Here is a 115,343-nt window from a genome sequence, read left to right as displayed (position 1 = left end):
ATGCTGCATCCATTACGATTAAAGACAGCACTCCCGCTTTCACAGCCTTGCCAATATTAGGCCCTATTGGGTTAGCAATAGCAGTAATTAATGGTCTGAAAATCAGGTAAATGTGTAATAATACAAAGCCAAGGGCTAGTTCAAAATAGCCTAGCTGGAATGCAAAAAGCAATTGAGAGATACTAACAAAAGTATATAAAAATCCTGCAAAATATAACGTTTTTTGGCTTCCTCCATGTACTTCTCCCCTACTTACCATCGTAATAGCAGCTATGTATATAACAGGAATAATACCTAAATACCACAGTTCTGCAGGTGCAGTAGCTACGGCAGACATTCCCAAAATGAGGTTTCCACCACGACAAAGCCCCATATTAATTGGGCCGATGATATCATGATGTTTACCAAAACGATTATAAACCAATGCCAAAATAGCAACGGCAGTAGCGATTAGTCCACTTAGAGTACTGTTCAGAAAGGCTGCAATAATACCTATTATAAGTAGAATACTACCGAATATGGCAGCACTTTGCTTGCTGACTCTTCCACTTGGAATTGGTCGTTCGGGCCTCTCTACAGCATCTAGCTTAGCATCAAAAACGTCGTTATACACGATACCGCCACCATATAGACACTTAGTAGCAATGACGAGTAAAAGAATCGTTTGAATACTTTGAGTATCGCTTGAAAAAATAAAACCTGCGATGGAAATCCCAGCGAAAATATCGGCTACGGATGTCACAATGTTGGCAGGTCTTAAAAGTTGGAAGTATGCTTTTATGTTCAAAATTTAACGAATGATTAAGGCATTTTTGTCGACTCTAGGTTGTTGTCCCCCTCTCAAAATCGTGTTGCCATTAAATTTTAGACTTTGGTCTATTTCTTGCGGATTTTCAAAATCATCCACATTAATTTGTCCGCTCTGAGCAAAAGCATCAATGGCATTTTGATAAGTAACCAAACGAATATCATGGTCTGAAATTCCTTTAATTTTCATCAAAGCTGCCGTTTTGGGAATAGCCAATGGGTCGCTAATGCCCCAGTCAGCAGCAGAATTAATCATAATTCTTTCAGAACCATATTGTTTAACCACCTCTACCATACGCTCATTCCCCATTTTTGTAAATGGATAAATGGTAAAAGCAGCATAAAAACCTTGGTCTAATACACTCTTTACTGTTTCTTCATTATTATGGTCAATAATTACCATTTCAGGGCTGATACCATGTTCTAGTGCAATAGCCATACTTCTTTCAGTTCCCTTTTTCTTGTCACGGTGCGGCGTATGTACCTGAACGGGTAAGCCTGCTTCTTTGGCTAACTCTAATTGTAAACGATAATATTTTTCTTCAGCAGGCGTTTGGTCATCGAAACCAATTTCTCCCACACCTACTACGCCTTCTTTGTATAAATAAAGCGGTAGAATTTCCATCACTTCTTCAGCAAGGGCTTCATTATTAGCTTCGCGAGAGTTCAAACCGATAGTACAATAATGTTTGATGCCAAATTGTGAAGAACGAAAACGCTCCCATCCTATTAAACTACTATAATAATCTTTGAAAGTTGAAAGTCCCGTACGTGGTTGACCAAGCCAAAAGGCAGGCTCAATAATAGCTACCACGCCTGCATCAGCCAATGCTTGATAGTCATCAGTTGTACGAGAAGTCATGTGAATGTGTGGATCAAAAAACTTCATGTCTTTGATATAATCCATGAAATTCACTTGTACATTCGTTGTCGTTGCCAATTCTTCTACTGTTCCTTCAAAATGTGAAGGATTTTGGCTTATTTCATTATGTTTTTGGCACATTAGATTAGTGGTTAATAACTAGTTCAAAGATCAACACACAAACTCCGCTTTAAACTAGCTTTAAATTTCGAATAAAATACTAATTAGTATATCCTTTATTATCGGACAATAGAAGAGATAATCACTTATTCTTCTAAAGTTTTCCAAGAAATATCCTGACTATCAAGTGCTTCTACCAATGTTGAATATTTTTCAAGCAAGGATTTTGCTGGCTCAAAAGTTGTTTCTTTGCATACTAATATTGCTGCAATTTGATTTTGCTGACTATCGGTTAACAATAACTTTTCTATATCTTTTAGTAAACTTTCGTTCAAAAACTGAATGACTAATCGCCAAACTTGTGCTGGAACTGTTCTGCCAGCAGCCCAGCGTTCATGAGCAAAATCCGAAAGCGTATCCGCTAATTTTTGATTGGCTCTTTCTGATAAACCATGAATTAAATGTATGGGCTTATCATTAAAAATACATTTTAACACTAATTGATTCCATTCTGCTTCAGAAAAATAAGTACTGGCAAAGGTATTTCTAAATGCCAACGAATCGAAAATCAAACCAATATTAGAACGAACAGCCTCTGTAGCTCTGTAAACCCATTTTTGAGAGAAAGCCAAATATGGCAACGCAGAATAAAGTGCAACAGCTTCGTTGATTTCGGCAGTATCAAACAGGGAATTAATATTTTTTAGATATGCTTCTTCTGAATCGTGCGGAATGGATAACAATAAATAAACTCTTGTTAATCTATCCAATGTCCACTCATGAATAATGTTTTCGTTATCTAATGAAATAGTTACTGTCTTTTTCGATACAAATCTTGGTGCCGCGACAAATGCCGTTAAAATATGTTTACTATCACCTGATGTCTTACTTAAAATCCAATTTAGCTCCTTTTCTATAGCATTTTCTTGGATAATTTTTAAAAGGTTGCTCTCTATGCTCACAATTTTTATGTCTAATGAATGCAAAATAATATTTATCAAAGGTAAGAACAGTGAAGGAAATTTAGCGTAATAAAAATCATTGTTTACGTCGTATTTATCTCTTTTTGTCGTTTTATCAAATACCAAACCGTAGAACGGTTGAACAGTTTTCCTTTAACGGTTCTGAAACCAAAATTATTGAGTTCTTGGGCAATACTTTCCAACGTATATTCATCTCTATTGTATCGGGCTATCATCCCGCTTGCCATTTTGTTATTAATGTTTTTAATGGCTTTTTCTCTTTGCATCTTCCCACCAAGGTCTCTAGTTTCTTGTGTAAAATACTGAGGATTGCCCATTTTTTCGCCCCTTTTTTTCTTGGCTTCCAAGGCTACTTTTGTCCTGATACTAATGATTTCTCTTTCTCTTTGAGCAAAAATTGCATAAATTCCTAGTGTAACTGTGTCAGTATCAGGTAAATCACAACTTTTAAAGTTTTCACCTAATAATTTCTTCAATTTAAATATATGCTCAATATCCCTGCTCAATCTATCTAATTTGGCAACGATAAATGTGTATTTTTTTTCATTACACAATTTAATCGCTTCCATCAATTTAGGACGATTTTCAATGTCTTTGCCACTGATGGCTTCAATAAATTCATGTTCAATATCTGCTTCATCAATTTTTGCATAATGTTCAATAATGGCGCGTTGGGCTTCTAAACCAAGTCCCGAACGTTCTTGACCTTTTGTTGAAACGCGTAGATAGCTTACATATTTTTTCATAGATAGATTTACAGTTTTAAAGCTCAATTTTTAATCCGCTGAGATTTCATTATTTCCTTACTTGATTAATCTGCTACAGAATAACCGATTCTCAAAGGCTTTATTTTCCTGCTATTTTCAAAACTAAATTTTTGAAGTACCCGAAATAATCAATTTTTAAAACTTAGCCCTTAAACTTTACTTTTAGACAAATATAATATGCTTTGTTTAAAATCTAAGAGGGTCGTATTAGATTTTAAACAAAACTTATAAAATCATTTTTTTATTTTTGAAAGGGTTGATTTTACATTTTTTTTTAACTAAAGAAATTCCGTTCATTCGAAATACCTTTATTAAGGGTATTTTAAATTTTCATTGTATAAGCTAGGTAAGGTGAAATTCGTAAAAGATAAAAACTAGTTACTATTATGACTTTTGTAACATTAGCATTTTTGAAGAGAAAGAAATTTTAAAAATAAGGGCAGGAGGGAGAGCGATTAAAATTAGTCTTTGATAATATGGTCATTTACATTTGTAGTATCACACAAGCGTAAATTAATTAGCTTTGCAGTAATAACAAAATAACTAAGCAAAATGAAGATTGTTGTTTTAGATGGATATACTTTAAATCCTGGAGATTTATCATGGGATGAATTAAACGCATTGGGAGAAGTTGTAATTTATGATAGAACCCCAAGCGAAAAAATTGTTGAACGTGCCGACGGAGCAGAGATTGTGTTAACGAATAAAACACCACTTGGCGCATCAGAAATTTCCCAATTGAGTAGCTTGAAATACATTGGCGTATTGGCTACAGGATATAATATAGTTGATATTGAAGCTGCTAAAAACCAAGGCGTTATTGTAAGCAATGTGCCTGCTTATGGTACAGAATCGGTTGTGCAAATGACTTTTTCACTCTTACTAGAACTTACTTTACATGTTCAAAAACATAGTGATGCTGTTAGAGAAGGGAAATGGGCAAATTCTAAAGATTTTTGTTTCTGGGATTTTCCTTTGATTGAATTAGCTGGAAAAACCATAGGCATTATTGGTTTTGGGAGCATTGGTCAAAGAGTCGCAGATGTTGCTACAGCTTTTGGAATGAACGTAATTGGTTATAGTCGTACACAAACCGACCAATCGCATCGTAAAAATTTTAAATGGGCAAGCATACCAGATTTGTTAGTAGCGTCAGATGTTGTAAGTATTCATTGTCCACTGACTGCTGAAACAAAAGGACTGATTAATCTTGAAAATTTACAGAAAATGAAAAACGCTGCTTTCATGATTAATACCTCTAGAGGACCCATTGTAGTCGATGAAGATTTAGCCGAAGCATTAAATAATGGTACTATTGCTGGAGCAGGTATTGATGTACTTTCTGTAGAACCCCCTCAAAAAGACAATCCATTATTTACAGCAGAAAATTGTATTATTACACCACACATTGCTTGGGCTACTAAAGAAGCGAGAACAAGATTATTGTCTATTGCTTTAGAAAACATCTCGGCTTATATAGCAGGAAATCCTACAAATATTGTCAATAAATAATTTATACTATAGTAGTTAACTTTTTATAAATCAACATATTAATAAAATGGTCTCTATGCTAAAAAATATAGAGACCATTTTGGAATGTGTATTATGCTTGCTTTAATAACTGAATATTAGCTATTAATTTTACTTCTTCGCTTACTAAAACTCCACCTGCTTCTGTTGGAGCATTCCAAGTTAAACCAAAATCTTTACGATTAATTTTAGCGGTTAATTCAAAACCAGCTTTTACATTTCCCCAAGGGTCAGTTGCTGTTCCACCATATTCTACTGCTAATTTCACAGGTTGTGTTACGCCTTTGATGGTTAAATCACCTACTAATTCAAACTCATCATCATCTTTTTTTGTAAATTTCGCAGAAGCAAACGAAAGTGTTGGATACTTTTCAACTTCAAAGAAATCAGCACTTTTTAAGTGTCCGTCGCGTTGTTCGCTATTAGTACTAATAGAATCCACTTTGGCTTCAAATGATATTTTTGCATCTTCAAAATCATCTCCAGCTTCCACTGTTCCGCTGAATTCTTTGAAATGTCCTGTTACAGTTGTGATAACTAAATGTTTAACTTTAAACTGTACTTCTGAATGTGAAGGGTCGATAGCCCAGATTGTAGTTGACATGATGTTTTAAGTTTAATTTTATGAAATTGATAATTAATTTTCTTTAAAAATATATTGGTTCGCTAAATTGATTTCCTCGAAAGAAATAGTATGTTGCTTGTCTTTAAAAATATTAGAATGAACATTCGAATTAAGATTTTTTAAAATCTCAATACTCTCTTCTACTCTTATTAACGGAACATGGGGGTCTGGATTGCCTGTTGTAATCAATATTGGTGTTTGCTCAAAGTCTCCTTTGTACCTTTCTTTTACTAATACTTCGCCAATCACTCCGCCAGTAAAAGCCACTACGCCGCCATACTTTTTAGCATTTCTAGCCACGTATTCTAATGTAAGACAGGCTCCTTGAGAAAATCCTAAAAAGTATATTGAATCAGCAGGAATACCTGCCTTTTCAATATCTTTCACTACTTCATCTATTACATTTAGCGCTGAATCTAGCGCAGGTTGATTTTGTCCCTCGGGTGCCATAAAACTATATGGATACCAACTTCTTTGTGTAGCTTGAGGAGCAAAAATCGCCATTTCACCAAGATTCAAATGTTCTTTTAACGTAATGATATCTTGGGCTGAACCACCGCGACCGTGAATCATCACGATCGCTTTTTTGGCTTTTTCGATTGAAATACCAGTGGTTAAAACTTGTTTGCTATGTAAATACATAATTTTAATGAGTAAGTTAAACCAGTTTTGGAAGGGTTTTTTCGATACCAGCACGATATTGTTCATATTGAGCAGGTAATTTTAAGTTTAATCCCAATTCTTCTAAGGATTCATCTACTGTAAACCCTGGGTTATCACTTGCAATTTCAAAAAGTACTCCACCTGGTTCACGGAAATATAGTGAATAGAAATAGTTTCTATCGATTTTCTCTGTAATCTGTAAACCCGCATCCATTACTTTTTTGCGAAATTCCATTAGGATATTATCATCACTTACTCTGAAAGCTACGTGGTGTACAGAACCTTTTGAAACGTGTCCTACGCCTTCACCTGGTACTTCTACTAAATCAACAATGGCTGCTTGTTCAACAGCATCAGTTACAAAACGATAACGATTTACGTGTTGTTCTAATAAACGATACCCGAAAATATCGGTAAGCACTTTAGCCGTAGCATCAATTTTATTAGTAGTAATCGTAACACTATGAAAGCCTAAAGTAGCATGCTGTGCTGTTACTTCCTCTGTTTCAAATGGGGTACGAGTATCAGCTTTTTTAGGAACAATCAATTCAAATTTCAAACCGTCTGGGTCTAAGAAGGTAAGGTATTGTTCTCCAAATTTCTCAGCTACTTTATTATAAGTAACATTGTTTTGGTCAAATCTTTTTTGCCAGAATTCTAAACTTCCTTCTGGAACAGCATACCCAATTTCTGTAGCTTGACGAGTTCCTCTTCTTCCTTGTGGAATACCATCGCCCCAAGGGAAGAATGTTAATACTGTTCCTGGTTCGCCTGTTGCGTTACCATAGTAAAAGTGATATGTATTTGGGTCATCGAAATTGACAGTTTTTTTAATCATTTTCAATCCCATTACTTTTGTATAAAAGTCGTAATTTCTCTTTGCATTTCCTGCAATAGCAGTGATATGGTGCAATCCATTTATTCTATTTTCCATAATTGTTTTCCTTTTTTGTTGATACAAAGTTATCAGCTCGCATATTGATTTCTCTTGAACTAGGACAAGAAAACACAGGAATGGAAATTTATTTTTAGGAAATGCCTAAAAACAAAATAGCTTATTATTCACGTGAAGGTTTGGTGAATAATAAGCTATTTTGTTCTATACTTAAGTACGTGAGTAACTGTTTTACATTACTATTTGGTTTACTTCACCTTCCACTCATGAATCCCCGCAGCATTATCTTTCGATAACTGTACTTCTAACTTTAAGGCTTTGGTACTTACGGGTTCAAATTGAATAGTATTGAATTTATCTTTAGCAATAGCCTCTTGATTGATTACTTTCACAGGAAGCCATTGCCCATCTTTCAAGTATAATATTTTCCAAGCACTTGGCAAATAACAACCTCCCCACGGACTATCATCAAACCAATATACTTCTGATGATGATACCGTATATTCTTGGTCAAAATCATACTGAATAAATTCGGTTGAGTTTTTCTTTGGCCACCAATGGAAGAAGTTACCACTTCTGTCAATAGAATTTTCAACTTCATATTGATCGTTGAGTGCTTTTAACATCATCGGACTTTTGATGGAAGCTGTAACTTTACTTTTACTAGCTATGGTTGGAGCAGGCTTTGGTTTTGATGCCGACGCTTCAAAAGGAATCCAAACTTGCATTTCTGACGAACCACGATTCGCCCATGTATAATATGGAATAGCGGTTACTTTTTGCTGTGTTTTAATCAATTCATTACTATTGATTTGTCTTTTAGTCGACGAACCGTCCATTTCTAACGCCATCACACCATTCAATAAACTGGCTTGAAAAATAGGAGTAACTGTTGAGTTTTTGTCAACAACAATATTCAGTACTGACGAATCTGTATTATCTATACCTTCTAAGCAATAAACTAACGGTCCTCGTTGTAAAGCAAATCTTAAATAATCTGCTTTTACACTATCTTTCGCTTCGATTTTTTTTACTTCCATCGGTAAATCCAAACTTAGCTTATCGCCTTTCACCCAAGTACGATTAATCACAGCATAGCCTTTTTCGATGGAATATTTTGCAGGTTTTCCATTTAATAGAAGTGTAAAATCGGCACTTTTGCTTTTATCCTGATACAAATCGCCTTTAATGGGTTGATTTTTTGTCCAACCTGGAATACGAATGTGAATGTTGAAACTAGATTTTTTAGCAGGATTTACTGTAAATTCATCTTTACCACTCCAAGGATAATTGGTTTCTTGATGGATTGAAACTTTTGTATTCGTTAATTGAATATTGGCATCACCCCCTACGAATAAATTAATGTATAAATCGTTCTGATTTTGAGCATACGCATATCCTGGTACAGATGGTAAAAAGCGAGTCATGTTAGAAATACAACAGGCACAATCATACCAAGTTCTACGTTGATGTTGCCCCATTGAAGCCAGCGGATTTGGATAAAAGAATTTATCGCCAGTTAAAGAAATGCCAGAAAGTAAACCATTATAGAGCGTACGTTCTAATACATCAATGTATTTGGCGTCTCCGTGGAGTAAAAACATTCTATTATTCCAATATACGTTGGCGATGGCCGCACAAGTTTCAGCGTATGCACTCATATTGGGTAAATCATAATCTGCCCCAAAGGCTTCTCCGTTACCCGTAGCTCCTATACCACCTGTGATGTAAATCTTTTTATCAACCACATCATTCCAAATATCGTCAATGGCACTTAAGTATTGCTTGTCGCCAGTCAAAGCTGCTACATCAGCCATGCCTGTATACATATAAGTTGCTCGAACGGCATGACCTACTGCTGTATGCTGATCTACTACTTTTTTATGGGACTGACTGTATTCTTGGTTCAAATGTCCTTCTTTGCCTCTTAAATCCAGAAAGAATTTTGCTAAAGTCAAGTACTCCTTTTTGCCAGTTACTCTATATAATCGCGTTAAACCAGTCTCCACGATTTGGTGACCGGGAAAACGTTCTTCTTTGCCCCAGCCAAACGTTTTTACTAATAAGTCAGCATTTTTAGTAGCAATATTCAGTAAATTCTTTTTGCCAGTAGCTTGATAATGTGCTACTGCAGCTTCATAAAGATGCCCCGCATTGTATAATTCATGACTTAGGTCTTCTTCTTTTTCCCAACGTTTTTTACCAATCCACTCATGCGGTTTGGCAATTTTCATGGTTCTGAAAGTAAATAAATAGCCGTCTGGTTCTTGGGCAGCTCCGATATTGCTAATTAAGGTATCCAAGTATTTTTCAAGGGCAATATCTTTTTTAGTTTGAAGACTATACGATGCCCCTTCTATTACTTTATACAAATCGGTATCATCAAATGTATAAGTAGTACTTTTTTCAGCGAGCATTTTTCCTGCTGCTTTGGCAAAATTATCAATCCGTCCCGTTATTTTACATTGGTTTAATGTATAGGGAATGGTTACCTCGGCATTGATTTTCATTTTAGGTAACCAAAAACTATCCTTAAAGTGTACTTGTGTAAAAGTGACAGGTTGAATAGGATAATCATTGTGTTGTGCCTCGGTTTCATTGATAAAAAATGAAAAAAGAGCCACTAAAGTAAATAGCCTTTTGAAAGATAATGATGACATGTTTTTGAGTATTTTATGGCTAATGATGATACTTATGATTGAACCTTCTTGCCTAGAAAAAAATAATAAGCTGGAATACCTAACAATACAATTACTAAACCTGGCAAAGTAAATGAAGGACGATATATCAATAATGAAATACTAATTACTGATGCCGAAACGATGTAAATAAGGGGTAAAAAAGGATAGCCAAAGGCTTTGTAAGGACGAGGTAAGTTGGGTTGAGTGATGCGTAATCTGAAGATTCCGATAATAGTTAGTATATAAAAAATTAGTACTGCAAAGATTACATAATCAAGTAATTCACCATAGCGACCACTCAGGCAAAGTATAGATGCCCAAATGCATTGTATCCACAACGCTTTTTCGGGTACGCCATTTTTATTAAGTTGAGTTACTTGTTTAAAAAATAGGCCATCTTTTGCCATGCTGTAATACACTCTCGCACCTGATAAAATCAAACCGTTATCACAACCAAAAGTAGAAATCATTAGGAAAACAGCAATAACGATTGTACCCACCTCTCCGAAAATATGTTGTGATGCCACCATGCCTACTCTGTCATTTTCAGAGGTAGCGATTTCTTGTAGAGATAATACGCTCAGATACATGACATTGCACAGAAAATAAGTAGCTGTAACGATAAGTGTTCCTAAGAATAAACTTAGTCCAATATTTCGTTCAGGTCTTTTAATTTCTCCTGCTATAAAAGTAACGTTATTCCAAGAATCACTACTAAATAAACTACCAACCATACTGGCTGCGATAGCACCCATAAAAGCCATACTGGAGTAGGGAAGTGATGAAATGCCATCAAATTTGAAAAGAGAAAAACCTGTTTGCCAATTGGCTTCCCAAATTTCTTTTTTGGCAGCTATTGAAAAACCAAAGATAATCAGTCCGAATAATGCTATAATTTTGATGAGTGTTAGTATGGTTTGAATGGTTTTTCCTTCTTTCACGCCACGCGTATTGATATACGTTAACAAGGAAACCATTAATATTGAAGTAAGTTGAGCGGCCGAAACTTTGAATAATCCAAGGTCGAATAAGATATTTTTTTCACTGAGAAAAGGAAAAATATAGGCTGAAAATTTACTAAAAGCCACTCCCACCGCAGCAATAGAGCCTGTTTGGATGACGGCAAAGAAACTCCACCCATACAAAAAGCCAACAAGGGGATTGAAGGCTTCTTTTAAATAAATGTACTGTCCGCCTGCCTTAGGAAACATGGCACTTAGTTCTCCGTAACTTACGGCAGCAATTAAGGTTAATAGCCCTGTTATCAACCAAATGACTAACAGCCAACCCGCAGAACCTACATTGCGGGTAATATCGGCACTCACTATAAAAATCCCTGAGCCAATCATAGAACCTGCAACTATCATGGTGGCATCCAATAAACTCAACGAACGTTTGAATGTACTTGAATTTTGTTCAGCCGAGGGGTCTATAGTAGTTGGTTGATTCATATTGCTCAGGTTGTATGATGAATTTATTTGTTACAATACTTGGAAACCATAAGCATAAGGATCGTCTTCATCGTCAATATTGATGGTATTATAGCCATAAATTCTAGCCCAACCTTCAATACTTGGTCTGATGGCTGGTTTACCCCCAACACTAGTTTCTTCTTCTATTCGACCAATGAACTTTGAGCCAATGATACTTTCATGCACAAAATTATCTCCCTTTTTTAGTTTGCCTTTAGCATACCATTGCGCCATTCTTGCTGAGGTACCTGTGCCACATGGTGAACGGTCAATGGCCTTATCCCCATAAAAAACCGCATTTCTAGCCGTAGAGCTTTGGTCGAGTACGTCGCCAGTCCACAATATATGCGAACAGCCGTTGATCGTTTCATTATCGGGATGAACAAAAGTATATTGCTCATTGATTCGTTTACGCATCGTTCTACTCCAACTAATCAATTGGTCAGCAGTATAATGTTGTAACCCTTTAAAGTTCTCTTGAACATCCACAATGGCGTAAAAATTACCTCCATAAGATACATCTACTGTCAATGTTCCTAAATCAGGGCATTCTACACTGATATTTTCAGCAGCTAAAAATGATGCTACATTCGTCAGTTTTACACTTTTTACTTTGTTCCCTTCTTGTTTATATTCAATCATTACCAAGCCCGCCGGTGCTTCCATTCTGATAATACCTTTGGTTTTAGGAATGATTAATCCTTCTTCAATAGCAATAGTTATTGTACCTATCGTTCCATGTCCGCACATAGGTAAACAACCACTGGTTTCTATGAAGAGGACAGCGACATCATTTTCAGGATTGTGTGGGGGAAACAAAATACTTCCACTCATCATGTCATGGCCACGAGGTTCAAACATTAAGCCTTGTCTAATCCAGTCATATTCTTTTAAAAAGTGCTGTCTTTTTTCACTCATGTTTTCACCTATAAGGGTTGGTCCACCGCCTGCAACTAATCTGACAGGATTTCCACATGTATGAGCATCAATGCAAAAGAATGTTTTTTTCAAAGTATTGTATGGTTAAGTAATCGGAATAAGTACAAATATTGGATAATTGATGTTAGCTGTAAAAATAAAGTTTGTTGATGAAATATTTAATAAAACAGCTTACAGAAAATAATCGAATTTAACATCCGTGAATCCTACTAGTAGGATTCACGGTATGTTGAGTATTAAAATTATATATATGATTTGGTTTAAGAATTCTGCTTTAAGAATACTTTACTAAACGTTAAGCTAAGCAAAAATTAATCAATTTCAATGGCTTTATAATCTGGCAAAGTTGGTCTTGTCGCAATTCCTGTATTGATAATGTTCAAAATTGCTTCTCTCTCTTCGCCAATTAAAGTAAGTCGTGGTGGTCTAACGGCCTCGCTTCCTATCCCTACTTGGGCTTCTGCTAATTTGATATATTGTACCAACTTAGGGTGAATATCAAGCTCTAATAAAGGGATAAACCAACGATAAATACTTCTTGCTTCAGCAATTCTACCTGCTTTCACTAATTTATAAATAGCAACGGTTTCTTCTGGGAATGCACACACTAAGCCTGCTACCCAACCATCAGCACCCATTACCAATTGTTCCATCGCAATGGTATCTACCCCACAAAGAATACTGTAACGCTCGCCAAATAGGTTTCTCATACGAGTAACATTGGTTAAGTCACGCGTTGATTCTTTAACTGCTTGAATGTTTTCACAAACTACTAATTCAGAAAACATCGCTAAAGTTACTTCAATTTTATAATCAACAGGATTGTTATAAATCATAATTGGAAGCGTAGTTGAATTAGCTACTGCTTTGAAATATTCAACCGTTTCACGATGGTCTGTTTTATAACGCATAGGTGGCAACATCATCAATCCTTCTGCTCCCCATTCTTCTGCTAAACGCGCCAACTCGATAGCATCTTTAGTAGCTCCTTCTGCAATGTTTAAAATTACTGGTACTTTACCTGCTACTTTTTCAACAGTAAATTTCACTAAAGCACCTTTTTCTTCTAAACTCAATACGCTTGATTCTCCTAAAGTTCCCCCCAAAATAATTCCGTGAACACCTGCTTCTAACTGAAATTGTAAATTCTTATCAAAAAGCTCGAAGTCAAGCTCATCTTTTTCATTAAACTTTGTAGTAACTGCTGGGAATACTCCTTTCCAATTGATTGCCATAATTTTCTTTTATTTTTAATCAAAATTATCAATAAAATAGTGTGCAAAAATTACCATTTTTAATCAAATATAGATTGATATTAACCTATTTGGAAGATAATATTGCGATTTATGGTTAATAGTTATAGCATTGATATAAGGTAACATATAATATTCTAAAACAATGTTTGTTACATAGCGTAACATTTATTTTATTTGTACAAATAAACACCTACAAAAGCATGATGTAAAATGAAAAAACAGATACTTATCCATCTCAGGATAATGAGAGCTTCAACTAAAACAATGCTTACAAACTTAAAAGATATAGCTGATGAAGAAACAATTAATGAATTGCTGGATACTTTAAATAAACTAGATGCTGAAATCAACAATTTAGAGGAACAATTAAAAAAGAAGGAGAATAAGTGCCTTCATACAAATTATGAAATTAGAGATAATTATTGCTGATTTTCTATCAGCTAAAGATGAAATAGCAATTGACCTAAGTTCAAAACAGCTAAAGGAATATTTTAATACGGCAAATCCATCTGAACAAGAAGCTATAAAAGGCGTTATAAAAGCAAAGGCTAAAATGATGTCTATGGCTGCAAATGAACTTATAGAGCAAAGTAAAAACTATATTACTACCCCTGATTTTGTAATAGACCTTAATGAATGGATTACTATTAAAGAATATGCAAAGCGTTTTCATGTAGCTAGTACCAACGTTGTCTCAAACTGGATAAAAAGAGGAATTGTTCCTTCAGAAAATGTTAAGATACTGCCAATGTTAAATGGTATCAAAGTTATTAAAGCTGTTAAGTACTTATAGACATAAAATTTTAAATAGCCTGTACTCTTTTTCTAATGTTTATGGTAAAAAGAGTACAGGTTTTTATGTGTCATTTTTCATGACCAATAGAGTGCCTTACTTTATTTCTCTACTTTAATAATTCTACAACCAAATACCCTTCCAGCTGTTCTGCCTGCATTGGCTAATATTTTCACTTCAATCGTGCTTTTGCCTTGGATAAGTTCTGTAGGAATTGGATATACTACATCAAAGAATTTTCCTGTAGTTCCTCCTTTTAATTCTTGGGTGGCAATTTTTGTTCCGTCGATAACAATATCAAAAAGTCTACCCTTATCATCGCCTAAGTAAGTTAATAAAAGGCTGTTTTCTATGGCAGAATTTACTTTCATCTGAAAAGAAAAGAATCCACCTGCTCTTACTTCTCTACCTGTTTTTCCTAAGGCAATGTCCGTATAAGATTGTTCACTGGCTTTTAATTGATGGTCACGTTCGGGTTGCATTTCTCCAATTCTGAATTCATCAATCGTCATTGCCTCAATTTGCTGTTGACGTTTTTTTTCTGCTTCATATTCCGTTTGCCTATTTTGCCAATCTGCTTTCGTAAAATAGTCCCAGTAAACACTATAATGTTGCTGATAAGTCTGATAAAATGGAATTAATGTAGCATCAAAAGGCTTCCCTACCTGCTCTATTTTGAATGTCAAGAGCTGATTGGCTACAGGTTTTAACCAATTGTTGATATTTTTATCGTCTGTCAACAAAACTGGCGTTCCATAAATAGGGTCAGGCAATTCTTTTCCTAATTGTCCTGCCAAGACCAAAGGACCGTATAAAAAAGCAATACGATTGGCATTGTCGGGCATACTTTCGGTATAGAGGGACATCGGAAAGTTAATCTCTATTGTGTCATTATTCTTCCATGTTCTGTTAATTACTAAATATCCTGACTTATCTTTTTCAACTTTTTGAACTTCCCCATTGATATGTATATTTACTCCTTTTGTTGCCCACCAAGGCGAACGCAGGCGTAAAGTAAAAGCTTTTGGAGTTTTAGCTTGAATGGTTAAAGAAGTGTTTTCGCTAGTAGGATATTGAGTCTTTTGAGTAATAGTAATGCCCTTTGCTGGCCATTTGAGTACCGAAGGAATGAATAAATTGATAAACAAGCTTCCGTCAGCCCCTTCATAATAAATACTTTCTGTGTATTTAGCATGGTTTTCCATCCCACTACCCACACAGCAAGTAAAAGTATTGAAGGGTTCACTAAATTCTTTTTTTGTGCCCATTCTCAAAGGCACAAAATAGCACATCATCCCATTTTCAGGATTTTGTGATGCTAAGATGTGATTGTACAATGCCCTTTCGTAATAATCTCCTAATTGGCTATTAGGTTGCCAACAAAACAAATGTCTTGTGAGCTTTAGCATATTATAAGTGTTGCACGTTTCGCAAGTATTATCGCTTAGGTGGTCGTTTAGTTTATGCGGTTCAGTGCAATACTCATAATTACTATTTCCCCCAATTACATAACTATGGTTATGCACCATAATATCCCAAAAGAAAGATGCAATGGTTTTATCAGATTCATTTCCTGTTAATTCATATTGTCGAGCACTACCAATGGCTTTTGGCACATTAGTATTGGAATGTTTCCCCGCCATCGGGTCTATTTTTTTTGACAACGGCACCATGACAAAATCGTCATAGAATTTGTATGACACATCTAAATACTTTTTATTACCCGTAATAGCATAAATATTAGCCAATACATCACTCATTCCTCCGTATTCGCATTTTAACATTTTTTGCAAAAGTTCTGGTGAAAGTGGGTTTACAGTTTTTGCTGTCCAATCGGCCATGCCAGTTACCACAGCGAGGGCTTGTTGATTATTGCAATATAGGTAGGCATCTACTAATCCAGCCATTACTTTGTGGACAGTATACCAAGGGCTCCAGCCTCCGTTTAAGTCGAAACCACTAGATTTTATTTCACCACGAGCAACTTTTGCAAATAACGTATCTTCTTTGGGAATGGCACCCACATAGCCCGTTTTTCTAGCTTTTTGACATTTTGCAAGTTCCGTTACGATATAGTCAGTTCGCTTTTTAAACTCAACATTGCCCGTAGAAGCATACATCATGCCACAAGCAGAAAGATAATGCCCCAGGGTATGCCCTGAAAGCCCTTCGCTTTCCCAACCGCCATATACTGCTCCCTTTGTAGGCAAATTGGCATTTAGATAAAAGCGATGTAGCAAACGATTGGGCTCTACTGTCAATAGATAAGCCGCATCTTTATCCATGGCATTTTTAAAAGGACTACCTTCCAACAGAGTGATGTCTTTAATGTTAAATGCATAAGCCTTTAATTCAACTACTGGTTTTATTTTGAACCGTTTATCGTTTTTTTCTGGGATATAAGATTGCCCCAATAAAGTAAAGTTGAATATCAAAAGAATTGATAAAGGGAAATAGCAATATTTTTTTTTCATAAAATTCGAAATCGGGTTGACCATTATAATCGTAGATACAAAGATGAAAATATTATAGTTGGAAGACTTAACGGGAATTAATAAGAAGTAGCTAAATATTAGCCTACATCAAGCTATAAAAGCCTAAAGAATAAAAATATTAAAACTTATTTAGACTTATTTCAAATAATATTTTGAAGTTTATTTTTTGCTTACTAAATTTGTTCCATAAACATTGAAGTAACAATAGTATTATCAGATGAAAATGTCAGAGAATCAATTAAATGAATTGTATAAAAACCAGAAAGGAATCACTTGGCAGTGCGATTTGACGGATAGAATTTATATAAAATTCAACGATACTCTAACGGGATTTAAAGTGAGTGACTTTCTGACTTTTCGTAGAAAAGTGCATAAGGTAGATATTCACGAGATGATATTTAACTTATCAGATGATTATGACTTTGAATTAATTCAATCTCCTAAAAATAATTTCTCTTCTCAATTAACACTCTGCGAAATCATTCAATTGCGTGATTTACTAGATGGCACAAAGTTCAGTTTAGACCTCAATTCTATGCTTTATGAGGTTTTAGGAACGGTGGAACTGGTATGATTTTTTTAGACTAATTCTATATTTCGGTAGATTTTGTATCTGATGATAACATTAGATTATATTTCGTCGTAATATTGTCAAAAAAATAAAGAATCACATAACTATATTGATATGAAAGATTTAATTCGTCTCCGTACTTCGCTCAAAGAGGAAATAGAACTAGTGTTGAACGCACAATGCAAAATGGAAGCAGAGGCTTCTCAAAAATATCTAGCAATGGCTTCATGGTTAGATAGAAATGGTTTTGAGAAAGCAGGAGAGTATTTATATGCACAAGCTGAGGAAGAAAGAACCCACTTTTTGAAAATTTTCAAATATATTAACGAAGTTGGAGGTACAGCTATTACACCAACGCTTGAAGAAGTTGCTCAAGAATATATTTCAATCAAGCAAGTGTTTGAAATGGCTTTACAAGGCGAAATAGCAGTAACTAATTCTATTAATAGAATTATTGCTAAATGTCGTGAAGTAAACGACTATGCTACTGAAAATTTTATGATGTGGTTTGTAAAAGAACAACGTGAAGAAGAGAAAAATGCTCGTCGTGCATTAGAATTATTTGAATTGATTGAGGTAGAAAGCGCTACTGGTAAATTTGTTCTAGATAAAGAAATTGCTAAAATAGGCAGTGAAGAATAAGAAAAAATTCTTTTATAATTACTGTCAATTAAAACTCCTCTAATTATAGCCTTCAAATTAATTTTGAAGGCTATTTTTTTTATAATTAAAAAAAAATAAGCTAAAAATTTATAAAAAAAACTACAGAAAAAGTAAGTAACTATAAAAAGAGTTTTTTTATAATAAAAAAATCTCTTCGATTAGCCCTCCTTTATATGGTATACTCTCTCTTTTTATTCACTAATAAAACTAAGAAGAATTTAAAGCATCAATTTTCAACATTAAAATACTTTTTCCCTCATTTTATCACAAAGCATCAAATGTTAATAATATATTAATAAAATAATATATTTGGTAAAATTTTTGCTATTTTTCCATAAGATAGTACCATTGTAAATCAATTAATTACTGTAACCGCCAAAACTTTAAGTACTGTTTACCATAACCATGAACGATAAACATATATATATATTCCTTTTTGTATTACTTAAGCATACATTCCTTTTCTCGCAAGAATTTAAACCAGTATTTCAGCGTATATCTACGAAAGACGGCTTGTCCCAAAGCCACGTCAGCGCTATCACTATGAGCAAAAAAGGCTTTATGTGGTTTGCTACCGACGAAGGCCTTAATAAATACGATGGATATAAGTTTACGATTTACAAGCACCAGCGAGAAAATAAGAATAGCATTAGTGATAACTATATTTATGATCTATTAGAAGATAATAATGGAGATTTATGGGTTGCCACAGCCGTTGGACTTGATAAATTTAATCAGGAGAAAGGAATATTTGAGCATTTTTTCAAAGAAAATCATAGACTCATCATCCGTGATATATTTGAAGATAGTAAAAATAGAATGTGGTTAGGAACCACTACAGGGATATATTTATTAGGAAATCAAAAAAATACGTATATCCAACTTAGGCATCATGAACATATTAAAAATAGCCTTAGTAGTGATTTTGTGTATAGATTAGAAGAAGACCAGTTTGGTAATATTTGGGTTGGAACCAAAGAAGGGTTAAATAAATATAATCCTGACAAGAAAGAGTTTACTCATTTTTTTCATGAGGCTAATAATCCTAAAAGTGTTGCTTCCGATTGGATAAAAGCACTTTTTTTAGATAGTCAGAAAAACCTGTGGATTGGTACTCTAACAGGTGGTGTTTCAAAATATAACCCTAAAGACAATACTTTTACCAATTATGTAAACGACCCGAAAAATCCTAATAGCTTGTGCTATAATGATGTGCTATCTTTTATGGAAGATAAAAACGGAAATTTATGGATTGGTACAGAGAACGGTGGAATAAGTATCTTCAATGTAAGAACGAATAAATTTAATACCGTTGCTTTTAATATCTATGATGATAGTAGTTTAAGCAACAATTCGGTGTATTGCCTTTATCAAGATTCCATTGGTAATATTTGGATAGGTACTTATTCTGGAGGGATTAGCTTTTTACCAAAATTTGGGAATAAGTTTACTTTTTTGAAGCAAACAGTAGATAAAAATGGCTTGAATAATAGTAGTATTTTGAGCATTTTAGAACATGGAGATGATAAAATTTGGTTAGGAACAGATGGCGGTGGATTGAATGTATTTGATAGAAAAATAAACAAATTTTCAGCATATACTCATGACCATACCAATAAAAATAGCATCAATTCTGATTTCGTGCTATCTATGGTGGAAGTAGATAAAGATTTATTAGCATTAGGCTTTTTTATAGGAGGCTTCGATTTGTTTAATACTAAGACAAAGCAATTTGTACATCATGTACCTGATTCGAAAAATAAAAACTCGGTGTCTTCTAATAGTATTTTTACAATGCTTAAAAGCAAAGACAACAACCTTTGGCTAGGTACTTGGACGGGTGGATTGGGGTACTATGACATAAAAAATAAACGATTTACAAATTATTTACACAATCCGAAGGACCCTCATAGTATTTGCAATAACTATGTTAAAGCCATTTATGAAACTGATGGAGATGACCTTTGGTTAGGAACAGAAGATGGATTAGAGCTTTTTAATAAAAAAACAAAAATATTTACCCATTTCAGAGCCAACCCTAATAACCCGAATAGTTTGAGTAATAATAATATTCAGACGATTAAAGAAGCTAAAAAAGGCTTTTTATGGGTGGGTACTACCCAAGGTTTGTGTTTGTTGAATCTAAAAACTAAAACTTTCCAGACTTTTACGGAAAAAGATGGATTGCCTAATGATTTTATTAATGCTATCCTAGAAGATGAAAAAGGTAACTTTTGGATGAGCACTAATAAAGGGATTTCGGCATATAATCCTTTGACAAAAACATTCAAAAACTATAATATTTCAGACGGGCTACAAGGCAATGAATTTAAACCAAGAGCAGCTTATAAAACCCATAGTGGTGAAATGTTTTTTGGTGGGCCTAATGGCGTAAACTTCTTTAATCCAGATAGTTTAAAAGATAATACCTTTATTCCTCCTGTATTTATTACTGATTTTCAGATTTTCAATAAATCTGTTGTGGTAGGTGCCGAGGACTCTCCGCTTACCAGTCATATTAACGAAATGAAGAAGATAGTTTTAAATTATAAACAATCTGTTTTCTCATTTGAATATGCAGCCTTAAACTATACGTTACCTTTAAAAAATGAATATGCTTATAAATTAGATGGTTTTGATAAAGACTGGGTATACGCTGGTGGTAGACGAACAGCAACCTATACGAATCTTGACCCAGGAACGTATATATTCAATGTAAAAGCTTCTAATAATGATGGCATCTGGAATGAAAAAGGGACATCTATTACTATAGAAATTTTACCGCCATTTTGGGCAACATGGTGGTTCCGTATGTTGGGTATATTGTTAATCTTGGGGTTAGCGATAAGTTTTTATAGATATAGAATTAATTTAGTACAAAAACAAAAATATAAGCTAGAGCAAGAAGTAGAGATAAGAACAGCTCAACTATTAAAATCTACACAGGATGAGCTGAAAGCACGACAAGAAGCAGAAAGAGCTAATAAAGCCAAAAGTGTTTTTTTAGCGACCATGAGTCATGAAATTCGTACTCCTTTGAATGGGATTATTGGTATGGCATCATTGCTAGAGGAAACGCCTTTAAATGAAGAACAGAAGAGTTATTCTGATACCATTCATGCTTGTGGAGAAGGATTGCTTACGGTTATCAATGATATTTTAGATTTTTCTAAAATTGAATCTGGTAAAATGGAATTAGATGAGCATGATTTCAACCTAAGAAATTGTATTGAAGAAGTGTTGGATGTTTTTGCTGCAAAGGTATCAACGCTTAATCTTGATTTATTATACCAGATAGAATGGGATGTACCTATTCAGATTATTGGTGATAACCTCCGTTTACGCCAAATTCTATTAAATCTTATTGGAAATGCAATCAAGTTTACGCACGAAGGAGAAGTTTTTGTGCGAGTTTTTATCGTTGAAAGCAAAGAAAATGATGAAATTGAATTAGGTTTCGAGGTCAGAGACTCAGGTATTGGCATTCCACCTGATAAGTTAGACAAACTTTTTAAACCATTCTCGCAAGTTGATTCTTCTACTACTAGAAGATATGGGGGGACGGGATTAGGACTAATTATCAGCGAGAAAATCGTTAATTTAATGGGAGGCTCTATTCAAGTAGAAAGCCAAGTAGGCAAGGGAACTACGTTTAAATTCAAGATTAATACGCGTACTAGTTCCGCTCAGCTTACTACTTTCCCTTTTAACCTTGAAGTGTTAAGAAATAAAAAAGTATTGGTTGTTGACGATAATATGACAAACCTTAGTATTCTGAAAGGGCAGTTAGAACATTGGAATATGTGCGTTACCTTGACGTCATCTCCGAAAGAAGGTATTGGCTTAATCGAAGCTAAAGAAGTGTTTGATTTAATAATAACTGATATGCAAATGCCTGATATTGATGGTATTGCTTTTGCTTTGGCAGTTCAACGACTAAATCCTTTTTTACCAATTATCTTATTAAGTTCGATATCAGATACTTTTCATCGGGAATATCCCAATTTGTTTAAATCAGTGTTGATGAAGCCTGTTAAACAGCATATCCTCTGTAAAAGTATTCATGATAATTTAATGAAAAGTGAACAACCAAAAATAATAGATAAATCAGGGACAACTGTGCCAGCGCAAAAGTTAAATAATGATTTTTCTGAAAACTATCCAATGAAGATTTTGGTTGCAGAAGATTATGTTATGAATCAGAAACTAGCCTTGAGAATTTTAAGTAAACTTGGTTTTCAGGCAGATTTAGCGGAAAATGGTATAGAAGTATTAGAGGCTTTTGAACGAGAGTATTATGATTTAATTTTAATGGATATGCAAATGCCTGAAATGGATGGTATAGAAGCAACCATTAAGCTTAGAGCAATGGATATGCCACAGCCAGTAATTATTGCCATGACAGCGAATACCTTAGAAGAAAGCAAGGAAGAATGTATGAAAGCAGGAATGGATGATTATATAAGTAAACCTATTAATCTTGATTTCTTGATTAGTGTATTAGAAAAGTGGGGCAAAAAAATCAAGACAGAAAAAGAATTATCATAAAAACCATGCTGTTGATAGTGCCAATCCATGTTGAGAAAAGATAGATTGGCACTTTTTTATTTATAAAATTTTATTACCAGGAAGTACTTTCTTAAAATCTCCTCCATGAGGTAAATCGCTTATTGGGTTGATTCGGAACACTTCTTTACTTACGATTCTCTGCATAACGATTTCGACCAATGTTGTACTATTGGGTTTTAATATATAGTCGAACATGGTTTTATCGGCCTTAATTTCACAAGGTACATAACGTACAAAACCTTCGGAAGGCCTAGGAATAATTTTCAACCCTAATTTATTAATACCCTTTTGCTTTCGCCGTATTTCTTTCTTCCCACTCTTTATGGCCTCAGTTCCTTTTAAAATATCATAGTTTAAATAATACGTGATATTCTCACTATTGTTTTTATTCTTCTGTCTGTCTTCAAAAAAGCCCTCTGGCAAATGATTAGGGTCATTTTCATCTCCTGCTGAAATGATTAAATCATAGTCTTTTATCGGATAACCTTCTGTATCAATTACCCTAAAAATCACCATGCAGTATTGGTCATGAATAAAATAACGCCTAGCAATGAAAAAGCTACTTTCAATTTCTAACTGTTCAATTTTTAAAACTTCTTTAGTTTCTCTTTCAAATTGTTTATAAAGGTTATTATAATCTGTCTTTGTTCTCACATTGATACAATCTAAAATCGCTTTTATTGTCTCCTGACTTTCTTCATTATCTGAAATCCTAACACTATTCATAATGCCCATATCTTCACCAGAATGTGATTTTCCTTTAATGATTCTTAAAGGAGTTTTGGGAGACTGTTTATAAATAGAAATCTCAAAATCTTTCGTAACAAGTGGGCTTGTTGAAATAGGATATGGTTGCTGTAAGCATACATAGTTACTTTCTAGATTGGCTGCTGCTACCCTTACAACTCCGTCAGAACCTAATTCTCCTGTATAAGCATTTAAGTTATCATATAACTTCCTATCAATAGATTGTCCAATCAGTACAAATGGAAAAACATGTTCAGGATTAATATCATCCTCATTACTATTAATCCAGTCTTTGTTCAAAGCCCAAGCTTCAATACTGCCTAGTTCGAGCCAATCCAAGACACCTTGCCCAGGTTCAACTGCACTAAACCAAGATTTTAGTCGCCCTACTCTTCCTTTTCCTAGTTGCGCTAGTGCCGAACCAAAATTAGCAGGAGCTAGCATAATCAGGTGGCTCATAGGACATTGAGGACTACTATCTGAAGAATATCTTTTCCACCAGTCGCGTATTACTGGCCCACCTGTAGAATGAGTGATACAGATAAATCTTTCATTATTATTAATTTGGGAATCCAGTTTATCTTTTATCGCAGTTTCGAAAGCTCTGGAAATATCTTTCAATCGAACTTCATCATGAAAACTGATGTATTGTCCAAGAAATATTTCCTCAACACTCATTTCAAAGCCATTAGTCAAGGCTTCATTTTGTAGCCGAGTGGGCAATTCTCCATAAGTATCAAGGTTGGTGACACTCCATCCATGAACAAAAACAACAATTAATTTGGGCATAGTAAATGATGATTTAGATAGTATTATATCGCCTTTATGAGCTAAAAGACAAAGCTGTCAAAGATATAAATAAAGGCAATATTGATTTTACTAAGCATCTGTATTTTTATTAAACGGTAGGCTGTTCAAAGCATATAATTACCATACGATAAAGTATTATCTATTAATTGGGAGATTCAAAAGAAATAAAATACTTTTGCCTTAAATAAATAAAAAATCTGCACCATGACATTATAAATTTTGACAGGAATGGTAAAGAAGTTAACATTCGATAGCTTTATCTAAGAAATTATCCGCATATAAACCCTAAAAGAAGTAAATCTTTCTATCAATCTACAATATAAGTTACAATGAAAAACATCCTAGTTTCGGAACAATTTAAAAAAATGACTATCAGGGCAATTCTATCAATTTGCCTTTTCTTATTTACCTATTTGGTTTTAGTATTATTAGGAATTGCTTTCACCATATTATGTGGTTTTGGTGGTATCTCGTTGATAGCATTCAAACCTATGTTTTTAACTATTCTAGTTGGAGCGGGTTTAATTATTATGGGTATTTTAGTGCTTATTTTTCTGTTTAAGTTTATTTTCAAGAAAAATGTTGTTGACCGCTCTCATCTTGTTGAAATTACAGCTAAACAAGAACCCGTACTTTTTAATTTTATTCAAGCAATAGTCGATGAAGTAAAGACAGACTTTCCTAAAAAGATTTACTTATCGTCTGATGTCAATGCGAGTGTTTTTTATGATTCTAGCTTCTGGAGTATGTTTTTCCCAATTAAGAAAAACTTACAAATCGGTATAGGCTTGGTAAACGCAGTTTCTGTTGATGAATTTAAGGCGATTTTAGCCCATGAATTTGGACATTTTTCGCAGAAAACTATGAAAGTCGGGAGTTATGTGTATAATGTAAATCAGGTAATTTATAATTTACTTTATGAAAATACTTCTTTTGAAGCATTGGCTCAGAAGCTAGGGAATATTCATGGATACATTACATTCTTTGTCGGATTGTCCTTTAAGATAGTCGAGGGAATACAATGGATACTTAGGAAAGTATATGATATTGTGAATTTAAGCTATATGAGTTTGTCGAGAGAGATGGAATTTCATGCTGATGAAGTAGCGGCTAATGTGGCAGGGTCAGAACCATTAATTACAGCTTTATTGAGATTAGATTTAGCAAACCATTCTTACAATGTAGTATTAAATTATTATAACGATAAAATTCCTGAGGCTATAAAAACGACCAATATTTATCCTCAACACCAGTTTGTAATGAATTTTCTTGCCGAAGAAAGTAAATTACCTACAAAGGATGAACTACCACAAGTGAACCTTGAACATTACAATCGATTTAATAAAACTAAGTTAGTCATTAAAAATCAATGGGCTTCTCATCCTAATACCGAAGATAGAATAGAGGCACTAAAGCGATTGAATATAAGCACAAAAGAGGATAATACACAAAAAGCATCTGTGCTATTTAATGCCATCGATAATGTTCAAGAAAAAATAACTACTAAACTTTTTGATGTTATTTCTTATAATGCTGAGATAACTAATGAAAAGGCAGAACAATTTATTGAAACGTATACCAAAGACTATAAAGCCAATTCTTTCGATATTATTTTCAATAGTTATTATGATAATAAGAATCCATCTTATGTTGAGATAGCAAATCTGGTTGACCAATCACCTACTACCGCTATTAAATTTGAAGATATATTCAGTAATCAAGCTGTTGATTTAGTTTATACAGCATTAGCAACAGAATCAGATATTCATACACTTAAGCAGATTAAAAATGAAGAGTTCATCATTAAATCTTTTGATTATGATGGTGTGAAGTATTCGGCTAATGACTGTGATGACTTGATACCTGTTTTAGAAAAAGAATTATCCGTTTTAAAAGAACAGATATTGGAAAACGATGAAGCCATCTTCCAATATTTTTTAAACTTGGCTCAATTACAACGGTTAGAAAAAGATTACATAGAACACTATAAAAACTTTTTTAATTTAGATAAAAACTATGATAATAAGTACGAAATATATGTACAACTGATGAATGATGCAGCCTTTATAAATCAAACTACTCCTTTTGATATAATTGAAGAAAAAATGCTTTCTTTGAAAAAATCTGAAAGTATTTTTAAAGAACAATTAAATGAAATGTTCAAAGAAGAAGTTTATCAAGCCGTTATTACAGATGAAATCAAAGATAATTTAACCAATTACCTTTCTAAAGACTGGATTTATTTTACCACACCCGCATATGACAATACAGCCTTAGATATTTTGTATTCAAGTGTACAACAATATAGCTTTATATTAGGAAAAACATTTTTTCTGAAAAAGAAAAGTTTGTTAGATTTTAAAGTAAAACTTTATGTAAATCATAAATAATAACAGAGGGGTTATCAGATTGATAGTCCCTCTGTTATATTAAAACTTCATCTTTTGTATTCTAACAGCATTTAGTATAGCCATAAGCGCCACACCAACATCAGCAAAAACAGCTTCCCACATACTTGCTAAGCCCCCTGCGCCTAGAATTAGCACCAAAACTTTTACACCAAAAGCCAATGAGATATTTTGCCACACTATTTTTTTAGTAGCTTTAGAAATATGAATAGCTGTTACGATTTTGGAAGGCTGGTCATTTTGAATGACCACATCCGCTGTTTCTATTGTTGCATCAGAACCCATCCCTCCCATCGCAATTCCTACATCCGATAAGGCAATTACAGGGGCATCATTGATACCATCTCCTACGAAAGCGATTGTATTTTGTTGATTTCGTAATGCTTGCAATTTAGCTACCTTATCTTCTGGCATTAGGTTGCCATAGGCCTCACTGACGTTTAATGTTTTAGCTACCTTGTCAACAACAGATGCTTTATCACCTGAAAGCATCACTGTCTTGATATGAAGCTTTTGTAAGTTAGCAATAGTTTTATGTGCATCCGCTTTAATTTCGTCTGCAATTAAAACATATCCAACGTATACTGTATTAATAGCTAACACAACAATGGTTTCTGGAATTTCTCGAAGGTTTTCGGGAAAAGCAATATTGTATTTTTCCAAAAGCTTTAAATTGCCAGCTAGTACTTGATTATCTTCTATTTGTCCACTCAAACCAAAACCAGAAATTTCTTGGAAATTACTTAACGTACTTTCAGGAAGAGTGGGTTTTACAAATTCAACGATGGCCTTAGCAATTGGATGCGATGATTTACTTTCTAGTAAGGCAAGTAATTCTAAGGCTTTTCTTTCATCAAAATCTATGATGGCTATTTGCTGTATCTTAAAAACACCTTTTGTCAACGTACCTGTTTTATCCATTACCACAACGTTTACTTTAGTCATGATGTCTAGAAAATTGGCTCCTTTAAACAAAATACCATGTTGTGATGCTGCTCCAATACCGCCAAAGTATCCTAAAGGAATAGAAATTACCAAGGCACATGGACAAGAAATTACTAGAAATACCAAAGCTCGGTAAAGCCACTCTCCGAAAACATAATTTTCTACTATAAAATAAGGTAAAAGAGTAATCAGTACTGCCAAAACAAATACAATTGGGGTATAAATTTTAGCAAATTTCGAGATAAATAATTGGGTTGGCGATTTCCTAGCAGTAGCATCTTGAACCATTGTTAAGATTTTAGAGAGCTTGCTATCTTTGAAAACTGCTGTTACTTCAATATCACTTATAGTATCCAAGTTAATCATTCCAGCTAACACTCTATCGCCTTTTTTCTTGGTTTCTGGCACACTTTCGCCCGTTAAAGCTGCCGTATTATAAGCACCATACTCTGAGACTTGGATGCCATCAAGAGCAACTTTCTCTCCTGCTTTTACTTGTATGATTTCGCCAATAGCTACTTTAGCAGGGTTTACTACCATGATTTTACCATCTTGTTTTACAGAAACTTTATCAGGACGTATATCTAATAAAGCTTTGATTGAGCTTTTAGCTCGTTTTACAGCAGCTCCCTGAAATAATTCACCAATGGTATAAAATAGCATTACGGTAACACCCTCTGGATATTCGCCTATCCCAAATGCTCCGATGGTGGCTAAGCCCATCAAGAAAAATTCATTAAAAATATCACCGCTCTGAATACTTTTAAAAGCACTTTTCAAAACAGGATATCCGACTGGTAAATAAGCTAATAGGTACCAACCTAAGCGCAGATAATTTTGAAAGAATTTTAAATCAAAATAATCGAAAATTATTCCTAATAATAATAGTACAAGTGAAATAATTGAGGGCAAATATTCTTGCCAATCTGCATTTTCGCTGTGGGTATGTTCATGATGATGGTGTTCATCATTTTCATCATGGTCGTGTTGATGATTATCTATTGTTGAATGTTGGTCGCACATATAAAGTAAGGTTGATGATTCATTTAAAAACTAACGATGCGATAAAAGTAGATAAAAATGTAGTGCAACAGGGAGACAAAAAGCAAATTTGATTAATTTTAAATGATATCTAGTGTTTAGTATAAATTCTAAAATATAATGTTTTGAAAAAATCTTTCCATTTTCGTATTCGTAAAATTCACCGTTATTTAGGCTTAGTATTAGGAATTCAATTTCTGTTTTGGACGATTGGGGGATTATATTTTAGCTGGTCGGATATGGATGACATTCATGGTGACCATCAAAAAGCACATATCCATCCCTTAAGTGCTAATATTAAACTGGCAAATCCGCAGACTATTATTCAGCAAATAAAACAAACAGATGCTATCAATTATATTTTTGATATTAAACTTATTCAGATTTTAGGTAAACCTACATATCAGATTGTGTATTCACAGCAACATGACAGAGGTAAGAAAATCAAATTAGCTGATGCTGAAACGGGAAAGATTCGTGGAGTATTAACAAAATCTGAGGCTATTGAAATAGCCAAAAGAAGTTTTATTGAGGAAGCAAAAGTTAGTAACATTGAATATTTAACTACTACCAATGGGCATCATGAATATCGCGAACAGCCCTTACCTGCCTATGCTATTACTTTTGAGCACCCTAGTAAAACGACGGTTTATGTGGCTACAGCATTAGGAACGGTTCAGAAATTTAGGAATCAACGATGGAGAATTTTTGATTTTCTATGGATGTTACATACTATGGATTTTCAAGGCAGAGATAATATATCTAACTACTTGTTGAGAGCTTTCTCTATTTTTGGACTGCTAACTATTTTGTCTGGCTTCATACTTTTTTGGGTTAGTGCCAAGGCTGTTAATGAGCGGAAGAGAAAGATTTGATTTTTAAACTTTTCTATTAGGGTGCTTAAGTCGCACCCTAATAGAAAAAAATTATTCTAAGTGTTTAATAAATATAGGTTAAACCTACTTTGTCTCTAAAGTCTTCTTCAAAAATGCCGAAATATACTTTACTGTTGGTTCAAACCAAGGATTGAATAAACAAAAAGAATGTGGGGCATCTGCAAAAGTATGTACTTCTGAATAAATCTTATATTGGTCTAAAACCTTCCGAAAATCGTCTCTACCTGCGTGCATTCTATCTACAGAACTATTTAAAAATAGCGTTGGGGGAGTATTTGCTCCAACATGATATAATGGTGATGCCTCATCCCAAAGTTGAGGATTATCTTTTTTAGGGTAACCAAACCAATAAGTAGCCGCTGACGTGCCTTTTGAATCATTGCCTTCTCCAGATTCTGGATGGACGAAAGAAAGTGTACCATCAATATCCACGATTGCTTGTACTTTGCTAGAGAATTTTAAGTTGCCATTGGTTCCTTCAAAGACTGGATTATCGGTCGTTACGCCCATAAACGACGCTAATTCTCCTCCTGCTGAAAATCCTAAAACTGCAATTTTGTCAACATCAATGTTCCATTGAACGGCATTTTCACGCATCCAACGAAGAGCAGTCTTTAAATCATAGACAGCTGCTGGATAAAGTGCTTCGGTGGATAACCTGTATTCTGGTGTAAAGCATACATAACCTTGTTCAGCTAATCGTCTTGCTAATTGGTAATGTTGTGTTCTATTACCAGTTCGCCATCCGCCACCGTGAATAATCATTACGGCAGGTAATAGTTTAACACTTTTCTTTTTAGGCGAGAAAACGTCTAATAGCAATGCTCTACTTCCAATTTTTCCGTAGGTTATTCCTTTATTTTCTAAGACATTTGGTAGTGATTTTTCAGGAACAATCTCAGTAACAGGATGAGATTTCTTACTATTCAAATATGCACTATAATTACTATATGAAGTGTCAACTTTCCCAGTAATGCCAAAATGAGCGGGTTGATGCCAGAAAGCATTTAATGTTGGATTTGGATTGCCTGAAAATATGTTCTCTAACGTATATTCACCTATCTGCTTTTCAGTAAGCTGATGTGACCATTTTACCCTAGCGTCGGTTTTTGCTCCTTCTCCTCTACTTCCATATTCGCCATAAAATGTTGTCTTTTCATTTTCAACTTTTCCCCAAGGGTCCCATCCTTCTGGTAAAATATGTTTTCCTAATTCACAATTGATAAAAACCGTTTTGGCATAACTTCTCCACGGGCGACCCAAATATACTTTGTTGACATCTGCCGAAGCCGTTAGTTTACAGTTTTTGAAAACATACCCGTAATTCACCCATTTTGGGGTAGAAGCAGCGGTAACATAACCATTTGTTTTACTATGAATAATACAGTTTTCAAATAAAACAGTGGCTGGACCAAAGATAAAATCAACAGTCCCTTCAATATAACAGTCTACAAAATGTTGTCGTGAATTATCGCCTGCCGCAAAAATTGTATCTTGGTTACCTAAAAAACTACATTTTTTAATCACACAGCGGTCACCTTCAATGTGTAAAGCTACTGCCTGACCTACTCTTCCAGCAGTATTTTCTATGATAAGGTTTTCTAAGGTAATATCATTGCCTAATACTCTTAAGGTATAAGAATCAAAGGTTTCCATTTTCCCTTTACCTGAGAAGTCATTATACGAAATAATAGTACTGTCTTCTCCAATAATAGCAATGTTGCTTAGTGTACTCGGAATAGTCACTTTTTCTTTGTAGATGCCTTTTTTGATACGAATCGTAATTTGATTGGGAAGATAAACCCGAACGGCATCGATGGCATCCTGAATATATCTAAAATCCCCCGAGCCATCTTTAGCAACAACTAAATCATGCTGAATTTTTAGGGCTTGGCTATTTCCAAAAAAGGAAATCAAGCATAGTAAAAGTATAAAAATATAGTTGTGTTTTGTTCTCATAAAAGTTATGTAGGTAAATCGAAAAATACTTAAATTATAAAGACTAAATATTCTGAAAACTAATGTTTATCCAAAGGGTTTTTATGGATAGTTTTAACATTACCTATTTTAAACATAAAATCAGTTGATAAACGAAAATTGCTTACCAACTGATTTTTACTTTTCTATTAACGGACGAATTAATTCGCCAGATAATAGAAAGGTAAATTATAATATATTTAGTTGACTGTTAATCACTCATTCACAACTCACTAAATCACCATTACCTTACCAACCTGGATTTTGTTGGAACTCAGATTTATTGGTAATGACATCTAAGTGCGACTGCGGAATTGGTCTCAATACTTGATAATCTTTGATATTGCTTTTAGCATTCGGATTATAAGCTTTGATATATTCTACTAGCTTACCTGTTCTTTTTAAATCAAACCAACGTAATAATTCACCTCCTAATTCTCTGGCACGTTCATCTAATACAAAATCAATGTTTAATTGACTAGCAGTTATTTGCATATCAGCAGTACGTCCAGGTTTAGCACGGTTTGTTCTCAATAGATTCATGTATTTTACAGCTTCGGCAGTATTACCTGCTTTCATTTCTCCTTCCGCTGCAATCAAATACATTTCGGCAATTCTCGTTACGAAAGCGTCTCTCTTACTTCTAAATTCAAAAATCGCTGTTCTATCCGTCGTGCTGTTGTGTTTATGCATTTCGATAAAATTACGGAAATCTACTAACGATTGGTCTGCATTATATAAATCGTTGATGTCTTTCAACTCATACTTTTTTGCTTTGCTTGCCTTGAATGTAGCAGAAAGTGCTTTATGACTCCAATATACTGCTGTATCGCCCTGAATCATACTGGTATAAACGCCAATCTGACCGCCATTTGCTTTCCATACTTCTTTAAAAGTACCATCATAACGTTGGTCAATATCACTATTAAAAAGCTCTAAGTATCTTCTAGTACAGGCATAACGTTGAAAACCAATACTGTTTGGAATATCCAAAATCATTCCTGCGTGAAAATCATAACGAGGCGTAAACATTAAATGTAGTTGATTTCCTCCTTCAGGTCTGAAAGCGTTGGCAGTAGAGTTTCCATCAAATTCTAAATCTGCAGGATTTAACAGATTATCAGCAGAATAATTTACATAGAATATTACTTCTGAATTAGTTGAACCTTCACTGTTATTAATATCCCAAAGGGCTGTATAATCACTGAATAATTTGAAATTATAATCACTAATTACCTTTTTTGCCAAAGCTGCTGCTTCTGCATTCAGTCCTCTTGTTAATAACATCCTAGCCTTAAATGCTTCGGCAGCAGGCTTAGTTACTCTTCCGCCTTCATGATTAACTCTTCCGCCAAGATTAGCAATCGCTAGGTCTAAATCAGCAAATATCACTTTGTAAAACTCATCTACAGAACTTCTAGTAGAGGTAGTTTGTACGCCTATTGTTGGTTTGGTAGATAAATGCACGCCACCCCACGTTTCAACAATGAGCCAATTATACATCGCTCTTAGGTAATATACTTCCCCTAAACGCAATTTTTTAGTAGCTTCTGGCAAAGGAGAAGTTGGTATTTTCTCAATAGCAGTATTACAATAGTTGATTGCCGCATAAAGCCTACTCCAATATACCTGTATAATAGGACTTTGACTATTAAAATTGGCACTCATATCAGCAATTTCTGGATGGTGACAGTCGCCGCCTTTTAGGAAAAGGTCGGTAGCTAATTCTGTCATCGTAGCACCGCCCTCTTTGCCGTACCAAAAACGTAATGGTGTATAAGTACTGTTTACTAATGATTCTATCCCTGTTGTGGTGGCATAAAAAGTATCGCCTGTTAGCCCACTTTTATTGGTTTCATCTAAAAAATCTGAGCATGACGATAGCCCGAATGCGGCAACGCCTATAACGAATGTGAGTATCTTTTTCATGATGCTGGTATTTAAAAAATCGATAAATTAAAAATTAACATTTAAACCGAATATCAACTGCTTTGTCATTGGGAAAGCCAAACTTCCGCCACGTTCTGGGTCGTATGGTGCTAACTTGCTGAATGTAAAGTAGTTTCTCATGGTTGTGTAAATTCTAATTCTCGAGATGCCCCATTTACTGCTTATTTGTGAAGGTATTTCGTACCCTAAAGAGATGTTTTTGATTTTCAAAAATGAACCGTCTACATAATATAGTGTACTCATATAAGTACTGTTTTGGTTTTTGTTCATATCTGGACGAGGATGGTCGTTCGTAGGATTCTCTGGAGTCCAATAATCTACTTTCGGGCCATTTTCTCTACCATCAATCTTATAATTTCCACTTGCTTCACTTTTAATCATTTGTCCTTCACGAGCAAAGAAGAAGATAGATAAATCAAAATTTCTATAGCTGATATTATTATTTACTCCAAGGTTAAAGTTTGGACGAGGTGTCCCTACTACCATTCTATCGGCATCTGGTGTAATTTTCCCGTCATTATTTACATCTTGAACCCTGATATCGCCTGATACTTGACCATATTTTGCAGCTTCAGATTCTTGTCCCAATTGCCAAATACCAATCTTTTTATAATCATAGTATACTTGGGTAGGCTGACCAACAATCCAACCATTTCCTAAGTCTCTTTCAGCACCACCTGTCAATGCTACGATTTCTTCTTTGTTGGTCGAGAAAGTGAAATCAGTTGACCATTTTAAATCTTTGGGTGATTGACTTACAAGATTCAACGTTGAAATTTCTATTTCTAACCCTTTATTGGCTGTTTTTCCTACGTTTTCATATACACTGGTATAACCAGAAGTATTAGGTAATACACGTTGCATCAACAAATCGCTAGTATTGCTTTGGTAATAATTGATTGCTCCGCTTATTCTATTATTCAAGATACCAAAGTCAATACCAATGTTAGTGGTTGCTGTCGTTTCCCATGAAAGATTAGGGTTTGAAATCGCCTTAGGATAATACCCATAAGCTGCCGTTTCGCCGAAAGAATAAGTTACTTTTCCTAAACCACCCAAGGTTTGATAAGGAGAAATCGCTGAGTTGCCTGAAATACCATAACTACCTCTTAATTTTAAATCAGTGAACAATGAGCCATTTTTCATAAAAGATTCCTCAGAGATTCTCCAACCCAATGCTACCGACGGGAAGTATCCCCATTTATGACCCGCTGCCAATACTGATGAACCGTCGGCTCTTAAACTGGCACTCAATAAATATTTGTTATTGTATTGATAGTTTACACGGCCAAAGAACGATTCCAAGGTGCTTTCTACCAAACCACTTTTAATAGCTACTTGGGTTGAGTTTGCCCCTAAATCATAAAAAGTAGTAGTCTCTGATACTTGATTGAAACCTGTTCCAGAGAATGATTCTGTAGAACGACTTAAAAAGCTGTTTCCTAATAGGAAATTGAAATCATGTTTACCCAAGGTTTTAAGGTAGGTCAAGGTATTCTCCCATGTATAATTTAACACATTAGCACTTTCTATACCTGATTGAGAAATATTCCCAGCCCTCGTAATGGTTTGAGCGCCATAATAATATCCTCTTCTACTATTCTGAATATCTAGCCCAAAAGAAGTTTTGAAGGTAAGGTTTTTGATAATTTCCCAGTCTAAATACGAAGCATTAAAAATCCTTTTTTCTAATAAATTATTGGTGTAAACGCCTGGCACTTCATCAGCCAATGGCGTAATGTTAAAGCTTTGTCCAGCTACAGGATAAATAATAATATTTCCGTTAGCATCGTAAGGAGTACCATAAGGATTTATTTTATTGGCCTGATTCAAAGGGTCTTGGCGGATGTCGTTATCGCGATAGGTATAGAAAATCTTCGAACCAATTTTTACATGTTGGAACAATTGATGATTAATCCCTACACTTCCGTTATAACGTGTCAATTGATCATTTTTAAACAACCCTTTTTCGCCATAAGCACCGAATGAAATATTAAAAGTTGTTTTTTCATTACCACCATTCAACGAAATTTCATGGTTTTGAATAGAGCCTTTCTTTAAGATTTCACCTCGCCAGTCTACAAATTTATGGTTTTTGATAGCATCTAGTTCTTCAGGATTAAATATTGCCGCATCATCTGTAATTCCTCTGGTGCGGAACGCCTCTCTTTTGAAAGTTGCGTATTCTTCACCATTTTGGATAGCTCCTAAGCCAGCATTGTCTTGTACACCATAATATGAACTAAATGATATTTTTGTTTTGCCTGATGTTCCACTGTTGGTTGTAATCAAAATAACTCCATTTGCCCCACGTGTACCATAAATAGCGGTTGAAGAGGCATCTTTCAATACCACCATCGTTTTAATATCCGATGGATTAATTTCTAACGCAGAGGCACTATAAGGAACGCCATCTACCAAAATCAAAGGTGAGTTAGAAGCACTTAATGACCGGTTTCCACGTAAAGTAAAGCTCAGTGTTGACCCTGCTTGACCATCGTTTCTGGTTAAATCTAACCCTGCAATTTTTCCTTGCAATGATTCTAAGGCATTACTCGTTGGCGTAGCAACAATATCAGCAGATTTTAATACTGAAACTGAACCCGTTAAATCTTTCTTTTGCACAGTACCATACCCTACTACCACTACTTCACTCAAGGTTTTGTCATCGACTTGTAAAGAAACGTTGATGTTCTTCTGGCCACCGACTAAAACTTCTTTATTCGTATAACCTACAAAACTGAATACTAAAACAGCCTTGTCGTCTGGTACTGCTATTTTATAATTACCATTCGCATCTGAGTTTACTCCTCTATTTGTTCCTTTAATAACAATATTCACACCGGGTAACCCCATGCCTTTTTCATCAATTACCTTTCCTGAAATGGTTTGTTCTACAATGGCTATACTTTCAGCTTGTACATCCGACATGGAAGTATTAGCCGTATTATTAAGTTCTACACTTTTCTGGTTGGAAATATTCTCGGAAGAGGGTGTTCCCGAATCACCTCTTCCTTTTTCTTTTTTTCCGTCCATAACCAAATAAGAAGTTTTGTTTACTTTTTTATAGGTCAGCCCGAATGGAGAAAGTAAATGGTCGAGATTTTTTTCGATACTCAAATTATTATTGATGCTTCCAGCTTGAACCATGTAGCGTTCAACCGTCTTTAGTTCAAACATGATTTCTACTTTATACTGGTTTTTTAATTCCGATAAAGCATCTTTAAGTTTCTTACTAGATGAAGGAGCTCTTTCTGCCTGCGAATTTTGAGGCATTTGTTGCACCATAGCAAGGGCTTGCGACAAACCTATTTGCTTACCAAGAAGCATGAGAGTGACCATAAGCCCCATTTTTGAGGCTTTTTGTAATCGTTTTTTCATAATAAATGGAGGAGATGTTTTTAGGAAATGTTTTTTAATATTCCGACAATTGCACGTGTGTTCCTTGTCTGACTACATTAATGTTTAATAATTCTGAGATTGATTTTAAAAGTTCATCTACATTTTCTGCCCTGAACGAGCCCATCAGCACTCTTTTTGAAAGCTCTGAACCTTTTATTTCTACTTGCAATCCATAATTTTCTTCTAATAAATAGGCGACTTCTTCTAAAGTAGTTTCTTCAAAGACAAAGCGTTTCTCTTCCCATGCCGAATAGGCTTGTGGTTCGGCAGTTTCTTTGATTTGTATATGATTGTGGCGGTCCAGTGTTAGCAATTCACCTGGCTTCATCATTACATTTTTGCTTAGTTTTCCTTCTTGATAACGTAACTGAACTTTGCCTTTATTCAAAATAACTTTTGAGCCTCTTTTTCTAGCATACACCGTAAATTCAGTACCTAGAACAACTACTTCAAAATTATTAGCAGACTTTACGATAAACTTCTGATTGTCAATCGTATGCTTTACTGAGAAATTAGCTTCTCCGTTTAAAAAAACCTCTCTGTTAGTTTGGCCAAAACCCCAGCGAAGTAAACGAAGTGATGAATTTGAATTAAGGGTTACTTTACTACCATCTGGCAAGACTAAAGACTGCGTTTCGCCAAAAGTAGTCTGGTAGTTTTGATAGATAATTTTATCTTGAAAAATAAAAGCCGTTAAACCCATCAGTAATACAATTGAGGCAGCAATTAGCCAATTCATTCTTCGACGGTTATTGTTTTCTGACACTTGTTCAGTTATTTCTTCTTCATCAAGTAATTCGTCGTGAGGATTACTCTTGATAAAACTAGTAAAACCAGTCAAAGCTTCGTCGCTTTCAGCTAAATACTGCGGATGTCTTTTCTCCCATTCTTCTAGCCATTGATAATACAACTCCTCATTAGCTTCATCCTTTAGCCATTCTTCAATAAGATTGCGTTGCAAAGGTGAGGTTTTCCGAGCAAAATGATCAAATATTAATTCGTATGTTATTTCTAGTTTCATTGTATTTCAAGGCTTTAATAGAATCGGATAATAGTATTAGAAGTTGGTCTATATTATTAAGACACTATTTTTAAAAAATCCCCTTAGTTTTATCTTGTTGAAGCATTTAAAATCAGGATATGAATGACCCGACTTTAACGCTGCATTAGGAATAAGACAATACTAATTAACCAATGCTCTTTTAATCCTTTCCGAATAATTGCCAATGCTTTACCAATATGAACTTCAACGGTTTTAATAGAAATATTCAATTCGGTGGCGACTTCCTGATATTTTTTTCCTTCAAATCGATTTAACAGAAATACTTTTCTACATTGTGGTGAGAGCGATTCTACTAATTCTTCTACCTGATGGAATACTTCTTCAAATTGCGTGATGCTATCAGGTCGTTGTCCAAGGGATGATTCAAAATGGATGGCAGAATCAAGCTCATCTAACTGTTTAAATTCAGACCGAATGTGATTATAAGCCTCATTCCGAACACATCTAAATAGATAAAAACGATAAGAAGAAGTAACAGTGAGATAAGCTTTGGTTTTCCAAAACCTGCAAAACACTTCACTAACTAAATCTTCTGCAAGCTCTTTTGAATACACAAAACGCACCGCATGGCTACAAAGAATTTTATGATAACGCCTGAACAACATCTCGCAACCTTTTTGTGGAGATTCCTCAAATGCCTTACGAATAAAAAGCTCAGAATCATTGAACGCAGTTTTCCCTTCAAGTGTAATATCTTGTGCTTCCTCGTCTAAAGCTTTTATCTGAGGAACCGTAAGATTACTTAATTCATCAATGGATTCATGTATTTTTGAGGGACTCATAAGCTATGATTTTAACAAAAAATTCTTCGAATTATTCTATCGTATATAAAGGTAAGACACAATCTATCAAAAAGCCCCTTAGTCATTTGGAGATTTTTTTGAAAAAATTTTAAAATTGGAAGAATTGAAGGAAAAGATTGGGAAATAAATAAGAAAAAATTTATCACTAGTCAGGGACTTAAGTCCCTGACTAGTGATAAGAATAAGAGAGAGAAATTAATCTTAAAGCTTAGGTTCAAGCCATAAGGCTGTTAGAAGCAATACGATTAAAACATACCAAAACCATTCAGGAAGGCTTGTTGAAATACTTTGAGCAGTATTGCCTGTACTATCGATACTTTCTTTTAAATATGGCTTGATGCTTTTTGCATTGGCAATATCATTTTGATTTTCTTCCACATATACTGCTAAACTATCTTGAAAGGTGTTCCATCCAGTTTTTCTAAAAGTATATTTAGCTTCCGCAGATAAGGGATTAATGCCCGATTGAGTACTAAAAGCGGTATCTTTTGCAATGGCAATGCTATTTTCAGTATTCTGTATCGTTTTAAGGTTTTCTACAACATCTGGGTAAAGAGGAGCATCAATACGGATAGTATTGTCAGAAGATGGATAGAGTGCCTGAAATGTACTCTGCCAGATTTTAGTGTAAGCAATACTATCTCCACTGAGTATTAAAGGAAAACTTTCGTTTAAAAGACTAATACCCACTTTGCCATAATGTTTTTGGATAGCAATAGGATATTCAAAAACGACTTTTTGAAATGCGACAGGTTCAAACTGATAAGGATGAGCCGTTAGGTCTTGCGAAATAACAAGGTTTTCTTGTGTTGAAGTTCTTCTTACTTTCCATTTTGTCCCTAAATGCTGATTGATACTTTTAATAGCAACATCGGGCTCTTCTACATTGATAAATAGAATGCTTTTACCCTCTGCAAAGGCCTTTTTTACCAAAGTATTTCCTGCATTTGAAGGATCTGTAACGATAATATCAGGTACAAATTTCTTGGTAGCATTAATTGAAAATGTACTTTGTGTATTCTTAGCTACTGCCGTAATGGTTTCCACTTGATTACCATTTTTCCCGAGCCAGTCTGCTAGAGTCTTACTCTCAAAGTCAGGATTTGATAAGATAAACTGGAAATGCTTAGGGTTATTTTTAAGACTAAAAAAATTAATTTCTTGCAAAGGTTTCTCTTCTAGCACTAATGTTAACGCTGTTTTGCCAATAGAAAAATTAGTGAAGCGTAACTCAAAACCATTGAATCCTTTCGATAATTTTAGACTGTCTACTACTTGATTGCCATATTTCAATCGAAGCATTTGTACTTTTGAAGAGTTAATTTTACCATTTATCTGTTGTATTTCTCCTTTATTAAGTACGCCTTTCCAATGTATTTCTTGTAATTCATCGGGCTGAAAGTAAGGAATCCAATAAATGGTTTTTTGATTGAGTTTACTTAGTAATTCTGGCGTTGCATCTTCCCCAAACAGATAAATTTTTCCAAGCTGACTAATCAATGTTGGATTATCAATTACTTGTCGATTGAAAGCTTTTTGAGAAAATACTTCGCTAATCTTTAAACTATCTTTTACTGCTTGAATGGCTTGTTGAGGGATATTATCACTCACTAATAATATCTTATTTGAATCAATAGATTTTTCTATGGTAGGATTAATGAAAAATAAGCAGACAGTGAGCCAAAGCAACAAATTCAATCCAGTTTTTAACCAAATTCTTGACATTGAAACTGATTTCTTTTGCCATATCGCCACAATTTGTACTAACAGTAAAGCCAACAAGGCTAGTATAATTAGCCAGTCTAAAGTACCGAAAGTATTGAACGTAAATAGATTTAATATCATTGATGAATTTTATTTTTTATAAACTAACATTCTTCCAAAAGGCTTTTTCTAGCTTCTTTTCTCCTAAATATGATGGACTTGAAAGGTTGTTTTTACTTGGAAGTGTTTTGTTAAGCAATTGATAGAGCTTATTCTGCAAAGAAATTGTTTCAGTTTTTGATAAATTTTTATCATTAATCATTTTTTGCAAAGCCGTCAGAATAGACCAATTGTTCAAACTACTATTGATGATTTTTGAACTCATTATCGTACTTAGCACCAAAACTTTTTGCTTATTTATCGGTGATAACTTTTGGTTTTCTGCCTTTGTGCTGGCAATGCCTATTACTTCGGCCACCAAACTTTCAATTTGTTGTTGAGAGTAGTTTTTTTCAAATGAAAACTTCTCATTAAACTTTGTCAATTCTCCCGTTAAACGTTTTTCTTTTTCTTTAATCGGTGGTGGGTCAAAACTAGTCTTTTTTACAAAAGTACGCGCCTTATGTTGTGCCGATTTTAGATATTCTAAAGCCTTCTTTTCAAACGGAATTGCTTTTTCAGGTTCATACATCCGTAAGTGTAATTCCGATTGCCACATTTGCTCTAAAGCCATTTTCAATAAACTTCTAGTAGATTGCTCATAAAAGGTATTCGCCTCACCATCATCGTGCGAGTGTACATAATCTGCCAGTAAACCAGCTAATGGGTCTTTATTATCCATATCTGGTTTATTCCCACCGTGGTCATGTTCTTCATGTTTTTCACTGGCTTCTTGGTCATGTTCGCCTTCGTCATGGGCATGACGAAATCCTTTTAATAAATCCCCTCCTGCTTCGTTTTCATTAGGCAAAGCATTGGCAGAACCAATAGAATTTTCAAATTCTTCTCCTAAATATTGACCGTAACGTAATCTAAGGGCTTTTTGATCAAACCCAATTTCATTAGAAGTACTATTGAATTCTTTCGTAGGAAGTTTTTTTCTTTTGGCAATTAACTTTTCAGTATCAATGATAATTTGTCTCTGACTTCTGAAATACTCAGGCATGATGTTCATTGCCATTGTTGCCAAATCTGCTTCCTCGACTTGAGTGGTATCTTTGTAAACAATAAAATAAGTATCTGATTTTGTATAGTTTGGCGTTGGGCGTTTATTGTCAAATGCAGCCCAGTAATAATAAAGCTCGTCGCCAGGAGCAAAATTTAAAGCCTTTAAATCAATGTTTTTAATGACATTGGTTTGCTTAAAATTAGTATTGGTAATCGGAATTTTTACTTCTCTGAATTTTACATTTTCACCAGAACCTCTTGCCAAAGTAGCTACAATAAATGCCTGACTTATCAAGAAATCATCTGAAATCTTGGCTGAAATCTGCACATTCTTAGGGTCTTTTAAATAATGTAATTTATATAGTTCTTTAGACGTTGGCTCTATTTTAGGAGCTAAATCAGGAATGGCTTCCAATCGATAATAGTCAGATTGATAAATCAATGAATCATTCCAATAGGCTTTAAAAGCGTATAAGCCCGAGCTTAAGAGCTGGTCGGAATGCTCAAACAATCCTTTATTATTATTAAAAGCAATTTCATCTCCCTGATTATTAATCAGTTTTACAGAAAGGTGTTCGGTATTAGAAAATTGTATTTGCCACTTTAATAATGAACCTACCATGGCAGATGCATTCATGTTCTGACTTTCAACAATTCCTAAGCTCGTATAAGCAGGTGCTTGAACAATTAGTTTGGCCTTTGAAAAAACAGGAATACTAATTTGTTGAGATGCATGTGGGGCACTTTGTTTTTCTTCTTCAACGCTTTGCGCCTGTTTCTTTAGTAAACTCGGTACAAAAGCATAAAAAAGCCAAGAGAACATAAAAACTACAAAATAGGCTATCAAGTTTTTCTTAAAAACCCACGGAGTTTGATAATAGTCTTGTGAAAAAAGGCGTTCTAATTGTAATTGTTGAGCCAAATTAGGCCTTTCTATTTGCAATAATTCAAGGCTATATTCTGTGTTTTCAATTTTTTGATGAATCAAATGAATCGTTTCTGTGCTTTTGTTCTGAAAAAGTTTTGTGATAAATGCCATTACAAGCAAGACTACTACAAAACCAACTATTGCTAAAGCCGAAGACTTTAATAATAATAACAAACAGAAATATACCGAACCAGCCATCAATAAGCACATCAAACCAGCCATAAGATATAGCTGAATCTTGACTTTTGTGATAATTTGTTTTAGTTGATTCATGAGTTTTTATAAATGGCAATCCATCTTTCTAAAGCTAACAGTAAAATAAAAATCAAGAGCAATGACTTTGGAAACCAATCATTTGATAATGCTTTAAAGTACTTCTGTGCCTTAAATAATGAATTGAGTTGTTGATGACTTAATGCTTTGTATTCGTTTTGTAACTCAAAATGTTGAATAATTTTTTCTCCTAAAAACTCAGGAAGTAAGCCATTATAAACTATTTCGGTCTTTTGTGGATTTAGCAAATCAGGAATTAATATCTGATTAGACTGTGGCGCTGTTACCTCCCACTTATTGGTATTTGAGAAAAAATACAGAGTATTATTTGTAAGTCCTTTTTTAAGAGGATGGTTGCTAAATACGATGTCGTAAGAAACATTATCTTCTGCTTTTTCACTTAACTGAAATGCCAATTGGTAGGTTTGTGATAACGCTGTAAGCGAAGCCTTTATGTGTTGCTTTTCACTGTCATCATTGTTTTCAAGTAGCACCTTTATCAAACCAGTATGCTTTACTGTTCCATTTGCAATGTTATCAGATGTAGCGGTTAATAATTTATTCGAACCAATGAAGACTTTCTTCTTATCTGCAAATGCGAGATAAGGCTTAGTTTGTTGTTGACTTGAATCTGTTAAGCTGTGTATAGAAAATGTATTTGGCACAAAAATATGTGGCAAATCCCTTAAAGTAGCAGCATTAACGAAATACATATTAATCTGTTCGTTATCAATCAATTCGCTTAGTTGATTTAAGCTATTTTGTATTGTTATACCATCTATATTTGCGTTTTTAGGAATTTGGTTGAAGTCAGTAACAGGTTCCAAGGGTGTATTAAACCAATAGCATTTCTCTCCTTTTTTTAACGCTTCTTCTAGTTCAAATTTATAGTTATTAACAACAAAAGAATTTTTCTGAACCAAATGGACTTTATGAGCTACCTGATGACTATTCAACGCATGCAATAATGGTTTGCTTAATAGCAAACTGAGTATAAGCAATAATAAACACCTGAGTATAAGCAAAAAGATATTGTCTAATCGAATACCTCTAGATTGTTGAAGATTCTTTTCGATTAACCAATTTGTTGCTGCCCAATCTATAACTTTTCCTTTTTTTTGATGCCAAAAGTGAATGATAATTGGCACTGCAATCGCCAAAGTACCCCATAGCATCAAAGGATTTAATAATTCCATTTTTTTTGCTTTATGCAATAAGCTTTAGGCTTTATGCAAGTCAAAGTATATTAAAATTCCAATTCAGAGCAAGATGTTTTAGCCTAAAGCTAATAACCAAAATCACCCTTACCTTCTTTTCAAAGATTCACTGATTACATTAGCAATAGGCTCTTCAAGACTGGTTCTGAGTAGATACACAAAAGGAATTTGTAAAGCCAATGTCAGTTTTTTTAGATAGCTTTCCGCATTTTTCAATACTTCAGCTTTGATACCTTCAGCTTGCAACTCTACTTCCTTCCCTGTTTCTAAGTCTTTAAAGCGAAAAAAGCCTTTTAAATCAAAATCTATTTCTTGTTTGCCCAATACCTGAAAAACCATTACTTCTCGATGTGGATTGGCTAGATTCTTAATCAAATTCAACCATTCTTCATTGATTTGTAAAAAGTCGGAAACAAAAATGACGACCTCTTTTTGCTTTTGTTGAAAGATTGGAAATTTAGGATTTTCATTTAGCCAATCTCCACTTGCTTCGGCTTTTTCTAAAGCATACAAAATTCTTTGAAAAGACTCTTTTCCTGAACTGACCAATGTTTGTACTTCTCCATTTTGCAAGGCATACAAACTCATCATATCTCCTTGACGATAACCCAGATATGCCAATGAAGCCAACAAGATTTTAGCATATTGCAACCTACTTACGCCATTCTCAGTATAATTCATCGACCCTGATAAATCGATGATAAACCTAAGGTGATAATTACTTTCGGTTGAAGATTCTCTGACTAAATGCTTTTGGGTTCTTGCATACAATTTCCAATCGATTCGCTTAGGGTCGTCGCCAGCTTGATAATGCTTATATTGTTCAAATTCTATTCCGTAACCAAAGCGTTTACTATGATGAATCCCCAACATCAGCTCTTCACTGACCAATTTACCAGCCAGTTGCAGGTTGTTGAGTTTTATTAATTCGGTGGATAATAATGCCATAATTATTTCAAATTTTTCAATAATTCAGCAATTACATCGTCCGTAGTAATTCCTTCGGCATCGGCTCTGAAATTAAGGGAAACACGATGTCTTAGAATCGGGAATGCAAGGGTGTTGATATCTTCAGGTAAAACTGAAAAACGTTCGTGCAATACGGCCCTAGCTTTAGCACATAATACTAGGGCTTGTCCTGCCCTTGGCCCTGCTCCCCATTCACACCATTGTTTTACAAAAGCTGAATCTGAATTAGCGGGACGCGTTGACCTTACGAGTTGATTAATTTTTACAATCAATTCTTCACTAATATGTACCTGACGTGTTAGTTGTTGTAAAGTAATAATATCTTGATCAGTCATGATGGTTTGCAAAGTTTGCTTACCTATGCCTGTTGTACTTTTTAACACTTGTAATTCCTCTGTTTCAGAAGGATACCCCAGTTTGATATATAACAAAAAGCGGTCTAATTGTGCCTCAGGAAGCGGATAAGTACCCGCCTGCTCGATGGGGTTTTGCGTAGCGATAATTAAAAAAGGCTTGGGCAAATCATAGTTGGTTCCTGCATACGTTACCTTGTATTCTTGCATGGCTTCTAGCAAAGCAGCCTGTGTTTTGGGGGGTGTACGATTAATCTCATCCGCCAAAACAATGTTTGCAAAAATAGGACCTTTATTGAATTTGAAGAATTTCTTGCCTGTCTCATGGTCTTCCTCCAAAATCTCTGTTCCTACAATGTCACCTGGCATTAAATCAGGTGTAAATTGTACTCTTTTGAATGACATCTCCAAAGCCTCTGAAATGGTTTTTACCATCAGCGTTTTTGCAAGACCAGGAACACCTTCGAGTAAGCAATGTCCCCCTGCTAAAAGCGAAATTAGGATTTCATCAATCGCTTCTTCTTGTCCAACAATTACTTTAGCAATTTCTTTTTTTAGTAATGGCAATTTAGCCACCAATGTTTTATAATAAGTAAGGTCTTTATTTTCCAATGTCTAAACTGTTAGTGCGTATTGAATGATATTTACTCCAAATTTTGTATTGTCTTCTGCGAGCCACCGTTTATTTCGGAAGTCATAATCCCATTCACATCCATAATCTTTGTTGCTATACAAAACCCCAATTCGTCCATTAATAGTGATGGCTTTTAGGTAATCATGTACAAGGTCGTCGCCCCAACCATTAAGTTCAAAACTTGTTGTTGGAGGACCGTCAAAGTGAAAGAAGCAATTGTAAATTGGATGAGTATTCGGAATTTTCTGTAAGGCTTTTTCTCCAAATGTTCTTCCCATTTCTTGTTCAAACGATTTGGCGAAAAGTCCATCAATATCATGGTTACAATCATCCACAAATACAAAACCGCCGTTTTCTACATATTTGCGAAAATTGTCTCGTTCTTTACTAGAGAATTCTACTAATTTATGCCCACTCAAATAGCAAAAAGGACTTTTAAAGAGCTCGTTACTGCTCAATAGGACTACTTTCTCTTTATCATCAATGGGTATGGTTGTATATTCTACCAAAGAATTAAGGATATTTGAAGGCATTCGTTGGTCTGTATCCCAATCTCCAGAAGCATATTGAATTCTTGTAAAAATAAATGGTTTCATATTTGATATGCATTAAGCTATGAGCTATAAGCTTTGAGCTTTTACAAAGTTTCATAGATTTATTCTTCTTGTATCATGAAGCAATAAAACTGAAAAATGCAAAACTAAAATCTTACAGCTCAGAGCTCAATACTTACAGCTTTTATTTTATACCGCATCCGAAAGTGATGAGAAAGTAAACTCTCTGATTTTCATTGGCGGTACCATGTAATTTTGATTCGATTCTGTGCTGACTACACGCTCAGTTTTGCCTAACATCTCAAGGTTATTCAGCATGATAATCGGACTTTCGTTGAATCTAAAATTTTTGATAGGATACTTGATTTTTCCATCTTCAATATAAAAAGTACCGTCACGTGTAAGCCCCGTTTGTAATAACGTTTGTGGATCCACTGAACGTATATACCAAAGTTTAGTAACCAAAATACCTCTTTGTGTACTTTTAATCATCTCTTCTAAAGTAGCCGTTCCTCCTGGCATAATCATGTTATTAGGAAAAGGAACAGGTTTTACACCTTTCTCTTTTGCCCAATACCTTGAATAAGAAAGGTTTTTAACTACTCCTTTTTCAATCCACATTAATTTTTCTTGTGGTTGACCATCCCCAGCCCAAGGAGAAGCAGGTAACTCTGGATGGGTTGGGTCAGAGAAAAACGTTACTCTTTCATCTACAATCTTCTCACCTAGTTTTGTTTTGCCACCGGGTTTACTAAAAAATGAACGACCTTCGTCAGCACTACGGGCATCCATATCGTAGTAAATGTTTTCCAATAATACTACAGCTGCCGTAGGTTCTAAAATAACAGTATATTTCCCAGGTTCTAATGCCTTAGCCCCTTTTGACCCTATTGATTTTTGTATAGCAACTTTAGTAGCAGCGGCAGTATCTAATTTATTCACATCACTATACCCCTTGGCTACATAGCCAGAACCCGTACCGTCTTCTGTACGAACCGTCAATGAAAAATTCACATTGGTACTTTTGTAATAAGCAAAAAGTCCTTTTGAATTCATCATGGCAGTATAGCCTTTTTGGTCTTCTAAAAAGCCTGCAGCAACTAGTTTTTGTTCTCTAGATAGTTTCAGACTTTTTGCAACGGCTTCTGCACGTGTATCAGGCGTAACGCTACCTGTTGAATCAAAATATCCCGTAGATTTAATATAAGTTTGTGGTCCTAATAAACCTACGTATTCAGGATTTTCAGGAGCAAGCTTTGCTAATTCTTCTGCACGACGTACTACTTTTTCTAATGAAGCATCATCAAATTCATCAATGGTTGCTACGCCTACCTTTTTTCCATAAGCCGACTGAACAGTAAGGTTTTGGTTAGTTAAAGCGCCACTGGTTGATACTTCATTTCTAGCATAGCGAAGATTCCCACGGGTTTCTCCTAGCAGATTGACCTCGCATTCATCTGCTTTTGAATAGCTTAAAACCTTTGTTAATAAGGCTTTAGCTTCACTTTCAGTTAATATTATTGACATGTTGATTTCGAGATTAAAGAGTTTGATAAGCTGGTTGGCTTTCGGGTATCGGATTTCAGATGTCGGTTTTTAAAAGAATTATTAAATCCGAAGGCTGAAGACCGAAAGCTGATAGCTTAAAGCTATATTTTACGTGCTGTATTAATTACATTCACACCATTAAAACGAGCCGTTGAACTACCATGAGAAACTGCACTTGATTGCGAAGGCTGACCTTTACCATCAAAGAACGAACCACCCAAACGATAATCACGATCATCACAAACCTTTACGCAAGAATTCCAGAACTCTTGTGTATTAGATTGATAGGCTACATCTTTTAGCATTCCTACAATTTTTCCATCTTTAATCTCATAATACAATTGTCCACCAAATTGGAAGTTATAGCGTTGTTGATCAATCGAGAACGAGCCATCACCAACAATATAAATTCCTTTCTTAACATCCTTAATCATTTCATCTACTGACAACGCTTCTTTGCCTGGAGCAAGCGAAACATTTGCCATACGTTGAAATTGTACTGATGACCAACTATCTGCATAGCAACAACCATGAGATTCTTTTTCGCCAATAATATGTGCTTGGTCACGAATGGCTTGATAATTTACCAAAGTGCCTTCTTTTACTAAATCCCATTGTTTGGTTTTTACCCCTTCGTCATCCCAACCTACAGCACCTAGCGAACCTACCTGTGTTTTATCCGCAAATAGATTTACTTGTTTACTACCATAATTGAAGTTTTTACTCTGCCATTTGTCAAGCGTAGCAAACGAAGTACCTGCAAAATTGGCTTCATATCCCAATACACGGTCAAGCTCTAATGGGTGACCCACAGACTCGTGAATGGTTAACCATAAGTGTGAGGGGTCTAATACTAAATCGTATTTACCTGCTTCAACAGACTTTGCAGTAAGTTTTTCTTTAGCTTGTTTTGAAGCAGCGATAACATCTTCCAACATATCATAACCCTTGTTGTAGCGAGTAGTGATGCCTGTAATTTTATCGCTAGGATTGGTTTGTAGGTATTCATAACCCATTCCCATCGGAGCACTTAATGTTCTACGCGTCTCAAATTTCCCAGACTTAGGGTCGATAGCCGTCACATTGAAGATTGGCCAGATTCTATGAACATCTTGGTCGATATACGAACCATCTGAAGAAGCAAAATACTTTTGCTCATTTACTAAGAAAAGTACAGAGTTTACATAATTAGCCCCATTTTTCATGGCGGCATCATTCACTCCTAGTAATAAATCTACCTTTTCTTTGATAGGTACTTCAAAGGCATTTTTTTGAATAGGAGCCTTCCAGCTTACTTCGCCATAGCCATTCTGAGGGGCCAATTGTACAGGCTGAGTCATCAATTTAGCATTCGCCTTAGCAATAGCAACGGCTTCTTCAGCGGCTCTTGCAGTATCAGCTTCTGATTTGGCATCCACTACGGCTGCAAAACCCCAACATCCATTGGCAATTACTCTCACGCCTACGCCATAAGATTCTGTGTTGACAATGTTCTGAACTTTGTCTTCACGCGTTACAACATACTGATTCAGGTAACGTCCAATTCTTACATCTGTGTAAGTTGCTCCTTTAGCTTTGGCGGCATTGAGTGCAGCATCAGCTAACCTTTTTTTGACTGCCACATCTACGTAGCCATCCATAAGAGCCTCAGCGGAAACAGGCCTTCCGACGATTGGAATATTGGGAAGCATCAATGCTCCCATACCCAAGCCTGACATTTGAATAAAATCTCTTCTTTTCAAAGCTTTTAGTTTTTTTAGTTGAATAGATAGAGGAAAAGTGCTTAGGAAACAAATAAGAATTTATACTTATTAATGCTTTTGGCTATTACCAAAATATCAATAAATAATCCCTCAAACCTGTTCGATAGGTTTTTCCAAATACCTAAATATATTGTTTTTGATGAAGATATAAATACTTTGAAAAGTATGATTTTGATGAATGGTTAAATAAAGAAGGTGAATGGCTGACAATTCAGACCATCCACCTTCTATTAACTATACAGCATCAGATAAACTACTGAAGGTAAAGTCTCTTATTTTTAATGGAGGAACCAAACTACCTCCTACGCGCATCGGAGCACCCATTGCTTCTAAATTATTAAGCATAATTACTGGGCTTTCGTTGAAACGGAAATTTTTGATTGGATACTTAATTTTTCCTTTCTCTATGTAAAAAGTACCGTCACGTGTAAGTCCTGTATACAATAATGTTTGAGGGTCAACCGCACGGATGTACCAGAAACGAGTGACCAAAATACCTTTTTCAGTACCTTTAATCAAGTCTGCTAATGATTCCGAACCGCCAGCCATAATAAAACCTGATGGTGGTGGGGTAGCTTTTACACCTTTTTTCTCTGCCCAAAATCTTGAATATGTTAGGTTTTTAACCACGCCATTTTCTATCCAATAGATTTTTTCTTGTGGACGACCATCACCCGAGAATCCTGCTTTAGGAATTTCAATATTGGCTGGGTCTGAAAAAATACTTACTCTTTCGTCAAACAATTTTTCTCCTAGACGTATACCCCCGCCTTTTTTACTCAAGAAACTTCTTCCTTCATCTGCACTTCTGGCATCCAGACTTCGCATCATATTTTGCAATAAATCAATCGATGCCGCAGGTTCAAGGATTACGGTATATTTCCCCGGTTCTAATGCCTTTGCTGAACTTGAAGCCAATGCTTTTTGCATCGCCACTTCAGTAGCTGACTTTGTATTCAACTTTGTAGCATCGTTGAAATCACGAATAGCATAGCCAGAACCTAAACCATCTGCTGTACGAACAGTAATTGAAAAGTCGATGGAAGTAGATTTGTTATAACCAAAAAGTCCTTTGCTATTGCCAATCGCATTGAAGCCCGAAGAATCTTCTAAATATCCTGCGGCTGTCAAATTCTTTTTAGAGCATGGATCAATGCTTTCAAAAGCAGCTTTTGCACGGTAATCAGGATCAATACTTGCTGTACTTTGTGAAAACGTACCAGATTCTATGTATTTCTGTGGACCGAGCATCGGTACATATTCAGGGTTTTCTGGTGCCAATTTGGCTATTTCCTCTGCTCTTCTAACAGTTTTTTCTAATGATTTATCATCAAATTCATTGATGGTTGCTGTACCAGCGCGTTTGCCAAATACTGCTGTTACTGCCAAAGAGAGGTCTAGTGACTCCCCACTTGTAGAAACAGAATTTCGAGCATAACGAATATTTCCTGTGCGACTTCCACTTAGTGCCACACTCATTTCATCAGCTTTTGAAAATGCTAAAACTTTGTCTATTATCTTTTTAGCTTCTTCTTTTGTTAATATAATTGACATTTTTTTTCGAGATTAAGTTGAAAGCTGTAAGCTTCGAGCAATGAGCTTTGAGTTTTAAAATCTCGTAGCTGATAGCTCATGGCTCATAGCTGAACTAAACTATATTTTACGTCCTGTGTTAATCACATTTACACCGTTGAAACGAGTCGTGGCACTTCCATGCGAAACAGCACTTACTTGCGAAGGTTGCCCTTTCCCGTCAAAGAACGAACCGAATGTACGATAATCGTCTTTATCACAAATCTGTGCGCAAGAATTCCAGAATTCCTGTGTATTTGATTGATAAGCTACATCATCCAACATTCCTACAATCTCTCCGTTTTTGATTTCATAGAATAACTGACCCCCAAATTGGAAGTTATAACGTTGCTGGTCGATAGAATATGAACCACGACCAATGATATAAATACCTTTTTCAACGCCCTTAATCATGTCAAAAACACTCAACTTTTCTTTACCAGGACGTAAAGACACATTTGGCATTCTTTGGAATTGTACCGAGTTCCAGTTGTCGGCATAACAACAGCCGTGCGATGCATTTTCTCCTAGAATATTTACTTGGTCACGTATAGCTTGGTAGTTTACCAAAATTCCATCCTTAATCAAATCCCATTCTTTACAAGGTACGCCTTCGTCATCATATCCTACTGTACCTAATGTATATGGCTGTGTCTTGTCAGCTACAATATTTACTTGTTTGCTACCATAGTTGAAAGCCTTCGTTTTCCATTTATCTAATGTTGCAAAGCTAGTTCCTGCATAATTGGCTTCGTAGCCCAATACACGGTCAAGCTCAGTTGGGTGACCTACCGACTCGTGAATAGTCAAGCCTAAGTGGTTAGGGTCAAGTACTAAATCATACTTGCCAGCCATGACCGATTTAGCCGTCATTTTTTCTTTAGCTTGCTTAGCTGCCATGATAGCATCTTCTACCATGTCGTAAGAATTACGATACCCTATTAAGCCGTTTGGTGCAGCAATTTTTTCGCTTGCTAAGCCGTCTAAATATTCATAACCCATACCCATCGGTGAACTAATGGCATCACGTGTTTTGAATTTACCAGCTGCTTTATCAACCGCAGTTACGGTAAAAGTCGGCCAGATACGGTGTACATCTTGGTCAATATAAGAGCCATCTGAAGATGCAAAATATTTTTGCTCGTTTACTAAAAACAGATTGGAAGTAACAAATCCTGCACCATTTTTCAGGGCTTCGCTGTTTACTTTCATCAACAAATCTATTTTTTCTTGAACAGGTACTTCAAATGCATTTTTCTGGATAGGTGTTTTCCATGAAACCTCACCAACACCTTTTTGTGGAGCAAGAATTACAGGCTCTTTTTGGATTTTAGCATTCGCTTTAGCAATGGCTACCGCTGTTTCTGCACATTTGGCAATACCTTCGGGTGTAACATCACTGGTAGCAGAAAAGCCCCAAGTTCCGTTAGCAATTACACGAATACCCACGCCATACGATTCAGCATTCACAATGTTCTGAACTTTGTTTTCACGGGTAAACAAGAATTGTTGTAAATATCTACCGATTCGAACGTCGGTATAAGTAGCACCACGAGATTTGGTAGCATTCAAAGCGATGTCTGCCATTCTTTTTTTAAAGGCTACATCTGCAGCAGGTTCTAGCAAACGCTCTGCTGTAACCATATTTCCCAAAACAGGAACGGACGAGCCCATCATGGCTCCTAAGCCCATACCAGATAATTGGATAAAATCCCTTCTATTCATATTGGGGTTTGTTGATTGAAGTTAAAATTAAATGAGGTAAAAATCGTGATGAAATAGACTATTTAACCCTGTTCTAAAAAATGGATGAAACAGTACAATCTAAAAATAGTAAATAAAAACGCAAAAACCATCTCTTTATTCGACAAAAAGCTAAAGTTTATCGACATCTGTTTGCGATTTTATTTAATTTGGCAAAAAACACCATTTTCAGAACAAAAATTTGTCTTTCAAGTTTTCAAGAAAACATCTAGTAAATGATCTTAATAAACCACCTTTTAAAATGATGCTCTTCTTTCAAAGAACATACTATTGATTAATTATTTTAGTAAATCATTTGGATATTTGAAATCAATAAATCAACTTTGCCTATCGAAATGATAGACTTATATTTATTAGCCACCAATAAATATAACCATAACCAAATTTAAATTATTTGAAATGACCTTAAAACGAGTAAAGATTAATCAAAGAAGGGAAAAATCTTTCCCTCAAAAAGTGGCGTACTCCAATTTATTCACTTCTTGCTGTTGTTGCAATTAAGCAAAATACTACAACTCTTTTAAATAGCTGACTTATTCATCTTATTCATAAATGATGTGTCGATTCTCCATGTCATCTATAAAATTTAGTGATTAAAAAAATACTGTTAAAATGATAGGATTTAGTCCTATAGAAAAAATAGAATATTAATATTCATGAAAATTAAACAAATACTCTTACTAAGTCTTTTCTCGCTAAGTTTTGCCTCGTTTAGTCAAAATAAGAAAAGTAACACCCCTCCGAATATCATTTTAATTATGGTAGATGATATGGGTTATTCAGATATCGGAGCTTATGGCTCAGAAATCAGCACACCCAATATCGACAAATTAGCCTTTGAAGGTTTACGCTTGAAGGAATTTTATAATAATTCTATTTGTGCTCCTACGCGTGCTTCATTAATTACGGGTCAATATCCACATAAGTCAGGCCTAGGCTATTTTAATGTCAATTTGGGCTTGCCTGCTTACCAAGGCTTCTTAAATAAGGAATCTTTGACTTTTGGAGAAGTACTTAAAACAGCAGGATACAACACTTTTCTTTCTGGTAAATGGCACGTAGGCAACGATAGTTTGTATTGGCCTAACCAGAGAGGGTTTGATAAATTCTATGGCTTCATCGGTGGCGCTAGTAATTTTTATGCCGACGCAAAAGATGCGCCAGTGGAATTGGTAGAAAACAATAAAAGAATCACATTAAAAGATGGAGAATATCTGACCAATACAATTACAGATAAAGCGCTGTCATTTATTGAAGAACAAAACAAGACCTCTAAACCATTTTTCTTGTATTTAGCTTTTAACGCTCCGCATTGGCCTTTACAAGCTTTACCAGAAGACATTGCCAAATACCGTGGCAAATATAAATTAGGGTGGGATTCTCTAAAAGTCATTCGTCATGCTAAACAAGTACAGTTAGGATTGGTAGACCCGAAGCAAACCATTGCTACACGTGATGAAGAAGTGCCTAGTTGGGATGCCTTTACGTATGATGAGCAACAATTATGGCAAAAGAAAATGGAAGTATATGCCGCCATGCTCGACCGTGTTGATCAAAATGTAGGAAGAGTATTAGCCAAATTAAAAGAGCTTAAAAAGGATGAAAATACATTAATCATTTTTATTTCCGACAATGGTGCTCAGGGTGGTTTTTCTCCTTTAGGGAGAAAACGTTCTAGAAATTCTGGTCCTATTGGGTCGTCAGGTTCTTATGAATACCAAGACCAAAGTTGGGCTTCATTATCTAATACACCATTTCGTTCTTACAAAAACAATTTCCATGAAGGCGGTATCAGTTCTCCATTCATAGCTTGGTTTCCTAAAAAAATCAAAGCTGGGGGTATCGCTCGTGGTACAGGACATTTAATCGACTTAGCTCCTACTTTTTATGATGTAGCAGGTGCAAAATATCCAGAAAATTATAATGGTGTAAAAACCAATGCTTTAGCAGGTGTCAGCTTGAAAAAGTTATTATTTGAAGGTACAGAAGTAAATCGTGAACAACCCATCTTCTGGGAACGTGGTGGTAACAGAGCCGTAAGAAAAGGAAAATGGAAATTGGTTTCTACTTACCCACAAACAAATTGGGAATTGTTCGATGTAGATGTTGACCGTGGTGAAACAACCGATTTGGCAACAAAGAATCCTGATATAGTAAAAGCATTAATTGCCGACTATGAAGCATGGACAAAGAAAAATAATGTAGAAAATTATGATAAAATAAAGCCTGCGGTTCAAATCGGAAATGGAACGAGGTTTTAAGAAGCTGTGAGCTTTGAGTAATGAGCTTTTAGCATTGAGTATTTTACTACAAATATTAAAATATCTTAGGCGTTAACAGTTTCCGAAATTCCACTGTTTGAGCGGAGCGAGTCGGTTCGCCGATGCGATTGGAATTTCTTGACTTTCTTTTGCGGTCCGCCGCGCGGTTACTTTTCTTGTGTCAAGACAAGAAAAGTAAGGCCTACATGAGGAAAAATCTTTTTATAGGCATTTATTAAGGGTTTTAAATATTCTCGCTCACTTACAAATTTTAAAGACGATTAATTAGCATAACCATTCTTATGAAAAATAAAGCATTTACTTGGATAGGGATTTTATTTGCCTTAGGCCTATCTACTCAATATACTTTTGCCCAAAACAAAAAGCCAAATATCATTTTAGTAATGGTAGACGATATGGGTTATTCTGACCTTGGTGCGTATGGTTCAGAAATCAATACGCCTAATATCGATAAACTGGCTTTTGAAGGTATCAGACTTAAAGAATTTTACAATAATTCTATTTGTGCGCCTACCCGTGCGTCATTAATTACAGGACAATACCCTCATAAAGCTGGAGTTGGCTATTTTGATATAGATTTAGGCTCGCCTCCTTACCAAGGTTTTTTAAACAAAGAATCATTGACTTTCGGAGAGGTACTTAAAACAGCGGGCTATAATACTTATCTTTCTGGCAAATGGCACGTTGGTAAAGACAAATCAGTATGGCCTACCCAAAGAGGCTTTGATCAGTTTTATGGTATTTTAGGGGGTGGCGCCAATTATTTTGATGCAGAAGATATTCCACTTGGGCGTCCATACCCTGTAAGCTTGATTGAAAATAATCAACAGATTCATCCAAAACCAAACTCATATTATTTCACGGATGAAGTAACGAATCATGCTATAAAATTCATTAGCGAGCCAGCTAATCAAGAAAAGCCATTCTTTTTGTACTTAGCTTATACGGCACCACATTGGCCATTACAAGCTTTGCCAGAAGACATTGCTAAGTATAAAGGCAAATACGATTTGGGTTGGGATGCTCTCAGAAAAAAACGTTTAGCTAAATTAAAATCATTAGGGATTCTAGATGAAAAACAAACCATTGCAGAAAAAGATGTAGAAATTCCTGAATGGGATAATTTAACGTATGATGAAAAAGAACTTTGGAAAGCCAAAATGGAAGTGTACGCTGCCATGTTGGATAGAGTTGACCAAGGCATCGGGAAGTTAATCGCAAGTCTGAAGGCACTTAAACAAGATGAAAACACTTTAATTGTTTTTATTTCTGATAATGGTGCTCCTGCGGAAGATGTAGCACATTTGGGCAATAAAGTAGGCAAAAATGCTGGTCCTGTAGGGACTTCTGGCTCATTTGAATCGCAAGGTAAAAACTGGTCATTCTTGTCAAATTCACCTTTTCGTGCATTTAAATCTTTTGCTTTCGAAGGAGGTATCAGTTCTCCATTTATCGCATGGTTTCCAAAGAAAATAAAATCGGGTACTATCAGCAAAGGCACAGCACACTTAATTGACTTAGCACCTACTTTTTACGAATTGGCAGAAGCTAAATATCCTGAAACATTTAATGGGGTAAAAACCAATCAATTACCGGGTAAAAGCTTGACAGGGCTGCTTTTTGACAACAAGGAAATACAACGTGAAGAAGGTATTTTCTGGGAAAGAGCAGGCAACAGAGCCGTAAGAAAAGGCAAATGGAAATTAGTTTCTATCTATCCTTCTTATCAATGGCAATTGTTTGATTTAGATAAAGACAGAGGCGAAACGCAGAATGTAGCAGCCAAAAATCCATTGATAGTAGATGCGCTTTCTAATGACTATTTCAAATGGGCTGCCGCAAATGGCGTAGTGGATTATGATACTATTAAACCAAGTGCTCCGCTTTTACCAGTTAGAAAAAACAAATAATAAATCAAGCGGTAAGTTTTGAGTGTGAAATTTAAAAGTACTTTTGTAAAGTAATCTCAAAGCTTAATACTCAATGCTAAAAAGCTACTATTCAATATGAGAAAAATAATTTATACCGCTTTAGGAGTGAGTGGTTTTGCTTGGTTAATGCTCCAAGGCAATGCCCAAACTGTTCAACAAAAACCTGCTGCTGGAGATAAAATTGTCGTTTGCAAAGTAAAAAGTCCAACTTTTGTTAAAAATAAGTTTGCTTCTGATAAAACCAATGTTACGGCAGGCAAGGCATTAAGCTACCAAAATATGGTAGAAATTGCAGGAGGGACATTTACGATGGGTACTGATGAATATCCAGATGCGCAACCTAAACATGGGGTAACTATAAAAAGTTTTTTGATGGACGAGCATGAGGTAACCAATGCTGAATTTGCAAAATTTATAAAAGCTACTGGCTATAAAACAGTAGCGGAACGTCCTTTAGACCCAGCAGATTATCCAGGAGTACCGATTGATAAATTGGTAGCAGGCTCAGCCGTCTTTACTCCTCCTACTGAAAATGTAGGATTGGATAATCACCTTCAATGGTGGGATTATGTGGCTGGTGCTAACTGGCAACATCCTAAAGGTCCTTCGAGTACTATAAAAGGACATGAAAATGAACCAGTTGTACAGGTTTGTTATGAAGATGCGCTAGCTTATGCCAAATGGGCAGGTAAGCGATTGCCTACTGAAGCTGAATGGGAATTTGCTGCAAGAGGGGGAAAAACAGCTAGTAAATATTATTGGGGAAATGTACTAAAGCCTAATAATAAATGGATTGCTAATATTTTTCAAGGGAATTTTCCGAGTGGAAATACGTTGGAAGATGGTTATAATGATGTAGCACCCGTAAAGTCTTTCCCAAAGAATCCTTATGGATTATATGACATGGATGGAAACGTTTGGGAATGGTGTAGTGATTTGTACAGACCAGATTATTACAAGAATAGCCCGAAAGTAAATCCTAAAGGGCCAAGTTCAAGCTATGACCCTGAAGAACCCAACGTAGTAAAGCACGTGCAAAGAGGTGGCTCATTCCTATGCAGTGATCAGTATTGCATACGCTATATAGCAGGAAGTAGAGGAAAAGGAGAAACGAGCAGTGCTAGTAATAACTTAGGATTTAGATGTGTAAAAGATAAAAACTAATAATCATTGTAATATTGGAAACAATATTTGTACTTTTTGAATATTGTTTTTCCATTGTATTGATTATCAGTAAATTAATATTTTTAGACCGAATATTTTTCCAAAAATATTTGGTTTTTTAAAAACATTAAACCATCTTTGTCTATCGAAATTATAGACTTATAATTTCATCGCAATTATCTTGTTAGCCACCAACAATGCATGATTGCCTAATTTACCGTAACTTTTAATTAAGCGTTAATCACATGGAATGCTCAAAAAATAATGGTCACGACTTCACACTCAAGGTGGTTCAATCTCTTGCTTCCTTTTCTTGCTGTTGCTGTTGTTGATAGCCGAAACCTCAAATTATTTTCTTAAATAAGATATATGATATTTTATATGCTTTGTGTTCAGAGCAATTAGTATTCGTATGCTTATTCCTTACAATTATTTACATGTAACGTAAACAGATCAAAAAAAATGAAAGCAAAACTAACAGGACTTTTCCTTTTATTAGGTACGCTTGCGAGCCAAGCCCAAGATAATAAAGTAAGTTTAGGCGGAACACGCTTTACCTATCCCCTTATCGAAAAATGGATTACTGAGTATAAAAAGATATATCCTAAAGCGGATGTACAATTAGCAAAAAATGTTGGTGAATCTGTTACCATTCAGATCATCGCATATCATGCTGAACCAACTGCCTTTGGTGATGACAAAGAAATTACTCCCGTAAGCAGATTTGCCTTATTACCCGTTGGTAATGAAAAGACTCCTTTAGCTCAGAACTTAGCAAAGAAAGGTGTTAAGAAAGAAGAATTGAAAAAATACTTCTTAGAAGACCCTGAAGATGCACTTGAACAAGACAAAGACGCTCCGAAATATCAAGTATATACGCGTGCTAGCAAAGTTTGCTCTTCAATTTCTTTCGCTAGTTATTTAGGAGACGATGCTGAAAACATTGTAGGAAAAGGAATTACGGGTGATGACAAAAATCTATTAGAAGCTATTAAACGTGACCCACTAGGCATTACGTATAATAACCTAGGTTACTTGTATGATTTACAAACAAGACAGCCTTTAAAAGACTTTACTATCTTCCCGATTGATTTAAACAACAATGGAAAATTAGATAAAGAAGAACAAATTTATGGCAACTTAGATTTGCTTATTTCTTTCCTTGAAAAAAACCCTACCAGCAAAGCTATTCCTACAGAAAACGTCTATTTTATCACGCATAAAAATGCTGAAAATGAAGAATTGAAGCGTTTTGTGAACTGGACAAAACATGAAGGACAAGCTTACGTCAAAGAATTAGGCTTTGTAGGCTTGAATGATACAAATGATAATAAAAGTGCTTTTGTAGAATCAAACAATTCATTTAAAAGCAAAAACTAGCCTTTTCGTTGTCTTACTTCTTTTCATATTGCTACATCAGCCTAAAATAGGCTGATGCAGTTGAACCTAACTTATACTCAGATGATGACTCTTCAAGATTTTAGCACTATTGGGAAAAAAGTGCTTATTAGTATCCTTGTATTCTTAATTCCAGTGACTATCCTAACAGGAGGTATTCTATTGGTAGAACATTTATTAAATTAATCAGCCATTTCCTAAAATCACTCAAAATGACCTTAGAAAAAAGTCTTGCTCGTAAAATTTTTCGAGACTCATTAGTTAGTCTATTTATTTATGCTCTCCCTATTATTTTACTTTGGGGATGGTTTTATTATAAAGGTGAAAGACCTTGGCTTAATAAAGTAAAAAATACAACAAGTACTTCGGCAAGTGCCAAGGAATAGATAGAGATATGAAGACATGAGATGCAAGACGCTAGACAAAAGATATAAATAATATTTAATCATTGAAAATATTTTGGTTCGTTCCAGATTTCTTGTAATAAGTAAATATTCTCGCCTTTTAATCTATTAAATCTATATATTAATATGACTAAACATTTACCTTAAAAATAACAAATAATATGGTACATTTTATCGAAGCAATTTTTAAAAACCTTAACGGTTGGGGACTTACAGCACTAACATTTATTTTAGGCTTTGCAGAATTCTCATTGGGCTTATATGGCAAAAAATGGAATAATAACGAAAAACTATTAGACATTGCTTGCTATACATTACCCAAATTAGTAGTTGGTCCAGTGGTCGCATATTTTGGTTTGAAAATATTGCCATTTGTTTTACCTCATGCTAAAAACGAATTCACTTGGATTCCCTTCGTTTTCGGCGCGTTAATTATTGCCATTTATGATGATTTAACACAATATTGGTATCACCGTTTACACCACCAAGTACCCTTTATGTGGCGTTTTCATCGTACCCATCATTCTGCCCCATACATGGGTATGGCGATGGCTTCGAGACAAAATATTATTTACACGATTTTCTTTTCTCAGTCTTATGTAACTACCGTTTTGGTTTACTTAGGCTTGGGATATCCAGCCTTATTCGTAAAAGGGCTGAAATCGTTGATTACGAAATTGGCTCACTCAAGTATTAAATGGGATAAGCCATTTTATGATAACAGATGGTTACATTCTGTAGCATGGTTATTAGAACGTACTATTTCAACACCTGCTACTCATCATGCACACCATGCAGATTCTACAGATGATGGTGTTGGTCATTACAAAGGAAACTTCGGGAATATGTTCTTTTTATGGGATATTATTTTCGGTACGGCACTCATTACCCGACAATATCCAGCAGCTTATGGTATTAAAAACTATCAAAGTGAAGAATGGTATGCACAGTTATTGTGGCCAATTTTAAAATCTAAAAAAGAAGGAAGTGAATTATCAGCTAATGGACCTGAAGTGGCAGACGAAGAACCAACACCAGTACCAGTAGCATTGGAATACGCTTAATTGATAATCATTATTCAAATCATAAATCCATAAAAATGATTAAGACCTTAAAATTTATCGTACTATCACTAGTACTGAGTACTACTGTATTGGCACAGAAAAGCGATACAGAGACAAAAAACTTAGTTTCAGCAGATGTTTTTGCTTCAAAAATTCAGCAACAAACAAAGCCACAGATTATTGATGCCAGAAGTGCAGAAGAGTTTAATCAAAACCACATCAATGGCGCAACGAATCTAGTTCCTCAAGATGCATCTTTTATTGAAAAGCTTAACCCTAGCCAGCCAGTGTTTGTTTATTCAATCGCTAATGGCAGAAGTGTAGTATTTGCGAAAGATTTAGCCAATAAAGGTTTCAAAGAAGTGTACGTATTGGATGGTGGCATTGGTGCATGGGTAGGACAAGGTAAAACTGTTTTTACAACTGCTAAAAAAGGATTAACTATCAATGATTTCAACAATATTTTAGCCTCTAACAAACTTGTTTTAGTAGATGTTGGGTCAAGATATTGTGGGTCATGTAAAAAGGTAAAGCCAGTATTGGAAACCTTAAGAAAAGAGCATGGTGATGCATTGAAAATTGTGGAAATAGAGCTAGAAGAAAGCCCACAATTAATTGCATCCTTGAAGAAGGTTACTTCATTTCCTTATCTGATTCTGTATAAACAAGGGAAAGTGACTTTTGAAAAAAGTGGAATTGCTGAATTGAAAGGTGTTTTGGATACTGCTCTGGCACAAGCCTTGTAGTATTTTCTTAAATCATCGGATAGGTAGTAATTGCTATATCCGATGATTAAATTTTATTAAAATCAAATAACCCTTACTGTTACCCCCAGTCTTCATTTTGTATAAATGAAACCCTTTAATAGTATATATAATCCATAGAATAAAAATGAAAAACAAATTACTAAGATTAATTTTTATGTTGACGTTAGCTTTCATTTCGATGAAGGCTCAATCTCAACAATTGACAGGAAAAATTATTGATTCCAGAACGAAAGAACCAATCATAGGAGCTGCAATAGCCATAAAGGGAACCTCAATAGGGGTAACCACAGATGTCAATGGTAAATTTATCCTCAAAACCTCTCAAAAACCTCCTTTTACTGTTATTGCTACGTTTGTAGGATATAAGAAAAAAGAAATAGAAATTATTGAATTTGAAAACCTTAACATTTCTTTGATAGAATCAAAAGGACAACGCCTTGATGAGGTAATAGTAGTTGGATACGGTACTCAGAAAAGAAGTGATATTACAGGTTCAATTGCGTCAGTACCCTTAGAAATAAAATCTCAGCCAGTGGCTTCTGTAGAACGTCTTTTACAAGGTTCTGTTGCTGGTGCAATTGTTACTCAAACCTCAGGACAGCCAGGTGGTGGGGTTAGTGTTCAAATCCGTGGTAATAACTCTATTACGGCTGGTAGCGACCCACTATACGTAATCGATGGTTTCCCTATCAACAATGATTATTCATTGAATGATGCAGGTGTAACCAATGGTTCAAAAATCAACCCATTGTCATCGATTAATACTGCTGATATAGAATCGATTGATGTATTAAAAGATGCCTCTGCTACTGCCATTTATGGTTCACGTGGTGCTAATGGAGTTGTGATTGTAACTACTAAAAATGGCTCAAAAGGGAAATCTTCTATTAACTATGATGCTTATTATGGTGTTCAAGAAGTAATCAGAACATTACCTGTTTTGAATGCAAGAGATTGGTGGTCACTTAGAAAAGATGCTGCTAAAAACTCAGGTAAGACTACTTCTTTACCATCAGTTACAGGTTATTCTTTAGATACTTCGGGTGTTGGAACAGACTGGCAAGCAGCCGCTTTCAGAAAAGCTGCTATCCAAAGTCATAGTTTATCAATTCTTTCTGGGTCAGATAAAACAAGATTATCGATTTCAGGAAACTACTTTAAACAAGACGGTGTACTTCAAAATACTGACTTCATCCGCTACTCTGGTAGATTTGGCTTAGACCATGACTATAGCAAACGTTTTAAAATCACGTCGAGCTTATCAGTAAGTAATACTAAATCACAAGTAGCACCAGCGGCTATTGTAGCTAATTTACTACTTACTCCTCCGTCATTGCCTGTTTATAAAGATGATGGTACTTTTGTGGTAAACAGCCCGTTTGAGTCAGGCTTACAAAACCCGATTAACTCTTTATACAATCAGTTAAACGAAACGATTACCAATCGTATTTTAGGAAACGTAGCAGGTGAATATACGCTTGCTGATGGTTTAAAAGCAAAAGTATTATTTGGTATTGATATTGTTGATAACAAACAAAATCGTTATTTACCAAGCAGTACAGCAGAAGGTTTAGCCCTTTCTGGTGATGCTATCGTGGGTACTGCTTTCACTAGCAACTGGCTGAATGAGAATACATTAAGCTACGATAAAGAGATTGACGCTAAAAATAAAATTAATGCTGTAGTAGGTTTTACGGCACAACAGTCAAAATCAAAAGGAGCAGTAGCTGAGGCCGCGGGTTTTGCTACAGATGCTTTCTCATATAATAACTTAGGCACAGGGATTACTACTAGAACGCCAAGTTCATTTGCTAGTGAATGGGCATTAGCGTCTTATTTAGGAAGAGTAAACTATGTGCATGATGATAAATATTTAGTAACGCTGACACTTCGTGCGGATGGTTCTTCAAGATTTGGGGATGGCAATAAATGGGGTTATTTCCCTTCTGCAGCCTTTGGATGGAATGTGAGCAATGAAAAATTCTTCCAAAACGTTAAAAATGTAAGTAGCTTTAAAGTGAGATTGAGTGCAGGATCAACGGGTAACCAGAATATTCCTTCATACCAATCATTGTCTCAGTTAAGCTATTTTAGATACAATTTCTCTAATACAACCGTTTCGGGTTATGCACCAAACACAGTACCTAATCCTAATTTAGGTTGGGAAAAAACCTTCCAAATTGATGGTGGTATTGATGTTGGTCTTTTCAATAATCGTATTTCGCTTGTGGCAGATTATTATTACAAAAAAACAACCGATTTGTTGTTGACAAGAACAGTACCAGGTACTTCTGGTTTATCTGATTTCTATAACGGACAAGCTTCTGTGATTTATCAAAACATCGGAGCTGTAGCCAACCAAGGATTTGAGCTATACATCAATTCACACAATATTGATAGCGATTTGAAATGGAATACTACGGTGGTATATTCTAACAACAGCAATAAAATCTTAAATCTTGGCGACGGTGTAGATCAAATCATTCCTTCTATTTCTTCTCCATCTATTGCAAAAGTAGGTTATCCTTTGGGTTCATTCATTGTGTATCAAACAGATGGTATTATTCAATCTGGAGATGCTGCGCTTACTCCACAAGCTAACAAAAGTCCAGGGGGGCAGAAATATAAGGACATCAATGGCGATGGTGTAATTACACAAGCTGCTGACAGGGTTATTATTTCAAATCAACCAGCATTTACGGCAGGTTTGACGAATACTTTCAACTATAAAGGATTTGACTTAGCGATTTTCTTCCAAGCTTCAGTAGGTGGTAAAATCTATAACGCCAATAGAGCCAACCTTGAATTAGGAACGGGATATGTAAACAGTTCAACTGAATTATTAAACAGATGGACGCCAACAAATACAAATACTGATGTAAAAGCGGCTTATCAAGATCCTGCTATTACGATTTCAGATCGTTTCATTGAAGATGCTACTTACTATCGTCTGAAAAACGTTTCCTTGGGTTATACTATTCCTGCTAAAATCGTAAAGAAAGCGAACATCAAAAGCTTAAGAGTATATATCTCAGCACAAAATGCCGCTACTTGGACAAAATATACTGGCTATGACCCAGAAGTAAGTTTGAACGGGCAATCATTGATTAACAAAGGTATTGACTCGGGTGTATATCCAAACAATAAGTCTTATCAAGTTGGGGTGTCATTATCATTCTAGCTTTCAGCTATCAGGTGTCGGCTTTCGGATTAAACTATAACATATTTATCTATTAGCCGAAAGCCGATAACTGAAATCCGAAAGCCATTTTATCATTTTAAATTAGATCATCATGAAATTATTCAAATATATAGCACTTGCCAGCATAGGATTTACGGCTAGCTCTTGCGAATCATTTTTAAAAGAAAATCCCGAGTCAATTATTTCAGAGGAACAATTTTATAAAACACAAACTGATGCCATTAATGCTGTAAACGCAGTTTACTTTTCATTAAATTCAGGAGGAAGTAGTATTCAAACGCCTTATAATACCTTGTTTAATACGGGGATGAATTTTGCAGGCGATGATGAAGACCCAGGACCAGGTGCAACCAATGCGGATGTGCGCTCGCTAGCCGTATTGGCCCATTCATCTTCTAATCTTCGTGTATATGAATTATGGCAACAACACTACGCTGCTATCAAAAAAGCTAATGTAGCGCTTGAAAAAATTCCGTCGATTGAATTTGATGCTACGCTGAAAGCTAGATTATTAGGAGAAACCAAATTCCTAAGAGCTTTATATTATTTTAATTTAGTTCGTTTATATGGCGATGTTCCTTTGATTACTAGCTATCAAAAGTATGTTAACGCAGGGGATTATGCCATTGCCAAATCGCCTACAACGGAGGTATATCAACAAATTGAAAAAGATTTAACAGAAGCGGCGGCGGCTCTACCAAATTCATATTCATCACCTGATGTTGGAAGAGTGACTTCTGGCGCTGCTAAGTCTTTATTAGCAAAAGTATATTTAACAAAGGCGTCTTTACCGGTTAATTTAACCCAACACTATCAAGATGCTGTTAAAAAAGCAGAAGAAGCATTATCTCCTGCTGACGGTGGTACGGGTGCTTATGGATATGATTTATTCACCAATTATGCGGATGCTTTTTTGCCTGCTTCTAAAAACGGCAAAGAGCATATTTTCTCTGCACAATTTAAATCAAATTCATTAGGTCAAGGAAATAACCAAAATCCACGTTCGATTTTGACTGCTATTCCAGGCTTAACAGGAGCTTATGCAGACATGGTTCGTTTTTATACTGTTGGCACTGATAAATTCTTTAGTGTTTATAAACTTTACCAACCTACTGACAAAAGAAAGCGAGTAACTTTTGTAACGAATTTTACTAGTCCCACAAATGGTAGAAAATACGCTTTGCCAATTGTCAACACTGCCGTACCGAATGACTCGACTCCATTCTTTAACAAAACTTGGGACCCGAACTCGTTATCACCAACCAATGAATCTGCTGCCAACGTAGCCATTATACGTTATGCTGAACTATTATTGATTCATGCAGAAGCTGAAAATGAATTGAACGGTCCGACGACAAAAGCATATAAGTCTTTGAATAAAGTAAGAAACAGAGCAGGCTTACCCAACTTAGCAGAAGGATTGACAAAAGACCAATTCCGCGAAGCCTTATACCTTGACCGTCGTTTAGAATTAGTGTTCGAATACCAACGTTGGTTCGATTTGATTCGCCAAAAAGATGGTTCAGGGAAAAGTACTTTCGTAACCAACTTACATAAAGTAGGTAAAACAAATGCGGCAGACAAGCATCGTTTGTTTCCAATCCCACAGTCAGAGATTGACAACAATCCAAAGTTAGAGCAAAATACGCTTTGGAAATAATTAATATTGAGTGAGTTGTGGAAGAATAAAACAATTATTCTTCCATAACTCACAAATTGCTGACTCATCCTTAAAAACTTTTGATTTCATTTATTTATGCAAAAGAATATCATTATTGGTTTACTGTTCTCTGTAACACTTTTCTCATTTGTCAAGAAAAATTTTGATGGAAAAGGCACACACGAAAGTAATCCTGACGTAAAAAAAGAGGTATTTAAAGTATTAGACGACTATATGAATACCTTCAACGCTAAAGATGCAAAGGCTTGGCAGGCTACTTATCATTTTCCACACTATCGTTTAGCAAGTGGCAAAATGTCGGTATTAGAAAAAGCAGGTATTTTAGATTCAACGGTATTTATACAACTTGGCAAAACGGGCTGGCATCATAGCAAATGGAACCATAGAAATATCATTCAGGCATCCGATGACAAAGTGCATGTTGATACACAATTCTCCCGCTATCGTGCGGATGGTTCATTGATTCAAACATACGAATCTTTGTATGTTGTCACTAAAGAAAATGGGAAATGGGGCGTAAAATTACGTTCAAGTTTCGCTGAATAATTCCTACTTAAAAGTTATCATGAGATTTTCAATTAAAAATATCCTTGCTTTTTCGCTCAGCATATTATCCACTTCGGTTTTAATGGCTCAAAATGCTCCTAGCAAAAAACCAAATTTTGTTATCATCATGGCCGACGATTTGGGGTATGGAGATATTGGTACATTTGGAGCAAAAGATATACGCACGCCCAATATTGATAAACTAGCCACGAATGGCTTGAAATTTACGTCTTTCTATTCAACTTCACCCGTATGTAGTCCATCTCGATTTGGTTTATTAACAGGTCGTTATCCTCGTCGCCAAGGAATTGATGGCGTGTTTTTTCCAGAGAGTTTTAATGGTATTCCTAAAGAAGAATTAACCATTGCCGAAGCACTAAAAACCAAAGGTTATTCAACAGGAATTGTGGGGAAGTGGCATTTAGGACATCATCGCCAATTTTTACCGCTACAGAATGGCTTTGATGAATACTTTGGCATTCCTTATAGCAACGATATGCAAGGAACTGCTTACTTGCGTGACAATGATGTAGTTCAATACAATATTGACCAACATTTTACTACCAAAACGTATACTGATGAAGCGATAAGCTTCATTGAAAAACACAAAAAAGAACCCTTCTTTCTCTATTTACCGCATACTATGCCACATTTACCTTTATACGCCTCGCCAGCATTTGAAGGGAAATCTCAAAGAGGGCTATATGGTGACGTGATTGAAGAGTTGGATTGGAGTGTTGGACAAGTGATAGAAGCCTTGAAAAAGAATGGCATCGAAGAAAACACTTTAGTGATTTTTACGAGCGACAATGGTCCTTGGACAATCTTTGACATTGAAGGCGGTTCAGCTGGAAATTTAAGGAATGGCAAAGGAACTACTTTTGAAGGTGGACAGCGAGTGCCAACTGTTTTTCAATGGCCTGCTAAAATCAAAGCTGGAAGTGTTTATGAAGACTTAGCCTTGCATTTAGATATTTTCCCTACCATCTTGAAATTAGCAGGCTATCAAACTACTTTACCTAATCCGATTGATGGTGAAGATGTTAGCCAAATTTTGACAGCCAATGGAAAAAGAAAAGGCGACGAATTTATCTACTATTCAAACGGAAAAATAGAAGCTTTCAGAAAAGGAGATTGGAAAATAAGATTAGCACAAACAGCTTCTAAAAACTACCTAAATGGCAAAGAAGTACCTGCCACTGAACCTTTTTTATTCAATTTAAAAGAAGATGTGAGCGAAACTAACAACCTATACCAAAGCAAACCTGAAAAAGTAGCTGAGTTATTAGCAGCTTTAGACAAAAAGGTAAAAAGTATAGGTCAAACCCCTCAAACGCTTCCGCAAAGATTAGTAGCTGATGATGCCCACATTAAAAAATATTTTCAGCGTCATCCTGAATTGAAGAAGTAACAATTCATATGTTACGCAATATCATATAGGAAGGCTTTGTTGTCAAATCCTCTTTAAACTTTATCAATTAATATACAAAATCGATAGATAAAATATTAATACTGAAAAGCATGATGATTATTCAAAAAAAAGTAAAACTATTTTCTAAACTGACAACATCCTTAGCATTAAGTGGTGTATTAGCCAGTTCAAGTGTTTTTGCACAACACGACCCAACCCTCCCTTTCCAAGGAAAATTAGGTAAAACGTTCCAAGAAACGAAAGAAGTTTGGACAGAACATTCGCCTCAAGCGCCTAAAAATGCTCCTAATGTAGTCTGGATTTTGCTTGATGATGTAGGTTTTGGTGCAGTAAGTACTTATGGAGGTTTAATCAAAACGCCTACATTGGATAGTCTAGCGGCTAATGGTTTGCGTTATACCAATTTTCATACAACTGCTATTTGTTCGCCCACTCGTGCTGCTTTACTGACGGGGCGTAATTCACATTCGGTTCACATGGGTTTATTCCCTCAAACTGGTGGTGGAACCCCAGGGTATGATGGCTTTATGCCTTTTGAAAAAGCTACTATTGCCGAAATCTTACGTGAAAACGGTTATAATACGTATGCAGTTGGTAAATGGCACTTGACACCAGCAAAAGAATCTACACCAATTGGACCTTTCAATCGTTGGCCAACGGGTAGAGGATTCGACCATTATTATGGATTTTTAGGGGGTTCAACCGACCAATATTATCCAGTAGTTTGGGAAGATACCAAGAAGATAGTCCCAGAAAAAGGCAAATTATTTAGTACTCAAATGGCAGATAAAGCCATTAACCTAATTGCTGAACAAAAATCACTTGCTCCTGAAAAACCATTCTTCTTATATTTTACCCCAGGGGCTGGTCATGAACCACACCAAGTGGATAAATATTGGAGTGACCAATACAAAGGGAAATTTGATTTTGGTTGGGATAGATACCGAGAAATCGTTATCGAAAATCAAAAGCGTTTGGGCGTAATTCCTAAAGATGCCGTTTTGCCAGAACGTGGACCGGGTTTAAAAGCATGGAACTCATTATCCCCTGATGAAAAGAAAGTGTATGCCAAATTTTTTGAAGTATACGCAGGTTTCTTAACGCATATCGACTTTGAAATTGGGAGAGTACTTAATTTCTTGAAAGAAAGCGGCCAGTTAGATAATACGCTCGTGATTGTTTCGGTAGGTGATAACGGAGCAAGTAAAGAAGGGACTTTTGAAGGAAGAGCGCATCGTAATTATGATCCAGATTTGACACCAGAACAACGTTTGAAGAAAAACCTTGCTTTAGTTGACCAAATCGGTACAGAATATTCAAGTCCAAATTATCCTTTGGGTTGGGCTCAGGCTACTAATACGCCTTTCAAACATTGGAAACAAGATGCCAATTCAGAGGGCGGAACGCATAATCCTTTGATTCTTTTCTGGCCAAAAGGTATTAAAGACAAAGGCGGTATTCGTAATCAATATACGCACTTGATTGATATTTTACCAACAACGATTGAATTGACTGGGGCAAAAGTACCGACAGTAATTAATGGTTATCCCCAAGAACCGATTGAAGGAACAAGCTTGGCTTTTAGCATTAATAATCCAAATTTGCCTTCACGCCATACCGTACAGCATTATGAAATCATGGGTTCTCGTTCGATTTATAAAGATGGATGGAAAGCAGGTACTTTGCACGTAAAAAAACAGCCATTCGATAAAGATGTATGGGAATTATATAACCTAAATGAAGATTTCAATGAGCGTAATGATTTAGCAACCAAACATCCAGAGAAACTACAGGAACTCAAAGAATTATTTGATGCTCAGGCTTGGAAATACAATGTGTATCCATTGAAAGATGGTACAGGTTCAGTACCTGCTCCTTCGCCAACCATTTTCGACAACCGCAAACAATTGGTTTTATATCCGCAAACTTCACAGTTGTTTGAAGGGTCTGCTCCAAAATTGGGCGGTCGTTCTTTAAGCATTAGTGCTGATGTAGTGGTACCAGAAAAAGGTGCTGATGGTGTGTTATTAGCGATTGGTGGAAGAGCAGGTGGATTGAGTTTATATGTTCAGAAAAATCAATTGTGGTTTACTTATAACAATGGCGAAGAAAAGGTTTATGCTACTTCAAGCGAGCCTATCAAAGCAGGAAAAAACATCTTGAAAGTAGACTTCAATTACCAAGGTGCTGAAAATATTAATAACGCTCCTGCAACAGCTATTTTGTATATCAACGATAAAAAAGTAGGTGAAATAAAAATCACAAGAACTTTACCTGCAGTTGGCTTCTATGAAAGTATCGAAGTGGGAAAAGACCAAATTACTGCCGTAACAGAAAAGTACAGTGTGCCTTTTAGTTATGCAGGTAAAATCAACCATGTAACGATTGATTTAAAGTAAACAAGATAGATGATTAGCTGGTAAATGCTGTTTGCCAGCTAATCATTTATTGGCTAAAAATATTCACTAACTAAAATGGAAAATATCAATAGAAGACAATTTTTAACTGCATCACTTATTCTTTCATCAATCCCTTTGTTGAAAGCTCAGACAGTTAATAGCACTGATACAGAAACGTTGGCGATTGCTAAAGAAGCATATATTTATGGTTTGCCTTTAGTCCTGACAGATTTAACAAGAATTGTAGGTAGCAGACCTTCTAATCAATTTCACCATAGCAGGGCTTTTCCTGACCATACTTTCAAAGCCGTTGTTCGTCCTAATAATGATACTTTTTATTCTTCAGCTTTTCTGGATTTAGGAACAGAACCGATTATTCTAGAGATTCCTGATACACAAGATCGCTATGCAGTTGTACCGCTAATGGATGCGTGGACAAACGTTTTTGCTTCATTTGGAAAAAGAACTACTGGTACAAAAGCTCAACGATATATTATAACAGGACCAAAATGGAAAGGTGTATTACCAACAGGTTTTGAAGAAGTAAAATCCCCTACAGATGTAGTCTGGATTATTAGTAGAATACAAGTGAATAGTCCAGAAGACGGAAAAAACTTTGTCAGTAAAATTCAAGATGGTTTGAAATTGAGACCATTAAGTCAATTAGACAAAAATGAGGTTACGACATCATCCAAAATTACGTATTCGGTAGAATCTTCGGAAGCTATCCAAGTATTAAAAGCAAAACGAAATGTAGTAGAAGCCCTCAAAAAACTAACTACTGAAGAATATTTCACTTATTTAAATGAGCTTTTAGTAAAAAATCCTGCTTTAGAAGCAGACAAAAAAGTAGTAGACAGATTTGCCAAAATTGGCATTAAAGCTGGGCAAAAATTCTCAATAAATCCCTTTGATCAAACAACTCAAACTGCTTTACAAAATTTACCTACAGAAGTAATAAACACCTTAGAAAAAGCAAGAACAATTCTTACGAATAACAACGAAAACAAACCTGATGTAACGATTGGGCATTATGGCACCAATTATCAAAAAAGAGCAGCAGTAGCTTATTTTGGTTTAGGAGCATTAGGGCCAGAAGATGCGGTTTACCAAGGTTATCGAGAGGATGCTGAACACAAACCACTCAATGGTGAAAATCAGTATGTCATTCATTTTGAACCTAATAAAACGCCTCCAGCCAAAGCCTTTTGGTCAATCACGCTTTATGATAAAGCAGGTTATCTTACCGAGAATGCTATTAGAAGATATGCCATTGGCGACAGAAGTAACCTTAAATATAATGCTGATGGTTCATTGGATATCTATATTCAACATGATAGCCCTAGTACGGATAAAGAAAACAATTGGCTACCTGCTCCCAAAGAAGACTTCAATTTGTCTGTGAGAATCTATTGGGCAACAGATGAATATTTAAAAACGGGCAATTGGGTAAAGCCAGCAATTAGAAAAATTGTGCTTTAAGTAGTAAACGATAAGCAATTATACGCTTAGTCTGTAGCGTATTGCTTGAAACATAAATACCAAAAATATGAACAAAATTTTAAGTACCATACTCTTCTTAAGCGTAATAAGTGTTGCTTCTGCACAAGATAAAGAAGAGGATGCCTTGTTTGCTACAGTCAAAAAATTTGTTGCTTTGGGCGAACATCGCACTGGTACAAAGGTTGATTTTGCTACTTCACAATGGTTAAAAACAGCATTAGACAAAATAGGCTTCCGCACTGAATTTGTTAATTTTCCAGTGAATCAATTTTTTTTTGAGGGAGGTAATATTATCGCTGATAATAAAAATTTAGACGCATTACCTCTTTGGCCCGTTGATCCAAAAGTTAATCAATCACAAAAAGGAATATTAATTGATGGTGATAGAACAACCGATATCAGCAAGCTGAAAGGAAAATTAGTACTGACTACCCTTCCTGTGTCAGGGGGTGCATTGAGTGAAGCCATCGAAAAACACCTTGAAAAATTCATTCAAGCAGGTGCTAAGGGTATTGTGGCCATCACTCCAAGCAATACTGGTGAAATTATAGCCCATAATACACGAAAAGATACTAAACCTTGGAGCATACCTGTATGGCAAGTAGCCTCCAAAGATTCAACTGTTTTTAATAATGCAATAAAGTCGGGGACAGAAGTGTCCGTTACGATAAAAGACTATAGCAAAGCGATACAAGCCAGAAATATTGTTGGAAAAATTGGCAATGGAAAGCAATATGTAGTGATTTCAACACCTATCAGTGGCTGGTATACTTGTGGGGGTGAACGTGGGCCGGGTTTGGCGACATGGTTAAGCTTAGCGGAATGGGTAAGTAAAAACCGTTCGCAATTTGCTGACTATACTTTTGTTTTTACAGGAAATTCTGGTCATGAGTTAGATAATTTAGGAGCATTAACATTTGCGGAGAAAGCAGCCCCTAAACCCGAAGAAACTCGTCTTTGGATACACCTAGGAGCGGCCATTGCTGTACGAGGATGGAAGAAAGAAAATGGTGTTTTTATCCAGACAGATGATGTAGATGCTAACAGAGGAATCTATTATGACGAATCTGTAGCAAATGCTTTTGAAAAAACCTTTGCTACTATAAAAGCAAGAAAAGGTAAAGGAACAGAGACCAATAAAGCCACGATAAAAGCGGGTGGAGAAGGCGGTTTATACAAAGAAAAAGGGTATAAAAATCTAGTTAGCTTGGCTTATGCCCATCGTTATCACCATGTAAAAACAGATGATGAAAACAATACTTCTCCTGCTTTGTTATTGGAAATTTCGAATGTTTTAAAAACCTTTATTTCGGAAGAGTTGAAACATTAATCCCAAGCTAGATAACAGTAATAAAAATTATGAGGAAAGATGTTGTTTAGCCATAAACAACATTAAAATTTAATTGACAATATAATACTAAATCGATAGAATATATATATAATTAAACCTTATGAAAGCAACTATCACTTCTTTCTCAACAAGATTCATAGGGTTGATTCCTCCCCTTGTCATCTTACTCATTACTGTTATCAGTAATCCAGATTTATTTAAGAAAAAACAACAAAATAAATTTAAAACAACCAATAGTTATCAAGTAAGTAATCAGAATAAACAATACAATTAACCCATTGATAAAATTATGCAAAAAATTAAACCAAAAATGAATCAATATTTATCCCTTTTAGCAGGCACAATATTGGTTACTTCGACAAGTAATGTCTTTGCTCAAGCAGAGCAGGAATGGAAAGGGAAAATTACTAAATCGCATACCACCTCAACGCCTTATAAAATAGACTATTTGAAAAAAGCCAAAGCGGGCTCACCCAATGTAGTTGTAATTATATTAGATGATGTTGGTTATGGTGCTTCTAGTGCTTTTGGAGGAGTAATCAATACGCCAAATTTTGAAGCATTAGCTAAGGGCGGTCTTAGTTATACTAATTTTCATACGACAGGTATTTGTTCTCCTACTCGTTCTGCTTTATTGACTGGTCGTAATCATCATTCAGTGGGCATGGGGCTTTTCCCTCATTTTTACCTTTCGGCTGATTATCCTGGTTATGATGGACACATCAAACCTACTAAAGGAACCATTGCAGAGGTGCTTCGTGAAAACGGATACAGTACCTATCAATTAGGTAAATGGCACTTGACCCCAGATGAAGAAAGTACAGATTTAGGACCTTTCGACCGCTGGCCATCAGGCAAGGGATTCGACCATAACTTTGGTTTTTTGGGTGGTGCTACTGACCAGTACAAGCCTGATTTAGTGGAAGATAACTTGCATATTAAACCAGATGGCAGACACTTGACAGCACAATTGACAGACAAAGCCATTAGTTATATTACTAAGCAAAAAACTCTTGCACCTAATAAACCATTCTTTTTATACTTCGCTCCGGGTGCTACACATGCTCCGCATCAGGTAGATAAAGTTTGGTCTGATAAATACAAAGGGAAATTTGATGCTGGCTGGGATGCTTTCAGAGAGCAAGTCTTTGCCAATCAGAAAAAGTTAGGCGTAATTCCAGCGAATGCTGTTTTACCTGACAGAAACGATTTTATCAAGGCTTGGAAAGATTTACCTACCGAAGAACAACATTTGTATGCTCGTTTTATGGAAGTATATGCAGGTTTCTTGGAATATACAGATTATGAAGTGGGTCGTTTGGTGAATCATTTGAAAGAAACCAATCAATTAGATAATACAGCAATCTTCGTAATCATTGGTGATAATGGAGGTAGCAAAGAAGGTACTGAGTATGGTGTAACCAATAAAAATCTACGTTTTGGAGCAGAAGGAACAACACGAGAAGAATACAAAAAATATATCTTGACCGAGTACGACAAAATCGGAACACCTAATGTATTGAGTTTAGCAAACTATCCTTTGGGTTGGGCTCAGGCAACGAATACGCCTTTCAAATTCTGGAAAAGTGATGCCAATGCTGAAGGTGCAACACACAACCCTCTGATTGTTCATTACCCGAATGGTATCAAAGAAAAAGGTGCTATTCGTACTCAGTTTGGTCACGTAACTGATATTCTTCCAACGATTGAAGAAATCACAGGCGTTACTCAACCAGAAGTAATCAAAGGCATCAAACAAGACCCAATTCATGGAAAAAGTTTGGTGTATTCATTCGGTAATGCCAAAGCTCCTGAGCAACATACGCAACAATACTTTACTATTTTTGGCAACAGAGCCATTTATAAGGACGGTTGGAAAGCAGGTGCTGCACATCACCCAAATACATTAGAAACTTTTGGGTTTAAAGGTGAAGCACTGCCTGTTATCGAAAACAATCCTGATAAAGATGAATGGGAATTGTATAACCTTACAGAAGATTTCAATGAAAGAGTAAACCTTGCTAAAAAGTATCCTGAGAAACTAAAAGAATTGAAAGCCCTTTTTGATTCAGAAGCTACTAAATATAATGTTTATCCATTAATTGATGTTCAACACGCTGCTGAACGATTCAGACTTCAATTGAGCGGGGGTGGTAAGTAATTGTGAATTAGTCAATTGTGAGTTAGTGATTATTAATCTTGTAATAATAATCATTAACTCACAATTCTGTGTATAAGGTATTCTGTTGCTCATAGAATAGGCTTTAGTGCTAGTAAAATCATTAACATAAAAAAGGAATAAATGGCTTTCAATTATCTAATTTTTAACATTGATTGTCATCAACCCAAAAGAAAATCCACAAAATATATGAAAAAATATCTTTTAACATTCATCCTCGTTACAACAGTAATCGTGGTTAATGCACAAACGGCAACACATCAGGCGTACACTCAAAAAACTGCTAATAAAGTGGTTGTTACAGAACAATTCAGCAAGAAAATTCTGAAAGAAATCAAAACAGGGAAAGCCTATTTAGTTGATGTCAGAACACCCGAAGAATATAGCACTAAGCACCTACAGTATGCTCAAAACATCAATATTCGTTCTGAAAAATTTGCGGATGAAATCAAGCAGTTAGACAAATCAAAGAAGATTTATCTGTATTGTCGCTCTGGTAATAGAAGTGGCAAAGCAGCAGATACCTTGCAAACATTTGGCTACAATTTTGGCTATAATATTGGGGCATTAGATAGTTTGGTCGTAAAAGGATTACCTGTAGAAAAATAAAAATGCTAAAGAAAATTATACTTATTGGACTATTTTTTAGCTCGATTCCTCAGCTATTATTAGCCCAGAAAAAGCAACCTAATATCGTCATTATCCTAGCTGACGATTTAGGTTTTTCTGATATTGGAGCCTTTGGTTCTGAAATCAAAACGCCTAATTTAGATAGACTTGCCAAAAATGGTTTAATTCTCACTCAATTTTACAATGCTGGCCGGTGTTGTCCTTCTAGGGCTTCTTTACTAACAGGCTTGTATTCGCATCAAGCAGGTATTGGTGATATGGTACAAGACAAAGGCTTTCCGTCCTATCAAGGCTATCTGAATGACCATTGTATTACTATCGGGCAAGCGTTAAAGCAAGCAGGATATTCAACCATAGTTTCAGGGAAATGGCATGTGGGTTTAGTACCATCAGCTTGGGGTGTCAATCGTGGCTTTGATGAGTCTTTTACCTTGCAAAATAACGGGAGTAGTTATTTTAACTCGCAACCACTGTATAATGATGGGCGAACTGTTACCTTTCTGGAAGGGAACAAAGAAATCATTCGTACTGATACTTCAAAATATCTTACACAAGCCATTACTGATTTTGCTATCAATGCGTTAGACAAACAAAGCAAAAACAAAAAGCCTTTCTTTTTATATCTTACCTATAATGCTCCTCATTGGCCAATTCAAGCTTTGCCCGAAGATATTGAAAAATACAAAGGCAAGTATCTGGCTGGCTGGGACAAACTTCGTGAAAAACGATATAAAGCATTACAAGAAAAAGGTATTATAGACCAAAAATGGGTATTATCCAATCGTTTTGAAAATGTGCCAGATTGGGAAAAATTAAGCCCTGAGGAAAAAGATAAATGGGATACTCGCATGGCAATTTATGCTGCCATGATTGATAGAATGGATGCTAGTATTGGAGAAGTATTGCAAAAGATAAAACAACTTGGAGAAGACAAAAATACAATAGTATTATTCCTTTCAGACAATGGAGGCAGTGCCGACGATGTAAAAAATTGGAATTATGTTACTCAAAAAAATGGCAAAGCTGGTTCGGTTGCATCAATAGATAGCTACGAAAGTCCTTGGGGAAATGTTAGTAATACACCTTTTAGGCTGTTTAAGAAAAATACCCATGAAGGAGGAATCGCTTCGCCATTTATTGCCTATTTCCCTAATCATATCAAGGGTGGCACAAAAAATACTCGACCAAGTCATTTGATTGATATTTTTCCTACTTGCCTAGATTTGGCAGGCGTTAAATACCCAACTACTTTTCAAGAGAAAAGCTTAATTCCTTTAGAAGGCACAAGTCTCAAAGCTATTTTCGAAGGTAAAACCACCGCACAAAAAACGCTATTCTGGGAACATGAAGGCAGTAAGGCCATCAGAAAAGGGAATTGGAAAGCTGTAGCCGAAAATAACCAACCTTGGGAATTATACAACCTTGCCAACGATAGAACTGAAACAAAGAATAAGGCAAAAGACAACCCAATTGTACTTCAAAAACTAATTGCAGAACATGAAAAGTGGTCTAAAAAAGTAGGTGTACAAGATTGGAATAAAATCAAATGAGTATGAACCGTAGAAATTTTATCAAAAATAGCTCCTTGTTCGGAGCTTCTCTGGCTTTGCATCCTTTCTTAAAAAGATGGGCAGAAGAGAAAAAAATAAATATTATCGTTTTATTATCAGACGACCAACGCCACGATACCATTGGGGCTTTGGGTAATAAAGATATTATTACGCCCAATTTAGATGCTTTGGTCAAGAATGGAACAGCTTTTACACAAGCTCACGTTTTTGGCGGTTTATCAGGAGCAATATGTCAGCCTAGTAGAGCCATGTTGTTGACGGGGAGAACTCTGTTCAGCATTGACCGTCAGGCAAGAGATAACCAAGAATTTAGCTTTGATATTTTCAACAACTATGTAACATTTCCAGAGTTGTTGAGAAAAAATAATTATAACACCATTGGAATCGGTAAACAACACAACGGTACTACCATATATAATCGAGCTTTTTCTGATGGGGCAAAAGTATTTTTTGGTGGAATGGGCGACCAGTATAATCTTCCTGTACAAGACTATAAGGCAGATAACAGCTACGGAGGACCAAAAGATAATAATTATTCCCCAAATAAAGTAAATCAAGTCAAAGGCAAGCATAGCTCAGAATTGTTCGCAGACGAAACGATTCATTTTATAGAGAAGTATAAAAAAGAGCCTTTTATGATTTATACGGCTTTTACCACACCCCATGATCCGAGACTGGCTCCAGCCGAGTATAATCAATGGTATGCCGATAAAAAAGTAAGCCTACCACCTAACTTTCTACCACAACATCCTTTTGATAACGGAGAACTAAAGGTAAGGGATGAATTATTAGCGCCTTTTCCAAGAACAGAAGATGATACTATACGTCAGATAAAAGAATATTATGCAACTATCTCTCACTTAGACGCACAAATTGGACGTATTGTGAAAGCCGTTCAAGAGAATGGTTTAGCTGAAAACACGCTTATTGTTTTTGCTGGTGATAATGGCTTGGCTGTGGGGCAACATGGTTTATTTGGCAAACAAAGTATTTACGAACACAGTAACCGAGTACCTTTAATTTTCTCAGGACCAGGTATCCCTAAAAACCAAAAGGTTGATGGTTATTGCTATCTTTCAGACATTTATGCTACTTTGGCGGAAAAATCTGGTGTTAAAATTCCGTCTTCAGTCCAAGGTATTAGTTTAGTAAAAGCATTTAAAGACCCAAAAGCATCATTAAGACCTGCTTTGTACTTTGCTTTCAAACACTTTCAAAGAGGGGTGAAAAAAGACGGTTTCAAATTATTAGAATATAATGTAAATGGCAACAGACATACGCAATTATTTAACCTTAAAGAAGACCCTTGGGAAATACACAATTTGGCAGATAAGCCTGAATTCAAGGCTAAAAAGCAAGCCTTAAAAGCGGAGTTATTGAAATTGAAGGTTGAGTTTGCTGATACCTTTAGTTCCTTTTGGAATGGGTATAGTTAATTTTTTATACATCAGTCTTTCTTAGTTTTATCATCAAAAGAGCAGTTAGAAATTAATTTTCTGACTGCTCTTTTGATTGATAGTCTCCCTTATCGGTAAAAACTCAAATAGAGAAAAGTTAGAAATTAAAATTAAGTCTTCCGTAATAAAATGCTCCATTAAAACCGAATTGCTGTCCCCCCGAAGTACCCCAAGGTACTGTTCCAGTTTGGTTATTCGCAATGCTCAGTTGGTCTGGATATACATCAAAAATGTTATTTGACCCTAAGGTAATTCCCACAGATTTATTTAATTGATAATTCAATGAAACATCTGTGGTGGTCTTCGGACTAAAAAGTTGGTCTCTTCCACCTGTTGTACTATTCAAATTGCTTTGAGTTGTATAAAAAGTATATTCACCAAAACGAGTTACTACAACATTAGGTGTCAAACGCCCTATGGTATAGCCAGCCAATAAAACTATTTTGCTTTGTGGCGTACCTCTTTCATAACGTCCTCTTTGTTGGCGGTCAAAGAAAATACGTTCTGATAGATACTGTCTAACATCCTCAGTTCCCGACGACGTTAAGCCACTTGGTACATGCACATTCGTTACTTCGGTATGAGTGAAATTACCAGCTAATGATAAATTAAGAGCCCCTGCTCCTACTTTATTTCGATACGCTAATACCACATCGATACCACGTGTACGGGTATCAATAGCATTCGCAAAAAATTGAGCTGCATTTACATCTGGATAATTAGCCAGTAAGTTTTTAACTAACTGTGCCGCACCTTTAATCGTAGCATCGCTATTAGTGATTGAGCTAAAATCAAAAGTACCTGTGAGCGTAATTCGGTCTTTGATATTAATTTGGTAAGCATCAACCGTGGCCGTAAAATGGCTAGCGATACGGCTAGTAAGACCAAGGCTAAAATTATTAGAAGTTTCTGCCTTTAGGTTAGGAATGCCAAAAGACCTCGTAACGTTATTATCATTGTTTGATACCAAAGATAGAATCAAACTACCATCGGCTTGTGGAATAGATGTAGTAGCGGAATAATACTTTTGCTGTAATGACGGAGCTCTAAAACCAGTACTTACTGCTCCCCTCAATGAAAGACTTTCAAGAATACTATTTCTATCATCAATCAATTTTATTGAAGTAGATGTTTTCCAAGTCAATTGGTCGCCAAAATCGCTGTATTTTTCATAGCGTAAAGCACCTGTCAACAAAAATCTATCTGAAATTTCTGCTTCTACGTCTCCATACAACCCTATGCTATGACGATACTGGTTTTGTGCATCAGCAGGTTGATAACCCGGAAATACCTGTGCTCCTGCTGGCCTTACACCTTTGGTTTTACCTCCTACTATGCTGATGTAAGTAGTATCTCCATAGTTTTTATAAGATTTTTCCTCTCCAGCAATAATTTGGTAGTTTTCTAAACGATATTCTGCTCCAAAAGCTACGTTAAATGCTTTAATAGCCGAGTTATCAAAACGTTGAGTAAGACCAATATTGGTGGTATTCTGATTGAAAACCAATGCTCCACTATTAAATTTCGTAGGGCTTGATGTTCCAATAGAAGCATTAATCGTATTCTGAACGGTATAATCTATTCTGTTGTGCCCAGAAGTATTGCTAAAGTCAATATTCCATCCATTGGCTTTGCCTTTGATTCCAGCCGTAAAAGAGCCATCTACTAAACGTGCGGCATTTTCTCCTAAAAAACCTGTTGGATAAATCGTTGGGAAATAACGGCTCGAAACACTGTTAATAGTAGTAGTTCCATTTGGAAAACGGTAAGCATTATTCGCACTAATACTGTATTTTGATGAAATACCACCAAAAGCATATAGCTCTACATCATTCCCCAAAGGCAAAGATGAATTAATAAATAAGCTAGCATTTTCTTGTTTACCATTCCCACTTTTAGCAGAACTATACCTATCAACAGATTTTTCTTTGGCATCTACTATCTCAGAACTCGTACCAACGGCATAAGGAAACCAATACAATTTTGCCCCCGTTAAGCGGTTACTATATTCAAACAATCCAGAGCGATCGGTTGCCTCCCGATTATTAATTTGTCCCGAAATATTAATGAATCCTTTTTCACCCAAACGGAAACCATAATTTACGCCTGTTAATAAAGTAAAACCATCTTTTTTATTACGATAACTAGTATTGTATTCACCAGTAGTAATCGTCACTTGACCTTGGTCTACACTCGATTTCAGTACAATATTAATTACCCCTGCAATCGCATCTGAACCATATTGTGCAGCGGCTCCATCACGCAACACTTCTATTCTTTCAATAGCAGAAACAGGAATGGCATCTAAATCAGCAGAAGATGCTCCTTGCGCAGGCGTACCTAATACGTTCACTAAAGCACTGGTATGACGGCGCTTACCATTCACTAAAATCAAGGTTTGGTCTGGTGCTACTCCTCTTAAAGCTAGTGGATTGATATGAGCTGAACCATCGCCACCCGTTTGTCTATTCGAGTTGACAGAAGGCGCAATAAAGCTTAGTATTTGTGATAAATCTGTTCTACCTGTAGCAACAATTTCTTTGCTTGTAATAACATCCACAGGAACAGGCGTTTCGATATTAGTTCGGGCTTGGTTTGAACGAGAACCAATTACAACTACTTCACTAAGTCCTTGCTGGTCAGCATTTAGCTTAATGGTCAACTGATTTTGATTACCCACTTTAATATGCTGAGTAATAAATCCTACGAAAGAAACAACGATAATATCTCCCGCTTTTGCTGATAGATTAAAATTGCCATCAAAATTGGAAGTAGTACCCGATTGCGTCCCTTTTATCAGAATAGAAGCTCCTGCTAAGGGACTATTATCTTTTGCATCAATTATTTTACCTGTGATATTATTACGTTGTTGCGCTACAACTGAGCCATATACTAAGATTAGGCTGAATAAAATAAGTATTTTTTGTTTCATTAGGGGAGGAATTAAGATGGAAAGGTTAAAACAGCCGTAATACTCATGGCAAGGTATTACGAACTGTCTTGGGGTATGTTAGTTAATTGATGAAGCTTATTTCAAACTGGCAGTAGTAACATTTGCCTTTTCATAAGGATTAGGCTCTGCTATTAATCCGTCTAAAACTTTGTTGAATTTTTTGGTATAATCTTTAAAGTATTTACCCGTTACTTCACCCGTATAACCTGTATAAATCTCGCGAACATTTCCTTTTCTATCAATAATGATAGTGGTAGGAAAAGCCGCCATTCTATTCAAAGCAGCAAGTTTCTCAGTAGCTACTTTTTTGTCAGCAATACCTCCGAAAAGGATATCATATTCTATCCCAAAGAAATCTCGAAGTTTGCCTAATGTATATTTGGCATATTCTAAATCATCTTTTTGCTCAAATCCAATGGCTATTGCTTCTACACCTCGTTGTTTGTTGGCTTTAAACCAAGGTGCTAAAAAGCGAGTTTGGTCAGTACAATTAGGACACCATGTTCCTATAATTTCTACGATTACTACCTTGCCTTTATACTTATCATCACTCAGAGATACTTGCTTTCCTGTCAAATCAGGGAACGTGAAGTCTAGTTTTTTATAGCCTTCTTTCAAGAATGTAAGTTTATAAGGGTCTGGTAATGAAGCATTTTTATCTTTTGTTGCTTCAAATTTTTGGGTAATATAAATCCCAAAACTAATTTCACCATCGCTGATGGTGGTTAAATCATCATTGATTTTACCTTTGATAGCTACTGGACTTGGCCCTGTAAATCCTGAAAGATGGAATTCATTACCTTGAATAGTTCCTTCAAGTTCACGGGTATCACCCACTACCGTCATCAAAACGCCCGTTAGTTTGTTGCCTTTTTGTTCTAATTGCGCAATAGAATTGGCCGCATTAGGGTCTTTACTGATGATTTTTACATTCCATTTTCCTGTAACATTCGTTACTGGTTTTAAGTCTTTGCCAGGTTCTACAAAACGGTAAGTTTTACCAAACTCGGCCACGAAAGGCAATGAGTTCCCTCTGAAATTGGGAACAAGACTTTTATAAACGCCTCTGAAAGTACCTTGCTCGTCAATTTTACCAATCAAAGCGGCATCGTAGGTATTCATTTTTACAAAAATACTATCGCCAGATATAGCCTTTACTTTGAAGTCATCTCGTCGACTTCCGTTCAATAAAGTCAGCGTTGAGGATTCTATGGTCTTTCCTTTTATTTCAAAATTAAAAGGGACTCTTGTTTCATTTACTTGAAACTCTCCTCGCCATTTGCCTTCTTTTAAAGTAGGTTTTTCAACAGCAAAGGACGTGCTTGTCAATGAGAGTGTTAACAATGAAACATTGCACACTCCTTTTATAAAATTATTTTTCATGATTTTTTGAGTTAATCGTCCATCAAGATGTTGATGGACGAAGCTTTGTTGAAGATGATTAACTAAAATAAATTGATAAGCATCGGTCATGATAGACCAAATGAAACTTGACGAGCCTCACCATAGTATTAGGTTTAAATTGTTAAAGGATATAAAAAATGGAGCAATAAAAAGGTATATGTTTGGTTTAAGATAATTAGCTGTAATGCCGTCTATTTCTTTAAGAATCGATCATCGGTCAGTGCCTTTAGAAAAGCCTCTAACTCCGTTATTTCTGTTTTACTTAGTCCCAAGGGAGCACTAAGGGATAAATCTCTATTAACGCCATCCTTCACAAAAGCATCAGGCTGATTATAGTATTCTATTACTTCTTTTAAAGTCTTGAATACGCCATTATGCATATACGGAGGTGTAATGGCTACATTTCGTAGGCCTGGGACTTTAAAATGCCCTAAATGACTTGAATCTTTTGTAATTTTATACCGTCCTACATCATTTAGCTTTCGTCCATCGAATAACCCTATATTTTTAAATCTATCCGCAGTAAAGTCTTCTCCTGCATGGCAATTGGCACAATTAGCTTTACCAATAAACAGCAGGCGTCCTCTGATTGCTTCTGGACTCATGGCATTATCATCCCCATTGATATAACGGTCGTAGGGAGTATTGGCAGTTTCTAAGGTCTTTTGATACGCCGCCAAAGCATCTCCCAAGAGCTTTTCGGTGGCTTGTGATTTATAAATTTTCTTGAACGCTCTACTATATACTTTATCTTCATTTAATCTTGTTATGGCCTGCATAATCGGAAGATTCATTTCTGTTGTTGATATAATCGGCTGAATAGCTTGCTCTTCTAAGGAGTTGGAACGACCATCCCAAAACAAATGTATTCTACCTGCCAAGTTCATTGCAGAAGGTGTATTTCTATCAGTCAAAATGCCGTCAACACCTACACTAAATTGTGTTGTATCAGCAAAAGCAAGTTCGGGTTTGTGGCATGAGGCACAGCTTAATGTTTTTTTAGAAGATAAGATTGGGTCAAAAAAAAGTTTTTCTCCGAGTGCTATTTTACTAGTAGGTTCATTTTCTTGCATCTGATACTGAAAACTCATCAATACAATACAAGCTACCGAGAGTATGCAGAAGCATTTTTTCATGATGGTAATTTATAGAAGAAATATAAAGTCAGGAGAATTTAGAGGTGTTTTCTTATTTAATTAAATATGTCTACACCTCTAAATTTTTCTACAAGCATTTTATTACGCTATTTATCTGCCCACATCTAGCGTACAAACACTTATTTTCCAGTCGCTTTAGCTGCTACATTGCTTGCTTGAGCCACCAAATTAACGTCTAACTCAAAGTCATTTTCAATAGCTTTGTCACCTAAGTTTTCAAAGAAGTTTTTTGAACGAAACTTAATATCATACTTAGTACGGTCTACCAAAATTTTAGCCTGAGCAGTCGTTTTGTTCTTATCTACCTTTACAGTAGCTGGAAACTTCACATCATTCGTAATACCTTTGATGGTAAGTTTGCCTGATATTTCATAGTTTTCACCTCCTTTCGACGTGACAGCCGTAGTCACGAATTTAGCTTTAGGGAATTTTTCAACGCTAAAAAAATCATCTGCTTTCAGATGTCCCACTAATTTGGCATTATAGTCTTTATCTGTTAAATCCGTTACCGTCAACGACGTTAAGTCTATATCAAATGAGCCACTTTTCAGTTTATTATTTGAAACGACCAAATTACCTGCGCTCAATGAAACGTTTCCAGTATGTGCACCCGTTACTTTCTTGCCAGTCCATATCAACTTACTAGCCTGATTATCAACAGTGTATACTACGTCGCTACCTTTATTATCATTTGTTGCTTTTGCACTGATTGCGAAAGTCAAAACACTTGTCAGAATTAGAATGATTTTTTTCATGTGAATAATTGAATTTGAGATTATATTATATGTATTAAATACCTGAGTTGATTATTTGTATTATTTATTTAAAGCTACTTCTGAAGCAGGAACAGGTTCTGCAATAAGTTTATCTAATTCTTTATTCCATTTTTTCACATACTGTTTAAAGTATTTTCCTGTTACTTCACCCGTATATCCTGTATGGATTTGTTTTACTTTGCCATCTCTCCCGATAATAATGGTAGTAGGAAAAGCTATCATTTTATTCAAGGCTGCAAATTTTTCTGAAGCAACTTTTTTATCAGCAATCCCTCCAAACAAAATATCATATTGGATATCGTACTTATCTCTTAGTTTTCCTAAAGTATATTTTGCATAAGCTAAATCATCTTTCTGCTCAAACCCTACTGCGATAGCCTCAACACCACGATTTTTATTAGCCTTGAACCACGGAGAAAGGAATTGTGTTTGGTCTGTACAGTTTGGACACCAAGTACCAATAATTTCTACAATAACCACTTTTCCTTTATATTTTTCATCACTCAGTGATACTTGTTTCCCATTCAAGTCTGGCAAGGTGAAATCTAGTTTTTCATATCCTTCTTTTAAGTGCGTTAACGTATATGCATCGGGCAATTCTGCATTTTTATCTTTTACGCCTTCAAATTTCACGTTGTTATAAATACCCAAGCCTACTTCGCCAGAAATACTTTTATCAGGATTAATTTTCCCACGAATTAACCAAGGGCTTGGTCCTGAAAAACCTGTCAGTGTAAATTCATCTCCTTGTACGATACCTTCTAGTTCACGCGTATCGCCAGTTACTTTCAGAAACACACCTTTTAGTTTATTTCCTTTTTGTTCAAAAACTGCTACTTGCTCAGCTACGGGCTCTTTGCTAATAATTTTAATAGCCCATTTACCTGACAAATTATGGTTTGCCTGAATCTCTTTAGCAGGTTCTACAAAACGATATGTTTTACCAGATTCTGCCGTAAAGGGAAGGAAATTTCCTTTAAAATTGGGTACAAGGCTTTTATAAACTCCTGACAAGGTGCCATCATCATTTATTTTTGCTACTAAGGCAGCATCATAAGTATTCATTTTGATAAATACTGAATCATTCGCAATTTGTTTTACATGAAAATCGTCTCTACGTGAGCCGTTTAACAACGTGAACGTTGCATGTTCAGCATCTTTTCCTTTGACTTCAAAATTAAAGGGTACTTGTACCTCGTTCACTTTAAATTCACCACGCCATTGGCCTTCTTTAATAAATTTGGTTTGTGCTTCGGCAGCATTGAATGCCAGTGAACCTATCGCTAAATAAGTGAGTGATAGAAATTGCTTCGTAGTTTTCATCTGTTTTAATTTATTATTATTCTATTAAATATATAGACTTAGTATATTATATATTCAAACAATTACTTATCTGATGAAAAAGAATTCATCAAATACTAAACATTTTGGATTGATGATAACAATGAGGCAAACTCATATTCACATCAATGAATGTTAACTCATGATAAAAAACTGATTGTATGTACGATTTATCGTTAGAATTAGGATGGGGCACCTTGTTGGTGGCTAACAGGTTGCCAGAAGATCATCGAGCCTACTCTCTCCCTTCGTTCATTATAAATCTATTTATTCTATGGACAAAGTTAATTAATTTAATTTGAGAAAAACAAATCTTTATTTAAAAAAATGCAAAAAAGTATTTTTTTCATTTCAAAAACGCTGAAAATACTTATAGAACGACAAAACTCATTGCTAATTATAGCATTAAAATACCTAATGATTGGGTAATTAATAACCAAAATATACCGAATTCTTACTTTTTGAGAAAAATGCAAAAATGATATAATAGTTAAAATAAAACTCCTTTACTTTAGTAGACTAATGTATAAATACCTTAAAAATAGACTCTATTTATTCAATAAAATATTTGAATTGCACAATTAGAATTGAATTATTAAAGTTTTTTAAAAAGTATTTGCCAAAAAAATTCTCAGATTATACATTTGTCCCATAAGTTTTATAGAGTAATTATAAATGTGTCATAATTACACTTAAGAGTTAATATTTCCTTACTTAAAACAATTCGAATAAAACATTAGCATCTAACCGTGCTAAAACACAGATTTTTTGACGATTACCAGCAACATCAGAAAAATGATGGATAGAAAAGTATTTGCCAAAATTATCAAATTAAACAAAAAAATTATGGACAAACACAATCAATGGAAACAACATTTACGAAAACTTCAAAGTCTTTTTTCCATCATTATCGTCTTAGGAATTACTTCTTTTCAAAGTATTGCTAATAAGTCTATTAAATCTAGCGAACAAATAATTAATGGAATTATTAAGGATGAAAAAGGAGAAGCTTTACCAGGGGTAAATATTATTATTAAGGGCACTCAAAAAGGGGCTTCATCTAATCAAGATGGTAAATATTCAATTACAGTTAATCAAAAAGATGCTACGCTAATTTATTCTTTTGTGGGTTATATCTCTCAAGAAGTTAAAATTAGCAATCAAACTATTATTAATATTACACTTCAACCTGCGGCTAAATCGTTGGATGAAGTAGTAGTAATTGGTTATGGTACACAAAAAGCCAGTGACATTACGGGCTCTGTGGCATCTTTTGATGCCAAGCATTTAGAAGAAAAGCCCATTTCAAGAATCGAGCAAGCATTGGTGGGACAAATGGCAGGTGTACAAGTAAAACAGCAATCTGGCTTACCGGGTGCAGGGCTAAGTGTTGTAGTACGTGGAACGGGTTCAATCAATGCTGGTTCTGAACCTCTTTATGTAATCGATGGATTTCCGTTGGATGTAGCTGGACAAAGCTCTGATGGAAGCATTGGTACAAGTCCATTAGCTAACTTAAGCGCTAATGATATTGAAAGCATTCAAGTATTGAAAGATGCGGCGGCGGGTGCTATTTATGGGTCACGGGCCGCGAATGGAGTGGTATTAATTACGACAAAAAAAGGTAAGTCGGGTAAGTTAAAAATCAATTTGAATGCTAATAGCGGTATTAGTAGTATTGCTAAAAAATTAGATATCTTAAGTGCCGACGAATGGGTAAATGTTGCTACTGAAGTAGCGAATATTAACTGGGTTCGTTCTGGAACGGGTAGAACAGCCGACCAAACGAATGACCAACGTAGGGCAATTTTAGGGTTGAAAGCAGGAGAATACAACACCTCTTATATGCCTGATGAACGTTGGTCGATAGCAGGACATCCTGGTTTGGAGTATGTAGATTGGCAAGACGCTATTTACAGAAAAGCTTCTTTTCAAAACTATCAATTATCTGCTACTGGTGGTACTGAAAATGTAAGTTATTTCTTTTCAGGAAATTACCTGAATCAGCAATCAACCTTAGTAGGTACTGACTACAAAAGTTATGGCGTTCGTGCCAATATTGAGGCAAAGGCTAACAAGAAACTAAAATTTGGAATTAACCTCGCTCCTACGTATTCTGAAAACAATACGCCTCAAGGCGACGGGAAAGACAGTCCTATCATGAATATAGCCTCCATTGCTCCTGTAGTAGAAGCAAATGCTGGCTTAAACAGTGGTGCTGGCGAGTTCGCCACTTATACATGGAGTAGCCCACGTCTGGTAAGTCCATATGCTATTTTGAATAATTCGATTGGTTTAACAAAAAACACACGCCTTTTGACATCAATTTATGCAGAATACTATATTTTACCAAGTCTTTTTGCTAAGACTACCATCAATTACGACGACGTAAATCAGCAAACTAAAAAATATGTATCCGACTATGTGGCTGTTGGTGGTGCTACCGAGCGTATTACTAACCCTGGAAAAAATGCTAGTGGCTCTTATGGTGGTTATAGAAAGCAAAATTTTGTGAATGAAAACACGCTTAATTTTATCAAAACTTTCGATAAAGTTCACAATGTGGCAGCCGTAGCAGGTGTATCATTCAATAGCGTGCATAGCGAAGCTTTCAACATTAGTACAGCAGGTGGTTTTGCCAACAACATCGTAAATACTATCAGTAATGCCATTCCTAACTCGGCAGGCGTGACTGTAACGGGTACTACTACTGAAAATAATAACACACTTTTTTCATACTATGGTAGAATTCAATACGATTACGAAGGTAGATATTTAATCACAGGAAGTATTCGCCGTGATGCTTCTTCAAAATTTGGAGCTAATAACCAATGGGGAACATTTCCATCGGCTTCTATCGGTTGGAGAATTTCACAAGAATCTTTCTTGAAAGATAGTAAAGTAATTAGTGATTTAAAACTTCGCTTTAGCTGGGGCAAGTCGGGTAATAACAACATTGGTAATTATAACGCTATCCCAACATTGGCTGGCACATCTTATAATTTTGGCGGTAATACTCCTATAGTAGCGAGCGGACAAGTAGCAGCAGGATTGGCTAATCCGAACTTGAAATGGGAAACATCAAATACCTATGATATTGGTTTTGATGCGGCTCTATGGAATAACAGAATCAATATTTCTTTTGATGCTTATACCAAGAAAAGTACTGATTTATTATTGAATTTACCTGTGTTGGGTGCTAGTGGATTCTCAACAAGTTTACAAAATATTGGATCTGTTAAAAACCAAGGATTAGAATTAGGCATTACTACTAGAAATATTGTAACCCCTGATTTCCAATGGACTACTAATGCCAATATCTCTTTTAACCGCAATGAAGTAATTTCTTTGAATGCTGACGGTTCGCCCATTTATATTCCTTCAGCTTATAGCGGTAGCAATGCTCCTTATATTTTACAGCCAGGTTTGCCAATGTTTACTTATTATGTTACCAAGTCAATAGGTATTTTAACACAAGCGGATATTGATAACCCTAGTGTTGCTAAAATCAAAAACCAGACTGTTGGCGATACTAAATATTTTGATGCCAACAACGATGGCGTAATCAATGCAAGCGACCGTGTAGTGTATGGTCAACCAAATCCTAAATATACATGGGGTATTACCAACAATTTCAAATACAAAAACTTTGATTTAAGTATTCAGGCATACGGTCAAGTGGGAGGTTCTATCCTTTCATACTTCGGACGCGCTATTGACTTTGGTGGTAGTACAACAGCCAACATTTCGGGTATCTGGCGTGAACGTTGGACAGCAGAAAACCAAAATTATGATGCTCCTCGTGGTAAATTAGCGTCAACCTATACAGTACCACAAGTAACTTCTGATTGGGTTTATTCAACAGATTTTATCCGTATCCAAAATGTTACCTTAGGGTATAACTTGCGAGATTTAGCAAAAACAGGCGTGTTTTCTTCTGCTCGTGTGTATGTGTCTTTACAAAACTGGTTCAACCATGATAATTATAGAGGTGGTGTAAACCCAGAAGCGCAAAATACTAATGTAAGTGGTAATGGTAGTTACCCGATTCCAGGAGATTATGGTGCAATGCCATTAAGTAAAACGGCTTCTGTGGGTATTAACCTTACTTTTTAATTTACGAAATTACATTTTACAGTCATGAAAAAAATAATTTATATAGCACTTAGTGTAGCCGTATTAGGGCTTTCCTCTTGCGAAGACCAACTCAGTCAACAACCCGTTTCTAGTACAACAGCAGAAAGCTTTTATACTAATACCAACGACTTTACACAGGCAGTAAATGGCGTTTATAGCAAACTGACATCCTACCCAAGTCAAGTACTTTGGTTAGGAGAAATGCGAAGCGATAACTTGAATGTATTGCACGATGGTAACCGTGACTGGCAGGGAATTAATGATTTTTCGCCAAATATTACCACGACGGGTTTTATTGCTAGTGCATGGAGCGATAACTTCAATGGAATATTCAATGCCAATTCGGTTTTGCAAGCGCTTGAAACCAAAGGAAGTATTGTTACGGATGTTACTTTAAGAGCAAGATTTACTGCTGAAACACGCTTTTTAAGAGCATTTTATTACTTCCAGTTAGTACGTATTTTCGGAAAAGTTCCTTTGGTTGAAAAACCGTTGACTGCTGCCGAGGTAGAGTCTGTACCAAGAAGTGCAGTGGCGGATATTTATAAACTGATTATTGCTGATTTAGAATTTGCTTCGCAAAACCTTCCTGCTACGTATACTGGTGCTAATATTGGTAGAGCCACGGCCAATGCGGCAAAAGGATTATTAGGCTTAGTATACTTAACTCGCTCTGGACCAACGTATAATATTGAGGGTGCAGGTATCAATAGCAACGAATACGACAAAGCATTGACATTGTTCAACGAAGTAATCGCTAGTAATCATTACCAATTGTTATCCACCTATCCATCCGTTTTTGCTTATGACAATGAGAATAACAAAGAAGTAATTTTTGATGTACAATTCATGAGTTCATCAAATGGTGCTGGCTTTCCAAGTCATCTAGCTCCCGTGGCATTCTGGACAGGTCAAGGAATTTCAAATTCATATGGTAATGGTTATGGCTCAAGTAATTTTAATGTCTCAAAGGAGTTAAAAGCCTCTTATTTAACCAATGCTGCTGATGTAAGAAATGCTTTCAATATTCAATTATCGTATTCTCAGCCTTTCATTAAAAAATATATTGACATCGCTAAAAAGGGAACGAGTGGAAGAGATTGGCCTATCAATTTTATCGTACTGCGTTATGCTGATATTCTGTTACTTAAAGCGGAAGCGATTTTGAAAGGCGCTAAAGGTACTCAAACAGAAGTAGATGCCTTAGTGAATCAGGTAAGAAGCCGTGCAGGTTTACCAAGTATCAGTAATGTTAGTTTTGATACCTTGCTTGAAGAAAGAAGAAAAGAGTTTTTAGGAGAGGGTATCCGTTGGAACGATTTAGTTCGTTCAGGAAATGCTGTTACTAAAATGAACTCATGGATAAAAAATGATGCTATCACAACCATCAATACTGTAACATCAGACTTTTTAATTTATCCCGTTCCTGCTACAGAAATCGGTACAAAAGCAGGATTATACTTACAAAATCCTGGGTATAATTAATCATCAAATGTCTTTAGCAAGCATAGGTAATAAGTTAATTTATTATCTATGCTTTTTTGTTTTATAATCTCCATCGTAATTAATTATATCATCATAATATGCAAAAAATAATTCTGAGCATTGCTTTTATACTCTTCTTTATTAAAAGCTCGACAGCTCAAGTAAACAAAAAAAATACAGCCCCTCGTCCTAATATTATCTTTATTTTAGCGGATGATTTAGGGTATGGCGACATTGGCGTGAATGGACAAAAACTTATCAAGACCCCTAATATTGATAAACTTGCCAAACAAGGCGTACGCTTTACACAATTTTATGCTGGTACTAGTGTTTGTGCACCATCACGTTCTTCTTTGCTAACAGGGCAACATACGGGGCATACTTATATCAGAGGTAATAAAGGCGTTGACCCAGAAGGGCAAGAGCCTATCGCAGATTCAGTTTTAACAGTGGCAGAAGTTCTACAGAAAGCGGGTTATCAAACGGCTGCTTTTGGTAAATGGGGCTTAGGGCCAGTAGGTTCTGTGGGTGACCCTAATAAACAAGGTTTTGACCAGTTCTTTGGTTATAATTGTCAGACTTTGGCACATCGCTACTATCCTAATCATTTATGGGAAAATGGGAAGAAGATAATATTAGAAGCAAATCAGAATCTTCGTGAGAATAAAGAATATGCACCAGATATTATCCAAAAAAAGGCATTAGATTTTGTTGATCAGCGAGAAAAAGATAAGCCTTTCTTCCTATTCTTGCCTTATATCCTGCCCCATGCTGAACTACTTGTGCCTAATGACAGTATTTTTGAATATTACAAGGGTAAATTTGCTGAAAAGCCTTACAAAGGAAATGATTATGGGGTGAAGGCTACAAAAGGAGGTTATACTTCTCAGGAATATCCACATGCGGCTTTTGCAGCAATGGTTAGTAGACTTGATTTATATGTTGGGCAGATTTTAGATAAGCTAAAGCAAGAAGGCTTAGATAAAAATACGTTGGTTATTTTTACGAGTGATAATGGTCCACACAAAGAAGGTGGAGCAGACCCTGATTTTTTCAATAGTGGCGGTGGTTTTAAAGGCTATAAGCGTGATTTATACGAGGGTGGTATTAGAGAACCGTTTATTGCTCGTTGGACAAACGTTATTAAACCTAATTCTCAAAATAATCATATTGGTGCTTTCTGGGATTTACTCCCTACTTTCAGTGAATTAGCAGGTGTAAAAGTAGCTAAAAATATTGATGGACTGTCGTTCGCTTCTACCTTAAAAGGTAATAAAGCCCAGCAAAAGCATGCTTATCTTTATTGGGAGTTTCATGAAAATGGCGGAGTACAGGCGGTAAGACAAGGAAACTGGAAAGCTGTAAAATTGAATGCATCTGTAAATCCTAATGGTGCCATTGAACTGTATGATTTAGCCAAAGACCCTACTGAAACTGATAATCTTGCGAAACAATATCCTGAGAAGGTAAAAGAATTGAGTAAACTAATCAATGAGTCGCATGTGGAATCTACTTTATTTCCTTTTTTAAAACAAAATAAGTAGATTTGTATAAAACATTTAAGCGACAGCTCGCCAAAATTAAAAGAGAGCCAACCACCGACTTTCTAATAAATATTTGACAAAGCTGTCGCTTAAATTTATATCTTTACTCTATTTATTCGATAGACAAAGATACTGTTTATTTTGTAAAAAACCGCTTAAATACAATTTTTTAAGCAAAAATTAATTGAGGATTTTTTTGTTGTTCTGTCTTTTTAACAAAAATATCTTGCTCGTAAATATCTACGATGGTCTTGATAATTAAATCTATTTCTTTGGGCGTATTAGATTTACTAAAAGAAAAACGAACGCTATCTTTATCAAGGTTACGATTCAATGTTTTCAACACATGCGAACCATTATTGGTTAAGTTAGAGCAAGCACTACCTCCTGAAACTGCGATGCCCAGTGCATCCAAACGATTTACTAATACTCCTCCTTTTTTCAGATGAGGAAAAGCCACATTGAGGATATTCGGCAAACTGTTTGTTGGTGAATCGCTTTCTCCATTAAACGAAATTTCCTCCCCAAACAATTCATATAATGTTGTACTCATTTTTGATTTCAAGAAAGCAACATAGTTATGATATTCCTCCAAATCTCTATAGGCTATTTCTAAAGCTTTGGCCATGCCCACAATACCTGCTACATTCTCTGTTCCACCTCTGGTTCCTCTTTCCTGAGCACCTCCATAAATATGAGGCTGTATTTTGCGGTACTTATTGATGTAGATAAATCCTACTCCTTTAGGTCCATGAAATTTATGTGATGACCCAACAATATAGTCTACATTCAGCTTTTTAATATCAAACCTATATTTACCTATTGTTTGCGTAGTATCACTATGAAAAATGGCATCATATTTCTTACAGATTTCTCCAATTTTTACAATATCGTTAAAATTTCCAATCTCGTTATTAGCATGCATTAGGCTTACTAACGTCTGATGGTTATTCTTCAAAAGCCATTCAAATTGATTCAAATCAATATTACCGCGACTATCAATTTTCACAAAATCGATTTCCAATTCATTATTCTGGCTATATTGCCCTAAGGTTTGTAAAACTGCTTTGTGCTCAAGTCTACTTGTTATAACATGCTTAATTTCATAGGTTTTAATAGCTCCAGAAAGTGCTAAATTATTGGCTTCTGTAGCACCAGAAGTAAAGAAAATATCATTTTCTGAGGCATTTAAAAGTCCAGCTATTTTCTGTCTAGACTCTTCTACCGCTTCTCTAGCTTTTCTTCCTATCGCATGACTAGAAGAAGGATTCCCGAAATGATTGGTTAGATATGGAATCATGGTATCTAATACCTCCAAATCTAGGGCTGTAGTAGCGGCGTTATCACAATAAATCTCCATGGTGTTTAGTTTTTTAGAATGTTGTCTGATTAATTTTCAAGCTAATAGGTTTAAGAGGTCATTTCACTTCACTGTTGTATTGTTGATGAATTGTATTTAATTTTTTGAAAGAGGTTTCTAAATATTTATTAATTTCTAAAATTTTCTAAAATTGAAATTTTTGTTCAAATGGGATGCAAACGCCCTTTTTATCATTGCAGAGTTGCCCTTTTATTCCTCCAAAAATGTCTAATGAATGTTCTACAATTCTGACTTTTGTTCTGAATTCCGCTTTTTCTTTGAAATAAGACACTTCAAATCCCCAATTCTTATCCAGCTTTTTTAAAGGACTAACTGGTACAATCTTTCCGTCATATTCAAAAGAACCATTTTCAGCAAACCAAAAAGTAGTAGGCTGTGGCCCAACATCAGCTTTAAAGTCACTTGAATATAACGACCAACCTTTTTCCAGATTAGCAGTAAAGACTAATTCTACCTCATCTCCTACTTTAAAACTAGGATTGGCATAGCTATATTTCCAGCTAACTATCTGATTGATTTGCTGTGCTTTAATAGCCATAGAGGCAAAAATTAAGCACACGATTATAACTATACGTCTCATGATGTATTAGGTTGAGTAAAACACAAGACTATTTTGTATTGCGTATTACAATATTCTTTTGTGTGATTTTTTATGATTTATCATTAGAATAAGGTTGGGGCACCTTGATGGTGGTTTACAGGTTGCCAGAAGATCATAGAGCCTTATCTCTCCCTTCGTTCTTTATAAATCTACTTATTCGATAGACAAAGTTCTATTTTAAATATTACAATTCCAAATTTTATCCTTAAAATTTATGTCTTTTTTTTGAAAAAATTATTCAAAGACAATTAAATCCCCATTTCAGTTAATGCCGCTTGTGCTTTATTATCTATCGAGTTTTTGTATTCGTGTTTTTTATAAGCAATTGCTCTTTCAAACGAAAGTCTGGCTTTTGGTTTATCATTTCTTTGCTGATAAATATAGCCTAATTGCAAGGAAGAACTTGCCCCAAAATGGCAGTTTTGTCCTGCACAAAGTGCCATAGCACGCTCGAAAAAAGGAATTGCTTGAGACTGTGCATTCATTTTTTGTAAAATGCTTGCCTTTCTAAAATTAAAGTTTGCCTTATCAATCTGCGAAGTAAATGAATCTTCTTCAAGGTCATCTAAAAACACTAAAGCCTCTGTATAATGTCCTCCTTCAAATGCATAACAAGCCTTTACAAGATTCTTATTGGGAAAAACTTTTGTTTTCTGAAATTGTTCATAAAAGTTTTGGGCAATGATATCTGTTTCAGAAAATTTCTTGCCCACATTCGGAATTTTAGCTAAGTGATTCAATGCTTTATCAGGGTTGTTTGTTAGCCAGTTGGCAAGAAACAATTTAAAATTTACATCTTTCAAAAAGCTATTCCCACGAAAGTTTTTTAGATAGTTTTGATAATACTGAATAGCTGGCGAATAATTGCCTTTGTTAAATAAGATTTCAGCTTGATATAAATCAAAAATAGGCATGGCCATATAAGCAGTACCGTTAGGTCTGTTCTGTAATATTTTCTGCGCCATCTCACTTTTATTATTTCTTAGCAATATCGATACACCCAAGAAACTAATCGCCAAATTATCAGGATTATTAGTCACAAATTGACTTAAATCTTGTCGCTCATTATCATCCAACGTCAAGACATTCGACTGAATAAATAGCTGATAAAACTTTGCTTCTTTTCCTACAATTTTATCGTTAACAGCGATATTCAATTCTTTTAATCCTTGCTGAATACCTCCTTTCAATCCTAATAGTTTTGTAACCCATTTATAGTTTTCAGGGACAGAACCTATCATGACATGAAAAACGCCTAAATTCTTATAATTAGCAGTAAAATTTGGAAATCGTTTACGATTTTCTTCTAGTAATTTATAGGCTGAAATGGCATTAAAACCACCTTTGGTTTCATGGCCTAATTTCATTTTTACCAATGCCCAGTGTAATTTGATTTCTGCTTGAACAAATTTATTATAAGGCGAATCTTCATCTAAATCCTTGATTAAATCCAGCCTTTTATCTTCATTATCAGATAACCTTTCATACTCTTTTTCATCTTCGCTAGCAAAAAGCACAATCATGTCGGCAAAATCTTCCAACCAGATTCTGATACCATTATTGGCAGGTTCTTTGGCTAAAAGTTGCTTAGCAGATTGCACCTTTAATTTACAAAGTTCGCTATATGCATTTTGTAAATTTGGGGTAAATTCAAAATCATTTGCAAATGAACTCCCTGAGAACAAGAGAAATATGACGAGTATAAGGTTCCATCTTTTCATACATGTAGCATTTACCAATGAGAAATAACTGTTGAAATAAATAGGTATAAGTCTGGCAAAACTTTCCATAACGTTTTGAAGCTTAGGAAGATTACTACAGAGCCTACGATAAACATCAGAGGTCTTCTAGGAACTTTATTAATCAAAATAGCGCCAAAAGGTGCAGCAATAATTCCACCCAGTACCAATCCTAAAATGATTTGCCAAGAATTTACCCCTTCAAAAAACAAGAAAGTAAGTCCGCTAGAAAGTGTAATCAAAAACTCTGCGGCATTGACCGAACCAATCGCATAACGAGGGTTACGTCCCTGACCTAACAAAGAAGACGTAACGATTGGACCCCAACCACCACCGCCAATGGCATCCATGAACCCACCGAAAATAGCTAATAATCCAACTCGCTTTGTTTTACGTTTAGCGATATTTTTTTGAAACGCTTTTTTCAAAATAACCACGCCCAGTATTAGCATGTATAGCGAGATATAGGGTTTTATAAAATTACCATCAATGATTTCTGACAATAAATATGCACCTGCCACTGAACCTACCACACCCCAAAGCAAGGCTCTGAACAATTTTTTATTAATATTTTTAAACTGATAATGTGAGATAGCAGATGCTCCAGTAGTAAACATTTCAGAAACGTGAACACTTGTACTACTCAAAGCAGGAGGAACGCCTATTCCCAATAAAAAAGAAGTAGAAGTAATGCCATAAGCCATCCCTAAAGAGCCATCTACTAATTGAGCCAACAAACCTACACCTAAGTATAAATAGAAATCTGGTCCAAGCCACTCTTTGGCTTGATAAGCCGCATCAAGCAAAGGAGCTTTGCCAATGAAAACACTAAAAGCGATAACATAAATAGCAATGGCAACAACCCACATCAATGAGCGTTCAAACTGGTTATTGAGTTTCAGACGAACTGATATTTTATTTAAGAACTGATTGTTTTCCATAATTGATGTAATTAAGAATTATTATACAAATCTGGTTTAGGTTTAATGGAGACCGTAAATCAATCGCAAATACTGACGATTTAATGTTTTGAAATAAAGCGTAACGATTAAAACGATGCTAAACAAAACATAGGGATTAAGGGCATTTTCAAAATGGATATAGCCTACCCACAAAATCAGAAAACATCGTGTGTATTCTAAGTAAAAAATCCATCTTCTTTGCTCTAAAATAGCCCCACAATTCACTAGCGTAACCAATATAATCAGCGTAGTAGCTATTTGAGTTGACAAATCAATCTGCCCTTCTAAAAGCAAAAAGGTAAACAACGTGATTAAAATTAAAGTCATTTGCAAAACCACATAATTTCTAAACCGTGTAGTATAAAGCTTATCTGTTTTATGAATTACAAATTTTTGCTCTAATACTCGCCTGTAAGTAGGGTTGATATATTCTGGCTTTCCAAAAATCATTCTTAGTTTATTTCTCCAACCAGTAGCATATTTAAAAGCATAGGCCATTTCAAGCATAAAATGAAAATGTTGCCATAAAAAACTATTACTATTCAATGGTTTTGTCAAACCATAAGTTGGTTCTTCTATTTCTTCTGCAAAAGTGCCAAACAACTTATCCCAAATGATAAACACATCGCTGTAGTTTTTATCTAAATATTGGTCGTTGTTAGCATGGTGCACGCGGTGGTGCGATGGCGTTACAAAAATATATTCCAACACGCCTAGTTTGCCAACAGTACGGGTATGGATAAAAAATGGATACAACCCGTGTACTAACAAAATAGTAGTAATCATTTCAGCCGAAAAACCTACAATTGGCAAAAGTGACCAAAAGAAAGTACGGGCTACTGCTTGAAATAAAGTAATACGAGCAGACACCGTAAAATTAAATTCCTCACTTTGGTGATGTACCACGTGTACGCTCCAAAGTATGTTTACTTCATGTCCTAATCTATGATACCAATACCACAGAAAATCGGTTATTAACAAAAGACCAATCCATGATAAAACACTTGGCTGAATATGAAAAATAGCAAAATGCTTGTACAGATAATCATATACAAAATAGAATAGTCCGAGTGTCAGACCATCCAAAAGTCTTTCAGCGATACCTACACTAAGGTTTGAAATGGTATCATTGAAATTATAAAAATGTTTCCCTTTCTTTTTTGATACCCAGAATTCCAACCCAATCAAAAACAAGAAGAAAGGAACTGCGAAGGCTAAATAATTGAAATTCATTATTATTTATTTTTTATATATTAACTACTGAATTGATAGATTACATAGATTAAAAAAGCATAAAAAGAGATTCGTTAATGAACCTCAGATAAAATAGGTTTCTTTTGGAATACCTCATTTTTAGAAGTAATTCTAAGTTGATGAGTATTAAACACCTGCGAATTGGGTTCAACACTTTTGGTCAGAAAAACACTTCCGCCAATAATGCTATTTTCCCCGATTACGGTTTTACCGCCAAGAATGGTAGTACGTGCATAAATTACTACGTTATCTTCAACAGTTGGATGCCTTTTTGTATCCGAAAGCTCTTTGGCTACTTGTAAAGCACCTAAAGTAACTCCTTGGTATATCGAAACATTATTACCAATGATACTGGTTGCACCAATTACAATGCCTGTTCCGTGGTCAATCATAAAAGGTACACCAATACTTGCATTGGGGTGAATATCAACGCCTGTTTTACCATGCGCATATTCACTTATAATTCGAGGTAAGACTGAAACATCTAATTGTGTCAATTTATTGGCAATCCTATACACCGTAATGGCATAAAAGCCTGGGTATGACACGATTACTTCATTAACACTGGTTGCGGCTGGGTCGCATTCATAAATTTTTGAGGCATCATGACGTAAATCTTGATAGAGGTCTCCAAGCGAAACATAAAAAGCCTCTACCACACCTTCAATATCTATTTGCTTAACATCAAGATAGCTTAATAATATATTCTCTAAGTCAATCTGATTTTTCTTTAAGATTCCTTCGTAAGAAGATTGCTTAGGTAAATGGTTGCTTGGAAATAAAAAATGAACAAGATCATTCAACCAACTAATCGCTTCTTGTGCAGACGGAGTAGCCTCCCATTCTGCATGATGAGTTTTACGAAGAAGATCAATTAAAGGTTGAGTATGATGATTTTTCATGTATAATTTTTAATTTCAATCGTGGTGGTTTTAATTGAAAAGACAAAATCGCTTCTCTAAAGCAAAATAGTTATTAAACATATCCCTAGAGAGGGACTTAAGTCCCTCTCTAGGGATATAAACTCAGAGCTATCTTACAGCTTGTTTGTGTCCTGCACGTAATTTATAAAGTGTTTCTACTAATAAATCAACGTCTGATTGCGTATTATAAAAAGCCAAAGATGGACGAACTGTTGATTCTAAGCCAAAACGTCTTAAAATCGGTTGGGCACAGTGGTGTCCCGTTCTTACAGCTATTCCTTCTTTGTTCAGTGCTTGACCTACTTCGTTATTACTATAGCCATCAAAAATGAAAGACAGTACGCTCGCTTTTTCTTTGGCAGTACCAATCAAACGAAGTCCCGGAATTTCTTTTAATAACTTGGTAGCGTACACTAATAAATAATGTTCATATTGATGAATCACATCTATTCCGATTTTATTAACATAGTCTATCGCTGCACCCAGTCCAACTGCATCTGCTATATTGCCCGTTCCTGCTTCAAAACGTGAGGGAGCATCATGGTATTGAATCTGTTCAAAAGTAACATCAACAATCATGTTTCCCCCACCTTGCCACGGCTGAGTTTCGTTCAATAATTCTTCTTTTCCATATAGTACACCAATACCCGTAGGCCCAAATACTTTATGTCCTGAAAAAACAAACCAATCACAATCTAAGCCAACGACATCAGAACGCAAATGTGACACTGATTGAGCTCCATCTACTAATACTTTTGCTCCTGTTGCATGAGCCAAGTCGATAATTTGTTTGGCAGGTGTAACAGTTCCTAAAGCATTTGAAACTTGTGTAAATGATACTAATCGAGTTTTAGCATTTAGCAATTTAGCATATTCGTCTAGTAAAATCTGACCATCATCATCTACAGGAATTACCCTGATTTTCAAGCCTTTTTTGTCTGCCAATTGTTTCCAAGGCACAATATTCGCATGATGTTCAAGATGGCTGACAATGATTTCATCACCAGCTTTTAGGTTTTGTTCACCCCAACTTTTGGCTACTAAGTTGATAGCCTCAGTTGCTCCACGTACAAAAACGATTTCGTTGGTAGAACGTGCATTCAAGAAAGCCCTGACTTTCTCACGAGCGCCCTCATAAGCATCAGTAGCACGAGCTGCTAATTCATGGGCTGCACGGTGAATGTTTGAGTTTTCGTGTTCATAAAAATACGTAATTCTATCAATTACTTGCTTTGGCTTTTGTGTCGTAGCGGCGTTATCTAACCAAACTAATGGACGTCCATTTACTCTTTCTTGTAAAATAGGAAAATCTTTTTTTATCAGATTGGCATCAAACGCTGAACTAGTTGCCCCAAAAGAATCATAATTTGATGCTTTTTCGGGAAACTGAGGCGTTTTATCATAAGTTCTATAAGGATTTTGACTTTGTCCTGATAGAAAATAATAAGACGCATCATTGACACTAATCGGTGCTTTTGTTTGAACAGACGGGATATAACCGAAAGTACTGAGCGATGGTAAAATATTATTTGAATCTAATTCAAAAAGGGAAGTAGCAGCCAATGGTGATTTCGAATCAACCGTACCAATATTTGGCAAAGCTGACGCTGAAGCCCCCAATCCAGAAAATAAAGACTGACTAGCTGGATTAGCAAAATGTGGGTCTGGCAAACTAGTTTGCGGTTGAACACCAGCATTTCCTATAGGTTGAAACACACTCCCATGTTGAAAAGCCGAAGGCGATACACCTACCCCTGTATTTGAAGTGGGTATGCCTTGAAGCGTTTCATACAATCTTTCAGCAAAGTGATTCGCCTTAGGATGTTCCTGTGGATTCAATGAAATTTCCTTAGGCACTTCATTAGGAAGTGCCTTGAAAATATCATTTGCTAGTTGCTGTAAATCTTCTACAGAAGGTATGCCCTGCAATATATTTCCCTGTTGATTAGTATTTATATTCATAGTAATTTCCTATTTCTACGTCTTCCAATACAGCAATAGCATCATCTACTAATACTGCTAATGAGCAATACAATGATACTAAGTAAGAAGCAATTGCTTTATCATTGATTCCCATAAATCTTACTGCTAACCCTGGAGACTGTTCGCCTGGTAAACCTGGTTGATAAAGTCCTACTACACCCTGACGGTTTTCGCCAGTACGCAATAATAAGATTTTTGTTTTACCATTTTCGATAGGTAATTTATCCGATGGAATCAAAGGAATACCTCTCCAAGTGATAAATTGTGAACCAAACAATGACACTGTTGGCGGTGGAACACCACGACGAGTACACTCGCGACCAAAAGCAGCAATGGCTAATGGATGTAACAAAAAGAAGCCCGGTTCTTTCCAAACTTTTGTCAATAATTCGTCAAAATCATCTGGTGTCGGCGGTCCTACACGCGTTTTGATTTTTTGTTTAGGGGCAATACTATTCAATAAGCCGTATTCTTTGTTATTAATCAATTCGCTTTCCTGACGCTCTTTGATGCTTTCAATCGTCAAACGTAGCTGTTCGCTGATTTGATTATAAGGCTTACTGTATAAATCTGAAACACGTGTATGAACATCCAACACGGTATTTACCGCACTAAGGTTATATTCACGTGGGTTTTCAACGTAATCGATAAAAGTGTGAGGAAGGTTTCTTTCATCACGACCCGAGCAGTCAACTTCGGCAATACTTCCCTCCTTTACTTTGTTCAATCGATAAACGCCTGATTCTACAGGAATCCAATTGAGTAAATGTGTTAACCAGCGAGGAGTAATTGATTCAAATTGTGGTACTGTACGGGTAGCAATGGCTAACTGCCTAGCTGCAACATCACCAAGTGCTGTTTGTTTGTACTTGTTCAATTCTGACATATTATAGGTAATTAAAAGGGATTGATAATCTCAGACAATTATGCCACAGCACGATATTTAATAGAATAAGGAATGTTACGGGCAGCACTAAATACTGCTCCTAACATTTCCGAAGGTGAAAACGGTTTACTAAAGTCTTCATCAATGGCGTCATAAACGATTCTTCCTTGCTGACTAATTACGTAGGTAGCAGGAACAGGTACATCTTCTGAAATACCAGCGATACGATCCCAAACGGCGAACTCCTGTGAATAAATACCAAATTGTTTAGCGATTTGATTCGTCGAATCTGCTATTACATTAAAAGGTAAATTAAAATATTCTACTAATTCTTTTGTTTCTTCTTTAGATGCTTGAACAACTACAAGTAAGTCTCCACCAAGTGCCAAAATCTCTTGATATGAAGCTTTCAAGGTATTGAAATGTTTCAAGCCGTATTCATTCCAACCACCAGATAAAAAACTAATTACTAATGGTTTATTTTGTTGAACTTGTTGTAATGTTAGTTTCTGCGGATTTACTTCTTCAGAAAAGTGTTTCCAAAATCCACATACTGATGAAATAGGCAATAAAGGTAAACGTGACCCAATTTTTAAAGGTGATAACTTGGCTGTGTTGCCTTTGAATATATTTATAGGGAATGTACTATCCCAAATGATGGCGTTTGATTGATTATATGCTTGCATTATTAATATGTGGACTAAATGTGAGCTTTCCTTAATTTCTTGAAACAAAGTTATAATACAAAAACTATATATCCTATAAGATTTGTAGATTAATTGAAAAAATATTTTTCATCTCTTAAGTAGTCAGATTATTTATTACGATAAAGTTTGATGAATGCTTCCATTTCTTTTATCGAAAAAATGCTTTCAAAATCATCGTCAACGAAACTATAAATAATCAGCAGGTTGGGAACAATAATAAAGGTAGCTGGCAAGGGTACTTCTTTAGAAATTCCTGTTATTCTTTGCCAAATCGGGTAGTCTTTCGAATAAACGCCTAATAATTCTGCTATTTCATTATTTCTATCATGACAAATATTAAAACTTAATTTGTATTCATTGGCTAAAGCATCCAATTTGTCAGGTAATACATCTGTCATCACTAGGATTTCTGCTCCAATGTTTTTCAGTCGCTTATGGGCCTTCTGTAGTAATTCTAAGTGTATTTCTCCATAATTATTCCAAGAGGGTGAAAAAAAACTCAGCACCAATGGACGAAAAAGCATTAATTCGCTGAGCGTGAAATTGGGTTGATTTTCAATATTTTTGGGGAGGTTACTCCATCGTCCCATCTCCTTAATCAGCCAAAAATTTGGTGCAAAATTACTGGCTTGTAAGGCTTTAGGGCGTTTTTTATCGATAGGTTCTTGCATGTTGATGAACTGTAAAATTATAATGAAGTGTTAAAAATTGAATTGATGATGCCTTTGCCTACTTGCCAATCTGCAAGGTTAGAATCAGCATTAATATGTCCTACCGAACCAATATTTACAAATTGGCTTCCCCAATTCCCTGCCCATTCCTTGGCTCTATCAATAGTAGCATATTCATCATTTATACTAGCAATCAATACACTTTTATAAGGAAGTTCTTCTGAAGGAATAGGCGAAAATCCTGAAATTTGTTTAGGGAAATCTTTTCTTTCTGAATCTGGTGGTGCTACAAACAAAATGCCTTCTATTTTATCAGAAGTGTATTTTTTAGCCCACAAAACTACGGCTAGACACCCCAAGCTATGTGCAATTAATACAGTAGGTTCTTGTAAATTACTAATAGATTTTTGCAAAGTTTCAACCCATTTTTCGACAACTGGCAAATCCCAATCTTCCTGTTCTACTCTGTTAAATACTGCTGGGTATTGCTGTTCCCAAATTGTTTGCCAGTGCTTTGGCCCTGAACTCCCTAAACCTGGAACCGTTAAAAAATGTACTGCCATGATTAATTACAAAAATTACGCTTATAAATATACGTCTAACAAGGTTAAACGAGACCTTTATTAGACTATAAAACCGATAGACAAAGATTATTAATCAAAGTTGTATTTGCAAATATTATTTAAAATTTCTTAATAATACAGTATCATAAATGCCCTGATTTTGCACTATTTTGCATTATATCAGGGCACCTACAGGTCTTATTTACTTATAATGATTTTAATGCTTCATACACCTTATTGAATTTTCTAAAATTTTCTTGGTACACACTTTCATGTGTAGGGTTGGGTGTAAATATTTTCTCATCTATATCCAGACAATGTGTGGTCATGCCAAAAGCATCTAGTCCAAGCATTACTGCTCCCCAAGCAGAGCCTTCAATGGTTTGTGAAACCACTACTTTCATTTGAAAAATATCAGCAGCAATTTGTAACCAGACATCACTCTTTGCAAAACCACCACTTGCCATAATAGTCAAATTTTTTCTGGCAGATTTTTCGGGTAACAAAATATCAGTAATACTTAACAAGCCAAACAGAATCCCCTCTAGCGTCGCTCGAATAAAATGTGCTTTTGTATGGTTAATGGTAATGCCTAATAAAGTTCCTTGAGCAGATGCATCCCAAATTGGCGCTCTTTCTCCTAGTAAATAAGGGACGAATATTAACCCATTCGAGCCTGCTTCAATCGTATTTGCTTGCTCAAACAGCGATTCAAATGATTCTTGGGTTTCTAAAATTGCTTCTTTTAACCATTGCAAAATGACGGCTCCATTATTTACTGCCCCTAACACAAGATACTGATTATCAACCAAATGATAGCATTGTGTACGCATTTTAGCATCAATAAATGGTTCGTCAATCGGTAGTCTTACGGCACCACTTGTGCCAATCGTCAGAGACATTCTACCTTTTTCCATTGCCCCTGTCCCCAGATTAGCTAAAGCTCCATCCCCCGCTCCTATTACCAACGTTTTATTACCCATCAGGGTTTGCGCAGTATGCTTAGGACTTACAATCGTGGAAAGTTTGCATTCATTAATCCCTAGGTGAGCTAATATATCTGTATTCCAAGTAAGGTCTGAGATATTCATTAACCCTGTGCCTGATGCCATTGAAGAATCTACCACAAATTCTCCTGTCAAATGATGCCAAACGTACTCTTTGATACTAATAAATTTATGTGTTTTGGTGAAAACATCATGCTGATTTTCTCTTAGCCAAAGTATTTTGGTCATCGGGCAAAAAGTATGAATAGGAATACCCGTTTTGCCATAAAATTGTTTCCCGAGCTCACTCTCTTTCAATTCAGATGCTTGAGCACTCGCTCGGTTATCTGCCCAAAGAATTACATCTGTTAATGGTTTTCCGTTTTCATCCACCGCAATCAAGCTTTGCATGGCGGAACTAAAACTGATAAAATACGGATTAATATGCTCAGTAAGTTTCTCAATACATTCAAGCACAGCCTCTAAAATATCAGAGGGCTGCTGGATACTCCAATCTGGTTCAGGATGATACATCTCATATTCTTTTGAATATTGCTGTATTATTTTCCCTTCATTTGTAAAAACAATTGCTTTGGTGGCAGTTGTTCCAATATCAATTCCTATATAAAAATGGCTCATTATTTTTCAATCGATAAATTCTGACGGAGTTCATCGATGTTAGGGTATTTAAAATCCTTTTCCTTTTTGCTTCTTTTGAGAGTGACTGTATCATCTCAAGCGTCTGAATTTTTATGGGATTCAGACGCTTAGATATCTTATTTTTTTTCTACAGCATGACCACCAAACTCATTTCTCAAAGCTGCTACTACTTTCCCTGAAAAAGTATCTTCCATTTGTGAACGATAACGCATCATTACCGACAAAGCAATTACGGGTGTAGGCACGCCTAAATCTAAAGCGGTTTCCAACGTCCATTTCCCTTCTCCTGACGAGTGCATAATTCCTTTAATAGTATCTAAATTAGGGTCTTTTGAAAATGCCTTTTCTGTCAACTCCATCAACCAACCACGTACTACCGAGCCATGGTTTAACATTTTAGCCGTTTTCTGGAAATCAATATCAAATTCTGAATGTTCAAAAACCTCGAAACCTTCAGCTATCGCTTGCATCATGCCGTACTCGATGCCATTATGAACCATCTTAGTAAAATGTCCACTTCCTGCTGCTCCAGTGTGTAAATATCCGTTTTCTACAGAAATATCTTTGAATACCTTTTCAACATACGCAAATACTTCATTATCTCCTCCAATCATGGTACAAGCACCGTTCAATGCGCCAGAAGTACCTCCAGAAGTACCACAATCCAAGAAATCTATTCCTTTTGTTTTTAGGTAATTATAACGCTTTTTTGATTCTTTATAATTTGAATTTCCTCCGTCGATAACAATATCAGAAGCCTTCAAAAAAGGTATTAATTTTTCTATTACTTGATCGACAATCTCACCTGCTGGCACCATCAACCAAATCACTTTTCTTCCGCTCAATTTTTGGGTTAATTCTTCAATAGAATTTGCAGGTTGTATTCCTTGTTCAGCAATTTTTTGAACAAACTCAGCATTCACGTCATTGGCAACTACTTCATAGCCATTCCTATTTAAGTTAAGGGCTAAATTAAAACCCATTTTGCCTAAGCCTATAATTCCGATTTGCATAATGTTTTAAGTTTACTTTGTTGGATAAATATTAAAAAATGGTTTGAAAAGCTAAAATAAATAAAATGTAGGACGATTCGATGAATTATTTTTATCAATCTTTTTAGGATAAAATAAAGACTCCATGAAAACATGGAGTCTTGGGTGTTTATAAGATTGGATAATAGTTGTAAGCATTGTCTGATATTACTTATCCCACCAAACTTTAGTATCAAGATTATCAGCCCCTTGACGAGCTACTGCCGCATCAAGATTTGTTTTATTGACTGATATTTCATCTACTGGATATGATAAGCGATTGATAAAATTTCCTTTAATTTCTTTTCCCGGATAAGGGTTTGGTGCTAATGCTGGAAAGCCACTTCTACGGAAATTAGCAAAACCTTCAGGAGAATTCATGAATGATGATACCCAATATTGCGTGTTAATTTGCTCCAAAGCTTTTGTTGCAACAAATGGATTCGCCGTAAAATAAGCGTCAATAGTAGCATCTGATACATTAGAATTTGCATCATATTCTGTAAACTGCTGCATGTGTCCTTTTACACCTGCTTTGTAATAATCTGATACATTCCCAGTTATCCAACCTCGCTGAGCAGCCTCAGCCAATAGAAGTTGTGACTGGCTATAGGTTACAAAGAAACATGGAGCATCAAATCTAGCTACTTTGGTTCTGTCTACTTGCGAATACAATTCTATGGCTCCCGGATAGTTAGGAGAATTAGCAATACTACTTTGGTCGTAGCCAGCAGGTATTCCAATCTGAGCAGCAGGATCTTTTGTGAAATTGTTTACGTCCTGTAGTTTAGTATTATACTTCAAAGCGATAATACTTAAACGAGGGTCATTGGTACTTTTCAAGAAGTTGACAAAAGCTCCGTGCAAATAAAAGTTGGCTCTTTCACTTCCGTTTAACTGACTACCAATTTCATTGGTATAAGCGGCCGAATGGCGTAAAATACAATTATCAGCATTAGATAACATTACACCCCCTGCAAATGCTTTTTTCACATATGTTTGTGCGGTATTAGCATCAACTTTAGTTAAACGCATAGCGGCACGCAATAATAAAGAATAGCCTAAACGTTTCCATTTTGTTACATCCCCTGCATAAATAATATCACTTACTTCCTTGGTTTTGTTAGCATCTAAAGCCGCCGATGCTTCGTCTAATTCTTTCAAAATATCTGTATAGATAGCTTGTTGGGCATCATATTTAGGGAAAACTGTTCCTTGCAAATAACCTAAGCCTGCTTCACTATAGGGAACATCCCCATAACTATCTGTCAAAATCATGAAAGTATATGCCTTCCAGATACGAGCCATGTTGTATAAGTTACTGCGCGTAGCATCACCTTTGGTTTTAGCAATAACATCTACCAAATGTTTATTTACTTCCCTGTAATATCTTTGCCAATTTACTCCTGTAACAGAGGTGTTATTTTGATTTACGTTTCCTCCTGCATTTACCCCAAGGTATGGACTAACGATTTGTTGCACAATCGCCGCTTCGTAAATAACAGATTGCCAAGTAAATGACGTTCTGAGGGTAGCATTGTTTAATTCATAAACAGGGTTAAGTGCTGTAGGGTTTACTTTGTTGGTATTTAACTCGTCAAAGCCCTTGTCACAACTGCTTAGAAAGCTGGAAGCGATTAGTAAGCTGAATATATATAAAGTTATTTTTTTCATTTTCTTAGTATTAACAATTGAGTACTTGTGAATTAATCCGATTAGAAGTACAAAAAAAAGTATTTAATAGCCTATCGCTCTTTTAGAATTTAACATTTAAGTTGAATCCAATACTTCTGCTAGTTGGTAAACCTGTTGATTCCAACCCTACAAGGTTGTCAGACGAGAAGCCAAATTGCTCAGGATCAAGGTTTGGCACCCATTTTTTAATCATCAACACATTATTTGCTACTGCATTAAGCTTGATACCTTTGATAAACCAGTTTTTAGGTAATTTTTTAGTAAAGTCATACCCTATTGTAATTTGGCGTAACTTCCAGAAACCAGCCTCAGATACAAACTCTTCAGCAATGTTGTTAGCACGGATAGTTTCATAATACGACTGCAATGGTGTTTTAATAGCATTAGGTTCTCCTTTGCTGTTTACTCCTTCACCGATTACATAGTTTTGCTCACGTCCTACTAATGTTCCTTTGTGTAATCCTTCACGCCAAGCATTATAGTTTGTACCTGAAATCATTTTTCCTCCTAACTTAAAGTCAATCAAGAATGAAAATAGAATGTCGTTGTAACGGAAATTATTGGTAATGCCTCCAACCCATTTTGGTAAAGCACTTCCAAAGCTCACTAAATCATTTGTTCTTTCTGGGCGACCACTTTGGTCGTTAAACACTTTACGTCCTTGTTCATCACGCTTGTAAGCAAAGCCATACAACTGTCCGAGGGGTAACCCTACTACCTGACGTAATACTCCTGTATAAATACCGCTTCCAACAGTGATATTTGTTTGATTTCCAGCTAATTCTAATACTTTAGAGGTATTATATGAGCCATTAATATTTACATCCCAAGAAAACTTATTGCTCTTTACTGGCGAGAAAGTAAGCATTGCTTCAATACCTTCGTTCTGGCTTTTACCGCTGTTCAGCAAGGTAGTTTGGTAACCAGATGCATCGGATACTTGCGCAGACAGGATTTGGTCTGAGGTAATTTTCTTATAGTAAGAGAAATCTAAACCTATTTTATTTTGGAACAATTTTAATTCTACACCAAATTCTGTTTCATTCACACGCATTGGGCGAAGTGATGCATTAGGAACTGTAGTCGTATTGATAGAACCAATTGGCTGATTTTGTAAAAGGTTACTACCCACGGTATAAAATAAGTTGTTAGCATAAGGCTGTACGTCGGTATCACTACCTACTTCTGCATAAGCTGCTCTTAATTTACCAAATGATAGCCAGTCAGGCATCGTATTGAAAGCCTGAGTGAACACAAAACTTCCTGTTACCGAAGGATATTGAACTACGCGCGAACCAGGGGCAAGTGTTGAGAACCAGTCGTTACGGCTAGTTACGTTTACAAACAAAAAGTTTTTATAAGAAATCTCAGCGGCGGCGTATAATGAATTTACTTGACGTTCACTAAGGGCATACAATGGGTCCTTTAATTGTCCATTCATTACTGTATAAAGTCCACGTACTACAAAGTTTTGAACGTATACACTATTATAGTCGCTACGACGATACATTTGGTTTCCACCTAATGTTAAATCGAAACTGAAATCACCAAAGGTCTTTTTAGCTCCAATCAAAAAGTCTGCGTTGGTTTCTCGGAAACGACGATTTTCTTGAGTATACTGACCATTTACAAAACCAGCAGGTGCAACACCTAAAGAAGCCTCGCCTGTTGGGTAGTTATAGTCTTGATCACGAGAATAAAAATCTTGTCCAATTCTACCTTGCAAATACAACCAATCTGTAAGATTATAACGGAGGGTAATATTTCCTAAAATACGGTCACGACGTATATTTTCAAAGCGTTCATATACTGAATAATAAGGATTTGTACGGTTTCTAAAACGAGACCACACATATTCGTCACCATTGGCATCTAAACGTTTAGATTCTAATAAATCAAAAGGCATAGAGTTTGACAGCGTATAAAGAACAGTAGGTGTACTTAAATCTTGGTTACCGATTTGCGGTGGATTACGATTATATTCATTAGAATAATTTACGTTCCCCATTAAAATAAGCTTAGGTGTTAGATTATAGTTAAAGCCTAAATTTATCGTTTTTTTATTGTAATCAGAATTTGGAACGATACTGGTATTACTCAAATTAGAAAGCGATAAATTGAATCCACCCTTTTCTGAACCAGAAGAAAGAGATACCGTATTTGTCCACGAAGTTCCAGTACGATAAAACTTATTAATACGATTATAAACTGGTTCGTAAGGTACTTCTATGCCATCAAACAAAATCTGCTTCATACCGGGCTGAAACTTCTCTCCAAAACTCCAAACACCTGTTTGTGGATTAGGCGTAGTTGGTCGAACACCATTTTCTCCTTGACCGTATTCATATTGAAAATCAGTATAATCCAATGGTGTATCGACGGTATAATTGCTATTGTACTCAATGCCTATTCCTTTTCCAGTTCCTTTGGTTTTGGTAGTAATCATTACTACACCATCCTTTGCACGAGAACCGTACAAAGCTGCTGCTGTTGCACCTTTCAAAACGGTCATCGTCTCGATGTCATCGGGGTTAATACTTGTTAATCCGTCACCACCATCAGACGTATTAAAACTTCTATTCGCTAACGAACCATCACTATTTCCATTGGGGTTTGCTCCAAAGTTGGTATTATCCATCGGCACACCATTCACAACAATTAATGGATTGTTTTGTCCATTGAATGACGACTGACCACGAATCCTGATTTTACTCGTCCCAGCAGGGCCTGTTCCTAATGAAGTGATATTTACCCCAGCCATTTTTCCTTGTAAACCATTCATAAAGTTCACTTGGCGATTGGTGGTTATTTGCTCGGCATTCACACTAGCGGTAGCATAGCCTAGTTTTTTCGCTTCCTTCTTAATCCCCAAAGCTGTTACGATTACTTCTTCAAGGTTTTTAGTTTCGTCTACCAGCGAAACATTAATAATGCTTTTTCCGCCAACTACAATTTCTTGGGTAACATAACCAATAGAAGAGAAAATTAAAGTAGCATTACTAGGGATTGAAATTTTATAATTCCCCGAAGCATCGGTATTTGTTCCTTGATTAGTTCCTTTTATTTGAACAGCAACACCCGGAACAGCACTATTAGTTTTATCAGTAACAGTTCCCTTCACGACTAAATCCTGAGTCATTGAAGTAAATGAGCAAAACATCAGAGCCAAATATATAATGGCTCTGGGAAAAATCTGTGTTTCAAAATGACAGAATAGTCTAAGTTTTTTCATAGTTGAGTTAAGTTTTTGAATAAATTATTATGAGTTATTATTAAGAAATTTTAGGGTTTGTAAACGATTAATTGATTACAAATAATTATTGTATTTAACGGGTTTTTGATTTTTTTTCCTTCTTAGTATAGTCCTTCGACATTTACTATTCACTTAGTTTCAACTTAAACGGCTGTAGATAACTATCTTTTTTGGTGAAATTATTGACATTAACTTCTCTTGTTAGGCTATTTCTAAATGATATACTTGATGTATCGTGCACAAATTTTCATGGTTATTTCAAGAAAAACTTTCATTTTTTTACAGCGGTGATTTTTGTAATATTTTTATAAAAAATTGACCTAATTTTGTTTGAAATCTCACTCACTAAAACTTTCAATTATTCCATAACCTGATGAGTCAATTTATACTGTACCAAGGAAAGGCGAAGGAATTATCGTATTTCCCGTACATTATTGAGTTTGCCAATTATAAAATCCAAAATATTCAACTCAATTCCCAAGAAATAAAAACAAACGAAGGCATCAGAATTTGTTTGATTATAGATGGGAAATTTGATTGGATTATTGACGGCCAACCATTTTTACTGTATCCAAACGACGTCTCGCTGACTTGTCCATGGCAGTCAAGTGGGAGTAGTAAAGGAGCGTATGACATTGGTGCATTAATGTGGATTACGATAAAACCGTCTCATTTTGAAGCCAATGGGGAATTGGTTTTGGGTGAATGGAGTAGTATTTCGGAAACAGACCAAAGAGTAATTGGGAAAATTCTTACCCTTAATAAAAAACCTGTTCTTACACGTTTAAAAGCTTGTCAACAAATCTTTCAAAACATTGAATCAGAGTTATTCTCTAAAGAACTAGGTTACAGAACGCGGGTTAATCATTTAATTGATGAGCTATTGATTACTGCGGTGCGACATTTGAGCAAACAGGATAACCTCAGGCGAGATTTCCCACAAACTTTTTTGAAATTGGAGCAAACTCTTAGAGAGAACTTATCACATTCGTGGTCGGTAGAAGAAATGGCTGGTTTGGTAGGATTAGGCACAACCGCCTTTAGTGAAAAAGTAAAGGCATTTTCGGGTTTCTCACCCTTAAATTATCTTATTAATATCCGAATATCTGAA

81 protein-coding genes and 2 riboswitches (2 of these 83 running past the window's edge) are annotated in these 115,343 nt (G+C 35.6%); of the genes, 32 read left to right on the top strand and 49 right to left on the bottom strand.

Annotated elements, in window-relative coordinates; genetic code table 11:
• The 4 genes from eboC to AC1RNE_RS21425 all read right to left on the bottom strand — a co-directional run.
• Nucleotides 1-787 carry the 5' portion of a UbiA-like protein EboC gene (eboC, locus tag AC1RNE_RS21440; RefSeq protein ID WP_492804026.1) on the bottom strand. 95 nt of this gene lie to the left of the window's left edge, so only the first 787 of its 882 coding nucleotides appear in the window; its start codon is at nucleotides 785-787; its stop codon lies beyond the left edge, outside the window.
• A 3-nt stretch (nucleotides 788-790) separates the two neighbouring features.
• On the bottom strand, nucleotides 791-1,810 hold the full coding sequence (locus AC1RNE_RS21435; RefSeq protein ID WP_492804024.1) for a TatD family hydrolase: 1,020 nt from the start codon (nucleotides 1,808-1,810) through the stop codon (nucleotides 791-793).
• A 125-nt stretch (nucleotides 1,811-1,935) separates the two neighbouring features.
• On the bottom strand, nucleotides 1,936-2,751 hold the full coding sequence (locus AC1RNE_RS21430) for an EboA domain-containing protein (RefSeq protein WP_492804022.1): 816 nt from the start codon (nucleotides 2,749-2,751) through the stop codon (nucleotides 1,936-1,938).
• 83 nt (nucleotides 2,752-2,834) lie between these two features.
• On the bottom strand, nucleotides 2,835-3,518 hold the full coding sequence (locus tag AC1RNE_RS21425; RefSeq protein WP_492804020.1) for a recombinase family protein: 684 nt from the start codon (nucleotides 3,516-3,518) through the stop codon (nucleotides 2,835-2,837).
• Between the two features lie 573 nt (nucleotides 3,519-4,091).
• On the opposite strand from AC1RNE_RS21425, the gene AC1RNE_RS21420 reads away from it, so the two are divergent.
• Nucleotides 4,092-5,051 (top strand): D-2-hydroxyacid dehydrogenase, encoded by a 960-nt coding sequence (locus AC1RNE_RS21420; protein ID WP_492804019.1) that lies wholly within the window; start codon nucleotides 4,092-4,094, stop codon nucleotides 5,049-5,051.
• Between the two features lie 91 nt (nucleotides 5,052-5,142).
• On the opposite strand, the gene AC1RNE_RS21415 is transcribed toward AC1RNE_RS21420, so the two are convergent.
• The 7 genes from AC1RNE_RS21415 to AC1RNE_RS21385 all read right to left on the bottom strand — a co-directional run bounded on the left by AC1RNE_RS21415 (nucleotide 5,143) and on the right by AC1RNE_RS21385 (nucleotide 13,573).
• Nucleotides 5,143-5,673: a YceI family protein gene (locus tag AC1RNE_RS21415; protein ID WP_492804017.1), complete on the bottom strand. Its 531-nt coding sequence runs from the start codon at nucleotides 5,671-5,673 to the stop codon at nucleotides 5,143-5,145.
• A gap of 33 nt (nucleotides 5,674-5,706) precedes the next feature.
• On the bottom strand, nucleotides 5,707-6,336 hold the full coding sequence (locus AC1RNE_RS21410; protein WP_492804016.1) for an alpha/beta hydrolase: 630 nt from the start codon (nucleotides 6,334-6,336) through the stop codon (nucleotides 5,707-5,709).
• A 16-nt stretch (nucleotides 6,337-6,352) separates the two neighbouring features.
• Nucleotides 6,353-7,291 (bottom strand): ring-cleaving dioxygenase, encoded by a 939-nt coding sequence (locus AC1RNE_RS21405; protein ID WP_492804014.1) that lies wholly within the window; start codon nucleotides 7,289-7,291, stop codon nucleotides 6,353-6,355.
• Between the two features lie 209 nt (nucleotides 7,292-7,500).
• Complete coding sequence (locus AC1RNE_RS21400) at nucleotides 7,501-9,912, bottom strand: glycoside hydrolase family 127 protein (RefSeq protein WP_492804012.1); 2,412 nt, start codon at nucleotides 9,910-9,912, stop codon at nucleotides 7,501-7,503.
• A 32-nt stretch (nucleotides 9,913-9,944) separates the two neighbouring features.
• On the bottom strand, nucleotides 9,945-11,384 hold the full coding sequence (locus tag AC1RNE_RS21395; protein ID WP_492804011.1) for an APC family permease: 1,440 nt from the start codon (nucleotides 11,382-11,384) through the stop codon (nucleotides 9,945-9,947).
• Nucleotides 11,385-11,414: 30 nt separating this feature from the next.
• Nucleotides 11,415-12,416 (bottom strand): 4-hydroxyproline epimerase, encoded by a 1,002-nt coding sequence (locus AC1RNE_RS21390; protein WP_492804009.1) that lies wholly within the window; start codon nucleotides 12,414-12,416, stop codon nucleotides 11,415-11,417.
• 239 nt (nucleotides 12,417-12,655) lie between these two features.
• Entirely contained in the window at nucleotides 12,656-13,573 is a 918-nt protein-coding gene (locus tag AC1RNE_RS21385) for a dihydrodipicolinate synthase family protein (RefSeq protein ID WP_492804078.1), read from the bottom strand.
• A 237-nt stretch (nucleotides 13,574-13,810) separates the two neighbouring features.
• Here AC1RNE_RS21385 and AC1RNE_RS21380 point away from each other — a divergent pair, with 237 nt between their 5' ends.
• Both AC1RNE_RS21380 and AC1RNE_RS21375 read left to right on the top strand, forming a co-directional pair.
• On the top strand, nucleotides 13,811-14,029 hold the full coding sequence (locus AC1RNE_RS21380) for a hypothetical protein (protein WP_492804008.1): 219 nt from the start codon (nucleotides 13,811-13,813) through the stop codon (nucleotides 14,027-14,029).
• Nucleotides 14,004-14,393, top strand: a complete 390-nt coding sequence (locus tag AC1RNE_RS21375; RefSeq protein WP_492804006.1) for a hypothetical protein — start codon at nucleotides 14,004-14,006, stop codon at nucleotides 14,391-14,393. The genes AC1RNE_RS21380 and AC1RNE_RS21375 overlap by 26 nt, the downstream gene beginning before the upstream one ends.
• Nucleotides 14,394-14,494: 101 nt before the next feature.
• Here the strand turns inward: AC1RNE_RS21375 and AC1RNE_RS21370 are convergent, their stop codons facing one another.
• Nucleotides 14,495-16,867, bottom strand: a complete 2,373-nt coding sequence (locus tag AC1RNE_RS21370) for a beta-L-arabinofuranosidase domain-containing protein (RefSeq protein ID WP_492804005.1) — start codon at nucleotides 16,865-16,867, stop codon at nucleotides 14,495-14,497.
• A gap of 244 nt (nucleotides 16,868-17,111) precedes the next feature.
• Between AC1RNE_RS21370 and AC1RNE_RS21365 the strand changes: the two genes are divergently transcribed.
• From AC1RNE_RS21365 to AC1RNE_RS21355, 3 genes are all read left to right on the top strand, one after another.
• Entirely contained in the window at nucleotides 17,112-17,462 is a 351-nt protein-coding gene (locus AC1RNE_RS21365) for a hypothetical protein (protein ID WP_492804003.1), read from the top strand.
• A gap of 111 nt (nucleotides 17,463-17,573) precedes the next feature.
• Nucleotides 17,574-18,101, top strand: a complete 528-nt coding sequence (locus tag AC1RNE_RS21360) for a ferritin (protein WP_492804001.1) — start codon at nucleotides 17,574-17,576, stop codon at nucleotides 18,099-18,101.
• Nucleotides 18,102-18,527: 426 nt separating this feature from the next.
• On the top strand, nucleotides 18,528-22,670 hold the full coding sequence (locus tag AC1RNE_RS21355; RefSeq protein WP_492803999.1) for a hybrid sensor histidine kinase/response regulator: 4,143 nt from the start codon (nucleotides 18,528-18,530) through the stop codon (nucleotides 22,668-22,670).
• A gap of 60 nt (nucleotides 22,671-22,730) precedes the next feature.
• On the opposite strand, the gene AC1RNE_RS21350 is transcribed toward AC1RNE_RS21355, so the two are convergent.
• Nucleotides 22,731-24,227 carry an esterase/lipase family protein gene (locus AC1RNE_RS21350; protein ID WP_492803998.1) on the bottom strand — a complete coding sequence of 499 codons (1,497 nt, stop codon included), beginning with the start codon at nucleotides 24,225-24,227 and terminating at the stop codon, nucleotides 22,731-22,733.
• A 350-nt stretch (nucleotides 24,228-24,577) separates the two neighbouring features.
• Between AC1RNE_RS21350 and AC1RNE_RS21345 the strand changes: the two genes are divergently transcribed.
• Nucleotides 24,578-26,638, top strand: coding sequence for a M48 family metallopeptidase (locus AC1RNE_RS21345; protein ID WP_492803996.1), 2,061 nt, complete (start codon nucleotides 24,578-24,580; stop codon nucleotides 26,636-26,638).
• Between the two features lie 39 nt (nucleotides 26,639-26,677).
• Here the strand turns inward: AC1RNE_RS21345 and AC1RNE_RS21340 are convergent, their stop codons facing one another.
• Nucleotides 26,678-28,624 carry a heavy metal translocating P-type ATPase gene (locus AC1RNE_RS21340; protein ID WP_492803995.1) on the bottom strand — a complete coding sequence of 649 codons (1,947 nt, stop codon included), beginning with the start codon at nucleotides 28,622-28,624 and terminating at the stop codon, nucleotides 26,678-26,680.
• 143 nt (nucleotides 28,625-28,767) lie between these two features.
• On the opposite strand from AC1RNE_RS21340, the gene AC1RNE_RS21335 reads away from it, so the two are divergent.
• Nucleotides 28,768-29,517, top strand: coding sequence for a hypothetical protein (locus AC1RNE_RS21335; RefSeq protein WP_492803993.1), 750 nt, complete (start codon nucleotides 28,768-28,770; stop codon nucleotides 29,515-29,517).
• 84 nt (nucleotides 29,518-29,601) lie between these two features.
• Here AC1RNE_RS21335 and AC1RNE_RS21330 read toward each other — a convergent pair whose 3' ends face one another.
• From AC1RNE_RS21330 to AC1RNE_RS21260, 15 genes are all read right to left on the bottom strand, one after another.
• Entirely contained in the window at nucleotides 29,602-31,497 is a 1,896-nt protein-coding gene (locus AC1RNE_RS21330) for a pectinesterase family protein (RefSeq protein ID WP_492803992.1), read from the bottom strand.
• 267 nt (nucleotides 31,498-31,764) lie between these two features.
• Nucleotides 31,765-33,444, bottom strand: a complete 1,680-nt coding sequence (locus tag AC1RNE_RS21325) for a RagB/SusD family nutrient uptake outer membrane protein (RefSeq protein ID WP_492803990.1) — start codon at nucleotides 33,442-33,444, stop codon at nucleotides 31,765-31,767.
• A 27-nt stretch (nucleotides 33,445-33,471) separates the two neighbouring features.
• Nucleotides 33,472-36,846 carry a SusC/RagA family TonB-linked outer membrane protein gene (locus AC1RNE_RS21320; RefSeq protein ID WP_492803988.1) on the bottom strand — a complete coding sequence of 1,125 codons (3,375 nt, stop codon included), beginning with the start codon at nucleotides 36,844-36,846 and terminating at the stop codon, nucleotides 33,472-33,474.
• Nucleotides 36,847-36,880: 34 nt separating this feature from the next.
• Nucleotides 36,881-37,888: a FecR family protein gene (locus tag AC1RNE_RS21315; RefSeq protein WP_492803986.1), complete on the bottom strand. Its 1,008-nt coding sequence runs from the start codon at nucleotides 37,886-37,888 to the stop codon at nucleotides 36,881-36,883.
• 134 nt (nucleotides 37,889-38,022) lie between these two features.
• The gene (locus tag AC1RNE_RS21310; protein WP_492803984.1) at nucleotides 38,023-38,712 is read right to left on the bottom strand and encodes an RNA polymerase sigma-70 factor; all 690 of its coding nucleotides are present in this window, start codon (nucleotides 38,710-38,712) and stop codon (nucleotides 38,023-38,025) included.
• Nucleotides 38,713-38,934: 222 nt separating this feature from the next.
• Nucleotides 38,935-40,578, bottom strand: coding sequence for a hypothetical protein (locus tag AC1RNE_RS21305; protein WP_492803983.1), 1,644 nt, complete (start codon nucleotides 40,576-40,578; stop codon nucleotides 38,935-38,937).
• Nucleotides 40,579-40,594: 16 nt separating this feature from the next.
• The gene (locus AC1RNE_RS21300; RefSeq protein ID WP_492803982.1) at nucleotides 40,595-42,805 is read right to left on the bottom strand and encodes a hypothetical protein; all 2,211 of its coding nucleotides are present in this window, start codon (nucleotides 42,803-42,805) and stop codon (nucleotides 40,595-40,597) included.
• Nucleotides 42,802-44,001: a BatA domain-containing protein gene (locus AC1RNE_RS21295; RefSeq protein ID WP_492803980.1), complete on the bottom strand. Its 1,200-nt coding sequence runs from the start codon at nucleotides 43,999-44,001 to the stop codon at nucleotides 42,802-42,804. Before AC1RNE_RS21295 ends, AC1RNE_RS21300 begins: the two co-directional genes overlap by 4 nt.
• A gap of 108 nt (nucleotides 44,002-44,109) precedes the next feature.
• Nucleotides 44,110-44,970 (bottom strand): DUF58 domain-containing protein, encoded by an 861-nt coding sequence (locus AC1RNE_RS21290; RefSeq protein WP_492803978.1) that lies wholly within the window; start codon nucleotides 44,968-44,970, stop codon nucleotides 44,110-44,112.
• Nucleotides 44,971-44,972: 2 nt separating this feature from the next.
• On the bottom strand, nucleotides 44,973-45,956 hold the full coding sequence (locus AC1RNE_RS21285; RefSeq protein WP_492803976.1) for an AAA family ATPase: 984 nt from the start codon (nucleotides 45,954-45,956) through the stop codon (nucleotides 44,973-44,975).
• Between the two features lie 3 nt (nucleotides 45,957-45,959).
• Nucleotides 45,960-46,574: a DUF4159 domain-containing protein gene (locus AC1RNE_RS21280; RefSeq protein WP_492803974.1), complete on the bottom strand. Its 615-nt coding sequence runs from the start codon at nucleotides 46,572-46,574 to the stop codon at nucleotides 45,960-45,962.
• Nucleotides 46,575-46,721: 147 nt separating this feature from the next.
• Nucleotides 46,722-48,059, bottom strand: coding sequence for a TldD/PmbA family protein (locus AC1RNE_RS21275; RefSeq protein ID WP_492803973.1), 1,338 nt, complete (start codon nucleotides 48,057-48,059; stop codon nucleotides 46,722-46,724).
• A gap of 122 nt (nucleotides 48,060-48,181) precedes the next feature.
• A complete protein-coding gene (locus AC1RNE_RS21270) occupies nucleotides 48,182-49,822 on the bottom strand; it encodes a TldD/PmbA family protein (RefSeq protein WP_323250582.1) in 1,641 nt (546 codons plus the stop codon).
• 255 nt (nucleotides 49,823-50,077) lie between these two features.
• Nucleotides 50,078-51,397 (bottom strand): TldD/PmbA family protein, encoded by a 1,320-nt coding sequence (locus AC1RNE_RS21265; RefSeq protein WP_492803971.1) that lies wholly within the window; start codon nucleotides 51,395-51,397, stop codon nucleotides 50,078-50,080.
• 99 nt (nucleotides 51,398-51,496) lie between these two features.
• The gene (locus AC1RNE_RS21260; RefSeq protein WP_492803969.1) at nucleotides 51,497-53,140 is read right to left on the bottom strand and encodes a TldD/PmbA family protein; all 1,644 of its coding nucleotides are present in this window, start codon (nucleotides 53,138-53,140) and stop codon (nucleotides 51,497-51,499) included.
• Nucleotides 53,141-53,835: 695 nt separating this feature from the next.
• On the opposite strand from AC1RNE_RS21260, the gene AC1RNE_RS21255 reads away from it, so the two are divergent.
• The 20 genes from AC1RNE_RS21255 to AC1RNE_RS21160 all read left to right on the top strand — a co-directional run bounded on the left by AC1RNE_RS21255 (nucleotide 53,836) and on the right by AC1RNE_RS21160 (nucleotide 80,119).
• Nucleotides 53,836-55,440 carry an arylsulfatase gene (locus AC1RNE_RS21255; protein ID WP_492803968.1) on the top strand — a complete coding sequence of 535 codons (1,605 nt, stop codon included), beginning with the start codon at nucleotides 53,836-53,838 and terminating at the stop codon, nucleotides 55,438-55,440.
• A gap of 302 nt (nucleotides 55,441-55,742) precedes the next feature.
• Nucleotides 55,743-57,371 carry an arylsulfatase gene (locus AC1RNE_RS21250; RefSeq protein ID WP_492803966.1) on the top strand — a complete coding sequence of 543 codons (1,629 nt, stop codon included), beginning with the start codon at nucleotides 55,743-55,745 and terminating at the stop codon, nucleotides 57,369-57,371.
• Between the two features lie 96 nt (nucleotides 57,372-57,467).
• A complete protein-coding gene (locus AC1RNE_RS21245) occupies nucleotides 57,468-58,556 on the top strand; it encodes a formylglycine-generating enzyme family protein (RefSeq protein WP_492803964.1) in 1,089 nt (362 codons plus the stop codon).
• A 462-nt stretch (nucleotides 58,557-59,018) separates the two neighbouring features.
• A complete protein-coding gene (locus AC1RNE_RS21240) occupies nucleotides 59,019-59,936 on the top strand; it encodes a hypothetical protein (RefSeq protein WP_492803962.1) in 918 nt (305 codons plus the stop codon).
• A gap of 54 nt (nucleotides 59,937-59,990) precedes the next feature.
• Complete coding sequence (locus AC1RNE_RS21235; RefSeq protein WP_492803960.1) at nucleotides 59,991-60,140, top strand: hypothetical protein; 150 nt, start codon at nucleotides 59,991-59,993, stop codon at nucleotides 60,138-60,140.
• Between the two features lie 26 nt (nucleotides 60,141-60,166).
• On the top strand, nucleotides 60,167-60,340 hold the full coding sequence (locus AC1RNE_RS21230) for a hypothetical protein (protein ID WP_492803958.1): 174 nt from the start codon (nucleotides 60,167-60,169) through the stop codon (nucleotides 60,338-60,340).
• 179 nt (nucleotides 60,341-60,519) lie between these two features.
• The gene (locus AC1RNE_RS21225) at nucleotides 60,520-61,422 is read left to right on the top strand and encodes a sterol desaturase family protein (RefSeq protein WP_492803956.1); all 903 of its coding nucleotides are present in this window, start codon (nucleotides 60,520-60,522) and stop codon (nucleotides 61,420-61,422) included.
• Nucleotides 61,423-61,457: 35 nt separating this feature from the next.
• Nucleotides 61,458-62,168, top strand: coding sequence for a thioredoxin domain-containing protein (locus tag AC1RNE_RS21220; RefSeq protein WP_492803954.1), 711 nt, complete (start codon nucleotides 61,458-61,460; stop codon nucleotides 62,166-62,168).
• Between the two features lie 145 nt (nucleotides 62,169-62,313).
• Nucleotides 62,314-65,370 carry a SusC/RagA family TonB-linked outer membrane protein gene (locus AC1RNE_RS21215; protein ID WP_492803952.1) on the top strand — a complete coding sequence of 1,019 codons (3,057 nt, stop codon included), beginning with the start codon at nucleotides 62,314-62,316 and terminating at the stop codon, nucleotides 65,368-65,370.
• Between the two features lie 112 nt (nucleotides 65,371-65,482).
• Nucleotides 65,483-67,051: a RagB/SusD family nutrient uptake outer membrane protein gene (locus AC1RNE_RS21210; RefSeq protein ID WP_492803951.1), complete on the top strand. Its 1,569-nt coding sequence runs from the start codon at nucleotides 65,483-65,485 to the stop codon at nucleotides 67,049-67,051.
• 96 nt (nucleotides 67,052-67,147) lie between these two features.
• A complete protein-coding gene (locus tag AC1RNE_RS21205; protein ID WP_492803949.1) occupies nucleotides 67,148-67,618 on the top strand; it encodes a DUF6841 family protein in 471 nt (156 codons plus the stop codon).
• Nucleotides 67,619-67,637: 19 nt separating this feature from the next.
• Nucleotides 67,638-69,029, top strand: a complete 1,392-nt coding sequence (locus tag AC1RNE_RS21200; protein WP_492803948.1) for a sulfatase family protein — start codon at nucleotides 67,638-67,640, stop codon at nucleotides 69,027-69,029.
• Between the two features lie 110 nt (nucleotides 69,030-69,139).
• Nucleotides 69,140-71,449, top strand: coding sequence for an arylsulfatase (locus tag AC1RNE_RS21195; RefSeq protein ID WP_492803946.1), 2,310 nt, complete (start codon nucleotides 69,140-69,142; stop codon nucleotides 71,447-71,449).
• A 75-nt stretch (nucleotides 71,450-71,524) separates the two neighbouring features.
• Nucleotides 71,525-72,931, top strand: coding sequence for a DUF1254 domain-containing protein (locus AC1RNE_RS21190; protein ID WP_492803944.1), 1,407 nt, complete (start codon nucleotides 71,525-71,527; stop codon nucleotides 72,929-72,931).
• 67 nt (nucleotides 72,932-72,998) lie between these two features.
• On the top strand, nucleotides 72,999-74,282 hold the full coding sequence (locus AC1RNE_RS21185; RefSeq protein WP_492803942.1) for a hypothetical protein: 1,284 nt from the start codon (nucleotides 72,999-73,001) through the stop codon (nucleotides 74,280-74,282).
• A gap of 121 nt (nucleotides 74,283-74,403) precedes the next feature.
• Complete coding sequence (locus AC1RNE_RS21180; protein ID WP_492803940.1) at nucleotides 74,404-74,577, top strand: hypothetical protein; 174 nt, start codon at nucleotides 74,404-74,406, stop codon at nucleotides 74,575-74,577.
• Nucleotides 74,578-74,592: 15 nt separating this feature from the next.
• Complete coding sequence (locus AC1RNE_RS21175; protein ID WP_492803938.1) at nucleotides 74,593-76,464, top strand: arylsulfatase; 1,872 nt, start codon at nucleotides 74,593-74,595, stop codon at nucleotides 76,462-76,464.
• A gap of 207 nt (nucleotides 76,465-76,671) precedes the next feature.
• A complete protein-coding gene (locus AC1RNE_RS21170; protein ID WP_492803936.1) occupies nucleotides 76,672-77,091 on the top strand; it encodes a rhodanese-like domain-containing protein in 420 nt (139 codons plus the stop codon).
• Nucleotides 77,092-77,093: 2 nt separating this feature from the next.
• Nucleotides 77,094-78,662, top strand: coding sequence for an arylsulfatase (locus AC1RNE_RS21165; protein WP_492803934.1), 1,569 nt, complete (start codon nucleotides 77,094-77,096; stop codon nucleotides 78,660-78,662).
• A 2-nt stretch (nucleotides 78,663-78,664) separates the two neighbouring features.
• Complete coding sequence (locus AC1RNE_RS21160; protein ID WP_492803933.1) at nucleotides 78,665-80,119, top strand: sulfatase family protein; 1,455 nt, start codon at nucleotides 78,665-78,667, stop codon at nucleotides 80,117-80,119.
• 118 nt (nucleotides 80,120-80,237) lie between these two features.
• Here the strand turns inward: AC1RNE_RS21160 and AC1RNE_RS21155 are convergent, their stop codons facing one another.
• The 5 genes from AC1RNE_RS21155 to AC1RNE_RS21135 form a co-directional block, all read right to left on the bottom strand.
• Nucleotides 80,238-83,072, bottom strand: a complete 2,835-nt coding sequence (locus AC1RNE_RS21155) for a TonB-dependent receptor (protein WP_492803931.1) — start codon at nucleotides 83,070-83,072, stop codon at nucleotides 80,238-80,240.
• 96 nt (nucleotides 83,073-83,168) lie between these two features.
• Entirely contained in the window at nucleotides 83,169-84,476 is a 1,308-nt protein-coding gene (locus tag AC1RNE_RS21150) for a peroxiredoxin family protein (RefSeq protein WP_492803929.1), read from the bottom strand.
• A 212-nt stretch (nucleotides 84,477-84,688) separates the two neighbouring features.
• Nucleotides 84,689-85,633, bottom strand: a complete 945-nt coding sequence (locus tag AC1RNE_RS21145; RefSeq protein ID WP_492803927.1) for a cytochrome-c peroxidase — start codon at nucleotides 85,631-85,633, stop codon at nucleotides 84,689-84,691.
• A gap of 140 nt (nucleotides 85,634-85,773) precedes the next feature.
• Nucleotides 85,774-86,409: a YceI family protein gene (locus tag AC1RNE_RS21140; protein ID WP_492803926.1), complete on the bottom strand. Its 636-nt coding sequence runs from the start codon at nucleotides 86,407-86,409 to the stop codon at nucleotides 85,774-85,776.
• Nucleotides 86,410-86,469: 60 nt separating this feature from the next.
• Entirely contained in the window at nucleotides 86,470-87,753 is a 1,284-nt protein-coding gene (locus AC1RNE_RS21135) for a peroxiredoxin family protein (RefSeq protein ID WP_492803924.1), read from the bottom strand.
• 185 nt (nucleotides 87,754-87,938) lie between these two features.
• A riboswitch (SAM riboswitch) is annotated at nucleotides 87,939-88,035 on the bottom strand.
• Nucleotides 88,036-88,617: 582 nt separating this feature from the next.
• On the opposite strand from AC1RNE_RS21135, the gene AC1RNE_RS21130 reads away from it, so the two are divergent.
• The 3 genes from AC1RNE_RS21130 (at nucleotide 88,618) to AC1RNE_RS21120 (ending at nucleotide 94,937) form a co-directional block, all read left to right on the top strand.
• Nucleotides 88,618-91,887, top strand: a complete 3,270-nt coding sequence (locus AC1RNE_RS21130; protein WP_492803922.1) for a SusC/RagA family TonB-linked outer membrane protein — start codon at nucleotides 88,618-88,620, stop codon at nucleotides 91,885-91,887.
• A 24-nt stretch (nucleotides 91,888-91,911) separates the two neighbouring features.
• Nucleotides 91,912-93,393 (top strand): RagB/SusD family nutrient uptake outer membrane protein, encoded by a 1,482-nt coding sequence (locus AC1RNE_RS21125; RefSeq protein WP_492803920.1) that lies wholly within the window; start codon nucleotides 91,912-91,914, stop codon nucleotides 93,391-93,393.
• 98 nt (nucleotides 93,394-93,491) lie between these two features.
• Nucleotides 93,492-94,937 (top strand): arylsulfatase, encoded by a 1,446-nt coding sequence (locus AC1RNE_RS21120; RefSeq protein ID WP_492803919.1) that lies wholly within the window; start codon nucleotides 93,492-93,494, stop codon nucleotides 94,935-94,937.
• 169 nt (nucleotides 94,938-95,106) lie between these two features.
• Here the strand turns inward: AC1RNE_RS21120 and AC1RNE_RS21115 are convergent, their stop codons facing one another.
• From AC1RNE_RS21115 to AC1RNE_RS21045, 15 genes are all read right to left on the bottom strand, one after another.
• Nucleotides 95,107-96,297, bottom strand: coding sequence for a cysteine desulfurase family protein (locus tag AC1RNE_RS21115; RefSeq protein WP_492803917.1), 1,191 nt, complete (start codon nucleotides 96,295-96,297; stop codon nucleotides 95,107-95,109).
• A gap of 145 nt (nucleotides 96,298-96,442) precedes the next feature.
• Nucleotides 96,443-96,898: a protein-disulfide reductase DsbD domain-containing protein gene (locus tag AC1RNE_RS21110; RefSeq protein WP_492803915.1), complete on the bottom strand. Its 456-nt coding sequence runs from the start codon at nucleotides 96,896-96,898 to the stop codon at nucleotides 96,443-96,445.
• A gap of 74 nt (nucleotides 96,899-96,972) precedes the next feature.
• Nucleotides 96,973-97,069, bottom strand: a riboswitch (SAM riboswitch).
• 98 nt (nucleotides 97,070-97,167) lie between these two features.
• Nucleotides 97,168-98,640: a tetratricopeptide repeat protein gene (locus AC1RNE_RS21105; protein WP_492803913.1), complete on the bottom strand. Its 1,473-nt coding sequence runs from the start codon at nucleotides 98,638-98,640 to the stop codon at nucleotides 97,168-97,170.
• Between the two features lie 11 nt (nucleotides 98,641-98,651).
• Entirely contained in the window at nucleotides 98,652-99,599 is a 948-nt protein-coding gene (locus tag AC1RNE_RS21100) for a sulfite exporter TauE/SafE family protein (RefSeq protein WP_492803911.1), read from the bottom strand.
• Between the two features lie 42 nt (nucleotides 99,600-99,641).
• Entirely contained in the window at nucleotides 99,642-100,853 is a 1,212-nt protein-coding gene (locus AC1RNE_RS21095; protein WP_492803909.1) for a sterol desaturase family protein, read from the bottom strand.
• A 74-nt stretch (nucleotides 100,854-100,927) separates the two neighbouring features.
• On the bottom strand, nucleotides 100,928-101,776 hold the full coding sequence (locus AC1RNE_RS21090) for a serine O-acetyltransferase (protein ID WP_492803907.1): 849 nt from the start codon (nucleotides 101,774-101,776) through the stop codon (nucleotides 100,928-100,930).
• Nucleotides 101,777-101,905: 129 nt separating this feature from the next.
• A complete protein-coding gene (locus AC1RNE_RS21085; protein ID WP_492803905.1) occupies nucleotides 101,906-103,759 on the bottom strand; it encodes a family 2A encapsulin nanocompartment cargo protein cysteine desulfurase in 1,854 nt (617 codons plus the stop codon).
• Entirely contained in the window at nucleotides 103,743-104,666 is a 924-nt protein-coding gene (locus AC1RNE_RS21080; protein ID WP_492803903.1) for a family 2A encapsulin nanocompartment shell protein, read from the bottom strand. The genes AC1RNE_RS21085 and AC1RNE_RS21080 overlap by 17 nt, the downstream gene beginning before the upstream one ends.
• Before the next feature lie 38 nt (nucleotides 104,667-104,704).
• Nucleotides 104,705-105,352: a redoxin domain-containing protein gene (locus tag AC1RNE_RS21075; protein ID WP_492803901.1), complete on the bottom strand. Its 648-nt coding sequence runs from the start codon at nucleotides 105,350-105,352 to the stop codon at nucleotides 104,705-104,707.
• 128 nt (nucleotides 105,353-105,480) lie between these two features.
• Nucleotides 105,481-106,044 carry a redoxin domain-containing protein gene (locus AC1RNE_RS21070; RefSeq protein ID WP_492803899.1) on the bottom strand — a complete coding sequence of 188 codons (564 nt, stop codon included), beginning with the start codon at nucleotides 106,042-106,044 and terminating at the stop codon, nucleotides 105,481-105,483.
• Nucleotides 106,045-106,061: 17 nt separating this feature from the next.
• A complete protein-coding gene (locus tag AC1RNE_RS21065; RefSeq protein ID WP_492803897.1) occupies nucleotides 106,062-106,607 on the bottom strand; it encodes an RBBP9/YdeN family alpha/beta hydrolase in 546 nt (181 codons plus the stop codon).
• Between the two features lie 206 nt (nucleotides 106,608-106,813).
• Entirely contained in the window at nucleotides 106,814-108,232 is a 1,419-nt protein-coding gene (locus AC1RNE_RS21060; protein WP_492803895.1) for a gluconokinase, read from the bottom strand.
• A gap of 137 nt (nucleotides 108,233-108,369) precedes the next feature.
• Entirely contained in the window at nucleotides 108,370-109,266 is an 897-nt protein-coding gene (gnd, locus tag AC1RNE_RS21055; protein WP_492803893.1) for a phosphogluconate dehydrogenase (NAD(+)-dependent, decarboxylating), read from the bottom strand.
• A 186-nt stretch (nucleotides 109,267-109,452) separates the two neighbouring features.
• Nucleotides 109,453-110,958: a SusD/RagB family nutrient-binding outer membrane lipoprotein gene (locus tag AC1RNE_RS21050; RefSeq protein WP_492803891.1), complete on the bottom strand. Its 1,506-nt coding sequence runs from the start codon at nucleotides 110,956-110,958 to the stop codon at nucleotides 109,453-109,455.
• A gap of 82 nt (nucleotides 110,959-111,040) precedes the next feature.
• Complete coding sequence (locus tag AC1RNE_RS21045; RefSeq protein ID WP_492803889.1) at nucleotides 111,041-114,211, bottom strand: SusC/RagA family TonB-linked outer membrane protein; 3,171 nt, start codon at nucleotides 114,209-114,211, stop codon at nucleotides 111,041-111,043.
• Between the two features lie 394 nt (nucleotides 114,212-114,605).
• Between AC1RNE_RS21045 and AC1RNE_RS21040 the strand changes: the two genes are divergently transcribed.
• Nucleotides 114,606-115,343, top strand: partial view of a helix-turn-helix domain-containing protein gene (locus tag AC1RNE_RS21040; protein ID WP_492803888.1) — the 5' portion only. Its footprint extends 144 nt past the window's final position; only the first 738 of its 882 coding nucleotides appear in the window; it begins with the start codon at nucleotides 114,606-114,608; its stop codon lies off the right edge, out of view.

Source organism: Arcicella sp. GW822-FHT02H01 (assembly GCF_058802005.1).
The sequence above is the reverse complement of the archived record's forward strand: the minus strand, read 5'-3'. Positions and strand labels throughout refer to the sequence as shown.

Excerpts from the sequence above, each read along its gene's own strand:
- AC1RNE_RS21435 (WP_492804024.1), bottom strand. The coding sequence starts at position 1,810 with ATGTGCCAAAAACATAATGAAATAAGCCAAAATCCTTCACATTTTGAA.
- AC1RNE_RS21425 (WP_492804020.1), bottom strand. The coding sequence starts at position 3,518 with ATGAAAAAATATGTAAGCTATCTACGCGTTTCAACAAAAGGTCAAGAA.
- AC1RNE_RS21420 (WP_492804019.1), top strand. The coding sequence starts at position 4,092 with ATGAAGATTGTTGTTTTAGATGGATATACTTTAAATCCTGGAGATTTA.
- AC1RNE_RS21415 (WP_492804017.1), bottom strand. The coding sequence starts at position 5,673 with ATGTCAACTACAATCTGGGCTATCGACCCTTCACATTCAGAAGTACAG.
- AC1RNE_RS21410 (WP_492804016.1), bottom strand. The coding sequence starts at position 6,336 with ATGTATTTACATAGCAAACAAGTTTTAACCACTGGTATTTCAATCGAA.
- AC1RNE_RS21405 (WP_492804014.1), bottom strand. The coding sequence starts at position 7,291 with ATGGAAAATAGAATAAATGGATTGCACCATATCACTGCTATTGCAGGA.
- AC1RNE_RS21400 (WP_492804012.1), bottom strand. The coding sequence starts at position 9,912 with ATGTCATCATTATCTTTCAAAAGGCTATTTACTTTAGTGGCTCTTTTT.
- AC1RNE_RS21395 (WP_492804011.1), bottom strand. The coding sequence starts at position 11,384 with ATGAATCAACCAACTACTATAGACCCCTCGGCTGAACAAAATTCAAGT.
- AC1RNE_RS21380 (WP_492804008.1), top strand. The coding sequence starts at position 13,811 with ATGAAAAAACAGATACTTATCCATCTCAGGATAATGAGAGCTTCAACT.
- AC1RNE_RS21375 (WP_492804006.1), top strand. The coding sequence starts at position 14,004 with ATGAAATTAGAGATAATTATTGCTGATTTTCTATCAGCTAAAGATGAA.
- AC1RNE_RS21370 (WP_492804005.1), bottom strand. The coding sequence starts at position 16,867 with ATGAAAAAAAAATATTGCTATTTCCCTTTATCAATTCTTTTGATATTC.
- AC1RNE_RS21365 (WP_492804003.1), top strand. The coding sequence starts at position 17,112 with ATGTCAGAGAATCAATTAAATGAATTGTATAAAAACCAGAAAGGAATC.
- AC1RNE_RS21360 (WP_492804001.1), top strand. The coding sequence starts at position 17,574 with ATGAAAGATTTAATTCGTCTCCGTACTTCGCTCAAAGAGGAAATAGAA.
- AC1RNE_RS21355 (WP_492803999.1), top strand. The coding sequence starts at position 18,528 with ATGAACGATAAACATATATATATATTCCTTTTTGTATTACTTAAGCAT.
- AC1RNE_RS21350 (WP_492803998.1), bottom strand. The coding sequence starts at position 24,227 with ATGCCCAAATTAATTGTTGTTTTTGTTCATGGATGGAGTGTCACCAAC.
- AC1RNE_RS21345 (WP_492803996.1), top strand. The coding sequence starts at position 24,578 with ATGAAAAACATCCTAGTTTCGGAACAATTTAAAAAAATGACTATCAGG.
- AC1RNE_RS21340 (WP_492803995.1), bottom strand. The coding sequence starts at position 28,624 with ATGTGCGACCAACATTCAACAATAGATAATCATCAACACGACCATGAT.
- AC1RNE_RS21330 (WP_492803992.1), bottom strand. The coding sequence starts at position 31,497 with ATGAGAACAAAACACAACTATATTTTTATACTTTTACTATGCTTGATT.
- AC1RNE_RS21325 (WP_492803990.1), bottom strand. The coding sequence starts at position 33,444 with ATGAAAAAGATACTCACATTCGTTATAGGCGTTGCCGCATTCGGGCTA.
- AC1RNE_RS21320 (WP_492803988.1), bottom strand. The coding sequence starts at position 36,846 with ATGAAAAAACGATTACAAAAAGCCTCAAAAATGGGGCTTATGGTCACT.
- AC1RNE_RS21315 (WP_492803986.1), bottom strand. The coding sequence starts at position 37,888 with ATGAAACTAGAAATAACATACGAATTAATATTTGATCATTTTGCTCGG.
- AC1RNE_RS21310 (WP_492803984.1), bottom strand. The coding sequence starts at position 38,712 with ATGAGTCCCTCAAAAATACATGAATCCATTGATGAATTAAGTAATCTT.
- AC1RNE_RS21305 (WP_492803983.1), bottom strand. The coding sequence starts at position 40,578 with ATGATATTAAATCTATTTACGTTCAATACTTTCGGTACTTTAGACTGG.
- AC1RNE_RS21300 (WP_492803982.1), bottom strand. The coding sequence starts at position 42,805 with ATGAATCAACTAAAACAAATTATCACAAAAGTCAAGATTCAGCTATAT.
- AC1RNE_RS21295 (WP_492803980.1), bottom strand. The coding sequence starts at position 44,001 with ATGGAATTATTAAATCCTTTGATGCTATGGGGTACTTTGGCGATTGCA.
- AC1RNE_RS21290 (WP_492803978.1), bottom strand. The coding sequence starts at position 44,970 with ATGGCATTATTATCCACCGAATTAATAAAACTCAACAACCTGCAACTG.
- AC1RNE_RS21280 (WP_492803974.1), bottom strand. The coding sequence starts at position 46,574 with ATGAAACCATTTATTTTTACAAGAATTCAATATGCTTCTGGAGATTGG.
- AC1RNE_RS21275 (WP_492803973.1), bottom strand. The coding sequence starts at position 48,059 with ATGTCAATAATATTAACTGAAAGTGAAGCTAAAGCCTTATTAACAAAG.
- AC1RNE_RS21265 (WP_492803971.1), bottom strand. The coding sequence starts at position 51,397 with ATGTCAATTATATTAACAAAAGAAGAAGCTAAAAAGATAATAGACAAA.
- AC1RNE_RS21260 (WP_492803969.1), bottom strand. The coding sequence starts at position 53,140 with ATGAATAGAAGGGATTTTATCCAATTATCTGGTATGGGCTTAGGAGCC.
- AC1RNE_RS21255 (WP_492803968.1), top strand. The coding sequence starts at position 53,836 with ATGAAAATTAAACAAATACTCTTACTAAGTCTTTTCTCGCTAAGTTTT.
- AC1RNE_RS21250 (WP_492803966.1), top strand. The coding sequence starts at position 55,743 with ATGAAAAATAAAGCATTTACTTGGATAGGGATTTTATTTGCCTTAGGC.
- AC1RNE_RS21245 (WP_492803964.1), top strand. The coding sequence starts at position 57,468 with ATGAGAAAAATAATTTATACCGCTTTAGGAGTGAGTGGTTTTGCTTGG.
- AC1RNE_RS21240 (WP_492803962.1), top strand. The coding sequence starts at position 59,019 with ATGAAAGCAAAACTAACAGGACTTTTCCTTTTATTAGGTACGCTTGCG.
- AC1RNE_RS21235 (WP_492803960.1), top strand. The coding sequence starts at position 59,991 with ATGCAGTTGAACCTAACTTATACTCAGATGATGACTCTTCAAGATTTT.
- AC1RNE_RS21230 (WP_492803958.1), top strand. The coding sequence starts at position 60,167 with ATGACCTTAGAAAAAAGTCTTGCTCGTAAAATTTTTCGAGACTCATTA.
- AC1RNE_RS21225 (WP_492803956.1), top strand. The coding sequence starts at position 60,520 with ATGGTACATTTTATCGAAGCAATTTTTAAAAACCTTAACGGTTGGGGA.
- AC1RNE_RS21220 (WP_492803954.1), top strand. The coding sequence starts at position 61,458 with ATGATTAAGACCTTAAAATTTATCGTACTATCACTAGTACTGAGTACT.
- AC1RNE_RS21215 (WP_492803952.1), top strand. The coding sequence starts at position 62,314 with ATGAAAAACAAATTACTAAGATTAATTTTTATGTTGACGTTAGCTTTC.
- AC1RNE_RS21210 (WP_492803951.1), top strand. The coding sequence starts at position 65,483 with ATGAAATTATTCAAATATATAGCACTTGCCAGCATAGGATTTACGGCT.
- AC1RNE_RS21205 (WP_492803949.1), top strand. The coding sequence starts at position 67,148 with ATGCAAAAGAATATCATTATTGGTTTACTGTTCTCTGTAACACTTTTC.
- AC1RNE_RS21200 (WP_492803948.1), top strand. The coding sequence starts at position 67,638 with ATGAGATTTTCAATTAAAAATATCCTTGCTTTTTCGCTCAGCATATTA.
- AC1RNE_RS21195 (WP_492803946.1), top strand. The coding sequence starts at position 69,140 with ATGATGATTATTCAAAAAAAAGTAAAACTATTTTCTAAACTGACAACA.
- AC1RNE_RS21190 (WP_492803944.1), top strand. The coding sequence starts at position 71,525 with ATGGAAAATATCAATAGAAGACAATTTTTAACTGCATCACTTATTCTT.
- AC1RNE_RS21185 (WP_492803942.1), top strand. The coding sequence starts at position 72,999 with ATGAACAAAATTTTAAGTACCATACTCTTCTTAAGCGTAATAAGTGTT.
- AC1RNE_RS21180 (WP_492803940.1), top strand. The coding sequence starts at position 74,404 with ATGAAAGCAACTATCACTTCTTTCTCAACAAGATTCATAGGGTTGATT.
- AC1RNE_RS21175 (WP_492803938.1), top strand. The coding sequence starts at position 74,593 with ATGCAAAAAATTAAACCAAAAATGAATCAATATTTATCCCTTTTAGCA.
- AC1RNE_RS21170 (WP_492803936.1), top strand. The coding sequence starts at position 76,672 with ATGAAAAAATATCTTTTAACATTCATCCTCGTTACAACAGTAATCGTG.
- AC1RNE_RS21165 (WP_492803934.1), top strand. The coding sequence starts at position 77,094 with ATGCTAAAGAAAATTATACTTATTGGACTATTTTTTAGCTCGATTCCT.
- AC1RNE_RS21160 (WP_492803933.1), top strand. The coding sequence starts at position 78,665 with ATGAACCGTAGAAATTTTATCAAAAATAGCTCCTTGTTCGGAGCTTCT.
- AC1RNE_RS21155 (WP_492803931.1), bottom strand. The coding sequence starts at position 83,072 with ATGAAACAAAAAATACTTATTTTATTCAGCCTAATCTTAGTATATGGC.
- AC1RNE_RS21150 (WP_492803929.1), bottom strand. The coding sequence starts at position 84,476 with ATGAAAAATAATTTTATAAAAGGAGTGTGCAATGTTTCATTGTTAACA.
- AC1RNE_RS21145 (WP_492803927.1), bottom strand. The coding sequence starts at position 85,633 with ATGAAAAAATGCTTCTGCATACTCTCGGTAGCTTGTATTGTATTGATG.
- AC1RNE_RS21140 (WP_492803926.1), bottom strand. The coding sequence starts at position 86,409 with ATGAAAAAAATCATTCTAATTCTGACAAGTGTTTTGACTTTCGCAATC.
- AC1RNE_RS21135 (WP_492803924.1), bottom strand. The coding sequence starts at position 87,753 with ATGAAAACTACGAAGCAATTTCTATCACTCACTTATTTAGCGATAGGT.
- AC1RNE_RS21130 (WP_492803922.1), top strand. The coding sequence starts at position 88,618 with ATGGACAAACACAATCAATGGAAACAACATTTACGAAAACTTCAAAGT.
- AC1RNE_RS21125 (WP_492803920.1), top strand. The coding sequence starts at position 91,912 with ATGAAAAAAATAATTTATATAGCACTTAGTGTAGCCGTATTAGGGCTT.
- AC1RNE_RS21120 (WP_492803919.1), top strand. The coding sequence starts at position 93,492 with ATGCAAAAAATAATTCTGAGCATTGCTTTTATACTCTTCTTTATTAAA.
- AC1RNE_RS21115 (WP_492803917.1), bottom strand. The coding sequence starts at position 96,297 with ATGGAGATTTATTGTGATAACGCCGCTACTACAGCCCTAGATTTGGAG.
- AC1RNE_RS21110 (WP_492803915.1), bottom strand. The coding sequence starts at position 96,898 with ATGAGACGTATAGTTATAATCGTGTGCTTAATTTTTGCCTCTATGGCT.
- AC1RNE_RS21105 (WP_492803913.1), bottom strand. The coding sequence starts at position 98,640 with ATGAAAAGATGGAACCTTATACTCGTCATATTTCTCTTGTTCTCAGGG.
- AC1RNE_RS21100 (WP_492803911.1), bottom strand. The coding sequence starts at position 99,599 with ATGGAAAACAATCAGTTCTTAAATAAAATATCAGTTCGTCTGAAACTC.
- AC1RNE_RS21095 (WP_492803909.1), bottom strand. The coding sequence starts at position 100,853 with ATGAATTTCAATTATTTAGCCTTCGCAGTTCCTTTCTTCTTGTTTTTG.
- AC1RNE_RS21090 (WP_492803907.1), bottom strand. The coding sequence starts at position 101,776 with ATGAAAAATCATCATACTCAACCTTTAATTGATCTTCTTCGTAAAACT.
- AC1RNE_RS21085 (WP_492803905.1), bottom strand. The coding sequence starts at position 103,759 with ATGAATATAAATACTAATCAACAGGGAAATATATTGCAGGGCATACCT.
- AC1RNE_RS21080 (WP_492803903.1), bottom strand. The coding sequence starts at position 104,666 with ATGTCAGAATTGAACAAGTACAAACAAACAGCACTTGGTGATGTTGCA.
- AC1RNE_RS21075 (WP_492803901.1), bottom strand. The coding sequence starts at position 105,352 with ATGCAAGCATATAATCAATCAAACGCCATCATTTGGGATAGTACATTC.
- AC1RNE_RS21070 (WP_492803899.1), bottom strand. The coding sequence starts at position 106,044 with ATGCAAGAACCTATCGATAAAAAACGCCCTAAAGCCTTACAAGCCAGT.
- AC1RNE_RS21065 (WP_492803897.1), bottom strand. The coding sequence starts at position 106,607 with ATGGCAGTACATTTTTTAACGGTTCCAGGTTTAGGGAGTTCAGGGCCA.
- AC1RNE_RS21060 (WP_492803895.1), bottom strand. The coding sequence starts at position 108,232 with ATGAGCCATTTTTATATAGGAATTGATATTGGAACAACTGCCACCAAA.
- gnd (WP_492803893.1), bottom strand. The coding sequence starts at position 109,266 with ATGCAAATCGGAATTATAGGCTTAGGCAAAATGGGTTTTAATTTAGCC.
- AC1RNE_RS21050 (WP_492803891.1), bottom strand. The coding sequence starts at position 110,958 with ATGAAAAAAATAACTTTATATATATTCAGCTTACTAATCGCTTCCAGC.
- AC1RNE_RS21045 (WP_492803889.1), bottom strand. The coding sequence starts at position 114,211 with ATGAAAAAACTTAGACTATTCTGTCATTTTGAAACACAGATTTTTCCC.